The sequence below is a fragment of the Aeromonas sp. V90_14 genome (genome assembly GCF_029967615.1).
Classification (GTDB): Bacteria; Pseudomonadota; Gammaproteobacteria; order Enterobacterales; family Aeromonadaceae; genus Aeromonas; species Aeromonas hydrophila.
Map to the genome: position 1 here is coordinate 288,358 of NZ_JASCAS010000001.1, position 115,343 is coordinate 403,700.

Sequence of the window (115,343 nt, forward strand, 5' to 3'; positions counted from 1 at the left end):
TAACGAAACGGGCCTCCAGTGGAGGCCCGTTTGCTATGTGAGTGACGACTCACCCCTTGCGCGGTTTGGAGCCGGAGAGCGGCACCGCCCCCGGCCGGTAATCGCCATAGGGGAAGATATTGCGAAAGCGCTGGGCCACCGGCTCGGGAATGGAGCGGGAGAAGACCAGCTTGACCCCATCGCCATCGCGCTGACCCAGGATGCGCCCGCGCACCGTCTCATGACGCAGGATCTGCCTGGCCTGCTCGATGAACGCCGGCGACACCTTGCCCCGCTTGACCTGCACCTTGCCTGGCGCAAGCCGGATCTCGAACAGGGCGCCACGCCCCAGCTTCATCAACCACCAGATGAGGGCGATCGCCACCAGTAACGACAACCAGGCCATCCTGTTTCTCCTTCTTCACACGGTTGCGGACAGTATAAGCCGCAACTGGCCCCCGATTGTTTGGCGCGGATCACAGCCGCGCCTCAAGCCCGGCCGCAGGCCACCCAGCTCGCCAAGCTCCCTAGCGGCTGCGGCCCCAGGCCACCAGCGTCTCCCGATAGAGCGCCAGCAGCGCCTGAGCCCGCACCGCCACACCCACCTGCTGGGCGCGATAATCGGCCCAGCCGTCGTGGGGGTGGGACTTGCCGTCAAATTTCTGCAGGGTGTGACCGATGGCAGGCCCCTCGTTGATGACCCGCACCGGCCCCTCGCGCAGGGTGAACAGAGTCGGATCGATCACGTAGGCGATGGCGGACGGGTCGTGCACGTGGCAGCCGTCGAGCCCGATCCGTTCCGAATAGAAGCGCAGGTAGAAGCGGCTGACATCCCACAGGAAACGCCCCGGCTCGCCCGCGTCGTCGCGCAGTGCATCCAGATAGGCGCTGCTGAAGAAACTCTGCTGGGTCACGTCCAGCCCGATGATCACCACCGGCCAGTCGGCGGTGAATACCCGGTCGGCGGCATCCGGATCGTCGTGGATGTTGGCCTCGGCATAGGGAGTCACGTTGCCGCGATGGCCGTTGACGCCAAAAGCGCCCCCCATCACCACCACCTGCTTCACCAGGCCGGTGATCTCGGGGGCCTCTTGCAGCGCCAGCGCCAGATTGGTGAGCGGGCCTATGGTGACCAGGGTGATCTCGCCGGGCGCGGCCTTCACTGCCTCGACGATATACTGCCAGGCCGGCCGGGGATCCGGCGCCAGGGTCACCTCTCCCGCCGTCACGTCCCCAAACCCGCTCGGCCCGTGCACCACGGTGGTCGGGCCCACAGGTTCGCGCCGCAGCGGGGCGGCCGCCCCCTGTGCCACGTCCGCCTTCATGCCGTATTGCTGCTTGAGCCAGAGGGCGTTGCGGGTGCCGTTCTCGATGGTGGCATTGCCAAATACCGTGGTGATGGCGAGCAGCTCGATGGCGGGGTGGGCTTCGGCAAACAGAATTGCCATGGCGTCATCAATACCGGGATCGGTATCCAGAATGATCTTGTGAGTCATGGGGCCTCCTTGGGCAACAGAGCAGCCAGTGTAGCGAGCCGCCGCCGCTTTAACAGCGCCGGGATCACAGCCTGAGGCTTTGCCCTTGTCCGCCTTGCCCAAGTGGTGGCATTTCATACAGGGATGACGACGCGGCAGGAAACAAGGAGAGGCGAAGCGGGTGGCGCCGGCGAAATAGTGGGCAAGCGAATGGCCGGTGAGTGCCGCAGCCTTGTGGACCAGAGGGTTGGGTGGTATCACTGGGCCACACGATTCACCCCGCTCACCACCTGCCGAGGCGCCATTGATCACCCTGATAAAAGAGTCCGACCAGCTGAAGATGCCCTGGAAAAACAAGCAGGGCACCACAGCCCAGATCCTCATCTCCCCTGCCGGCGCCAGCCTCGACAGGCTCGATTTTGCCTACCGGCTGAGCTCGGCGCCCATCAAGGGGGCCGGCCCCTTCTCGAAATTTCCCGGCTATCAGCGCATCCTGCTGCCCATCAGCGGAGCCGGCTTCGTGCTCAACGGCCACCCCTACGCCACCTTCGAGGCGGCCCACTTCAGCGGGGATGACGACACCCACTGCGAACTGCTGAAAAAAGAGGTGACGGATCTGGGGCTCATCTATGATCCGGCCCGCCTCAGCGCCAACGTGCGGGTGCTCAACCTGCCCTTCCCGCTCACCCTCACCCTGGAAGCGGACAAGACCTATCTCTGTTACCTGTTGAGCGGCCAGCTCGCGGCGACGGGCCACCCCATGGCGGTCAACGAGACCCTGCTGATCAGCGGCGAGCAGAGCATCCACTTCGACTGCCAGAAGAAGAGCGCCATCGCCTTCTTTACCCTGCAGCCCAAATAGGCGGCAGGAGCAGGCCTGACACCGGTCAGCGTTTGGGCGCCCGTCCGCCGCTGTCGAGGCAGGCCTGCATGGAGTCATAGGGGGTGTAGTGCTTGGTGCGGCTGTAATAGGTGCCGCCCTGGGGATGGCAGATGCCGTTTCTGCTCTTCTTGACCGGCGGCTCCGCTGCCAGTGCGATGGCGCACACCAGCAGCAGGCAACCGCTGATCACCCATTTCATGGCTTTCATGACGACCTTGGTTCCTCTCGAGCGGGCCTAGCAGGCCCGAAAGGCGCCCATTTTACTCCTTCACTCCCCCGCTCACCCGGCGCCGGATCATAAAACGGAGCGCCATAGCGCCATCACAGACATCCAACTCACGCTGCAAGCGGCCACAAAAAAGCCGGGCAGTACCCGGCTTCTGGATCGGCATAACGTGCTTAGCCGACCTTGAAGGTACCCTTCATCATGGCGAAGTGGCCGGGGAAGGAGCAGAAGAAGGTGAGATCTTTGCCGGCCAGGCCGTCGGTCTTGAAGGTGACGCTGGTGCTCTCGCCGCCGCCCACCAGTTTGGTGTGGGCCAGCACGCGCGGGTCATCCTTGGGCAGGTAGTTGTTGTCGGCACCGGCGCTCATGCCAGCGGTGGCCACGGCCTGATAGTCGGCGGTGGTGGCCAGCGCCCAGTTGTGGCCCATGGCGGTCACCGGCATCTTGCCGGTATGGTTCAGGGTCACGGTGACCTCTTTGCAGGTGGCCGGTACGCTCATCTCCTTGAGGTTGTACTGCATGGCATCATTGCCTTCGATGACCAACGCGCACTCATCGGCCAGAGCCGGGGCCGCCAGGGTGCTCAGAAACAGCAGGGTAATCGCCTTTTTCATCATCCTCTCCTTTGATTGGCAATAGATGGCAACACAATTGCCTGCGGGCTCGCACCATGGCTGGCAAACATGCTGTCAAAATCGACCTTATTCTACTCAACTGTCGTCATTCGGCTATGTCTTTAGCGCAAAGCTGCGGGTCAGGTCACCAGATTGCCCCCATTTGTTGTCTGGACGAACCGGCCGCGCCACCCACTAACCACTCTTTGTTTAATTATCCCCCGCACTTTTGTCCAGCCGCGGCTCGCCCGCCGCCGCCCCCTTGGCTAAGCTGGCGACCCCGGCACGCTTGCCTCCCGTGCCATCCGTTTCAGCCAAAGAGATCCGTCATGTCGCTTCTTGCTCGCCCGGCCCATCGTGGCCTGTTGTTGACCCTGCTGCTGATGCTGACCGCCTGTCAGCCGGCCCCAACCCAGACCCGCATTCAGGGCAAGACCATGGGCACCTTTTACGCGGTGACCCTGAGCGACCCCTTCCCGGGCGGCGAGCCTGCGCTGCAACAGGAGGTCGATTCCCTGCTGGCGCGCATGAACCACGAGATCTCCACCTACGATCCGAATTCCCTTATCTCCCGCTTCAATCAGGGCAGCGGCCAGCCCCCCATGGCCATTCCCGCCACCATGGCCAAAATAGTGCAGCAGGGTATCGACGCCGGCCATCTCACCGCAGGCAAGCTCGACGTCACCGTGGGCCCGCTGGTCAACCTGTGGGGATTCGGCCCGGACAAGCGGCCCGTCAAACGGCCCAGCGCCGAGCAGATTGCCAGCGCTCGCCACAAGGTGGGCATCGACCGGCTGACATTGGTGCCCGAGGGGGATCACTTCCTGCTCGGCAAGCGCATCCCCGATCTCTACCTCGATCTCTCCACCCTGGGCGAAGGGGCGGCCTCTGACGAGATTGCCGGCCTTCTGGAGCAAAAAGGGGTGCACAACTACCTCATCGAGGTGGCCGGCGCCGTGCGCAGCAAGGGCAACAACGCCAAGGGCAAGCCATGGAGGGTGGCCATCGTCGAGCCGTCCGACCAGCCCGGCGCCTTCTCGGACGTGGTGATCCCCAACGGCATGGCCCTCAGCACCGCCGGCAGCTATCGCAACTACTACGAGCTCGACGGCAAGCGCTACTCCCACATCATCGACCCCGCCACCGGCCAGCCCATCAGCCACAAGCTGGTCTCCGCCAGCGTCATCACCCCGACCGCGCTCGAGGCCGACGCCCTCGACACCGCCCTCATGGTGATGGGGCCGGAGCAGGCGATGGCCTTTGCCAAGGCGCACGGTCTTGCGGTCTATCTCATCGTCAAGACCGAGCAGGGCTTCGCCGCCAGCCATACCCCCCAGTTCGCCCCCTATCTGGTGGCCAAACAGCCATAAATCCGCTGCCATCACCCAGCCGCCATAAAAAAGAGGCCCCGCACTGCGGGGCCTCCTTGTCTTCAGGTCAGCGTATTCAATGAGTATCCGACAAGGCCCGACTGTTTGGGTCATTCGGCCCGGCGCAGGTCCGCCCTCCCCGGCATCAGGCCAGTGACCACCGACCGGATGCTTTCAGGCTACTCCCCGCAGCCGGCCGAGTCGGCAGACGGGCGCGCCACCCGGTTGCCCGCCCCGTAGAGAAGAAACACCAGCACGCAAATCGCGGTCATCACGGCGAACAGGGCCGGGCCGCCCCACACCTGCAACAGCCATCCCCCCACCAGGGGCGAGAGTGCCCAGCCAAGCCCGGCCAGCGCGCTGGCACCGAAGTAGCTCCCCTTGAGGTGAGCCGGCGCCATCTCGTCGATCAGCACGTTGAAGAGCGGGAACAGCACCGCCTCCCCCACGCTCAGCAAGAATACCGCCACCAACCAGGGCCACAGCAGGGCCGGGCTCGACAGGGCGAACAGCACCTGGGCGGACGCCATCAGCAGGATGGAGAACTGCAGCCGCAGGCTCACCCGCCAGCGCCGGGTCAGGTGCAGCAGCGGAAACTGCAGGGTGATGATGGTCAGCGCATTGGTGGCCACCAGCAGGGCCACCAGGGTCTCCACCTCGGGGGCGCCGGCGCGGGTCAGGTACTGGATCAGCGGCGACTCCACCTGGGCGTAGACCAGCATCATCAGCAGGTTGGCGAGGATGAACAGCATGAAGGCCCGATCCCGCCCCACCACCCCGAGCATGGCCCCCAGGGTGAGGCCCGCATCCGGCCGGCCAGCACACTCGCGGCGAAAACCGAGCAGGAAGGCGATGCCGAGCAGGCCATAGCTGGCGGCCGTCACCACGAAGGTCTCCTGGCGCGCACCCAGCCCCACCATGACGCCGATGAGGGGCCCCACCCCCGCCCCCACGTTGAGCAGAAAGTAGCGCAGGTGCTGAGCCAGCTCCCGCTGCGCCTTCTCGGGCAGCAGATCTCCCATCAGCGCCTTGCCCGGCGTGTCGATGAAGGCGTAGGAGAGACCCGAGCCAAACACCCCGAGGGCGATGAGCCAGAGAGAGTGGCCAAACCCGAGCAGCAGGTAGGCGCCGCACGACAGAACGCAGCCGAGCAGCAGTATGGTGCGCCGGCCGAGCCGGTCGGAGAGCCAGCCGACGTAGAAGCCGATGAGGCAGGAGAGCACGGCCGCGCCGCCCAGCAGCATCCCGATGCCGGACGCCGAGAGATCATACTCCCGGTAGAGCAGGATCGAGAGAAAGGGCCAGACCATGAAGAAACTGGTGCGTACCATGAAGGTGCCCAGGATCACGATCCAGACCAGCGGAGGAAAGGGGGGCAGGCGCATGGGAACTCCTTGTCGCGCAATGGCAGCTGATCCGCAGGGGAAAGCATTCAGTGGTATCAAAAGACACCTGAGCGCACAATCCCCGCCCAGAAAAAAACCGCCCGAGGGGGCGAGCTCGGCGCAGGTTTGTGGATGGCGGCGCCGTCCAGGCCAGGCTGGTGTTCGCCGCCTGCCCTCCCCCAATCTACCCCCTATTTGGTCCGGCAGAAGCCATGAACGGCGGGGCTTGGCGGAAAAACCGCGGCAGCGCCCCATGTTCAATTGCCTGTCTGCGCGCTTTGGTGGCACACTTCTGTTATCCGCCCGTAGCGCCCTGACCAGACAGATGCAGACACCGGAATCCGAGCCAGAGAAAAAAGCCCCACCCAAACCGAAGCGCATCCTGCTGGTCAACGAACAGCGCTCCTTTCAGGTGATGATGAAGGCGATGCTGATCAACATCGGCATCAGCCGCATCACCTATGCCAACTCGGCTGAAGAGGCGAGACGGCGCTGCCAGAAAGAGACCTTTGACATCTACCTGCTCGATTACGAGCTGGGGGTCGGCGAGAACGGCCGCCAGCTGCTGGAGAGCCTGCGGGATCAGAAGCTCATTCCGCCCCAGAGCGTGGTGATCATGGTGAGCGGTGACAGCTCCCGCGCCATGGTGCTGAGCGCGCTGGAGGCCGAGCCCGACGAATACCTGATGAAGCCCTTCTCCCAGGAGCAGTTTTCGTTTCGCCTCAAACGCGCCCTCGCCCGCCGTCAGGCGCTGGAGAGCGTGTTCAGCGCCCTTGCCAAAGAGGATCTGCCCACCCTGCTCGCCGCATGCGCCGAGCGGGCCGACGCGGTGCCGCGCTTTGCCAACTTCTGCCGCTGTCTGCAGGCTGACACCCAGCTCAAGCTGGGCCAGGCCAAGGAGGCCCGCAGCCTGATGCGCCAGCTGCTGGCCGGCCAGGAGAACAGCTGGGCCCGGCTCACCCTCGGCAAGGCGTGCCACACCCTGGGGCTGAACGAAGAGGCGGTGAGCCACCTGCAGGCCACCCTCAAGAACACCCCGCTGATGGTGGAAGCCCACCTCTGGCTGGCAGAGTCCCAGCTCGCGCTCGGCAACGACGAGCAGGCCCAGCAGGAGCTCAAGCGGGCGGTCGACATCTCGCCCCAGTCGGTGCAGCTCTCCCGCCGGCTGGCGGAGGTGTGCCTGCTGCGCCACGACTACGCCCAGGCCAAGGACGTGCTGCTGTCGCTCATCGACCTGTCGCGCAACTCCATTCATCGCACCCCCCACTACCTGGGGGCCTATATCCAGTCGCTGACCCTCTACGCCCTCAACAGCAACGACATCTACCACATCGCCAACCTGCAAAAGCAGGTCAACTCGGCCCTGTCGCGCATCCGCGATTCGCTGATGATGTCGGAGTTCAACTACCCGGTGTTCGAGCAGATCTGCCAGGCCCGGGTGCAGATCGCCCTCGGCGAGCTGCTCAAGGGCAAGAAGATGCTCTACCGCGCCAACCAGAACTGGCTCGATCAGCCGGCCACCATGCCCCCCAGCCTGCTGGGCGAGACCATCCTCGCCCTCTATCAGCTCGGCGAATTCGAATATGCCGAGAGCCTGCAGGCGCTGCTGGCCGAAGACGAGGATCGGCTGCTCACCACCTGCATCCAGGCCACCCGCGACGACAAGACGGTGCTCGAGCGTCGCCAGCGCTACCAGCAGCTCAACGAACTGGGCATCAAGGCCTATCAGAGCGGCGAGCTGGAGCAGGCGCTCGGCCACTTTCGCGAAGCGCTGCGCCGGGCCCCGGCCAATACCGGCGCCGCCCTCAACAAGATCCAGGTGCTGCTGCAGCTGATGCAGAAAAACCGCAAGAGCCCGGAGTTTGGCGCCGAGTGCAAGGAGACCCTGGAGGTGCTGGACGGCATCCCCCTCAATCCGGCACAGCAGGATCGTTTTCGCAAGCTGCGTCAGGAGTTTACCCAGCTCAGCTGACCAGGGCCCGCTCGCCTATGCTGATACTGACTCGGCAAAGGGAGGAGAGTGGCGATGGCCATGTGTCGATATCTGGTGGCGGACGGTCGCCACTGCAGCGAAGAGGCGGGGGATCATGATCTGTGCCGCTGGCACGATCCCCACGCCAATCATCAGGATCCCCACACCGCCCGCGAGCTGGAGCACTACATCCAGCAGGGCGGGCTGTGCCACGGCCTGCAACTGGCCCGCGCCAATCTGGCGGGCCTCAATCTGGTGAAAAAAGGGGCCCCGCAAGGATTCCTGCTGGAACAGTGCAACCTCTACCGCGCCAATCTGCAGGGGGCCCACCTCTACGGCATTCGCATCAAGGGCGGCAGCCTGATGAAGGCGGATCTCAGCGAAGCCAACCTGCACTGCGCCACCCTCGACGACGTCAACCTGCTCGGCATTCGCTGGCACAACACCCGCCTCGACAACCTGGATACCGGCAAGCGGCTGATGCAGGAGCGACGCGGCCGCAAGGAGCGTGACCCGGTGCAGGCCCGCATCTGGCTCAAAGAGGCCGAAGAGACCTATCGCGATCTGCGCAAGGCCTCGGAAGCGCAGGGCATCTTCACCATGTCCGGCCGTTACATCCAGCAGGAGCTCACCATGCGCCGACTGCAGTTGCCGCTCTGGTCGACCCAGCGCTTCACCTCCTGGATCGTCGATCTGTTCTGCGGCTACGGCGAGGCCCCCATGCGGGTGGTGCTCTTCTCCCTGCTGCTCATCTTCATCTGCAGCATCTTCTACTTCTTCTTTGGCCTGAGCTTCAACGGCAACCACCTCATCTACCGGCCCGGCGCTCCTTTTGAGCAGAACGCCATCTTCCTGCTGGAGTGCCTCTACTACAGCGTGGTGACCTTCACCACCCTGGGTTATGGCGACTTCACCCCCATCGGCCTCTCGCGGCTCTTTGCCGCCTTCGAGGCCTTCACCGGCAGCTTCACGCTGGCGCTGTTTGTGGTGGTGTTTGTCAAGAAGATGACCCGCTGAGCCCGCTGTGGCGGGCGGCCCGCCCCGGATGTGGCCCCTCGCCTTCACTTGCATCCACGGCGGATTCCTAGTCCAATAGCCACTTATAAAAATGACATGAGCATCCCGGACATGAAGATCATCTCTTTCAATATCAATGGCCTGCGCGCCCGCCTGCACCAGCTGCAAGCCATCATCGACAAGCATCAGCCGGATGTGATCGGCCTGCAGGAGATCAAGGTACACGACGAGGCCTTCCCGCTGGCCGACGTGGAGGCCATGGGTTATCACGTAGCGTTTCACGGTCAGAAGGCCCACTACGGGGTGGCCATCATGAGCAAGCAGAAGCCGGTCAAGGTGGAGAAAGGCTTCCCCACCGACGATGAAGAGGCCCAGCGCCGGATGATCATGGCCACCTTCGAGCGCGAAGACGGCTCCCTCATCAAGGTGATGAACGGCTACTTCCCGCAGGGTGAAAGCCAGGATCACGAGACCAAGTTCCCGGCCAAGCAGAAGTTCTACGAGGATCTGCAGCACTATCTGGAGACCCACCACACCCCGGGCGATCAGCTGGTGCTGATCGGGGATATGAATATCTCCCCCACCGATCTCGACATCGGCATCGGCGAGGCCAACCGCAAGCGCTGGCTGCGGGATGGCAAGTGCTCCTTCCTGCCTATCGAGCGCGAATGGATGGAGCGCCTGAAAGGGTTCGGCCTGACCGACACCTTCCGCGCCGCCAACCCCACCGAGTGCGAGCGCTTCTCCTGGTTTGACTACCGCTCCAGGGGCTTTGACGAGAACCGGGGCCTGCGCATTGATCTCATCATGGCCTCCGACGCCCTCAAGGACACCGTGACCGAGACCGGCATCGACTACGAGCTGCGCGGCATCGACAAGCCTTCGGATCACGCCCCCATCTGGGCCTGCTTCGCCTGATAACGACAATGGAGGGGGCATTTGAAGCCCCCTCTGTGACCAAGCCCCCACTTCCCTCGCTTGTTCCTTCTTATAATTCCCTCCGGGTCTCCTGCTCCCCAGCAAGGTCACGCTGCAGGGTCTGCGTGCCTGACACAAATTGTCGCGGCCCCCTCCGCCACTGCGAGATCGACACCGACAACTTTCAGTGTCGAGCAGCCTGGGTTCAATATTCGTGCTCTATCATTAGAAAACTGTCAGTAATCCAATGAGTTAAATTTGTAACCATGCAGTTAACCATGTTCATGAAGAAAAAGGCTGGGCGCGGCAATCGCGCACCATCCCACAGGAGTGTGATGATGAAGGTGCAATACGTCAGGGAAGAGATGTTCAAGCGCGGCTGTATCGCCCTGGCACTGGCCAGCGCACTGACCGCCTGTGGTGATGAACCGGCCACCGGGGCCCAGGCACTGCCGCCGGTGCCCGTGGTGGTAGCCGAGGTCAAGCTGACCGACGTGCCGATGACCACCGAAATGGTGGGCGAGACCGCCGGCTTTCGCGAAATTGACGTGCGTTCCCGGGTGAGCGGCATCCTGCTCAAGCGCACCTACATCGAGGGGCAGCCGGTCACCGCCGGTCAGGCGCTGTTCCTGATCGACCCCGAGCCCTACAAGGTGGCGCTGGAGCAGGCCAAGGGCACCCTGGCCCAGGAGCAGGCCCGCCTCAACAAGGCGCGCGCCGACCGGGATCGCATCATCCCGCTGTTCAAGCGCCAGGTGGTGAGCCGCAAGGACTATGATGACACCATCGCCAACTACGAGGCGGCCATCGCCAGCCATCAGGCCGCCCAGGCCAAGGTGAAAGAGGCCGAACTGAACCTCAGCTACACCCAGGTCACCGCCCCCATCAACGGCATGGCGAGCAAGAGCTCCCAGTCCGAGGGCAGCCTCATCTCCACCAGCGGCGAAAACGGCCTGCTTACCACCATCACCCAGTTCGACCCGCTCTACGTCAACTTCTCCTACTCGGAGCAGGATCGCCTCAACTTCGAAAACTCGGTGAAAAAGGGATTGATTGAGGCCAAGGATGCCACCAACTGGCGCACCCACATCCGGCTGGCGGACGGCTCCGTCTACCCCGAGGCGGGCAAGCTCAACTTCTCCGACAGCCGGGTCGACCCGCAGACCGGCACCATCCGGGCCCGTGCCATCTTCGACAACAAGGACGGCGTGCTGCTGCCGGGCCAGTTCGTGCGCATGACCATCGATCTGGGCACCCGCAAAAATGCCATCCTGGTGCCGCCGCGCGCCATCGTTCAGTCCCAGGCCGACCGCATGGTGATGGTGGTGGACAAAGAGAACAAGGTGGTGCCCCGCCCGGTCAAGCTGGGTTCCGTGGTCGACAGCGGCGTGCTGATCGACAGCGGCCTCGAGCCCGGTGAGCGCTACATCGTCGAGGGGCTGATGAAGGCCCGCCCCGGCGCCGTGGTCAAGCCCGTTTCCGCCGAAGAGATGAAGGCGATCACCGCCAAGATGGTCGGCCAGAACGTGGCCAAGTAAGGAGTTCGTATGTTTTCCAAGTTCTTCATCGAACGCCCCATCTTCGCCAGCGTGATTTCGATCATCATAGTGCTGGGCGGGTTGGCGGCGATGCGATCGCTCCCCATCGAGCAGTACCCGCAGATCACCCCGCCGGTGGTGTCGGTCACCGCCTTCTATCCGGGCGCCACCCCCGAGGTGATCTCCCAGACGGTGGCTGCACCGCTCGAGCAGCAGATCAACGGCGTGGAGCGGATGCTCTACATGCAGTCGGGTTCGGCCTCCAACGGCCAGATGAACCTCAACGTCTACTTCGAGATCGGCACCGATCCGGATCAGGCCACCATCAACGTCAACAACCGGGTCTCGGCCGCCATGGCCCAGCTGCCGGAAGAGGTGAAAAAGCAGGGGGTAACGGTCAAGAAGAAATCGACCTCGATCCTGCAGGTGGTCACCCTGCAATCGCCTAATGGCACCTTCGACACCACCTACCTGTCGAACTACGCCCTGCTCAACATCATCGACGAGCTCAAGCGGATTCCCGGGGTCGGCGACACCACCCTGTTCGGCGGCACCGACTACGCCATGCGCATCTGGCTCAGGCCGGATCGACTGGCCCAGCTCGAGCTCACCCCGAGCGACGTGATCGGCGCCATCCGCGAGCAGAACACCCAGTTTGCGGCCGGCAAGATCGGCGCCCAGCCCACCACGGCCCCCATCGACTTCACCTACACGGTGCAGACCAAGGGACGGCTGGAGGATGTACGCGAGTTCCAGAACATCATCATCCGCTCCATGCCGGACGGCTCGAAGATCCGGGTCAAGGACGTGGCCAGGGTCGAGCTCGGCGGCAAGGACTACGACCTGCTGGCCAAGGCCAACGGCAAGCCTGCCATCGGTATCGCCACCTATCTGCAACCGGGCGCCAACGCCGTGGCGGTGGCCGATCAGGTGCACGCCACCATGCTGCGCCTCAAGGAGCGCTTCCCGCAGGACATCGAATACCAGATCCCCTACGACACCACCGAGTTCGTGAAGATCTCCATCGAGGAGGTGGTACACACCCTGTTCGAGGCGATCGTGCTGGTGTTCGTGGTGGTCTACCTGTTCCTGCAGAACTTCCGCGCCACCCTGATCCCCTGTATCGCGGTGCCGGTGTCGCTCATCGGCACCTTCGCCGGCATGCTGATGCTGGGCTTCTCCATCAACCTGCTGACCCTGTTCGGCATGGTGCTCGCCATCGGTATCGTGGTGGATGACGCCATCGTGGTGCTGGAGAACGTCGAGCGGATCATGCAGGAGAAGAAGTGCTCGCCCAAAGAGGCGGCCATCCTCGCCATGCAGGAGGTCTCCGGCCCGGTGGTCGCCATCGTGCTGGTGCTGTGCGCCGTGTTCCTGCCAGTCGCCTTCATGGGCGGCATGACCGGGGTGATGTACAAGCAGTTCGCCATCACGGTGGCGGTGTCGGTAGCCATCTCCGGTCTGGTGGCGCTGACCCTGTCGCCGGCCCTCTGTGCCGTGTTGCTCAAAGAGGGCCACCACAAGCCGGCCCGCTTCTTCGTCTGGTTCAACAACGCCTTCGACGGCCTCACCCGCCGTTACGTGCGCGGTGTGGCCTTCCTCAACCGCCGGGTCGGGGTGGCGTTCACCATCATCGCCTTCATCCTGGTCTCCATCTACGGCCTGCTGATGAAGGTGCCAGGCGAGCTGGTGCCAAACGAAGATCAGGGCTATCTGCTCTCTGCAGTCATGCTGCCGGATGCGGCCTCCCTCACCCGCACCCAGGCGGTGGCGAACGACTTCGACCAGATGGCGATGGCCAACCCCAACGTGAAGGACGTCATCACCTTCTCGGGCTTTGACATCCTCTCCAACGCCATCATCAGCAACAGCGGCATCAGCTTCATCACCCTCAAGGACTGGAGCGAGCGGCAAGGTGCCGGGCAGGACTCCTTCTCCCTGGCCAAGACCTTCCAGGGCATGAGCCTGATGGGACTGGCGGACGGCTTCGTCGCCTCCTTCAACCCGCCCCCCATCACCGGCATGTCCACCACCGGCGGGCTGGAGGCCTACCTGCAGAACCGCAGCACCGGCAATGCCCAGTCCTTCTCGGCCGAGGTGCAGCGCTTCCTCGAGGCGGCCAAGCAGCGTCCCGAGTTCGCCAGCGTGACCAGCACCTACCGCGCCAACGTGCCCCAGGTCTATCTCGATCTGGATCGCGAGAAGGCCAAGGCGCTGGGGCTGCCCATCAACGCCGTGTTCGACACCATGCAGGCCACCTTCGGCCAGGTCTATGTCAACGACTTCAACCAGTTCGGCCGTACCTACCGGGTGCAGTTGCAGTCCGAGGCGGACTACCGCGCCAAGAAGAGCGACATCCGCAACGTCTATGTGCGCTCCGACAAGGGGGATATGATCCCGCTCAGCAGCCTGGTGACGGTGCGTGATGCCACCGGCCCCGAACTGGTGGAGCGCTTCAACATCTTCCAGGCGGCCAAGATCATGGCGCAGCCGGCGCCGGGCTACAGCTCCGGCCAGGCCATCGCCGCGCTGGAAGCCGTGGCCGACGAGTCCCTCGGCAACGACGCCAAGCTGGAGTGGACCGGCTCCGCCTATCAGGAGAAGGCGGCCGCCGGCAGTGCGGGCACCGCGTTCGGCTTCGGCATCGTGATGATCTTCCTCATCCTGGCGGCCCAGTACGAACGCTGGAGCCTGCCGTTTGCGGTGATCACCGCCGTCCCGTTCGCCCTGTTTGGTGCCCTGCTGGCCACCTGGCTGGTGGGTCTGACCAACAACGTCTACTTCCAGATAGGGTTGGTGACCCTGGTGGGCCTGGCGGCCAAGAACGCCATCCTGATCGTGGAGTTCGCGGTGATGAAGCACGAGGAGGGGATGAGCCTCATCGAGTCGGCACTGGAGGCGGCGCGGCTGCGTTTTCGCCCCATCGTCATGACCTCCCTCGCCTTCATCCTCGGCTGTGTGCCGCTGGTCACCTCCAGCGGCGCCGGGGCGGCGAGCCGTCATGCCCTCGGCTGGCCGGTCATCGGCGGCATGCTGGCGGCGACCTTCATCGCCATCTTCTTCATCCCGCTGTTCTTCCGCCTCATCATGCGGCGCTCGGAACGCGCCGGCGGCAAGACGGCGCAACCCAAGTCGTAAGTCGTGTGTCACAGCCCCCGCCATGCGGGGGCTTTTTTTATCCGCCAGAGGGGACAACTCCTCGCATCCATGTCCGAGCCGCGAGCAAGATCACGCGGCCGCCATCCCGTTGCCCACATACCTTGACCTTGCTCTCAAGGTAAGGTTTACAGTGCCCCCAGTCATTGTCAGGATTTCCCCATGATCGTAGCGAGATTGCCCATCGAACGCATTGCCCGGCTGTTGCTGGGGCTGATGCTCGTCTGCAATCTCACCCTCTGCATCGGCTGGCACGGGATGGATGCCCTCAACGCTGCCATGACTCACGGCAATCAGGCCATGAGCGACAGCGCCATGCAGGGGCTCTCCTGCCACGGGGCAAGCCCGGATGCGGGAGCGCAAGATGCCGCCAGCCAGGAGTGCCAGATGCACGGCGGGCTCACCTCGACCGGCACTCCCGGCCTGCCGCTGCTGGCCGCCCTGCTGACCCTGCTCGCGCTGCCGCTGTTGCTGCTGCCCCTCGGGACGGCGAGCAGCGTGCTGGACAACTGGTTGCGGGATCCCTTCCTGCGATCCCGCGGCACCCACCCTCCCTCCTGGCCGCGCCGACACCTGATGTTGTCGGTGCTGCGCCACTAGAAAGATCTTCTCTCGCGGCAGCGGCAAGCCTCGGCTTGTCCGTTTTCTGCCGCCTTGCCTGACCCTGCGCCCCGGCCAAACCGGCCCGCGCGCAGGGAGCCGTGCGCGCTGACACAGCTGCGCCCCGTTTGCCGCCTCGTGGTGATGCCCAGCTCGCGCACACCACCACACCGGCGGCCTGACAGAAGAGAAGAGATATCATGTCATCCATCCCCGTTACCCGGTCTGCCTGCGCGCGGTCGCGCCAGCCGTCCCTTCGCCTCCCGCGCGCCGGAGGCTTGTCATGAACAAGACACTGTTGATGTCCGCCCTGCTGCTGGCCCTCGGCTTCGGTGGCGGCTACTGGGCCGCCAAACAGACCACCACTGGAACTGCAGCCAAGGAGAAGACGCCCCTTTACTGGGTCAACCCCATGGATCCGCGCGACAAGCGCGATGCCCCCGCCAAGGACAACATGGGGATGGACTTCATCCCTGTCTATGAGGAAAAACAGGGCGGCTCACCCGGCACAGTCACCATCAGCCCAGAGATCCAGCAAAATCTTGGGGTACGGCTCGCCAAGGTAGAGAAGCTCCCCATCCACCAGCAGATCGAGACGGTGGGCTACGTCGGCTATGACGAGGACAGGCTGGAGGCGGTCAACGCCCGCATGGCGGGCTGGATCCGCACCCTCGCCATCAAGAGCGAGGGGCAGCAGGTGAGCAAAGGCAGCCTGATTTACGAGCTCTACGCCCCGGATCTGGTCAACGCCCAGCACGAGTACCTGCTGGCGCTCAACACCGCCAACCCCCTGCTGCTGCGCGCTGCCGAGGGCAAGCTCAAGTCCCTGCAGGTGCCGGCGGATCAGATAGCGGCCCTCAAGCGCAGCCGTCAGGTACAGGAGACGGTGCGTATCTATGCCCCCAGCAGCGGTTATGTCTCCGAGCTGAAAGTGCGCGAAGGCCAGTATGTGGAGCCCGCCGCCGCGCTCTTTAACATCAGTACCCTCAAGCAGGTGTGGGTGAGCGCCGAGGTGTTCGAGCGCCAGGCGGCCCAGCTGAAGGTGGGCGATCCGGTCACCATGACCCTCGACTACGCCCCCGGCCGCCACTGGCAGGGCCGGGTCGATTACCTCTACCCGACCCTGGATGCCGCCACCCGCACCCTCAAGGTGCGGCTGCGCTTCGCCAACCAGGACGAGTTCCTGAAACCCAACATGTTCGCCAAGGTGAGCATTCGCACCGGTCAAGGAGAACCCCGGTTGGTGGTACCGAGCGAAGCGGTGATCCGCACCGGCAGCCAGGACAGGCTGGTACTGGCGCTGGGGGATGGCAGCTTCAAGTCGGTGGCCGTCACCCTGGGGCCCCAGTTTGGCGACAAGGTCGCCATCAAGGCAGGGGTCGAAGCGGGGGACAGCATCGTCAGCTCGGCCCAGTTTCTGCTCGACTCCGAATCGGCCATCGATTCGGACTTCCAGCGCATGACGGCGGTGCGCCCTGCCCAGGTGTGGACCCAGGGCGAGGTTGAAAGTATCGATCTGGCCAACCGCACCCTGATGGTCTCCCACCAGCCCATCCCCGAGTGGCAGTGGCCCGCCATGGAGATGGAGTTCACCGTGGCCGACGGGGTCGATATCAGCAAGCTGGCCGAGGGGCAGACCCTTCATCTGCAAGTGATGCAGGAGGGGGATGAGTACCGCATCACCAGCATCCATCAGGAGCAAGCGCCGGCAAACGGCGATGCCACCAAGCCCGCAACGGATGAGATGGGCAAGATGGAAGGCATGGACCATAGCCAGCATCAGATGGCGATGCCCGAGATGGAGAAGAAGTCATGATCCCCTCCATCATTCGCTGGTCAGTGGGCAATCGCTTTCTGGTGCTGCTGCTCACTGTCATGCTCGCCGCCTGGGGGCTCTGGTCGGTCAAGCAGACCCCGGTGGACGCCCTGCCGGATCTCTCCGACGTACAGGTGATCATCAAGACGGCCTATCCGGGCCAGGCGCCCCAGGTGGTGGAGGATCAGGTGACCTACCCGCTCACCACCGCCATGCTGGCGGTGCCGGGGGCTACCACGGTGCGCGGCTACTCCTTCTTCGGCGACTCCTTCGTCTATGTGCTGTTTGACGACAACACCGACCTCTACTGGGCCCGCGCCCGGGTGCTGGAGTATTTGAGCCAGGTCGCGCCCAACCTGCCCGCCTCCGCCCGCCCCCAGCTCGGCCCCGATGCCACCGGGGTGGGCTGGGTCTACCAGTACGCGCTGGTGGACAGAACCGGCAAGCATGACCTGAGCGAGCTCACCTCGCTGCAGAACTGGTTCCTCAAGTACGAGTTGCAGACGGTGGACGGGGTCTCCGAGGTTGCCACCGTGGGCGGCATGGTGCGCCAGTATCAGGTGCGGGTCGACCCGGACAAGCTGCGCGCCTACGGCATCCCGCTCTCCCTGATCGAGACCGCCATCAAGCAGGGCAATCAGGAGACCGGCGCCTCCGTCATCGAGATGGCGGAAGCGGAGTATATGGTGCGCTCCAACGGCTATCTCAAGAGCGTCGAGGATCTGAAGCAGATCCCGCTCGGTACCACTGTGCGCGGCGCCCCGCTGCTGCTGGGTGACGTGGCGGATGTGGTCACCGGGCCCCAGAGCCGGCGCGGCCTGGCCGAGCTCAACGGCGAGGGAGAAGTGGTGGGCGGCATCATCGTCATGCGCTATGGCGAGAATGCCCAGCACACCATCGACGGGGTCAAGGCGCGGCTCGCCCAGCTGAAAAGCAGCCTGCCGGAGGGGGTGGAGGTAGTCACCGTCTACGATCGATCCGATCTTATCCAGCGCGCCATCGACAACCTCTCCGGCAAGCTGCTGGAGGAGTTCGCGGTGGTGGTGCTGGTCTGCCTCGCCTTCCTGTTCCACCTGCGCTCGTCGCTGGTGGTGGTCATCTCCCTCCCTATTGCGATTTTGACCGCCTTTATCGTGATGCACCTGCAGGGGATCAACGCCAACATCATGTCGCTGGGGGGCATCGCCATCGCCATCGGCGCCATGGTGGACGGCGCCATCGTGATGATCGAGAACGTCCACAAGCACATGGAGCGGGAGGCGCTCACCGACAAGAACCGCTGGCGCATCATCACCGAGGCGAGCATAGAAGTGGGCCCCGCCATCTTCTTCTCCCTGCTGATCATCACCATCAGCTTCCTGCCGGTATTTGCGCTGGAGGCGCAGGAGGGGCGGATGTTCCACCCGCTCGCCTATACCAAGACCTACGCCATGGCCGCCGCTGCGGCGCTCGCCATCACGCTGGTGCCGGTGATCATGGGTTACTTCATCCGTGGCAAGGTGCTGGCGGAGCAGGCCAACCCCCTCAACCGCTGGTTGAGTCAGGGTTATGTGCCACTGCTCAAGGCCGTCCTGGCTCGTCCGAAAACCACCCTGGCCATCGCCGCCGTGGTGACGGTGGCGGGCTTCTGGCCGCTCAAGTACCTCGGCTCCGAGTTCATACCGCCGCTGGACGAGGGGGACATCATGTATATGCCCACCACCGCGGCCAATATCTCGGTGGGCAAGGCACGGGAGATTTTGCAGCAGACCGACAAGCTCATTCGTACCGTGCCCGAGGTGCAAAACGTGTTCGGCAAGGCGGGACGCGCCGAATCGGCCACCGACCCTGCAGACTTGGTGATGATGGAGACCAGCATCCAGCTCAAACCCCGCGATCAGTGGCGCCCCGGCATGACCCCGGAGAAGCTGAAAGAAGAGCTGGATTCTCTCATCCGCTTCCCCGGCCTCACCAACGCCTGGGTGCCCCCCATCAAGACCCGCATCGACATGCTGGCCACCGGCATCAAGACCCCGGTAGGCATCAAGATTGCGGGGCCGGATCTCAAGGTGATCCAGCAGCTCGGCCAACAGCTGGAACAGATCGTCGGCAAGGTGGAGGGCGCCTCATCGGTCTACGCCGAGCGGGTGGCCGGTGGCCGCTATGTGAAGGTGGACATCGACCGACTCAAGGCGGCCCGTTACGGCCTCAACATTGCCGACGTGCAGGCGGTGCTCGCCACCGCGGTGGGCGGCATGGAGGTGGGCCAGACCATCGAGGGGCGCGAGCGCTACCCCATCAACCTGCGCTACCCCCAGAGCTATCGCGACTCGGTGGCCAGCCTAGAGCTGCTGCCGCTGGTGACCCCGAGCGGCGCCCGCATCGCGCTGGCGGACGTGGCGCGGGTCTATATCAGCGACGAGGCGCCCATGCTGCGCAGTGAAAACGCGCGCCTCAACGGCTGGGTCTACGTCGATATTCGCGGCCGCGACATCGGCTCCTTCGTCGATGAAGCCAAAGCACAAGTGGACAAACAGCTGGTGCTGCCGGCGGGCTACGCCCTCACCTGGTCCGGTCAGTTCGAATACATGGAGCGGGCCAAGGCGCGCCTCGCCTACGTGGTGCCGCTCACGGTCGCCATCATAGTGCTGCTGCTCTATCTGGCGTTTCGCCGCTTCCAGGAGGTGCTGCTCATTCTCACCACCTTACCGCTGGCGGTGGTGGGCGGGATCTGGACCCTCTGGCTGCTCGACTTCAACCTCTCGGTGGCGGTGGGGGTCGGCTTTATCGCCCTGGCCGGGGTGGCGGTGGAGACCGGCGTCTTGATGCTGGTCTACCTCAACCACGCCTGGGATGACCTCATTGCCTGCGGCAAGCCGGACCAGGCGGGCCTGCACCGGGCGGTGATCCACGGCGCCGCCCTGCGCCTGCGCCCCAAGATGATGACGGTGGTGACCATCATCGCCGGCCTGTTGCCCATCATGTGGAGCCACGGCACCGGCTCCGAGGTGATGCAGCGCATCGCCGCCCCCATGATCGGCGGCATGGTGAGCGCGCTGGTGCTGACCCTCTTGGTGCTGCCCGCCGCCTACTACCTGTGGCGCAGCCGGCACCTGGGCGCGACCGAGCACCAACCCGCCGGCTAACCCGGTGGCAGCGCCCTTTTTGACAACCAAGAATCTGAATCAACGACGAGGAAACACCATGAACTACAAGACGCTGACCCTGACCCTGCTGCTTGGCCTTGCCACCCACACCGGCCTGCAGGCCGAGGAGATGATGAACCATGCCGGCCACGACATGGGCCAGATGAGCCAGATGGAAGGCATGAACGAGATGGGCGAGATGGCGATGACCCAGGGGGTCATCAGCCGCATCGACGCGGCCAACGGCAAGGTCGGCATCAAGCACGAGGCGATCGACAACCTCAAGATGTCCGCCATGACCATGGTCTTTCGGGTGGCCGATCCGGCCCTGCTCAAAGATCTGAAAGTGGGAGATGCGGTGCGCTTTCACGCCGAGAACCCGGCCGGCAAGCTCACCGTGACCGCCATCAAGAAACAGTAAGCAGAGTCATTTCAGTAAAAGACGGCGGGATCATCCCGCCGTTTTCTTTTATTGCGCTATCTACTGAACCATCCGCTACTGCTGCACCATCCGCCGAGCGGCCTTCTCAGCCGTTAGGATAAGCCTGAGCGATATTCGCCTGAGCTATCCCGAGCAACTGAACAGACATGTCCTGCAATACATAGAGGTCGCGGCGACGGGTCCAGGGTTGATCGGATTGCTCGTCATACCAGACGGGCAGTTCGATCCCCTCCGGGGCATGGCTCGCCACCTTGCGGCCACGGCAGGTGATGATGCAGCGTTTCACGTGGTCGCGGTGACCGATGACGGCCGCCGTGCCGAGGGCGGCGGCCTCTCCGCCGGCATAATCCCTGACGATGGCCTCCACCACGCCGTCCGTGCTGAGGTAGACCAGCTTGCCCTCATCATCCCAGTAAGGCTCGATGGAGATGACATCCCGGGCCGGGATATCGGGATAGCGGGCCGAGTCGAGGAAGCGGGCGATCTCCCACTGCACGTACATGGGCACCGGCTTTTGCCGGTAGAGGGCCGCGCAGCAGGCGGCCAGCGCCTCGTTCATGGGGCCGGGCTCGGCCAGTTCATCCGGGTTGCCCGAGGCATTGGGGCGGTTGCCAAAGGCAAAGGCGATGACGCAGTGGGCCTGGTCGATGGCGACCCGGGACGGGGTCATGTTGAAGCAGGCCTCCTCGATGAAGGGGGCCAGCTGGCGGGCCGTCTGCTCGTCGTGCAGCTCGGCGCTCAGCCGGTCGGTCAGGGTGGTGCGAAAATCCCCCGCACTCCCCTGGCTGTCATTGCTGCTGTTGCAGCCGGCCAGGGTGGCGACCAGGGGGGTACTCAACAGCCCCAGGGTGACTCTGCGTCTGTGCTTGTCCATAACGACTCCTTTGTTGATGTCCACGGCTGAAAATCAACCCGTTGGAGTCCATACCGTACGGAAAAAACAGGGGGATAAAAGTCAGAAAGGGAGGCAGAGGGGAGGAACGTGCAGCGCCTCACACTTCCCGGGCCATTCGCAAGCAAGCCCTTTTGATTCAATTGCTTGGCGCATCAAAAAACAGGGCGCAGGGGGAAACCCGCCTGCGCCCCGTCACTGCTGCACCATCAGCCGCGGATATGGTCGATAAAGGCGTCGATCTGTTCGCGGCCGCAGGCCGGGTTCATGAAGACCGCCTTCTCCCCGGCGATGTAGGAGTACTTGCCGCGGGCGTCATAGTCGGAGTGAGCGATGGCCTCCACCCAGTTGGTATAGAGCCCCACCTTGCCACGCCCGGTAAACAGGCTGCGGTGGTAGTCGGTGTTGCGCTGCAAGCGCGCCTTGTAGGCCGCATCCGGGCTGCGCGCCAGCTCGAAGGCAAACTCGGCGTCGGGGTCCTGTACCCACTCGGGGTTGTAGATCTTGAAGCCCACGCTCGGCCCCTGGTTCTCCTGCGCCACCAGCTTGACGTTGCCGAGCTGGCTTAGCCGGAAGCGGAAGTAGTTGGCGTTTTGCAGGCAGTGGGCCAGCACGGTGCGATAGCCCTCCACCCCCAGGTAGTTGAGCGCCGCATAGGCACCGAACAGACCGCTCGCCCCGCGAGAGCACTCGATGGTGGACTGCAGGTGAGTCTGGCCCTGAATGTCTCGCTCAAAGTAGGAGAAGTTCTCCGGGTCATTCTCCATCGCCTTGAGGTCGTCCTGCTCCTTGATCATCACCAGGCTGGAGGTGTAGGGCACATAGCCCCACTTCTGGAAGTCGACGGTGAAGGAGTCGGCGTATTTGAGCTCGGCGAAGCGGCTCACGTTGCGCTCGATCCCCGCCAGAGTGGCGCTGTTGATGGCCAGCGGGTTGGCGGCAAAGTCGTAGTCCAGGAAGAAGATCATCGACCAGCCGATGGCGGCGTCGACGTGGATGTGCGGCTTGACCGCCACCTCGAAGCGCTCGCAGAGCCGATCCCGCAGCTCGACCACGGGTTTCACCTGGTCCACCCCGAAGGTGTCGGTGGTGCCCATGGTGAGCATGATGGTGGGCACCACGTGCTTGAGAGCGAAGCAGGCGGTCAGGGTGCGCTCCAGGTGGTCGAGATCGATGTCGTTGTTCTCGCCGACCTGGATGCGGATGGTCTTGTTCTCGATGTCGACCCCGAGCAGGGAGAGGTTGGTGATGTTGGAGTAGTGGCCGCCCTGGGAGTTGATGATGCGGTAGTCCTGATAGTGGCCGAGCCCCTTGTGCTTGGCCTGTGGCAGGCTCTTGCGGATGCCAAGCAGGTAGCCGTAGAGGTTACAGAAGGTCCCCCCTTGGGTGAAGATGCCGGTGGCGCGGGCCGGATCGTAACCCGCCAGCAGTGCTATCTGGCGCACCACCTTCTTCTCCAGTTCCTCGGCCACCCCGGCATACTCGGAGTAGACCAGGTTGGGGTTGGCCAGAATGCCCATCTGGGCGCCGTAGATGGCGGGATCCGCCGACATGGTGATGACGTTCTCGACGCTGGAGGGGTTCTCCCAGTCTTTGGACAGGGCGCCGGCAAACAGTAGCTCGGCCATGGGCTCGCCCGGGATGCGCATGGTGGCCGGCACCGGCATGGTCTCGCACAAGTCGGCGAGGCGGGCGCGGCCATCGGGCCAGGCATTGAGCCGCGCCGCCGGGGCCAGGCCGCGGGCACGAAACTCGTTGAGGGTGGCAAAACCGGGTTCACGAAAGACCGGCCAGAGATCGGGGTTGCGCGAGAAGAAGTTGGCTTTGACTGTGGCAAAACGACGTTCGAATTCGGGGTGGATGGCGTTGACGCCTTCATCTTTCAAATAGACCAAGTCACTCATTTTTATACCATTAGTACAGCAAATGTGCAGTCCTTATACCCCCGGGTCGCCGTTTGAAACAGCGACAATATCTAATGGCCTCCCCTACTTTTTGTCATGCATGAGGGCGGACGGCGGCTGGCAAAAAGGCGCCTTTCGGGCGCCTCTTTTGATTTTGTGATCCACCCGCCCCATCGGCGAGAAAAGCGTCAGCGCAGCGCCGCCAGCAACCAGCGAGAGAGCTCCTCCAGCTCAGTCTGGCGGACCGCAAACTCGCGGCGCCACTGGCGCAGCAGGCCGTCGAGGGCATCGGCGCGGTAGGCCGTGCCGGGCAGCCGCGCGGCCAGCGCATCGAGCGGCGCCGGATCCAGGCTGTCGCTGAAGATCTGCGCCCGCCCGATCGCCCCCTTCTCCACGTCAAAATGCAGCTCCACCCCGCCCCAGCCGAAGCGCTCGTCCAGCTGATGGCTGAAGGCAGGCGCATGGCCAAAGTTCCACTCCCAGCTGCGCTGGCGGGCGAAGGTGTCCGCAAAGCCCGGCAGATCGGGCATCTGCTCGGGGGAGATATGCTCGGGCTGCACCCGCTCGCCATAGTGGCTGAAGAAGGCCTCCTGCAGCGCCTCGCTCACCTGTGGGTGATCGATGCCCGGCAGCAGCTCGCAGAGGTTGGCCACCCGGCTGCGCACCGAGCTGATGCCCTTGGCCGCCAGCTTCTTGGGGTCGGGATTGAGGTAGTTGGCGAGCCGGCCGAGGTCCGCGTCCAGCAGCAGGGTGCCGTGGTGAAAGCCGCGATCATGGGTCTCCCGATAGGCCGAGCCAGACACCTTGCGCTCCCCGTCCGGGGTCGCCACCAGCAGATCGTTGCGCCCGGAGGCGAAAGCATCGACCCCGAGCCGCGTGAGCGCATCCAGCACGATGGCGGTGGAGACGCTCTTGTCATACTCCGGCTTGCCCGCCATGAAGGTGAAGCAGCTGTTGCCAAGGTCGTGAAACACGGCGCCACCGCCGCTGCTGCGCCTGGCGAGCGTCACCCCATCCTCCTCCATGCGGCGGGTGTTGCACTCCTTCCAGGGGTTCTGGGCCCGGCCGATCACCACGGTATTGGCGTTGCGCCACAGGAACAGCACCCGCTGGTTCGGATCCATCTGATGGAAGATGCACTCCTCCACCGCCAGGTTGAACAGGGGGTCGTGAGAGTCGGACAGCAACAGACGCAATCGGGACATGAGAAGGCCTCATCGGGATGGAAGAGTCGCTATCATAACACCGGGGTCGACAGGATCCGGCCCCCTTCTGCCTGTTTCGGCTCGTTACTGACTGATAACGCAACAAATGAAAGATCGACACAATCTGACAGCAACATGAATGTATCCGTTGATACGGCGACACAGGCTGACGCATTGCGCTGAAAATTAAGTAATCACTCACTGATATTGAGGTAAACGACTGGCAAATACGATTAAAATGCGACCGTTTTTATTGGTCATATGGCTCCGTAATTATTCGCATAATTGCCAAAAATACCGAGCATGAAAGCCAAATGTGATGAGTGACACAGAAATCTTTTTTTCTGTTATGCATCCCCCATTCCAGCGCCCTTTCGCCCCCTTGCGGGCAACAAGGAATTGTTTGACTCTAGGACTGACCCCCGTCTCCCGAGAGGAATGAGTATGAGTGTCGTAAATTCCTCCCTTCATCGCCTGCTCCGGTATCTGCCCATGCTTGGTTCAGCGATGTTTTGCACCCTTTTCTCCCTGCCATCCAAGGCGGTGGACAAGATAGTGGTGCAACTGCCCTGGCAACATCAGTTCCAGTTTGCCGGTTATTACGCGGCCCAGGCCAGAGGCTTCTATCGAGATGCCGGGCTGGATGTCACCTTGCGGCCCGCCGTCACCGGCACCAATGTGGTCAACGAGGTGATGTCGGGCAATGCCCAGTACGGGGTCAGCGGCAGCGATCTGCTGCTGGCGCGCGCCAGTGGCCAGCCGGTCGTGGTGCTGGCCTCCATGCTGCAGCATTCCCCGCTGGTGCTGCTCACCCTGGAGCGGCCCGACATTCGCCAACCGGCGGATCTGGCGGGCAAACGGCTGATGCTGGAGCCCGGTTCCCAGGAGCTGCAGATCTACCTCAATCGCCATGCCCCGCCGGGCAGCTGGAGCAAGCTGCCTTATGAACAGGGGCTGAAGGCGCTGCTCGCCGGCCAGGTGGACGCCATCAGTGCCTACAGCACCACCGAGCCCTTCTATCTGGCCCGGATGGGGATCCCCTACCGGGTGTTCTCCCCCCGTAGCATCGACTTCGATTTCTACGGTGACAACCTGTTCACCTCGGAGCGCGAGCTGAACAACCGGCCGGAGCGGGTCTACGCCTTTCAGCAGGCAAGCCTCAAGGGGTGGCGCTATGCCATGGAAAACCCGGCCGAGATGATCAACTGGATCATGGAGCAGTACCCGAGCGGTTATGGCCGCGAGCAGCTGGAGTTCGAAGCCAGCGCCACCCGGGAGCTGATGCAGCCAGATCTGGTCGAGCCCGGTTACATGCAGCCGGAGCGCTGGCAGCAGATCGCCAGAAGCTACCTCGAGGCCGGCCTGCTCTCGGCCCTGCCTGATCTCGAACACTTTCTCTACAACCCGGATCGGGAGCGGATCCGCCAGCAGCGCCAACTGCTCGACAAGAGCGTGGCGGTGGCCATGCTGGTGACCTTCTCCCTGCTGACCCTGCTCGGCATCTTCTGCTACCTCTACCTGCGCCTGCGCCAGGAGGCGCGCAACCGCCAGCGGCTCACCCGCGAGCTGGCCCAGAGCGAGCAGCACTACCGCTTCGTGGCGGAGAACAGCGCTGACGTGATCTGGACCATGGACACCGCCACCCTGCGCTTTCGCTACGTCAGCCCGGCCATCCTGCCGCTCAGCGGTTACGAGGCGATCGACGTGCTGACCCTCCCCATCAGGCAGCTTATTCCGGAGACATCCAGAAAGCAGCTGCGCGCCGAGCTGAGCGGTTCCCTCGCCGCCTGGCAACGCGGCGACCACGAGCAGACCCGCTGCGTCATTCGTACCCAGCTGCGTCACAAAGAGGGACATCTGGTGGCCACCGAAACGGTCACCACCCTGCACGGCAACGAGCAGGGGGAGCCGGAGGCGATTCTGGGGGTGACCCGTGACATCACAGAGCGGGCCGCCCGCGAGGAGATGATGCGCCGGCTCGCCTTCTACGACCCGCTCACCAACCTGCCCAACCGCCGGTTGCTGCAGCAACGCTTGAAGGAGGCCATGGAGGGCGAAGCGCAGCTGGCCCTGCTGTTCATCGATCTCGACCACTTCAAGCCGATCAACGACACCTTCGGCCACGAGACCGGCGACGTGCTGCTCAACATGGTGGCGGAACGGATGCGCCACTGCGTGCGGGAGCGGGATCTGGTGGCACGGCTGGGAGGGGACGAATTCGTGATCCTGCTGCCCGACACCGGGGACGAGGCGCTGGCGGTGGCCGACCATCTGCACCAGAGCCTGCGCCATCCGTTTCGCATCGACGAGGAGCAGGAGCTGCGCATCTCCAGCAGCATAGGGGTGGCACTCTATCCGGAGCACGGCACCGACCCCAAGACCCTGATGCACCACGCCGATCAGGCCATGTACCAGGCCAAGGGCAGAGGACGGGGCCGGGTCTGTCTGTTCACCGCCGGGCTGGATCCGGAGCAGGGCTCGCTGGTGTGGCAGAGCAGCCACGAATGCGGCCATCCCCGCATCGATGCCGAGCATCGTCAGCTGTTCGTGCTGACCAACCGGCTGCTGGAACACATGAAGGATCACCAGGAACACCCGGCCCTGTTCCTGGAGTGCATGGAGAGTCTGTTCGACGTGGCCCGCCACCACTTCGCCTTTGAAGAGCAGATGCTGGCCGAACTCGGCTATCCGGAGCTGGCCAGCCACCAGCAAGACCACCAGCTGTTGCTGCAAAAAGCCAGCCAGCTGATGACCGCCGCCAGGGCGGGCACCCTGGGCAACGACGAGTTGCTCAACTTCATCATTCAGGAGCTGGTCGTCGGCCACATGAGCCAGGCCGACCGGCGCTACTTCCCGCTGATGAAAGGACGCTGACTCAGCGCCCCAGCCACCTGAACGTGTGAAACGAGAAGGGCCACCCAGGTGGCCCTTCTGTCATTGTGCGCCCAGCTCGTCTGCCGCGATCGCTCCCCCGCGGCGCGACATCAGGCTGTAGTAGAGCAGCGGGATCACCACCAGGGTGAGCAGGGTGGAGACCAGGATCCCGAAAATCAGGCTGATGGCCAGCCCGTTGAAGATGGGATCATCGAGGATGAACAGGGCCCCGATCATCGCCGCCAGCGCGGTCAGCAGGATGGGTTTGGCCCGCACCTGCGCCGCTTCGATCACCGCCTGCTCGAACGCCACTCCGGCGCTGCGCTGCTGCTCGATAAAGTCCACCAGCAGGATGCTGTTGCGCACTATGATCCCGGCCAGCGCGATCATCCCGATCATCGAGGTGGCGGTAAACTGGGCCCCCAGCAGGGCGTGGCCCGGCATCACCCCGATAAGGGTGAGCGGAATGGGGGCCATGATGATGAGCGGCACCAGATAGGAGCGGAACTGGGCCACCACCAGCAGGTAGATGAGGATCATCCCCACCCCGTAGGCTAGCCCCATGTCGCGGAAGGTCTCGTAGGTTATCTTCCACTCCCCGTCCCACAACAGCGCCACCTCTCCCAGCTTGTCGGGCTGCTGCACGTAATATTGGGGCAGGTCAATATCGGCACCGGCGGCAAACATGCCGTAGAGCGGACTGTCGGTATGGCCGCCCATGTCGGCCACCACCATCACCATGGGCTGCATGTTCTTGTGCATGATATAGCCCGGCGCCACCTCATCGCGGCGACTCACCAGCTCGGAGACCCGCACCAGCTGCCCGCTCTGGCTGCGCATCTTGAGCGCCAGCACGCCGGCCAGATCCCGTTTGTCACCGGGAGCGAGTTCGATGCGGATCGGTACCGGATACTTGGCGCCCTGACCATGAAACCAGCTGGCATCCTGATAGCCCACCCCGCCGTTAAGAGTCGCCACCAGATCCCTGAGATCGACCCCGAAGCGGGCCGCCTTGCTGCGATCCACCACCAGCCGCCACTTGGGCTGCGGGTTGGTCAGATAGATATCCACGTCCACCAGATCCTCGGTGGCCACAAAGCGGGCCTGTACGGCGCGAGCGGCTGCCTCACGGGCGGCCTGAGTCGGGCCATAGATTTCGGCGACAATGGGTGACCAGACCGGCGGGCCGGGGGGCACCTCAACGACTTTCAGGTTGCCACCCACCGCGCTGGCGATGGCCTGCAGCGGCACCCGCACCGACTGGGCAATCTGGTGGCTGCTGCGACGACGCTCATGCTTGTCTACCAAATTGACCTGAGTATCCCCCACGTTGGCACCGCTGCGAATGAAGTAGTGGCGCACCAGCCCGTTGAAGTTGATGGGGGCGGCGCTGCCGGCGTAAATCTGGTAATCCTTCACCTCGGGCACCTTGGCAAGCTCTCGCCCGACCGTCAGCAGGGTGCGCTCGGTCTGCTCCAGCGTGGTCCCCTCCGGCATGTCGAGCACCAGCTGGAATTCCGACTTGTTGTCAAAGGGGAGCATCTTGAGCACCACCCACTGCACCATGGGCATGGCGGCGGCGCCCGCTACCAGCAGCAGGATGGCCAACCAGAGCTTGTGTCTCGCGCTCCTGGCGCCAGCGCCCATCAGGAAAGGGGTCATCAGCCGCTGGAAGAGCCCGGCCTTGGCCTCACCGTGGGCGACATGTCCCTCGCTCTTGAGCAGGTGGCTCGCCAGCCAGGGGGAGAAGATAAAGGCCACCAGCAGGGAGATCAGCATCCCTATGCTGGCATTGATGGGGATGGGGCTCATGTAAGGGCCCATCAGACCGCTGACAAAGGCCATCGGCAGCAGGGCCGCGATGACGGTCAGGGTCGCCAGTATGGTCGGCCCCCCCACCTCGTCCACCGCCCCCGGAATGAGCTCCTTGAGGGAACCCTTGCCCAAACTGCGATGGCGGTGGATGTTCTCCACCACAACGATGGCGTCATCCACCAGAATGCCGATGGAGAAGATCAGCGCAAACAGCGACACCCGGTTGAGGGTAAAGCCCCAGGCCCAGCTGGCAAACAGGGTCAGCGCCAGGGTGATGACGATGGCAACCCCCACCACCAGCGCCTCGCGCCAGCCCATGCTCACCAGCACCAGCAGCACCACCGCCGTAGTGGCAAAAATCAGCTTGCCGATCAGGGTGTTGGATTTGGTCTCGGCGGTGACGCCGTAGTCACGGGTCACCGTCACCTCAACCCCCGCAGGGATCAGTCGATTCTTGAGGCTCTCGACCCGCGCCTCAACTCGTTTGGCCACCTCGACCGCGTTCTGGCCGGGCTGCTTGCCGATGGCCAGCGTCACCGCCGGATAGCTCTGCCCCCCCTGCCCCATCCAGCTGCGCTGCTCCGGGGTCTCCTCCCCGAGCGACACGCTCGCCACATCACCGAGATAGACCGGCTTGTCGCCCTGCAGCCCCACCACCAGCTCGCGGGCCTCCTGCTCGCTTTGCAGGAACTGCCCCACTTGCACCTTGATCTCCCGGTTGTCCTGCACCACGGCCTGCTCGCTGCCCACCTGATTGGCGGCGGCAAGCCGCTGGTTCAGCTCGCTCCAGCTGATGCCATGGGCGCTGAGTGCCGCCGGATCCGGCATCACCCGCAGCACGGCACGCTGGCCCCCCAGACTGTAGATATCGCGGGTACCGGGCAGTCGCTTGAGTTCGGTCTCCAGCTCGTGGGCAACCCGGGTCAGCTCGGCGGCGCCTAGCTGTTTTTGCCACTCCTTGCTCCAGAGCGTCAGACTGACGATGGGGACATCGTCGATCCCTCTCGGTTTTACCAGTGGCTGACCCACCCCCAGCCCTTGCGGCAGCCAGTCGCGGTTGGAGTCGAGCTGGTTGTTGAGATCGACGATGGCCTGCTCGCGGCTCACCCCTACCTTGAACACCACCACCAGCAGGGCGCCATCGGGGCGAGAGAAGGAGTAGAGGGTATCGACCCCCTTGATTTGGGAGACCACCTGCTCGGCAGGGGTAGTGACGAGAGATTCCACCTCTGCCGGGGTGGCTCCCGGGAAGGGAATATAGACATCGGCGAAGGTGACATCGATCTGCGGATCCTCCTCCTTGGGGGTCACCAGCACCGCAAACAGACCGAGCAGCAACCCCACCAGCGCCAGCAGCGGGGTGATGGCCGAGCCCTGAAACAGCGCCGCCAGCCGACCGGCAGGTCCTAGCCTCTCCTTGTTGCCGTTCAGCTCGCTACTCATGGGCCACCGCCTGCTGGCGCGCCCAGCCATCCGCCGCTATCTGATCGCCACTCTGGACGCCCGCCAGAATGTCGCACTGCGCCCCCTGACAGTGACCCACCCGCACCGGCGTCAGCGCCCAGCCATCCCCCTGTTTGAGGTAGAGACCGCTGAACTCACCCTGCCTCAGCAGGGCCTGCTCCGGCACCTGTAACACCTGACGTTCACCCTGTTTGAGCTGTACCTTGAGCCACATGCCGGGCAATACCCCGGCGGTTTGCGGCGGCAGGTCGAGGCGCAGCCTGAAGGCGTGGCTCTGGCTGTCGGCATAGTTGAAGCGGGTCAGTTTGAGGGGGGGAACGGTTTTGCCATCCGGCAGCAGTACCTGCACATCCGCTGGCTGACTGGCGAGGGCGAGCGCAGATTGGGGCAGATCTACCTCCACCCGCAGCGCATCAAGGGAGAAGCCGGAGAGCAGCGGCGTGCCGGGAGCTACCGTCTCCCCCAGCTCCACCAGCCGCTTGGTCACCACTCCGGCGTAGGGGGCCAGAATACGGGTATAACCGTAGGCCTCGCGGGCCTGAGTGAGGGCCGCATCGGCCGCATTGACCTCGGCACGAGCGGCGCGATCGGAAGCCTCGGCATTATCAAGCTGGGCGCGGGTGATCACCCCCTTGGCAATCAGCGCCTGAAAGCGGGCAAGCTGACGCTCGGCTTCCACCTGCTGGGCCTGTGCCCGCGCCAGCCGCGCCTGGGCACCCGTGACGGCGGCAAACTGCTCCTTGCCGCTGATCTCCAGCAGGGGCTGCCCGGCCACTACCTCATCGTTCACATCCACCAGCATGCGGGAGACCCGACCGCTGGTCTGGGCCGCCACCGTCCCCTGATGGATGGCAGTGACTGTGCCATCCAGGGTGAGCCAGTCGGTCACCTGGCGGGAAACCAGGGTCAGGGTTGCATCACCATTCACCTCGGCAGACGATGTTATCGGAGAGACAAGAGCGGAGACCACGGCCAGCATGGTGGCCCCCAGCACGCGGATCTGTTCCATGATATTCCTCCTTCCCCGACACCAGGGGCAATCCGTTCAGGCCGAGCGGGGGTGGCAGCGCTTCTCCCGCACCTTCACCCAAACCCGATCAACAAGCAAAATCCCGGCCACCATGGCGGCGACAAACAACAGTACCATGGGCTGGCCGCTGGAAATGAGACTCAAGCCTGGCCCCGGGCAGATCCCCGCCAACCCCCAGCCAATGCCGAACAGGGCAGAGCCCCCGATGAGGCGGCGGTCCAGTTTGGGGGCCGGCACGCTGGCCATGGGTTCCCCCAACAGGCTGCGCTTGAGCGGTTTGACCAGCAGGAAGTAACCCGGCATGAACGCCAGCAGTGCCCCGCCCATCACGAACGCCAGGCTGGGATCCCAGTGACCCGCCAGGTCGAGAAACCCGATGACCCGGGCCGGATCTATCATGCCGGAGATGGCAAGACCCAGACCAAACAGCAGACCTGCGAGCAAACTTGTCAACAATGCCATGATGATCAACCTGTTATAAAACGTGGTGGGTGAGAAAGACGGTGATGAAGCCGGCCGTCATAAAGGTGAGAGTGGCGACGATGGAGCGCAGGGAGAGCCGCCCCATGCCGCAGATGCCGTGGCCGCTGGTGCAGCCATTGCCAAGGCGGGTGCCGATGCCGACCAGCAGCCCGGCCAGCAGCACCAGTGGCCAACCGGGCAAGGTGCTGAATGCGGGCATGCTGGCCCACCCCAGGCTCAGCGCCAGCCAGGCCCCCGCCCCCAGTCCCAGCAAGAAGAGCAGCCGCCAGGGCGCCCTGTGTTGTAGCGCACCGGCCAGAATGCCGCTGATCCCGGCCACCCGGCCGTTGAACAGCATCAGGAGCAGGGCCGCGAGTCCCACCAGCATGCCGCCGCCCAGAGAGAGCAGCCATTGGCTTTCCATCATCGAGATTCCTTAATTTCTGAGTGACAAAAATGGGTTTGCAGCGCCGCCAGCACATCGACGGCGGCCTCGCTCACCAGCGAGTAGTAGATCTGCTGGGAGACCTTGCGCGAGCGGATAAGTCCCTGGCGCTTCAATACCGACAGTTGCTGGGAGAAGGCCGACTGGCCGAGCTGGCTGTGGGCCAGCAACTCCCCGACCCCCTTCTCCCCCTCCACCAGCTGGCAGAGCACCAGCAGCCGCTCGGGATGGGCCAGCGCCTTGAGCAGGGAGGCGGCGGCTGTCGCGTGTCTGTTCATCTCGTCGAATTGGCTCATGGGAGTAAATTAGCAATTTCTGATATTTGGTTCTATTGTATAAAGCGACACTAAATTAGCAATATCTAAATTAAATAAGGGGAAGGTCATGACGGTAGATAACGGAGTCAGAGTCGTCGCGGGCTGCATGTTGCTGCTCTCGCTGCTGCTCACCGCCTGGGTGCACCCGGGCTTTGTCTGGCTGAGCGTCTTTGTCGGGGTCAATCTGATCCAGAGCGCCTTCACCGGTTTCTGTCCGGCCGCGATGCTCCTCAAGCGACTGGGGCTGAAATAGCGTGACGAGTAACAAGGGGGAGAGCAGAAGGTGGAACGAGAGCGGTGAGGGTGCTTATCGCTCTTTCATCGTCCTGGCGGTAGCCAGCCGGCCCCGATTATTGACAAACTTGTATCTAAATGTTGCTGAAAGGGTGATGAGGCTTTACCTCACCGCTCTGGATGAGTACCATCAGGCCGTCAATCAACAGCGGAGACCATCAGTGGGCAACTCATCAAGTGACAGTTGTAGACCGACCCTCGTCGTCGGTACCCGGGTCGCGAGCTAGCCGCAGGTCTTCCTCTGCCGCATGCTCGCAGCCCTGCGAGAAGCGGAAATCCACTCCCCTCTTCTCTTTTTTACACTTGACGTCAGGTGACCTGGCTTTGCCATGACACCTTGCCTGCATAGTTTCTGCTTCCCACAAGGAGGCTGCTATGCGTTTTGTTTCAACTCTGTCCGTATCCAACCGGACTCACCCCCTGCTGAGCAGACTGGGCCGCGGCTTGCTGCCGCTCTGGCTGCGTGGCAAACGGCGCCAGCACCACTACCGGCTGCAGATCCGTTGCGAGGATCGGGCCGACATGGAACAGGTGCTGGATCTGGTGAACCACACCCTGCAACCGGCGGGCCTGCAACCCCTGCAGTCCCTGCGACCCGGTCGCAGCGGCGGGCGGGAGCTGGTGCTCAACCTGCACTGCACCCCGCCCCAGCGTCGCTATCTGGTGCAGTTCGTGCATCAGGTGGGGGTACATCACCCGGTTCGCTGGGAGCTGCATCCCCGCCGCGACCCCGAACTCGTGCTCAATTGATCGTGCACGACTGATATCCGGGGCCAGCCATGCTGGCCCCGTTCAATCCGTTTCACCGCCCTGCCCGCCATCCTGGATGGACGGGCCGGGCGCCTCGTGCGTGTTTCTCGTCAACTCATGGCCTGCACGCACGGGGCCGTTGGCGGGGGGTACCGTCCCCTCGCCCGCCTTCAGAAAGGCCATCTGCAACAGAAGGAGTACGCCATGAGAATGTGGCAGCAATTCGACATGATCTCTCTGCTCGACACCTTGGCCAGCCTGCTGCTGGCCTTCGTGCTGGGCAGCCTGGTGGGGCTGGAGCGCCAGTACCGCCAGCGCACCGCGGGCCTGCGCACCAACGTGCTGGTGGCGGTGGGCGCGGCCCTGTTCGTCAACCTGGCCCAGCGCATCTATGATCTGCACGGCGGCACCTATGGGGTGGTGCACGTGGTGGCCTACATCGTCTCCGGTATCGGCTTTCTCGGCGCCGGCGTCATCATGCGTGAATCCGGCAACATCCGCGGCATCAACACCGCGGCCACCCTGTGGGGCGTGGCGGCGGTTGGCGCCGCCAGCGGGGCCGGGCTGGCCATGGAGGCGATCCTCGGCGCCCTGTTCGTGCTGGCCGCCAACACCCTGCTGCGCCCGCTGGTCAACCAGATCAACCGCCGCCCGGTGGACAACACCGACACCGAGGTGACCTACCGGGTGACAGCCCTCACCCAGCGCGAGTACCAGAAGGAGGTACTGCACTGGCTGGAAGAGATGCTGGAGCAGGCCAACTACCCGTTGAGCGAGCTCGACATCGAGCCCTTCGGCGAGCGGGATCTGGAAATTTCGGCAGTGCTGCTGGCCACCTCCATCGATGGCGACGAGCTCGACGCCCTGATGGTGAAGCTAGGCATCCACCCCCACATCAAGCAGGTGTTCTGGCGCGCCAGTACCACCGACTGACACCAGACTCCGCCATTGAAAAAGCAAAAGCCCCGCCACTGCCGGCGGGGCTTTTGCTTTTCAGGATACGGGGAGCTCAGGCGACCCGGGCAGCCCGCTGACTGCGCCAGCGGATGCGCGGATTGATCACCTGGGCGGTCTGGGGCGGAGGGTTGCCCGCAATAAGCTTTTGCATCAGCTCGAAGGTCGCCCGGGCCAGGGCCGGGCAATCCTGAGCCACCGAGTCGATGTGCATGGGGATGCAGTCGAGCAGGTCGTGATCGTCGAAGGTACAGAGCCGCATGCCCGTCTCCATCAGCCCCGCCTCGTTGAGGTAGCGCAGCACCCCCTCCAGCAGGGTGAAGGAGGCAGTGAAGAGCCCCTTGGGCGGCGAGCCGAGCTCGGCCACCAGCTCGGCCATCAACTGATAGCCCGAGCTTGGCTGGTAGTCGCGGTGGCGCACCCGGGTCGGGTCCGCCTCCAGCCCGGCGCGGTGCAGCCCCAGCTCATAGCCCGCCAGCCGGTGGCGGCTGGGGGAGAGATCCAGCAGACCGCCGAAGTAGTAGATCTCCTCGCCGCACTGGCCGGCCATCTCCTGCACCAGCTCGGCGGTGGCCTTGCAGGCATCGGAGATCACCATGGGCAGACGCGACTCGCCGATGTGACGGTCGAGCTGCACCACCGGTAGCCGGTCGTGAATGCGGGCATAGATGTCATCGCTGTGGCCGCTGGAGGCGACGATGAGACCGTCCACCTGGCGGCTGATGAGGTTGTCCACCACCCGCTGCTCCAGGGTGGGATCATCCTCGGAGCAGGCGATGAGCAGCTGGATCCCGGCCTCCCGGCAGTGGGCCTCGAGGGCGCGGGCGATGCTGGCAAAACCGAAGTTGGTGAGATCGGGGATCACCAGCCCCCAGGTGTAACTGCGGGTCTCGCGCAGGGCGCGGGCATGAAAGCTCGGCTGGTAGTGGCACTCGTCCGCTACCGCCTGGATCCGCTTGCGGGTGTCGTCGGCGATGCGGTACTCCGCACTCTTGCCGTTGAGCACCAGACTGGCGGTCGCCTTGGACACCCCCGCCAACTCGGCTATCTGGGCAATCGTGATCCGTTTCTTCTTCTCCACCTGGCCTCCCGGCAAACTGACACCGGGCTATTGTACTAGGCAGGCCGCCAGCGGCCAGTGATCGAGGCAAATTTTGCCGCCCGCGATCGGTTTGCCCGGCGCAAGCTGCGGCCCCGGTCCCGGGAAGTAGCGCGCCGACAGGGTATGGCGGCCGCCATCGACGAAACACTCGAGACTGGAGCGATCGCACAAGACGGTGATGCCTCCGCCCTGCCAGGGGCAGCATCGCTCCTCCCACTCTCCGCTCTGCCAGTTCAGGCGGCGCAACACTAGGCGCCCCGGCTGCCAGCACAGCTCGGCCACGGCGCCAAACCAGAGGCTGCCCTCACCGCACAGACTCAGATCGAGCCAGGCCGAGTCGATGGCCAGCCCCGGAAATTCGCCGAGCTCCCCCTCGAAGCGGGTCTGCTCCCCCTTCAATGCCGCCAGCTCCGCCACCGGCCGCTGGCAGAGCCAGTGGCCTTGCCAGAACAGCTCCCGCGGGCAGCTCATCTGGTGCAGCCAGCCATAGGGGATGGTGGGCTGGCTCATCTCGTTCTCTTCGGGCAGTCCCAGCCAGCCGAACAGCAGGCGCCGCCCCTGGCTATCCTGGGTGGTCTGGGGGGCATAGAACTCGAAGCCTCGGTCCAGCTCGTGGAAAGCCCCGTGCGCGAAGTGCTCGCCGTCGAAGTCGCCCGAAAGCCAGCCGCACTGGTAGAGGTTGCGATAATCCTCTCCTTGGGGCGCTATGCCTTGGGGGCAGCTGATCAGCACATGGCGCTCACCAAGCGCAAACAGATCCGGGCACTCCCACATATAGCCAAACTCCCCGAGACCGCCGTGCCCGCTGCCGGCGATGGGGCCCACCAGCGTCCAGGCATCCAGCGCGTCGCCGCGATAGAGCAGCACTTCACCCTTGTCATCCTGGGTGCGAGCACCCAGCACCATCAGCCACTGCTGGCCGTCGTGCCACACCTTGGGGTCGCGCACATGGCCGCTGTAGCCTTCGGGCAGATCCAGCACGGGGCCCAGCTTCTCAAAACCGCCCTCAGCGTCGGCGCGGGCCAGACACTGATAGGCGGTGCGGCCGCCATCCGGGTATTTGACATTGCCGGTGTAGATGAGGGCCAGACGCCCCTGCTCGTCGCTCACCGCCGAGCCCGAATAGCAGCCGTGGCTCTCATAGGCTTCGGTGGGCAAGAGCGCCACCGGCTCGTGCTGCCAGTGCAGCAGATCGGTAGAGCTGACATGGCCCCAGCTTTTGTTGCGGTGCTCGCAACCGAGCGGATTCCACTGGTAGAAGAGGTGGTAGCGCCCGCCGTGCTCGATAAAACCGTTGGGGTCGTTGAGCAGCCCCACCGGGGCCGCCAGATGCCAGCGCGGCCGATGGGGATCGGCCGCCGCCTTGATCTGTCCGGCCAGCAGCGACCGGACAATCTGGTTGAGAAGATCGCTTTCCTTCATCACTCCACCTTGTACTTGAGCAGGTAGGAAGCGGCGAAGGCGGCGCCAAAGGCGATCACCAGCCCGATGATGTAGTGAATAAGGCTCATGGGCTGGACGATGGCCATGCCGGGAATACCGGTCAGCCCCACCGCCGTCATGCCCACCTTGGCCGCCACCACGTAGGCACCGCCCAGGGCACCACCGAGCAGACCGGCCAGGAAGGGCTTGATGTAACGCAGGTTGACCCCGAAGATCGCCGCCTCGGTGATGCCGAGCAGGCAGGACATGGCCGCCGGCACGGTAATCGCCTTGATTTTCGGATCCCGGGTCTTGAAGTAGACAGCCAGACAGGCCCCGCCCTGCGCCACGTTGGCCATGGCCCAGATGGGCAGCAGGAAGTTGACGCCGATCTGCGGATTGGCCAGCAGCCCCGCCTCGATGGCGTGGAAGCTGTGGTGGATGCCGGTGATGACGATCAGCGAATAGGTGCCTCCAAACACCAGCCCCGCCAACCAGCCCGCCTGCTCATAGAGGGCGCTCAGGCCGAACGAGATGCCATCCCCCAGCACCCGCCCGGCGGGGCCGATGAAGAGCAGCGCCACGAAGCCGGTGATGATGACGGTCAAAAACGGGGTGAGGATGAGATCCAGCGCGTCAGGGATGCGCCTTCTCAGCTGTTTCTCCAGGTGGGACATGAACCAGACCGCCAGCAGCACCGGGAAGACGGTGCCCTGATAGCCGATCATGGCCACGTCCAGCCCGAAGAAGTCCATGGTCTTGAAGCCCCCGGCCACGCCCCAGGCGTTGGTCAGCGCCGGGTGGGTGAGAATGCCGCCAAGGGTCGCCCCGAGGTACGGATTGCCACCAAACTCCCGCGCCGCCGTAAAACCGATGAGGATCGGCAGAATGATGAAGGCTGCCGAGCTGAACATGTCGAGCATGACGAACAGGGCGCTGTCGGCGTTGACCCAGCCGTAGGTGCGCACCATGCCGAGCAGCCCCATCAGCAGACCCGAGGCGACGATGGCCGGAATGATCGGCACGAAGATGTTGGAGAGGGTCCGTGCCAGCCGCTGGGCCACATTGAGCTTGGCCGTCGCCATGTCGGTCAGCTCCGCCTTGCTGGCGGTGCCGGTACCGGTCAGCGCCACGAACTCCGCATAGACCTTGTTGACCAGACCGGTGCCGAAGATCACCTGGATCTGGCCAGCGTTGCTGAAGCACCCCTTGACCCCCTCCAGCTTGTCGATGGCGGCCTTGTTCACCTTGCTGTCGTCTGCCAGCACCAGCCGCAGCCGGGTGGCACAGTGGGCGGCGCTGACGATGTTCTCCCTGCCCCCGAGCAGGGGCACCAGATCCTTGGCTATCGCACTGATATTCATATTCTTCCTCTTATGACCCGCCACACTGGCGGGCCCTAGTCACATGAGAGTAGGGGCTGTCGAGCCGGGCTTCTAGCCGCGGATCAACAGCCGCTTGCACCTGATCGCAAAAAGGTATCCAGTTCGGTGCGAGTCGGCAGCGCCGTCATCGCCCCCTTGGCGGTGGTGGCAAGCGCCCCGCAGCCGTGGGCCTGGGCCAGGATGGCGGGTAGCTCGGCCAGCGTCGGCAACGACGAACGCCCGGCCAGGGCCGCCAGCAGACCGGCGACGAAGGCGTCCCCCGCCCCCGTGGTGTCGAGCGGGGTCACCTTCGGCCCCACCCACTCCAGCAGCTCATCACCCAGACAGGCCACCACACCGGCCGCCCCCCGGGTCACCAGCACCAGCGCCGGCCCAGCGATGGTGGCGAGTCCCGCCGCCAGATCATCCAGACCGCTCAGCAGCTGCAGCTCCTCCACCGACAGCTTGACCACATCCGCCCGCGCGATGGCTTCGCGCACCAGCGGCAGCATCTCGGCCGGGTTGCCCCATACCTCGGGCCTTAGGTTGGGGTCGAAGCAGACCCGCCCGCCTGCCGCCTTGATGGCCGCCATGGCCTGCAGGCAGCTGCCGCGCACCGGTTCGTTGGCGAGCGCAATGGAGCAGGTAAGCAGCCACTGACCGGCGTCGAAGCGGGGCAACTCATTCGGGGTGAGGAACTGGTCGGCGCTGGGGCGCACCATGAAGGTGAAGCTGCGCTCCCCCTCTTCATCCAGTGCCACCAGCACGGTAGAAGTGCGATGGTCCGGATCGAGCCGCAGTGCAGCGATATCCACCCCCTCCCCGCTCAGGGTCTTGGCCATGAAGCGGCCGAACGGATCGCCACCGACCCGGCCGATAAAGGCCGCCTCACCGCCAAGCCGCGCCACGCCGACCGCCACATTGGCCGGCGCGCCACCCGGACACTGGAGGTAGTGCCGCTCCCCTTCCGGGATCAAGTCCACCACCGCATCCCCCATTACCCACACACGATTCGTCACCTTGCTACTCCACTGCTGCATCGGATCGACTGCCAAACCCGGACTCTGTTCTGTTGGCTGGCATTATCAGCTAAACCGTTTTAGCTAACCAACAGATCCCGGCACCAGCTGCCATTTTTGTGATCGGGATAACGAACTAGAACCAGGTTTCCATCTGCACGCCAAAGTTCCATTCACCGCCGGCGGTGAAGTTGCTCTGGCCCATGGCATCGTTGCTGGCGTAGTGGTCGAGCTCGGAAGACCAGTCCATCCAGGTGGCGAACACCCGCAGCTCGGGCCGCTCGAAGAAACCGGCGGTCTGTGCCTTGAAGGTGGGGGCAAAGGTGAGCTTGGTGAAGTCGCCGCTCACCGCCTGGCGACCCTTGTAACCCTTGGGATCCAGGTCCATGTACTGCCAGGTCGCCTCGTAGACCAGCTCGACGTTCTGGCTCAGCACCTGGGCCAGCCGGCCATTGAGGGTCACCCAGCGGTATTCGTCCCCCTTCACGTAGCGATCCTTGCTCTGCTCGGCCAGCAGGGCCGGGGCGATACGCCAGCGTGGGGCGAGATCGGTAGCGCCAAACACGGCGACCCGCACCGCATCGGCGTCCGGCAGCAGCTCGCTGTCGGAGCCCAGCCCCTTGAGCTCGGCACCCAGGCCATGACCATACAGCACCGCCGCCTTGGAGAAGCCGGGGTTGATGCCAAAGAAGCTGTCGGCGTGGTAGGCCAGCAGGGTGTGCGCCCCCTTGTTCGCCGCTTCGCTGCCCGCGCCGCCATCGTTGATGCGGGTCTCGTTGTCCTTGGCGGAGAGGCCGTTCACCATCCACTGCCAGTTGCCAACGCGGTTGTTCATGGTGAGGATGTAGCTCTCGATGTCGGAGAGACCGCTGGCGCTGATGTCGCCGTAGTCGCGCCCATAGAGAGAGAAGTTGGCCTTCCAGCTGTCGGCCAGCTGCACGTCGTAGACACCGCCGCCGGTGCCGGCTAGGAACACCACGTCCGAGTCAAGCCAGTGGATGTCGAAGTTGTCCCGGTCAAAGCGCTTGCCCGCCCACAGCACCGCATTCTTGAAGGGGCCGTCGAAGCTCGCCAGATTGCCGATCTCGGCAAACACCTGACGGGTGTTGAGGCTCGAATCGCTGGCGGTCCAGTCGTTGCTGGTCTCCACCCCGTCTGCCAGCATCAGCTTGTAGCGGGCCCAGCTGCCATCGGCGAAGGTCTGGGTCTTCAGCAGATTGGCCTCCATGTAGGTGTCATCCTCGTTGCCAAGGCGACCCACGGCGCCGCCCACCGAGCCGGCCGGGGTGATGTAGGGGCCGCCGCGGCCCCCGTTGCCATTGCCGTTGACCAAGAGGCCCGAGCGGGCATAGCCGTGGAACTCGAAGCCCTGGGCCCCGGCGGTCTGCTTGTCCACCTTTTCGCTCTGGGCCTTGGCCACCACGGCCGTTTCGCGGGCTTCGTTTGCCTTGCTCTGGGCCTCATCGGCCCGCGCTTCGGCGGCGGTGGCGCGCGCCTCGGCTGCCTGCACCCGCGCCTCCAGCGCTGCCAGACGGGCCTCGATACCGCCATCCGCCGCCCACAGCGGGCTGCTCATCCCCAATCCCAGCGCTACCGCCAGCGCCAACTTGTTCTTGCACATCGTCATCGTCCTCACCTGTCATCTGTTGCCCGGTCGGGCCTGTTGTTATCGACGACGAGAGCATAGCTAAACCAATTTAGCTAACTCAATATGCCAGCTAAACCGTTTCAGCCACAGTGTGAGCGGGATAACATTCGTACAGCAGGAATTGGCGGAAGTTGTGAGGAAGATCCCTCATCGGGATCCACTCAATAAGCGGGGATCTTGCTAAAACAGGGGCAAAAAAAGAGCCGGCACAGGGCCGGCTCTTTATATCTGGGTCGCGAAAATCAGCTGGTCAGATCGTCGAAGAAGCGTTTCACCCCTTCGAAGAAGCCTTCCGATTTCGGCTTGTGGGTCTTGGCGGCGGCGCCGCTGAAGGACTCGTCCAGCTGGCGCAGCAGCTCTTTCTGGGACTCGGTCAGCTTGACCGGGGTCTCCACCACCACCTTGCACATCAGATCCCCCACCTGGCCGGAGCGCACGGACTTCACGCCCTTGCCCCGCATGCGGAACATCTTGCCGGTCTGGGTCTCCGGGGTGACCTTGAGCTTGACCCGGCCATCCAGGGTCGGCACTTCAATTTCGCCACCCAGGGCTGCCGCGGTAAAGCTGATGGGCACTTCGCAGTAGAGGTTGTTGCCGTCACGCACGAAGATTTCGTGCTCCTTGACGTGCACCTGTACGTACAGATCGCCCGCCGGTGCGCCGGCTTCCCCCGCTTCCCCTTCACCGGAGAGACGGATGCGATCGCCGGTGTCAACGCCAGCCGGGATCTTGACCGACAGGGTCTTGGTCTTCTGGTAGCGACCCTCACCATGACACTTGCGGCACGGATCCTTGATGATCTTGCCGCGACCGTGGCAGTGCGGGCATGCCTGCTGCACCGCGAAGAAGCCCTGACGCATCTGCACCTGGCCGGAGCCGTGGCAGGTCGGGCAGGTCTGGGCCGAGCTGCCGGTGTGGGCACCGGAGCCGTTACAGACTTCGCAGTGGACCAGGGTCGGCACCTTGATCTCCTTGGAGACCCCGCGTACCGCCTCTTCCAGCGTCAGCTCCATGGTGTAGCGCAGGTCGGAGCCACGGGCCGGGCCACGACGGCCGCCGCCACGGCTGCCACCAAAAATATCGCCAAACACGTCGCCGAAGATGTCGCCGAAATCGGCGCCGCCGCCAAAGCCGCCGTGGCCACCGCCACCCTGGCTCTGATCCACGCCGGCGTGACCGTACTGGTCATAGCGGGCACGCAGATTGGCATCGGTCAGGATCTCGTAGGCTTCCTTGACCTCTTTGAACTTCTCTTCGGCCCCGGCATCGCCCTGGTTGCGGTCAGGGTGATACTTCATGGCCAGACGCTTGTACGCCTTCTTGATCTCGCGTTCGTCGGCATCCTTGGATACCCCGAGCACTTCGTAGAAATCGCGCTTCGACATACTTATCCTGTTGCTATATCAGCAGTTACGCAGACGGGCGTTGGTCACCCAACGCCCGTAAATTCATTGACTAAGCCGATGGGCGAAGCCTGCTTCGCCCATCTGGGTCGGGCTTACTTCTTGTCGTCTTTCACTTCTTCGAACTCGGCGTCGACCACGTCGTCGTCAGCCTTGGCGGAAGAAGAGGACTGACCGGCATCAGCACCCGCGGCACCTTGCGCCTGAGCCTGCTGCTGGGCAATTTCCATCAGCTTCTGGGACGCTTCCAGCAGAGCCTGCTGTTTGGCTTCGATGGCAGCCTTGTCGTCACCCTTGATGGCGCTTTCCAGCTCGCTCAGCGCGGCTTCGATCTTGGTCTTGTCGTCGGCAGGCAGGGCTTCACCGGCTTCGGTGATCTGCTTGCGGACGGAGTGGACCAGACCATCTGCCTGGTTGCGGGTCTGCACCAGCTCTTCGAACTTCTTGTCCTCGGCCGCGTTGGCTTCGGCTTCGCGTACCATGCGTTCGATCTCGTCATCAGACAGACCAGAGGAGGCCTGGATGGTGATCTTCTGCTCCTTGTTGGTCTCCTTGTCTTTGGCGGAGACGTGCAGGATGCCGTTGGCGTCGATGTCGAAGGTCACTTCGATCTGCGGCAGACCACGCGGTGCCGGACGGATGCCTTCCAGGTTGAACTGGCCCAGAGACTTGTTGTCGCTGGCGCGCTTGCGCTCACCCTGCAGCACGTGAATGGTCACGGCAGACTGGTTGTCTTCGGCAGTGGAGAACACCTGGGACTTCTTGGTCGGGATGGTGGTGTTCTTCTCGATCAACGCAGTCATCACGCTGCCCATGGTTTCGATACCCAGCGAGAGCGGGGTCACGTCCAGCAGCAGTACGTCGGTCTTGTCACCGGACAGTACGGCACCCTGGATGGCAGCACCCATGGCCACGGCTTCGTCCGGGTTGACGTCTTTGCGCGGCTCTTTGCCGAAGAAGTCGGCAACGGCCTTCTGCACCATCGGCATGCGGGTCTGACCGCCTACCAGGATGACGTCGTCGATCTCGCCAACGGCCAGACCGGAGTCTTTCAGAGCGACACGGACCGGCTCCAGGGAGTCTTTCACCATGTCTTCTACCAGGGATTCCAGCTTGGCGCGGGTCACCTTGATGTTCATGTGTTTCGGACCGGTGGCATCTGCAGTGATGTACGGCAGGTTGACGTCGGTCTGCTGGGCGGAAGAGAGCTCGATCTTGGCTTTCTCGGCCGCGTCTTTCAGACGTTGCAGAGCCAGCTGATCCTTGCGCAGGTCGATGCCCTGCTCGCGCTTGAACTCTTCAACCAGGTAGTTGATGACGCGGTTGTCGAAGTCTTCACCACCCAGGTGGGTGTTGCCGTTGGTCGCCAGTACTTCGAAGGTGGTCTCGCCTTCTACTTCGTCGATCTCGATGATGGAGATGTCGAAAGTACCGCCACCCAGGTCATACACGGCAACCTTGCGCTCGCCCTTGACCTTGTTCACGCCGTAGGCGAAAGCTGCGGCAGTCGGTTCGTTGATGATGCGTTTTACATCCAGACCGGCGATGCGACCGGCATCCTTGGTAGCCTGACGCTGGGCATCGTTGAAGTAGGCCGGCACTGTGATGACCGCTTCGGTCACCGGCTCGCCCAGATAATCTTCGGCGGTCTTCTTCATTTTCTTCAGCACTTCGGCAGAGATCTGCGGCGGTGCCATTTTCTTGCCTTTGACTTCTACCCAGGCGTCACCGTTGTCGGCCTTGGCGATGGCGTACGGCATGATCTCCAGATCGCGCTGTACTTCGTCATCTTCGAAACGACGGCCGATCAGACGCTTGATGGCGAACAGCGTGTTCTTCGGGTTGGTGATGGCTTGGCGCTTGGCCGGCTGACCAACCAGGATTTCGCCGTCATCGGCATAGGCAATGATGGACGGAGTAGTACGGTCGCCTTCCGCGTTCTCGATCACGCGAGCATGGTCGCCATCCAGAATAGCGACGCAGGAGTTGGTAGTACCCAAGTCAATACCGATGATTTTACCCATTTGACGAATCTCCAAATACTTTGAATAAACTGGCGAGGGGCTCGCCTTAATGCGTTAACGGCTAGGTGGGGGCTGCCAATCTGGCTTTCAAGCTCCCGGCATCAAATTTTTTGTGCCGCCGTGGCCTTGCATCCTATATGGGGTCGCAAGCCGCCGCTTCAAGCCCCGCCCTGAAAAAACCTGTCTTCATTCATTGCCATTGGCAGGATGAAGACCGGCTATCTGTGCCCCCGGCAACCACAGGGCCGGGGCACTTGCCAATAAAAAGCCCGCCGAGCGGCGGGCTCAGCACAGCGATGGGGCTCAGGCCGGAGCCTTGGAGACCATCACCATGGCCGGACGAATGACGCGGCCGTTGAGCTCGTAACCCTTCTGCATCACCGCAATGACGGTGTTGGGGGCAAGCTCGGCGTTCTCGATCATGCTCATCGCCTGATGGGCATTGGGGTCGAACGGCTGATTGAGCGGGTCCAGCGGGTTGAGGCCGAACTTGCCGACCGAGCTCTGCATGGATTTCAGGGTCAGCTCGACCCCTTCGATCATCGGCTTGAGCGCCTCGTTTTCCTTGTCGGCCAGCTCGATGGCACGCTCTAGGTTGTCCAGTACCGGCAAGAGCTCGGCGGCGAACTTCTCCAGCGCGAACTTGTGGGCCTTCTCCACGTCCTGGGCCGCACGGCGACGCAGGTTTTCCATCTCGGCGACGGCACGAATGGCACGCTCGCGCTCCTCGAGGGAGGCTTGCTGGGCAGCATCCAGTTGTGCCTCAAGCTCGGCAATGCGGGCCTGCTCGGCTGTCACTTCACTGTCTACATCGGTCGGCTCGACTGGCTGGGCTTCTACTTGCTCCATCGCTTCAACCTTTTGTTCTTCGTGGTTCATGACATCTCCAATTCCGGGGTTACTTATTGAGGGCCCGACCACCCGGTTGAGCGACCGGACGGCAATGGGCCGACTATGTTGGCGCTATTATGGGGATGGATCCCCGGCTTTCAAGGGGAAAAGGGCGCCATTCTCACCAAGAGCGTGCGGTGGCGGGCAATTTGGGGCTTTTTCCCGGCATCCGCTGCGGCCGGACCAGCCGGTGGCAGACAAATCCCCCCCAAAGCGCGGTATACTCCCCCAATACTCATCCCAGACCCGACAGACTATGGATTCTCCGTTCAAAACCATCGCCCTGATTGGCAAACCCCACCACGAAGGGGCCAACCAGACCCTGACCGGCCTGCATCAATACCTGACCACCCGCGGTTTTCGGGTACTGGTGGAGAGCCGGGTGGCCCATGCCCTCGGCATCATGGACGAGAACGTGATGGACCTGGTGCAGCTGGGCCAGCAGGCCGATCTCGCCATCGTGGTCGGCGGTGACGGCAACATGCTGGGGGCCGCGCGGGTGCTGTCGCGCTTCGACGTGGCGGTGATCGGGGTGAACCGGGGCAACCTCGGTTTTCTCACCGATCTCTCGCCGCAGGATTACCTGCTGCCGCTGGAGCAGGTGCTGTGCGGCCACTACAAGAGCGAGCACCGCTTCCTGCTGGAGGCGGCGGTCTATCGCCACGGCGAGCGCAAGTCCAACAACCTGGCGGTCAACGAGGCGGTGCTGCACCCGGGCAAGATTGCCCACATGATCGAGTTCGAGGTCTATATCGATGGCAGCTTCATGTACAGCCAGCGCTCGGACGGCATCATAGTGGCCACCCCCACCGGCTCCACCGCCTATTCATTGTCGGCGGGGGGCGCCATCCTCACCCCCAAGCTCAATGCCATCACGCTGGTGCCCATGTTCCCGCACACCCTGAGCAGCCGCCCCATCGTGCTGGACGCCGACAGCGAAGTGCGGCTGCTGGTCTCACCGGACAATCAGGACGACGCCATGCAGGTGAGCTGCGACGGTCAGGTGACCCTGGCAGTCCACCCGGGTGACGAGATCCTCATCAAGAAGAGCAGCCACAAGCTGCATCTGGTGCATCCGCTCGATTACAGCTACTTCCACGTGCTGCGCAACAAGCTCGGCTGGGGCAGCAAGCTGTTCTGACCCACGTTTGACGTTCCTGCGCATCCTGATGCGGGTCGACTCTTTACTGTATGGAAAACCAGTATATACTGGATGCATACACAGTAATGTTGGCCCATACAGGATGAGACCATGCTGACCCAGCTGACCGTCAACAACTTCGCCATCGTCAAGTTTCTCGAACTCGATCTGCAACCGGGCATGACCTGCATCACGGGTGAGACCGGGGCCGGTAAATCCATCGCCATCGACGCCCTGGGCCTGTGCCTGGGTGAACGGGCCGAGGCCGGCATGGTGCGACCGGACAGCGACAAGAGCGAGGTCAGCGCCCGCTTCCTGCTGGACGGCAACCCTGCCGCCCGCGCCTGGCTCGCCACCAACGAGCTGGAAAACGAAGGGGAGTGCATCGTGCGGCGGGTCATCTCCGCCGAGGGGCGCTCGCGCAGCTACATCAACGGCGTGCCCGTACCCCTCACCCAGCTCAAGAACCTGGGCCAGCTGCTGGTCAACGTCCATGGCCAGCATGCCCACCAGATGTTGCTCAAACCCGACTACCAGCTTGCCCTGCTCGATGGCTACGCCGGCCATCATCTGCTGCTCGATGAGGTGCGTCGCCACTACCAGCAGTGGCGCCAGCTGCAGAACGAACTCAACCGGCTCAAGGCCGAGCAGCAGCAGCGGGAGGCCCGTCGCCAGCTCATCGAATATCAGGTGCAGGAGCTGGACGAGTTCGCCCTGCAGCCGGGGGAGTTTGAAGAGATTGAAGAGGAGCACCAGCGGCTGGCCAACGGCACCGAGCTGATGCAGGAGTGCGGCGCCTGTCTCGACCTGCTCTATGACAACGAGGAGACCACCATCGCCGGCCTGCTGCAGACCGTCGTCGATCGGGCCGAGAGCCTGGTTGCCATGGATAGCCGGCTTGGCGACGTGCTCGGCATGCTCAACGAAGCGCTGATCGGGGTGCAGGAGAGCCACAGCGAGCTGCGCAATTATCTGGATCGGCTGGAGCTGGATCCCGAGCGTTTCAACGAGCTGGAAGCCCGCCTCTCCAAGGCCATCAATCTGGCCCGCAAGCACCACGTCAAACCGGCCGAGCTGGCTCTGCACCATCAGGAGCTGGCCGCCGATCTGGCGCGCCTCAACTCCGACGAGGAGCGGCTGGAGGGGATGGAAGACGAGCTGGCCGAAGCCCGCCTGGCCTTCGTACAAGCCGCCGAGGCCCTGAGCCAGAGTCGCCAGCGCTACGCCGAGGAGCTCGGCGCCAAGGTGAGTGCCAGCATGCACGAGCTGGCGATGCCGGATGGCCGCTTCGCCATCGAGGTACGCCCCGATGCCCAGAGCAGCCTCTCGCCCCTTGGCATCGATCGGGTGGAGTTCATGGTCACCACCAACCCGGGCCAGCCCATCCAGCCGCTCGGCAAGGTGGCCTCCGGCGGTGAGCTGTCGCGCATCAGCCTGGCCATCGTGGTCATCAGCGCCCGCAAGGTCTCCACCCCCACCCTGATCTTCGACGAAGTGGACGTGGGGATCAGCGGTCCGACTGCCGCCGTGGTGGGCCGCCTGCTGCGCCAGCTGGGTGAATCCACCCAGGTGATGGTGGTCACCCACCTGCCGCAGGTGGCAGGCAAAGGCCATCAGCACATGGTGGTCAGCAAGCACACCGACGGCAAGACCACGGAAACCCAGATGCAGGCGCTGGATCAAGGGGCCCGTCTCAACGAGCTGGCCCGCCTGCTGGGGGGAGACCAGATCACCGACAATACCCTGGCCAACGCCCGCGAATTGCTGGCCTGCTGAGATACAGGTCAGCCATCTGCACGCGGGGCCCACGGTGAGGAACAGGGACCCCGCGTCACCCCGCCAGCTGGTGACAGCGGTTTGTGGCTTAGCAGCTGGTGCATCATCACCATGCCGCCGTTGCCGCATCCTGGAGAGAGCACTCCATGGCGCTTTGCATGGTCACGGCTGCCTGACCGGGTTGGAGCATCCTTGTCGCTAACCAACCCGAGCCACAGTCTCATCTCTTTGCTTGCCCATCCCTCTATCCACCTCTTGCAACGTGAACCTTGCGGCGATTAGCGAGCCCGCCGGCGCTTGCCACACAGCCATCTCCTCCCGCTTGTCTCCCTGTCCGGGCTTGCCTCCCTGCCCTAATCTGCTGCCCTGGTCTGCCTCCCTGCCCTGCCCCAAGACGATTCAGCAGCAGAAGTGTGCGCCCCTTTGACCACAGGGTTTCGCCCGCCGTAGGGCGGCCTGCGCCGGTTGCCATCAGCAGGGACGGCGCATAGAGTGAAACCAGAGCGGGGGTCAGCCCCTGTTTTCCCATTTGCCCCGCATACCTGATCTTGCCTCAGGTACGTCATCAACCGCAGGAATGGCACCATGCTCCACGTGTTTGGTCACAAGAATCCCGACAGCGACAGTATCTGTACCGCTCTGGTTGCCGCCGACTGGCTCAATCGCCAGGGTCGGCCGGCTCAGGCCTACGCCCTCGGTGAGCCCATTGCGGAAACCCGATTCATTCTGGAAACCGCCGGCGTTGCCGCCCCTCCTCTGCTGCAGGGCAGCGTGGCCAACAAGGAGGTGTTCCTGGTGGATTTCAGCGAGCTGGAGCAGGGCCCAGAAGGGCTGGCCGAGGCGGACGTGCAGGGCCTCATCGATCACCATCGCATCGGTACCCTCATCACCCGGGGCCCGCTCGATGCCTGGATCCGGGCCGTCGGGTGCAGCGCCACCGTGCTGCTGGAGCTGATGGGCTATGACACCCTCTCCCGCGCCCAGGCTCGCCTGCTGCTGGGGGCCATCATCAGCGATACCTTCAGCCTCACCTCGCCCACCACCACGGCCCGCGACCGCGCCGCCGTCCATGCCCTGCTGCCGCTGGCCGATCTGGCGCTGGAGCCTTTTGCCCAGACCCTGCTGGAACGGCGCACCCAGCTCGGTGACGCCCCCATGACCGAGCTGCTTGCCGCCGATGAGAAGGCCTACCAGATCGCCGGCTACCAGCTCTATGTCAGCCAGATCTGCGTGATGGATCCCGCCCAGCTGCACAGCCGCCAGGCCGAGCTGGAACAAGCCATGCAAGCGCGGCTGATGCAGGACGAGCTGGATGCCTATGTGTTGATGCTGACCGACCTGGCCAAGGGGGGCAGCCAGCTCTACTTCGCCAGCAACGGCATTCTGCCCGAGCAGCCGACGCATCTGGTTGGTGCCGTCAGCCGCAAGAAGGAGGGGCTGCCCTGGCTGACCCGCTATCTCTCCGGCGAGCAGGTCTGACCCCAGGCGGCGGGCCGGCCTCTGCCGGCTCGCCGCCCACTCCTCTTTTCAGCCCCCCTCAATATCTGCCTCACCGGCCCATTCACGGCGCTTCCCGGCCAGACGACTCATGCTTTGCTCACACTTTTAACGCCTCGTATCCCATTTTCCCGCCAAAACCCGGTTTTCCTTCATTTTCCATTCAACTCAGTCTGTTATGATGATGTAAACGAACATGGCCTGGCGATGCATCACCGACACGAGGTGACGCCTGCCGTACAGAGAGCCAGGTTCGTGCTATGCGACACATAGCGGGCACACAGTGGTATGGGACAGGCCGTTTGTCCCGGGTGACCCGCGCCATGCCAAGGGAGAACTGCTTATGACCTCAACCAATATTGTGCTGTTGCTGGAAGGCAAGGATTACGAGCAGGAGACGCTGGCCAAAGCGAGTCAATTGGCACAAGCCATGGGGGGCGAGCTGACCCTGTTGCACCTGACCCACAGCAGCAAGATGCGCCGCAAGAGCCTGTCGCTGTCGGAAGAGGAGCGCAGCGCCCAGGGCACGCTGGATGCCAAGGCCATCATCAGCGAACTCATCACCACCCTGCAGCACCCGGTGGATTACCAGTGTCTGGTGGTCGATGACGTGGTGCCCGACCTGAAACGCTGGCTGGCCGCCCACCCGACCGATCTGCTGCTGGTCGGCAGCCGCCACCACTGGATGGAAGGCTCCCTCGCCCGCCTGCTCATCTACAAGCTGCCGATCGACATCCAGATCTGCCACGAGCCCTACAGCGAGCAGCTCAAAGCCGTCGGTTGATGACCAGGGTGCCCACCCGCGAGGTGGGCACCCTGTTGCCAGCTCCCTTTCGGGGTCCTTTTTACCCCGCTATCCCCTGCTTGCCTTCCTCATTGCCCCGGCCTAATGACAAGGCTATCTACATGTTTCCTTACATATTCATCGCTGTTTTTTAAGCCTCGTTTGCTGCAGGATATTGCCCTTGCACGCCTTCGTTCGCTTCTTTCAGGTGAAACATGAACATAACTCCCCAGCAGAGAAAAATTGCCCTGCTCGCCCTCATCCTCTTGCTCGCCATCGGCTGGCTGATCTGGCCGAGCAAGGCGCCCGAGCCGGTGCTGACCGCCCAGGTGACCCGTCAGGACGTGGAACAGACTGTGCTGGCCAGCGGGGTGCTGCAGGCCATCGAGCAGGTGGACGTCGGTGCCCAGGTCTCCGGCCAGGTCACCTATCTCGCGGTGGAAGCGGGCCAGAAGGTCAAGCAGGGGGATTTGCTGGCCGAGATCGACCCGCTCATCGCCCAGAACAACCTCAAGACCGCCGAGGCGGATCTCGCCAGCCGCCGCGCCCAGCTCAAGATCAAGCAGGCCCAGCTCAAGCAGAACGAGCTGAGCTGGCGCCGTCAGCAGCAGATGTTCAGGCAGGAGGCAAGCTCGCGCGCCGATCTGGAGAGCGCCGAAGCCCTCCTGGCCGTGACCAGGGCCGAGCTGCAAAGCGCCCAGGCCGAGGTCGAGAATGCCCAGATCAAGGTGGAGCGAACCAAGACCGAGCTCGGCTACAACCGCATTCAGGCCCCTATGGATGGCACCGTCGTCAGCATTGTGACCCGTCAGGGCCAGACCTTGGCCGCCAGCCAGACGGTGCCGACCCTGCTCAAGCTCGCCAACCTGGAGACCATGACGGTCAAGGCGCAGATCTCGGAAGCGGACGTCACCCGGGTCAAGGCCGGCATGCCGGTCTACTTCACCCTGATGGGGGATCCGGATACCCGCTACCACGGCACCCTGCGCACCGTCGAGCTGGCCCCCACCAACATCAACGAGCAGGCCACCAGCACCACGGCCACCAGCAACGCCGCCGTCTACTATTACGCCCTGTTCGATGTGCCAAACCCCGATCACACCCTGCGGGTCGCCATGACCACCCAGGTCACCATAGTGCTCGGCGAGCGCAAACAGGTGCTGACCATTCCGCAGACCGCCCTTGGCAAGAAGCTCGGTGAAAACGAGTACGAGGTCACCCTGCTCAAGGAGGACGATCAGAAGGAGACCCGCCGCATCAAGACCGGCATGAAGGACGACATCAAGATCGAAGTGGTCAGCGGTCTGAGCGAGCAGGAGAAAGTCACCCTGGGCCAGGGCAAGCCGGCCAGCAACAATGACGTGGAGATCATGCTGTGAGCGAGCCGCTGATCCAGCTCAAGGGGATCGAGCGCCGCTACCAGAGCGGGGAGCAGGAAGTGACCGTGCTCCATTCGCTCGACCTCACCATCGAGGCGGGGGAGATGATCGCCATCGTCGGCGCCTCCGGCTCCGGCAAGTCGACCCTGATGAACCTGCTGGGCTGCCTCGATCGGCCGAGCAGCGGCCAGTACCTGTTTCGCGGCCAGGATACCGCGACCCTGGATGCCCTCTCCCTCGCCCGGTTGCGTTGCCACCACTTCGGCTTCATCTTTCAGCGCTACCACCTGCTGCCGCACCTCAATGCCGCCGCCAACGTGGAGATCCCGGCCGTCTATGCCGGTACGCCGCGGGCCGAGCGCCAGGCCCGCTCCCAGGCGCTGCTCACGCGACTGGGGCTCAGCGATCGCAGCCATCACACCCCGAGCCAGCTCTCCGGCGGCCAGCAGCAGCGGGTCAGTATCGCCCGGGCGCTGGCCAACGGCGGCGAGGTGATCCTGGCGGACGAACCGACCGGGGCCCTCGACAGCCAGAGCGGCAAGGAGGTGATGGCCATTCTCAAGGAGCTGCACGCCCAGGGCCACACCATCATTCTGGTGACCCACGACATGGAGGTGGCCAGCCACGCCGACCGGATCATCACCCTGAAAGATGGCCGGGTGCAGGAGGACAGCGGCCGCAAGCCGGCGGCCGTCCCCGTGACTCCGACCGCCGCCCCTGCCGGCAAGGAAGGAGCTGGCCACGACTGGGATCGCTACCGGGAAGCGGCGCGCATGGCGCTGCACGCCATGCTGGCCCACCGCATGCGCACCTTCCTCACCATGCTTGGCATCATCATCGGCATCGCCGCCGTGGTGAGCGTGGTGGCGCTCGGTCAGGGGGCCCGCGCCAAGGTGATCGATCAGATCAACGCCATGGGCACCAACACCATCGACATCTTCCCCGGCAAGGATTGGGGGGACGAGAAGGCGACCAGCATCCAGACCCTCAACAAGCGGGATCTCGATGCCCTGCTCGGTCAGCCCTACCTGGAAGGGGCCAGTCCCCAGATAGCCGCCCCCGGCCAGCTGCGTTATCGCAACAAGACCAGCAGCGGCAGCATAGTGGGGGTCGGCAACGACTTCTTCCGGGTCAAGGGGATGAAGCTCACCAACGGCCGGTTGTTCGACGAGCGCGACATCCAGAACCGGGCGGCGGTGGCAGTGGTGGACGGCAAGACCATCGAGAGCCTGCTCGGCAAGCAGGATCCCGTCGGTCAGGTGGTACTGGTCGGCACCCTGCCGGTGCGCATCATCGGCGTGGTGGAAGAGGAGACCGGGTTTGGCCGCAGCAGCCAGTCGGTGAACGTCTGGCTGCCCTACAGCGCCGTGATGAGCCGCCTCATCTCCCAGAACCACTTCAGCCAGCTCACCATCCGGGTCAAGGACGGGGTGCAGCCGGCGCTGGCCGAACAGGCCGCCATCGAGCTGCTGACCCAGCGCCACGGGGTGAAGGACTTCTTCACCTTCAGCAGCGACAGCATCATCAAGTCGGTGGAGAAGACCACCGCCACCATGACGCTCTTGGTCTCCGCCATCGCGGTGATCTCCCTCATCGTCGGTGGCGTCGGAGTGATGAACATCATGCTGGTGTCGGTGGTGGAGCGTACCCGCGAGATCGGCATCCGCATCGCGGTCGGCGCCCGCCAGTCGGACATACTGCAGCAGTTTCTGATCGAGGCGGTGATGGTGAGCCTGCTGGGCGGCATGCTCGGGGTCGGCGTCTCCCTCTTCATCGGCCTGCTCTTCTCTTTGTTCGTGGAGAGCATCCAGATGCACTTCTCGCTCTTTTCCATCCTGATGGCGTTTGGCTGTTCCTCGCTCATCGGGATCCTGTTTGGCTACCTGCCCGCCCGCAATGCCGCCCGGCTCGACCCGGTCGAGGCGCTGGCGAGGGAATGACGATGCACCACTTATCCAAACTGGGGCTCTGCCTCACCCTGGCGCTCGGTCTCGGCGCCTGCAGCCAGCAGAGCAGCTATCAGCGGCAAGAGCTGGCGTTGGCCGACCACTGGCAACAGCCGGACGACGGTCTCACCCGGCAGCAGGCAGGCCCCTGGTGGCAAGGCTTCCACGACCCCGAGCTGGATCGGCTGATCGAGGCCGTGCTGGCCGCCAACCCGGACATGCAGGTAGCCGGCCTGCGCCTGCGCAGCGCCCTGCTAGGCGCCGATCTGGCCGACACCAACCTGACCCCCTCGGTCAATGCCGGCATCAGCGGCAATGGCACCAAGGATCTGAACAGCGGCAAGGCCAGCGGCAGCATGGGCCCCTCCCTGACCCTCGGCTACGAGGTGGATCTGTGGGGCCGGCTCGCCTCGATACGGGATCAGGCGAGCTGGGAGGCCGAGGCCTCCGCCCAGGATCTGGCCGCCACCCGCCTGATGCTGATCGGCAAGGCGCTGGAGCAGTACTGGCAACTGGCCTATCTCGGCTCGGCCATCACCCTCGGCCAGCAGCAGCTCGCCAACTATGAGCGCGCCGAGCAGCTGACCCAGGCCAAGTACCGAGCCGGCGCCGTGACCCGGCTCGACCTGGTGCAGGCCAGCCAGCAAAAAGCCGGCAAGCAGGCGGAGCTCAGCTCGCTCCTGATGCAGCAGGAGCAGGCCCGCAATGCCCTGCGGCTGTTGCTCGGTCGCAGCAGCGGCCCGCTGGCGTTCGAACCCAAGGCGCTGCCGACGGCCCCCATCCCCACGCTGGCGGTCGGCATTCCTGCCGATGTACTGGCGCGGCGGCCCGACGTGCGCGCCGCCGAGCTGCGCCTGCGCAAGACCCTGGCGAAGGGGGACGAGATCCGCACCGGTTTCTACCCCACCCTGAGCCTGACCGGCGGGGCCAGCAGCAGCTCGGACACCCTGACCCAGGTGCTGCAAAACCCGGTGGGTACCCTGGGCGCCACGCTGGCGCTGCCCTTCCTCGAGTACAACAAGACCCGGCTCGCCATCGCGGGCTCCAGGCTCGATTACCAGATAGCCGAAGCGGAGTTTCGCAAGCAGCTCTACAGCGCGCTGGTGGAGGTGGAAGATGGTCTGGCCGCCCGCCACCACGGCGAGCAGCGCCTGAACTACCTGGCTGAGCAGCTGGACTTTGCCAAGGAGGCGGAGCGGCTGGCCAGAGCCCGCTACCAGGCCGGCGCCACCGGGGTGCAACCCTGGCTGGATGAGCAGAACCGGTTGTGGGATGCCGAGCTCGCCCTGCTCGGCCAGCAGAAGGAGCAGCTCAACACCATGGCCAGGATCTATAAAGCGCTGGGGGGCAGCGATCGCAGCTGACCGGCCTTGCCTCATGCCCTCGCGCGGTGCGAGGGCATGAGGCATCTCCCTTATTTCTCCCCTTGTGTGCCTTTTCCCCTCGGCCAGGGTCTGACCGCTGGCACACAAAGCAATTGATAATAATTTTCATTTAATGAAAAATGGGCGCCATTATCAGTCAGGAGTATGCCCATGTCCCAGTCCGCCCCGGTCAATCGTCCCCGTCTGCTCACGGTCAAGCACATTCAGGATGTGAGCCCGCACCTGCGCCGGATCTGCCTGACCAGCCCGGAGCTCGCTGACTACCCCTTCACCTGTGGCGGCGCCCATATCAAGATCATGCTGCCCCAGCCGGGCCAGGCCCACGCCGTGCTGCCCACCCCCACCCCGCAGGGGCCGCGCTGGGAAGATCCGAGCCAGCGCCCCATCATGCGCACCTTCACCATTCGCGCGTTTCGCCGCGAGGCGCTGGAGCTGGATATCGACTTCGCCCTGCACGGCGATGGCGGCCCCGCCAGCCGCTTTGCCAACGAGGTCAAGCCAGGCGACCTGCTGGCCATCTCGGGCCCAGGTGGTCCGGACCCCATGTTGCAGCCTGCCAGCCACTACTACATGGTGGGGGATCTCACCGCCCTGCCCGCCATCAGCGCCATGGCCGAGGTGATGCCCGCCGATGCCCGTGGCCACATCGCCCTGCTGGTGCCCTATCAGGAAGATGTGCAGGATCTGTCGCTGCCCGCCGGGGTGACCCTGCGCTGGTTTGTCGGCTCCCCCGAAGAGACGGCGCCGCTGGTGGAGTACTTCACCGCCCTGCCGCTGGAGGAGCAACAGAGCTACTTCTGGTTCGGCGGGGAAGAGGGATTGGTGGTCCCCATGCGCCGCCACGTGCGGCGCACACTCGAGGTGGATCGCACCCGGGTCTACGCCGTGCCCTACTGGCGCCATGGCAAGGATGAAGAGGCCTATCACCATGCGCGTCACGACGTGATGGACAGCTGAATCAGCTGATTTGACCCTGAAATATCAAGCTCATGGTCTGCCGGCCATGGGCTTGATTGCCATTGGTGCAATGCCACCCGCCTGCTCTCCCCCCCATTCTGGTATGCCGCTCGGTTGTGCTTGCATTTGTGGCCGACAACAAGATAATGATAATCACTCTCAACAATAACAGGTGATGACGCCCCATTGTAGCTCCCTCGCCCGGGTCCCGGTGTGGAGTGCACGTCATTCACTCCATTTGCACAGCAAGGTAATCCAGATGGCAGTCTTGAACTCGGTAATGCGCGCCTTCGCGGTGGAGGCTCTTCCCACTCCTGCCGACCTGTTGGCACTTCACCCCTGTCCCGCCGACCTGGCAACCCGGATCGATCAGCACCGTCAGCAGGTTCGCCAGATCCTGAGCGGGGAAGACGATCGCCTGCTGGTGGTCATCGGTCCCTGCTCCATTCACGATCCCCTCGCCGCCCTCGATTACGCCCGGCGGCTGGCAGTGCTGGCCCACGACTATCGGGATCGGCTGCAGATAGTGATGCGCACCTATTTCGAGAAGCCCCGCACCACGGTGGGCTGGAAGGGGCTGGTGTTCGATCCTCATCTGGACGGCAGCAACGACATAGGCCATGGCCTGCAACTGGCACGCCAGCTGCTGCTCGACATCAACCAGCTGGGGCTGGCCACCGCCACCGAGTTTCTCGACACCACCAGCTTCCTCTACCTGGCCGATCTCATCAGCTGGGGAGCGATCGGCGCCCGTACCACGGAGTCACAGGTGCACCGGCAGCTGGCTTCGGCCCTGCCCTGCCCCATCGGCTTCAAGAACGGTACCGATGGCAACATACGGGTGGCCATCGATGCCATTCAAGCCAGCGAAGCCTCCCACCTGTTTACCGCCCCCGGCAGCCAGGGCGGCATGGTGGTGATCAAGAGTGAGGGCAACCCGGCCGGCCACATCATCTTGCGCGGCGGTACCCGCCCCAATTATCACCAGAGCGACGTGGAAGAGGCGGCCGAGCGACTGGCACGGCAGGGGCTCACGCCCCGACTGATGGTGGATTGCAGCCACGGCAACAGCCAGAAGCTGCACAAGAACCAGATCCGGGTGGCAGGAGAGCTCTGCCGCCAGCTGGGGGAAGGCAGCGACACCATCGCCGCCGTCATGGTCGAGAGCTTCCTGCAGGGGGGCAGCCAGAAACCGGCGCCGCTGACCGAGCTGGTATATGGCCAGTCGGTCACCGATGCCTGCCTGTGCTGGGACGATACCCAGACCCTGCTCGCCATGCTGGCAGAGGCCGTCGAGACACGGCGCCAGCACCCTGGTCGGGCACAACCGGACATCGCCCGCTGGCATGCCCAGCTGGCAAGTTGAACGACCATCAGCAATAAGGCTCCCACAACGGGAGCCTTATTATTTTGCCGATATTCCTGCCCTGTCGACCGCTCGGGTCTACCGATTAAATGATCAGCTCACTCTTTTTCCATGCAAAGTACGCTGACATTCGGATCCGGCAGGAATTAATAATATGTTGGCTCAGGTATTACCCACTGCAGGCCACAGACAAGCAGTCTCCTCCGGTCAGGGTGGATAATCACGCCGTAAAACCCGGCGGGTTGCGGAGCAAAAAAGAGACACGCCCTACGACTGACTTAATGCTTTTCCCATTGCCGCATCGTCAGCCAGCTAATTACCTGACGGGCTATATGAGTCCAGATATGGCTGACATTCCGATGATCACGATGACAGCAAAAGCGGGCACAGGGAGCCATCGGTACGACCATTTCCAATTAATCATTCCATCATGGGGCGACCAATTGACGTGCAGAGTGTTGGTCTGAATGCGACACAACAAGGTCGTATCAGGGGAGTTGGGGAATTGACAGAAGATATTTTTGGTGAGCACAAATAATAATGCCGCCTCATGGGCGGCATCATTTATGACTGATCCCGTGGATCAGATCAGGAAATCATTCAGATCCTTGCCCAGTGCCACTTGTTCGGCAATGGCTTTCGGCATGCGGCCCTGACCGGTCCAGGTTTTCTCCTGGCCATCTTCCTGGTACTTGTACTTGGCAGGACGCGGGGCGCGCTTGCTCTTGGTCGCACCAGCAGCGGCAGCGGCAGCCGGGGCGGCGGCGCTGTTCAGCAGCTCACGGGGATCGATACCGGCCTGCTGCAGCATTTCAGTGAACTCGCTCAGCTTGCGCTGACGCTCTTCCTGTTCGGCACGCTCTTGTTCAACAGACTCGGCACGCTCGTTATATACCAGCTCGAACTTTTCTTTTGCTTCTTGCAGCTGTTCAAACGGCAATTCACGGATGGCAGCACGCAGGCTGCGAATGTTCAGCAGAACTTTCAGAAACTCGTTCATTACTTCCTCACAGAATTATTTTTGTTTGTCACAGGGATAACACAGCTTGAGAATAGCACGGCTGTTTGATGACAACATAATGATTTTATAGCCGCTGTCACTTTCTTAACAAAAAAGTGCGGCTGAATATACCACTGACTTTATTCAGCCATTCCCCATTACGTCACACCAGCTCATCTTTTGCCATGCAATTCCCCATACCGGGTATGGCAAATAGCGCAGATGTGCCCCGTTATATTTTCCATCACAGTTGCGACCGCTATTTTTACAATTGGCCACGGTTGTTAAAACCTGACTCACCCACATGAGACTCAAGGTAGACGATTGACACTATATATTACCGGCAACATCCGCTCGTTGCTGCCGGCAATGCAGCTCTGCAACCATGATCTGATCAGTCGCAGGGCGCTGGCGCCCTATTCCAGGATCAACCGCCGCCAGGGGCCGGTGATCTCGCAGTGGCCGGTTTCTGCCGTATTCTGCCATCCCAGTCGATGATAAAAGGCCAGCGCCGCCGTGTTGTGGGTCGCCACCTTGAGCGAGGCGGGCTTTTGAAAAGAGGCCAACCCGTGACTCAGCAGGGCCCGCCCCATCCCCTGCCCATGCCAGTCGGCCGAGACATACAGGTGGTGAACGAAGCTTTCATCTCCCCAGATGGAGACAAACCCGCAAGGCGCTCCCCCCTGCTCGGCTACCCAGATCTGCTCGCCCCGGGTCTGCTCGTCAAAATCTTCCAGCCGAAAATGCGCGGGATCGACCCAGTGAAACGTCTGCCGCCGCCCTTTGAGAAACAGCTGCGCCAACTGGGGAATATCCGTCTCTTGCATGACTCTGATCATCAAAGCGTCCTTGTCATTGTGACTGCCTGACACCACTCTCAATGGAACACAGGCACCATGTCAAATCGCACGGGCATAATAGTCTCTCGGCGATGGCAGGGGTGTGACACACCTCTGTCCATTTCATGAGCCATGGGACTATACTGCCTGAGTCCCATGTATGGATGGTTTGAGGCTCGCTGATTTATGGATAACAAGCAGATAGAAGGCAACATCTTTGTTCCGGCCCATATCGACGATGTCTGGCGCGCCTGGACAACCGAGAGTGGCCTGCGCAGTTTTCTGGCGCCGGAGTGCCTGATGGTGCCCGAACCGAATGGTCCCTTCGAAATCTATTTCAGACCCGATGCCCCGCTGGGTGAACGTGGCAGCGAAGGCTGCCGGGTGATGGCCGTCATGCCCCACGACCTGCTCAGCTTCAGCTGGAATTTCCCACCCTCCCTGCCCCACATCCGCCTGCAGAAGACCCAGGTCAGCCTGCGGTTCGTGCCGGAAGGCCAGGGCACCCGGCTCTACTTCCTGCAAACCGGCTGGGCCAACGACCCGGACTGGGATCAGGGCTACGCCTATTTTCGCGAAGAGTGGCTGGAAACCAGCCTGCCGCGCCTGCAATACCGCTTTACCCACGGCCCCATCGACTGGAACAACCCGCCGGACAAGCAGCAACTGAAATCCCTGGCTCAATAAGAGCCCATATAAAGAAGAACACCGCCAGCTGGCGGTGTTTCTTTTTTCATGGAGATCAGACTCGGCACACCCTGACTCATACCCCCAGCCGGTCGCGCAGGGTGTACCAGGCGGCGCCGGCGGCGGTGAAGGGGATGCGGAACAGGCGGCCACCCGGGAAGGGATAGTGCGGCAGTTTGGCAAACGCATCGAAACGCTCAGCCTGACCGCTCAACACCTCGGAGAGCAGCTTGCCCGCCAGATGGGTACAGGTGACGCCATGGCCGCTGTAACCCTGCATGTAGTAGATGTTGGAGCCGATACGGCCAAACTGCGGCAGGCGCGACAGGGTGAGCAGGAAGTTGCCGGTCCAGGTGTACTCCACCTTTACGTCCGCCAGTTGCGGGAAGGTTTTCAGCATTTTGGGGATGATCAGCCGCTCGATGTCCGCCGGATCCCGCGCCCCATAGACCACGCCACCGCCATAGATCAGCCGGTGATCGCCGGAGGTACGGTAGTAGTCGAGCAGGTAGTTGCAATCTTCCAGGCAGTAGTTTTGCGGCAGCAGCGAGCGGGCCCGCTCCTCCCCCAGCACCTCGGTGGCGATCACCTGGGTGCCGCAGGGCATGCTCTTGCCGGCGAGCTCGGGCACCAGATTGCCGAGGTAGGCGTTGCCGGCCACCACCACGAAGCGCGCCTTCACCGCCCCCTTGGCGGTCTTGACCAGCGCAGGCGTGCCCGGGGTGATGCTGATGACGGCAGACTGTTCGAAGATCTTGCCCCCCTGCAAGCGGATGGCCTCCGCCTCCCCCAGCGCCAGGTTGAGGGGGTGGATGTGGCCGCCGCTCTTGTCGAGCAGGGCACCGACGTAGCGATCGCTCGCCACCACCTCGCGCACGCCGTCGGCATCGAGCAGCTCCAGCTTGTCGTTGCCCCACTTCTCCCAGCGCGCCTGCTGCGCCTTGAGCTCGTGCAGCTGCTTCTCCGTCTCGGCGGCGAACACCCCGCCCTCCTGCAGATCACACTGGATGTTGTAGCGCTTGATCCGCTCGCGGATGATCTGGCCCCCCTCAAACAGCATGGAACCGAGCAGCCTGGCCTGATCCGGCGGGCAGTTCGCTTCTATGGTGTCGATGTCGCGGCTGTAGGAGTTGACGATCTGGCCGCCGTTGCGACCGCTGGCGCCAAAGCCCACCCTAGCCGCCTCCAGCACCACCACCGAATAGCCCTTTTCCACCAGGTGCAGCGCGCTGGAGAGGCCGGTATACCCCGCCCCGATGACGCAGACGTCGCACTCCAGCTGTTCGGTCAGCGTCGGATAGGGCGCGTGTTTGTTGGCACTGGCTGCGTAGTAACTGTTTACATGTTCGGTCATGATCCCTGTTTCCTTACCGGTTCTTTTCCCAAACGAGACGATGTCTCGGCACTAGAAGTTGGCCGGGGTGTGGGCGCTGACGATGCGGCACACCTGCCCCGACGGATTGCTGAAACTGTGGAGCTCGCCCGTGTCGATCACGTAGCTGTCCCCGGCGCTGAGCGGATAGGCCTGGCCCGCCACCGTCAGGATCACAGATCCCTCCAGCACGGTGCCCACCTCCTCCCCCAGATGCGTGACCTGGCCGCCGGTGTCGGTACCGGGGGCGTAAGTCTCCAGCATGAAACCGAGCTGGCGGCGGTTGTTGCCGTTGTGCACCAGCTTCATGGAGACCCCCTGGCTGCCCAGCTCGATCAGCTGCTCGGCCTTGATCACCACGCTCGGCGTACCGCCCTCCTCCTCCGCGAAGAAGCGCGACAGCGGCAGTTCATAGACGCTGAGCAGCTTCTGCAAAGAGGCCACCGAGGGGCTCACCTTGTCCTGCTCTATCATGCAGATGGCGCCATGGGTCAGCCCGCTCAGCTCGGCGACCCGCCGCTGGGAGAGCCCGAGCCGACGGCGGGTGGCCGCCAGACGCTCACCCATGCTCTGCGCCACGCCCTTGTCCGTCATGGGGTTGTCGGTCATGGACTGCCAGCGCGTCTCGCCCTGTGGTTGCTGCATTCGGCCACCTCCCTGTGTGCCTGTCAGGTGCCAGCTGGGCACCCGGTTAAAATAGCGAGTCAATCCCACCGACCTGTTTGTTATCCTGCACAGTGCATGCCGTTCATTATTTTGCACACCCTGCACCGCAAAAACCGGTAAAATCGCTCCAACAGCTCCATTTCTAGCACGCGAGACACAGTTTACTCAAATATATTTAACACTTGAAAAACATTTCAGCTCAATTTATGGTCTTCCTGTGCTTATTATTCTATACGGTGGCGGCACAGGATGAGCCGGCCCCCTGACCCACAATCGAGGCTTGCTATCTATGTCAGCATCACAACCCGCACTCTCCCTGATCAAATCCCTTGCCTATATAGATGGCCGCTGGTGTGAAGCCGGCGGCGGACGCCGGTTCGAGGTGCACAACCCGGCCACCGGTCAGGTCATTACCCAGGTGCCCGACATGGACGAGGGCGATACCCGCCGCGCCATCGCCGCCGCCCACGCGGCCCAGCCCGGCTGGGCGGCGCTCACCGCCAAGGAGCGCAGCAACCGGCTCTACGTCTGGTTCGAGCTCATAATGGCCAACCAGGAGGAGCTGGCCCGCATCATGACCTGCGAGCAGGGCAAGCCGCTGGCCGAGGCCAAGGGGGAAGTGGCCTATGGCGCCAGCTTCATCCAGTGGTTCGCGGAAGAGGGCAAACGCGCCTACGGCCGCACCATTCCGGGCTTCTCCAGCGATCGCCGGCTGGCCACCATCAAGCAGCCGGTCGGAGTGGTCGCCGCCATCACCCCCTGGAACTTCCCCATCGCCATGATCACCCGCAAGGCAGGCCCGGCGCTGGCCGCCGGTTGCACCATCGTCATCAAGCCGGCCGCCGAGACCCCGCTGTGCGCGCTGGCGCTGGCGGCACTGGCGGAGCAGGCGGGCATCCCGGCCGGAGTCATCAACATCGTCACCAGCCATCAGGCCGCGGCGGTGGGCAACGAGCTGTGCAACAACAAGACGGTGCGCAAGCTCTCTTTCACCGGCTCCACCCGCATCGGCAAGCTGTTGATGCGCCAGTGCGCCGACACCATGAAGAAGCTGTCGCTGGAGCTTGGCGGCAACGCCCCCTTCATCGTGTTTGACGACGCCGATCTCGACGCCGCCATCGCCGGGGCGCTCGCCTCCAAATACCGCAACGCCGGCCAGACCTGCGTCTGCGCCAACCGCATCCTGGTGCAGGCCGGCATCTACGACGCCTTCGCCGAGAAGCTCACCGCCGCAGTCAAGGCCTTCAAGGTGGGCGACGGCATGAGCGAGGGCACCCAGATAGGCCCGCTCATCAATCCGGCCGCCGCCAGCAAGGTGGCCAAGCTGGTCAAACAGGCCACCGCCGCCGGCGCCGAGCTGCTGCTGGGGGGCGAAGCCCACCCCGCCGGCCCGCTCTTCTACCAGCCCACCATTCTGGGCAAGGTGGATAAAGCCAACCCCATCCTGCAGGAGGAGATCTTCGGCCCGGTGGCGCCCTTGGTGCGCTTCGAGACCGAAGCCGAGGCCATCGCCCTGGCCAACGACACCCCCTATGGTCTGGCCGCCTACTTCTATGGCCGCGACATCGCCCGCGTCTGGCGGGTGGCCGAGCAGCTCGAATACGGCATGGTCGGCATCAACGAGGGGATCATCTCGACCGAATTGGCCCCCTTTGGCGGCATCAAGGAGTCGGGCCTCGGCCGTGAAGGGGCAGCCGAGGGGCTGGAGGAGTACCTCGAGACCAAATACCTCTGCTTCGGCGGCATCCGCTAGGCAGTCACATCTTGCGCCGGCGGCCGGGCCTGCAACAGGGGCCCGCCACTCGCCGGCGCAGCCATATCAGTTCACAAGGACGAAGTGAGTGCTCCCAAGGGGGCCTCGCCACATTGAGACAGGGGCCCCCGGCCCCTCAGGGAGGAAAGATGAGTCAGTCAGCATCAAACAAGGCGTGGCAAGCGCGCCGCGAAGCGGCCGTGGTCAACGGCGTCGGTACCCTGCTGCCGGTGTTTATCGAGCGGGCGCAAAATGCCGAGCTGTGGGATGTGGAGGGCAACCGCTACATCGATTTTGCCTCCGGCATCGCCGTGCTCAACACCGGCCACAACCACCCGAAAGTGGTGGCCGCGGTGCGCACGCAGCTGGAAAAGTTCAGCCACACCTGTTTCCAGGTCACCCCCTACCCCGGCTATATCGAGCTGGCGGAAAAGTTGAATGCCCTGGTGCCCGGCCCCACCCCGAAGCGCACCCTGTTTCTCTCCACCGGCGCCGAGGCGGTGGAGAACGCCATCAAGATCGCCCGCGCCCACACCGGTCGCAGCGGCACCATCGCCTTCAAGGGGGGCTTTCACGGCCGCACCATGATGGGGATGGCGCTCACCGGCAAGGTGGTGCCCTACAAGACCGGCTTCGGCCCCTTCCCGGGAGAGGTCTATCACCTGCCCTTCCCGAGCGACTATCTGGGGGTGAGCGAGGCCGATGCGCTGGCCGCTCTGGATCTCTGCTTCAGTTCGGATATCGAGCCGACCCGGGTCGCCGCCATCATCATCGAGCCGGTGCAGGGTGAAGGGGGCTTCTACCCCGCCTCCGCCAGCTTCATGCAGCGCCTGCGCCAGCTGTGCGATCAGCACGGCATCCTGCTCATCTGCGACGAGATCCAGAGCGGTTTCTGTCGCACCGGCAAGACTTTCGCCACCGAATATGCCGGCATCGAGCCAGACATCATGACCCTGGCCAAGAGCCTGGCCGGCGGCTTCCCGCTCTCCGCCGTGGTGGGCAAGGCGGAGGTGATGAACGCCGCCAAGCCGGGTGGCCTGGGCGGCACCTATGCTGGCTCCCCCATCGCCTGCGCCGCCGCCCTGGCGGTGCTGGAGGTGATCGAGGAAGAGCAGCTCAACCAACGGGCCAACGCTCAGGGCGAGCAGATCAAGGCCCGCCTGCAGCAGCTGGCGGAGCGCTTTGACTGCATCGGCGACATTCGCGGCCCCGGCGCCATGGTGGCCATGGAGCTGGTCAAGCAGCGCGATGCGGCCAGACCGGATGCCGACCTCACCAAGCGGCTGGTGGCCGAGGCGGGCAAGCGTGGGCTGGTGCTGCTGGCCTGCGGTGTGCGTGCCAACGTCATCCGCTTCCTGGCGCCGCTGACGGCCTCGCCGGCCCTCGTCGACGAGGGGCTGGATCTGCTCGAGCAGGCCCTGCTGGCAGCCCAGGGCTGATCAGAACCGTAACATCCGCTCATCAGTGCAAAAAAATGCGTTTTTGCCCCCTTGATATGCTTGTCAAGGGGGCAACACGAATGCACAATGCGCCGCCGCAACAAAGGACCGACCACTTGCTGAGTCAGGTTCTTTTTTTGCGGCAAACAAATCCACAACGAGGCCGGAACCGACCGGAAATGATAGCGAGATGGGTTGCCATCTCACGACACCCGCTTCTCTAGTGAGGAACACCATGGGGTATTTCACTGCTTTCCTGCCGGCCCACGCCGGTCTGCGCCGCGTCTCTGGCGCCCCCTATGCCCAGGTTGATACCGTCAGCCTGATCCCTTCGGCCCGGATTGAGGGGAAAGCACAATGAATGCCCAACCCGTCGGCCTGAAAAAAAGCCTCAAACTGTGGCACGTGGTCATCATGGGGCTGGCTTACCTGACCCCCATGGCCGTGTTCGACACCTTCGGCATCGTCACCGAGATCACCGAAGGCCATGTGCCCACCGCCTACCTGTTCGCCCTCATCGGCATGCTGTTCACCGCCATGAGCTACGGCCACCTGGTACGCAAGTTTCCCTCGGCAGGCTCCGCCTATACCTATGCCCAGAAGGTGTTTCACCCTTACGTGGGTTTCATGGTGGGCTGGGTCTCCCTGCTCGACTACATGTTCATGCCGATGATCAACATGTTGCTGGCCAAGATCTACATGGAGGCCCTGTTCCCGAGCGTGGAACCCTGGACCTACATCCTCGGTCTGGCCACCGTCATGACCCTGCTCAACCTGCGCGGCATCAAGCTGGTGGCCAACTTCAACAGCCTGATCGTCATCATGCAGTTCAGCATCATCGCCGTCTTCATCGGCCTCATCGCCTGGGGTGTCTACCATGGCGAGGGGCTCGGCACGGTGGCGAGCAGCCGTCCCTTCTTCTCCGAACACATGAATGTGGCCCCTCTGCTGACCGGCGCCTCCATTCTCTGCCTGTCGTTCCTCGGCTTTGACGCCATCACCACATTGAGCGAAGAGACACCGGACGCCTCCCGGGTGATCCCCCGCGCCATCGTGCTGACGGCGCTGATCGGCGGCGTGCTGTTCATCTCCGTCTCCTACTTCCTGCAGCTGTTCTTCCCGGACATCTCCCGCTTCCAGCAACCGGATGCGGTGCTGCCGGAGATCGCCCTCTATGTGGGCGGCAAGCTGTTCCAGGCGGTGGTGCTGGTGTGCACCACGGTGGCGGTACTGGCCTCCGGGCTCGCCTCCCACGCCGGCGTGTCGCGCCTGCTCTACGTGATGGGGCGGGATCGCGCCCTGCCGAGCCGCTTCTTCGCCTACGTTCACCCGACCTGGCAGACCCCGGCCCTGAACGTGCTGCTGGTGGGGGTACTGGCCCTCTCGGCGGTGTCGTTCGACCTGGAGATGGCGCTGGCGCTGATCAACTTCGGTGCCCTGGTGGCCTTCACCTTCGTCAACCTGGCGGTGATCGCCCACTTCTACGTCAAGCTCGGTCACAACAAGACGCTGCGGGACCATCTGGTGTTCCTGCTGCTGCCCCTGTGCGGAGCCGCCTGCATCGGCGTGCTCTGGCTCAACCTGGAGCCGGCCTCCTTCGAACTGGGGCTGATCTGGGCCGCCCTCGGCGCCCTCTATCTGCTGCTGCGGCTCACCATGTTCCGGGTCCAGCTGCGCCGGCCCGAAACCGACGCCTCTTAAGCCTCCTTTGCATTCACAGCGCCCGCCCTCTGCGGGCGCTTTTTTTTACCCCTGTCAGCCCTGCGCAACAGCCTTTTTCGCGCGTGACCTGCGTCGCTGCAGCCCCCGTCAACACTGGCTGCCAGCCCGGTAGCGCAGCCCGACCTGACCCAGGTCAACAAAATCCCCCGACCGGGGCTTTTTTGCTTGTGTCCTCCCCCCCCTGAGGGCACAATACGCCGCCCCTGAGAGCCGATGTTTTTTGCAGCATCGGTTCTTCGTTTTTTAGGGGAAAAACACATTCACCAAGAGGCCGGACTTTGTACCGGAATTGATATCGAGATTGCCAGGCAATCTCCCGACGTTGTGAGGAAAAACATGGGGCATTTCACTGCTTTCCTGCCGGTGCCCGCCGGCGTACGCCACCCGTCTGTGCCGCAGACCGGCGTCCCCTGTGTCCAGCGACGCGCTGCGTCCCTGATCCCGTCCCCCTTCGCCAACCTGGCGATCGCAGAGGAGAAAGCGTGATGGCCGGTGCCAAGCTGCTCAAGACGCTCACCCTCTTCCAGGTAGTGGTGATGGGTCTGGCTTACCTCACACCCATGGCGGTATTCGATACCTTTGCCATCGTCGGTGACATTACCGAAGGCCGCGTCGCCACCGCCTATCTGCTGGCGCTCGGCGGCATCCTGCTGACCGCCTTCAGCTATGGCCATCTGGTGCGCCGCTTCCCCTCCGCGGGCTCGGCTTATACCTATGCCCAGAAGGTGTTCAACCCCTACATCGGTTTCATGGTCGGCTGGTCCTCCCTGCTCGACTACATGTTCATGCCGATGATCAACATCCTGCTGGCCAAGATCTACCTGACCGCCATGTTCCCCGGCGTCGAGCCCTGGATCTTCATCTTCGGTCTGGTGACCGTGATGACCTTCCTCAACCTGCGCGGCATCAACCTGGTGGCCAACTTCAACGGCGTCATCGTCTTCATCCAGCTCGCCATCATCACCGTCTTCCTCGGCCTGATGGGCTGGGGCATCTATCACGGTGAAGGGGCGGCGACCCTGCTGAGCAGCCGGCCGTTCCACTTCGAGTCGGCCGGCATGGTGCCGCTGTTTACCGGCGCGACCATCCTCTGCTTCTCGTTCCTGGGCTTTGACGGCTTGAGCTCGCTCTCCGAAGAGACCCCCAACGCCGGCAAGGTGATCCCGCGCGCCATCGTGCTGACCGCGCTGATCGGCGGCATCATCTTCGTGGCCGTCTCCTACTTCCTGCAGCTCTACTTCCCGGATCTGGCCCGCTTCAAGGAGCCGGACGCCGTGCTGCCGGAGATCGCCCTCTACGTCGGCGGCACCCTGTTCCAGAGCGTGGTACTGGTGTGCACCACGGTAGCCGTACTGGCCTCCGGCATGGCTGCCCACGCCGGCGTGTCGCGCATCCTCTACGTGATGGGGCGCGATCGCATGATCCCGGAGCGGGTATTCGGCTACATCCACCCGAAATTCCGCACCCCGGCCATCAACGTGCTGATGGTGGGCGCCCTGGCGCTCTCCGCGGTATCGTTCGATCTGGACATGGCGCTGGCGCTGGTGAACTTCGGTGCCCTGGTGGCTTTCACCTTCGTCAACCTGTCGGTCATCGGCCAGTTCTGGGTGCGCGAGAAGCGCAACAAGAGCCTCAAGGAGCACCTGCTGTTCCTGGTGCTGCCGCTGCTGGGTGCCGCCACCATAGGCGCGCTCTGGATCAACCTGGAGCAGAGCTCGCTGGAGCTGGGCCTGATCTGGGCCGGCCTTGGCGTCACCTACCTGTTCCTGCGCCTCGCGGTGTTCCGCATCCCCTTCCGTCAGTACGAAGAGGCGGCCGACACCCAGTAAGGGTGGCAATAACAAGCACAAATGCAGAAGGGGAGCCATGGCTCCCCTTCTTGCTGTGCACGCCGCGCTCGCGGCCCCGCCCACGACGGGCAGGCTGATCAGCCCTGATTGATCACCGCGGTGGCGGCCGCCTTGAGCGGATCCTTGGCCACCGCCTTCACATCCTGCTGGGTCTGCTTGAGCTGCTGACCGGCCTGATTGACCTTCTGCTGAGTCCCCTGCAGCTGGCTCTTGCCCTCTTTGAGGCCAGCAGTTTTCTGGTCCAGCACGTCCGTGGTGTGCTTCTTCACCTCGGCCTTGGCCTTCTCTTTCTGCTGGCGCACCAGCTTGTCGGTATCGCAGTTGCCCTTGACCCCCAGGGTCGCATTGAGCGCCTCGTTCTTCACCGCCTTGTCGAGGTTGCACTCGGATTTGAACACGCTCGCCTGCGCACCGGCAGACAGCAGACCCAGGGACAGACACAGCACCCATGCACGCATAACAGCATCACTCTCGTTGAGGGAAGGAAAGGGGGCAGCATAGCGCCCTGACTCCCGGCTGCAAGCCGCGCGGGGGATCTGTGGCCAAACCGGTCGGGATCCCGGCCTGCTCCGACACCTCCTGTCCAATGGGCCCCGCCTTTCATGTCATCAAAGCATCACAAAAGTGTCACTTTGTCATATTTCTGTCATGGAGCCTTGGTCTAATGCGCCCGTCCATTTTCACGCAGACTGTCCCAAGAGGCTTCATGCACAGCACCCCATCTTTCGCACAACAGCAGACCCGTCGTACCGGCCCACTGTTCAACTGGCTCGCTGTCATCACTCTGATCTACCTGATCCTGGTTGCCGTCGGCGCCGTCTCCCACGGCTTCAAGGGCTTCTCCGGCGGCGCCGAGGGCGCGGCCCAGATCTTCGCCTTCGCCAACAACCCCTTCGTCGCCCTGCTGCTCGGCATCCTGGCCACCGCGCTGGTGCAATCCTCCAGCACGGTGACCTCGGTCATCGTCGGCCTGGTGGCCGGCGGCCTGCCCATCGGCATGGCCATCCCCATGGTGATGGGCGCCAACCTTGGCACCACCATCACCAACACCATCGTCTCCCTCGGCCATATCCGGGATCGGGGCGAGTTTCGCCGCGCCTTTGCCGCCGCTACCGTGCACGACTTCTTCAACCTGCTGGCGGTGTTCATCTTCCTGCCCCTTGAGCTGATGTTCGGCCTGCTGCAAAAGAGCGCCGAGGCGCTGGCCGACCTGCTGGCGGGCTCCGCCGACATGTCGATGCAGGGGATGGACTTCATGAAGCCACTGCTCTCTCCGGCCCTCACGTTCATTGACGGCCTGGTGGCCTTCCTGCCGGGCAAAGGGCCCGCCATCGCCACCATCTGCATCGGCATCCTGCTGATCCTCGGCTGCGTCACCTGGCTCGGCAAGGTGCTGCAGCGGGTGCTGGTGGGCCGTGCCAGGGATCTGCTGCACCGGGCGCTGGGCCGCGGCCCGCTGACCGGCATCGCCTCCGGCACCCTGGTCACCGTGATGGTGCAGTCCTCCTCCACCACCACCAGCCTGATGATCCCGCTGGCCGGCGGCGGCGTGTTCAGCACCCGTCAGCTCTACCCCTTCACCCTGGGCGCCAACATCGGTACTACCATCACAGCCCTGCTGGCCGCCACCGCCATCAGCGGCGCCGGAGCCAAGCTGGCGCTGACCATCGCGCTGGTCCACGTGCTGTTCAACCTGTTCGCCGTGGTGCTCATCTACGGGGTGCCCTTCCTGCGCGAGCTGCCGGTCAAGGCGGCCGAGGGGCTGGCCCGGGTCGGCAGCGAGAACAAGCTGCTGGCGCTTGGTTACGTGGCGGGCCTCTTCTTCGCCCTGCCCGCCCTGATGATGGTGGCCGCCAAGTAACGACAGGGGCCGGGGGATGCACTGCGTCCCCCGGCCCCGGCTCTGGCTTTGCCCGTCCAGTCACATCTTGCCGCCCGCCGGCTCGCCCTCGCCCCCCGGCTGGGATAAGATGCCGCTCTCACTGCCCTCTCGGCATTTCACGACATAGGGATACCCGATGAAATTCGTTTTGATCGCGCTGCTGGTTGCCGGCGTCGCCTACTACTTCTACTCGAGCAGCAACAACAAGAAGCAGGCCATGGAAAACGTGCGCAAGGGCGCCGAGTTCCTCGCCGCCAACAAGGAAAAACCCCTGGTGACCACCACCGCCTCCGGCCTGCAGTATGAAGTGCTGACCCCGGGCACCGGCACCGTTCACCCCACAGCCACCAGCAAGGTGAAGGTGCACTACGAGGGCAAGCTGCTGGACGGCACCGTGTTCGACAGCTCGGTCGCCCGCGGCGAGCCCATCGAGTTTGGCCTCAACCAGGTGATCGCCGGCTGGACCGAAGGGGTGCAGCTGATGGTGGAAGGGGAGAAGACCCGCTTCTACATCCCCGCCAACCTGGCCTACGGCGATCGCGCCGCCGGCAAGATCCCGCCGGGATCCGTGCTGATCTTCGACGTGGAACTGCTGGGTATTCAGTAAGCCGGCCAGATCCCACCCAGCGCCCGTGCTGATCTTCGACGTGGAACTGCTGGGGATTCAGTAAACCGACAAGATCCCACCCAGCGTCCACGCTGACCTGCGAGGTGGCGCAGTTAGGGATAAAATCCGCATCAAGATGAACTGATGGCTGTGGGGCAAGACGCTCTCAGCCTTTCTCAGGGCCGGCCACTGCGCCGGCCTTGTTATTGGTGACCCCCCTCCTTCCCACCCATCACTATCAACCAATAGTGAACAGTGCTTATTCATCAAGCTGGATTGTTAACTTCATTGTCGGGGCAGATAATGACCATATCGTCAGCGGCATGTCGCCCTGGCCCAGAGTTTTCTGGTGCGCCGCGCACCGGCACAACGCATATGGAGTCTGTCATGTCTATCGCCCCCGTCTGGTTCATCTCCCATGGCGCCCCGGATCTGGTTCTGCGCGACCAGCCGGCGACCCATTTCCTCAAAAATCTGCGCCTTGGCGATCTCAAGGGGCTGGTGGTCATCTCGGCCCACTGGTTTACCCGCAGCGAGCTGCAGATCAACGTCGAGCCCAACCCGGCCTTGATGTACGACTTCTACGGCTTCCCCGAGCCGCTCTACCACATCCGCTGGCCGGCCAGCAGCCCGCTCTGGCTGCAGGAGGCGGTGAGCGATCAGCTGCTGCTGGCGGGCCTGCCCGCCGAGCCGGTGCGCCGCGAGCTGGATCACGGGGTCTGGTCGCCGCTCTCGCTGATGGATCCCGCCAGCAGTGTCCCGCTGGTGCAGCTCTCCATCCCGGCCAGCTTCACCCCGCGCCAGCTGTGGCAACTGGGGGAAGCGCTGCAGCAGCTGCGCACCCAGGGGATCGGCATCCTGGCCTCCGGCGCCATCACCCACAACCTGCGGGCACTGGGACCGGAGAACTCGCCGGTGCCGGGCTGGGCCCGCAGCTTCGTCAACTGGTTGGAGCTGACCATGAGCGAGGGCGACCGGGTGGCGCTGGAAGATTACCGCGCACGGGCACCGGGGGCGGTGGAGTCCCATCCCCACGATGATCACCTGCGCCCGCTGTTCGTGGCGCTCGGCGCAGCCGGTCAGGACAAGCCGGTCAAGCTGCACGACAGCTGGGATGGCGGCAGCCTCTACATGGGCTCCTACCGCTTCGGTTGAGCCCTGGCAGCGCCAGGCAACGCAAGATGGCGGGTCACTTCCCGCCATTTTTTATGGCGTCGGCACTGACAAACTGCTGAATAGAGGTTCATTGTCCGCCGCTCTTCGGTAGAATCGCCGCTTTCGATCACCATCTGACCAGCGGGAGGGGCACAAACCGGCAATGAACCTTATTCGACCCCTGCTGCTGCTCTGCCTGCTGTTTCCCCTCTGCGCCCAGGCGCTCACCCTGCACAGCCGTCACTACCTTCAGAGCAGCCCGACCCCCACGCAGGCGGCCGAACAGCAGTGGCTGGCCCAACACCAGCTGCTGCGCGTCGGTGTGCTGCGCCACGACTACCGCCCGTTCGCCATGACCGGGCCGGACGAGCACTTCGAGGGGATCTCTGCCGACTATCTCGACATCGTCGCCAAGACCCTGCAAAAGCCGGTCGAGCTGCGGGTGTTCGACGACAAGCGCAGCGCACTGGCGGCGCTACGGGCGGGGGAGCTTGACCTCGTCAATCTCGGCAACCTCAGCCTGAGCGGCCCAGACCAGGCGGGCATCGCCCTCAGCCAGCGCTATTTCAGCAGTGCCCCCGTCTTCTCGGCGCTCGCCACCGAACAGGGCCCGCTGCTGCTGCCGGGCCAGCGGGTCGCCACCGTGCAGGGTTATGTGGACGAGGCCGCCTTCAAGCGCTACTACCCGGATCTGGTGCTGGTCAGCTACCCCTCCAACGTGGCGGCCTTCGATGCGGTCTTCTTCGGCCGCGAGCCGCTGCTGCTAAGCGATCCCCACTCCCTGCACTACCTCAACAGCGAGCGCTTCGACAAGATCCGGCAGCGCGGCCAGGCGCAGCCCGCCATCGCGGCGGACGGCTTTCGCTTTGCGGTCTCGGCCGACAGCCCCCGGCTGCTGGCGCTGCTCAATCACGCCCTGACGGGGGTGAGCGACATCACCCACAGCCTCATCTTCAGCCAGTGGAACGGCCCCATCCGCGACATCGTCGAGCGCCCCAGCGAGCTCTACAGCACAGAGGAACGCGCCTGGCTGGCGACGGCCGGCCCGGTCAGGGTGTGGTTGATGGACGATCTCTACCCCTACGGGGTGCGCGACTACGACAACCAGCTCACCGGCATGTCGGTGGAGATGCTGGAGAAGATCAGCCGGCGCTCCGGCCTGCGCTTCGAGTTCGTCAGTTATGGCTCGGAGCTCGCGCGCAACGAGGCCCTGCTCAGGGGCGAGCTGGATCTCATCGGCGCCATCTCCCGCCCGGTGGCCGAGAGCTACCGACTGCGCCCCTCCCTGCCCTATGCCACCGACGACATCTATGTATTGGTGGCCCGCAAGGGGGATGCCTTGAGCGGCGATCTGGCACAGCTTGCCAGCAAGCGGGTGGGCAGCACCCACTACAACCCCATTGCCAGGCTCCTCGACAACAGCCGGGTGAGCTATCTGGAGAGCGCCGACGAGGCGATGGCGGCGGTCGACGACGGCCGGCTCGACGCCGCCATCGTGCCGCTCTACTTTGCCCAGCACGCGGTGGAGTGCGGCCGGCTCAGCCAGATCCGCATCGCCGGCCCCGCCGACAACCAGCCCATCCGGATGGGCTTTGCCAGCCTGCCCGGCAACCAGATGCTGATGGATGTCATCGACAAGACCATCCTCTCCATCGCCCCCAACGAGCTGGCCACCATGAGCTACCAGTGGCGCAACCGCAAACTGCCGGCGCCCACCTTCATGGAGCGCAACGCCCCCTACTTCTACCTGCTGCTGGCCGGCTTGTTCGCCATCGCTCTGCTGCTGCTCTATCGCAACCGCATGCTCAACCGGCTGGCCCGCTCGGAGCAGGCCTCCCGCCGCCAGCTGGAAGAGCACGTGCGCTTCATCGAGGCCCTCGGCGAGAGCCTGCCCCACCCCATCGTGGTGCGCGACAAGCGCGGCAAGGTGATCCTCTGCAACAGCAAGTACCTGGCCATCCTCAACGCCCCCATCGAGCGGGTGCTCGGCACCTCGTTTGCCGAGGGGCTCAAGGGGCTGCTGGGCGCCGAGGCCATCACCACCCTGGAGCAGGATTTTCAGCAGGTGCTGCAAAGCGGCAGCCCCATCTTGTCGGATCGCATCTTCAGCCAGCGCGGCCCGCGCCAGTTCGTCTACCACTGGATGGTGCCCTACTTTGACTACCGCGGCGCCATCAGCGGGGTGATCAACGGCTGGATCGACATCACCGAGCGCAAGACCATGGAGGAGGCGCTGCGCCGCGCCAAGGAGCAGGCCGACCGCGCCAGCCGCGCCAAGAGCGACTTTCTGGCCACCATGAGCCACGAGATCCGCACCCCCATGAACGCCATCCTCGGCATGCTGGAGCTGGCGAGCCAGGATCCCGCCCTCGCCCCCTATACCGGCGAGCAACTGCGCATCGCCTCCGAATCCGCCAACGGCCTGCTGGATCTCATCGGCGACGTGCTGGACATCTCCAGCATCGAGTCTGGCCAGCTGACCCTGGCCCCCGAGCCGTGCGAGCTGGCGCCGCTGCTGCAATCGGTGGCCCGCGCCTTTGCGGGCATAGCCGAGCAGAAGGGGCTCAGCTACCGGGTCGAGCTGGATCCCCTGCCACGGGTGCTGATCGACGGGCCGCGCCTGCGCCAGATCGTCTTCAACCTGCTCGGCAACGCCATCAAGTTCACCGAGCAGGGGGAAGTGAGCCTGCAGGCCAGCCTCGCGGGGAGCGCGGAGCAACCGCAGCTGCACCTGCTTATCCGCGACAGCGGGGTGGGCATCGCCCCCGACAAGCTGCCCGGGCTGTTCAACCCCTTCTACCGCGCCCACGACCCCTACCAGTTCGCCGGCACGGGTCTTGGCCTCAACATCGCCCGCATGCTGTGCCAGCTGATGGGGGGCAAGATAGCGGTCAGCAGCGAGCTTGGCGCCGGCACCGAGCTCAGGATCCGGCTGCCGCTCACCCCGCTGGCGCCAGAGCCAGCGTGCGAACCCTTGCCTGCGCCCCTCGATGCCCCTTCGGCCATGGTTGCCTCGCCCAAGCGCCCCTCACCCCTTGCCGCCTCCAGCCGGCTGCGGGTGCTGGTGGTGGACGACAACCACGCCAACCAGGTGCTGCTGCGCCAGCAGCTCAAACACCTGGGCCACGAGGTGAGCGTGCGCGGCAACGGCGCCGAGGCGCTGCGGGCCATCCAGAATCAGGACTTCGATCTCATCATCACCGACTGCCAGATGCCGCTGATGGATGGCTTCGAGCTGACCCGCCGCCTGCGCGCCCGCGGCCACACCCTGCCCATCTGGGGCTTTACCGCCCACGCCACAGCGCGCGAGCGGGAGCGCTGCCTGGCCGCCGGCATGGACGAGTGCCTCTACAAGCCCATCGGCCTGGCCCGGCTGCGCACGGCCCTCGCCAGCCTGGAGCAGAGCGGCGCCAGCGCCCTGATCCCGGTCTGATTATCTGGGCCGGATGGCGCGGGCTGTGCTCCCACCGTATCCGCGCCAGCCGTGTCCACCCCAGTCCTGCCAGCCCGATCTCTGTCACACCCTCGCATGCTCACGCCAGCCCGCCATCTCTTGGGACTGGAGTCTGCCAGCGGCAGGGTGTGTAATAGCCGTTTGTGTTTGGCGACGACCCGGAACCCCATGCAACTCAAACCCCTTCTCAAGGGGCGCTTTCAGCCCCACTGGCAAGCCGGCCACGATCTCATCGAACAGGTGGTCAGCTCCTGCATCACGGAGCGGCGTCTCATCCCCGAGGGGGAGCCCCTGATGCGCCAGGGCGAACCGCTACGGGATCTGGTGCTGGTCAAGAGCGGCCGCATCGCCATGGGCCACACCGCCATGAATGGCCGCCGCCTTCAGCTCGGCACCCTCGAGTGCGACCACCAGCTCTTCGGCGAGATGGAGTTCTTCACCGGCTACCGCTGCCAGCTCGACATCATCGCCGAGGAGCCGCTGGAAGTGGCCCGCATCGATGGCGAGCAGCTGGAGCAGGCGCTGGTCGCCCACCCCAAGGTGGCGCTCTTCTTCGCCACCGCCATTGCCATCGACTATCAGGACACGGTGGATATCTTCACCTGCCGCATGCTCTACCCCATCAGCTACAACATCGCCCTCGACCTCTATCACAGCCACTGCCACGACAACCCGGTGAGTGGCTTTCGCAAGGGGTATCAGGAGGCGGAACGCTTCGGCACCACGGACAGGGTCTACCGGCGGGCGGTGAAAGAGCTGATGGACAAGGGACTGGTGGAGCGCGGCGAAGAGGGGTTGCAGATCCGCGATCTGGCGGGGCTCAGGGCCTTTCTGGAGCAGCCATAAGTCGCGGGCATCAGTTGCCGCCTGAACAGCAACAAGTGGAACAGCAACAAAAAAGAGGGGGCGGTTTATACCGCCCCTCTTGCTGTTTGCTCTCCCGCTCAGGCGAGACAGGGCTGCGGCCGGGCCATGCGCAGCGACGCCACCAGCATGGCGAGGATCACGCCGTAGATGAGCGGGATGGCGTACATCACCGCCTGCAAGCCGATCACCTGCTCGAACAGGGCGCTGATGGCCGGGCTGAACATGGCCCCCGCGCTGCCGCTGATAAGGATATAGGAGACGTTCTTGCTCGATGCCTGCCGTACAAACGACACCCCGTAGGCGATAAAGGCGTTGTAGAGCGCGGCGCAGACAAAGCCGTAACCGTAGGTGAGGTAAGGCAGCTGGCTCAGGTTGTCGGTGGTAACGATGAGCGCCGTCATCCCCATCGCCAATGTGATGATCACCAGCAGGAAAGTGCGGATCGCAATGCGGGTCACGATGGCGGTCGACACCAGCGCGCCGAGCAGGGCCGCCGTCCAGTACTGGGTGATGATGTTGCCCGCCTCCTCGAAGGGGATGCCGAACTTGTTCTTCACGAACATGGGCGCCCAGGTGAGGAAGGTGTAGAGCGCCAGCATGCCCAGAAAAAGCCCCAACCCGCCGCTGATGATGCCGAGGTTCCACTCCGAGTGCTCGTTGCCGGCGCTCTCGCCGCCCGCCTCGCAGCTGCGGAAGTTGGTCTGCACCGCCACCAGCATGGTCGCCAGCGCCACCACGCCCACCGCCAGATAGCTCCAGCTCCACGCCATGGCGTGAGTCAGGGTGTAGGTAGTGATAAGCGGGAAGACCACCCCGGCCACGTTGAAGGTGGCATCCTGCACCACCAGCATGGTGCTCTGCATCCGCGCCTGCCAGACGCTCACCACCAGAGTCCCCGCAATGCAGAGCCCCACCCCGCCGCACAGGCCGATCACCGTCATGGCCGCCATCACCACATAGAGCGAACCGGTCAGATGGAGCGCGGCCGCCGCCAGCGCGATCAGGCCGTAGCAGAGCAGCGTCATCCGCTTGAGGCCCACCTTCTCGATGAGGAAGAAGGCGGCAATGGTGCCCGCCAGTGCCCCGCCGTTGAGCAGGGAGAAGATGGAGGCCACCTGATTGACGTCGGCGCCGAACTTGGCGGCGATGGGGTCGATCAGCATGCCGAACTGGGTCGCAAAACCGGCCATCACGAAGTTGGCCAGGAAGCTGATGGCAGTGAGGGAGAGCTTATTGTTCATTTTGGATCTCTCTTGGGGTCAGGGTGCGTGCAGGGTTGGGCGGGGCCGCAGCGCTACAGCGCTGTGTGCAGCGCCAGCTCGATCATCTGGTTGAAGGAGAGCTGCCGCTCCTCGGCAGTAGTCTCTTCACCGGTCAGGCAGTGGTCGGAGACCGTCAGGATGGCGAGCGCCTCGATCCCCTGCTGATGGGCCAGCCCGTAGAGACCGGCCACCTCCATGTCGATGCCGAGCACGCCAAACTTCTCCAGCGCCGGAATGAGGTTTTCGTCCGGATCGTAATAGAGATCGCCGGTGAAGATATTGCCCACCTTGACCGGAATGGCCTTCTCCTGCGCCTTGGTGAACGCCTTGTGCAGCAGGGCGAAATCGGCCGAGGTGGCCATCTGGTAACCGGCACTGCGCTTGGCATTGGTCGGGGAGTCGGTGCCCGCCGCCTGCGCCAGGATCACGTCGCGCATCTGCACGTGGCGCTGGGTCGCCCCCAGACTGCCGATGCGGATGATGCGCTTGACCCCGAAGTCGTTCACCAGCTCGTGGGCGTAGAGCACCATGGAGGGGATCCCCATGCCGTGGCCCATCACCGAGATACGCTGGCCGTTGTAGTAGCCGGTGTAGCCCAGCATGTTGCGCACATTGGTCACCTCGCGCGCATCGGTCAGAAAGGTCTCGGCGATATAGCGGGCCCGCAGCGGGTCCCCCGGCATGATGACGGTCTCGGCGAAATCGCCCGGGTTGGCATTGATATGAGCAGTCATTGTTGTTGTGCTCCAGTTTGACTCGTGTGGATGAGGGCATCCTAGCCCCCACCCCCTCGCCCCTTGCAGGACAAAAGTCCTGTTGCGCCGATCGAGATCCCAGTTCCGGCAACTTCTCCGGGGCCACCCCGCTTGACCCCCTTCGCCGCCGCTCAGCTGCCCCCGCACACCCCAACCCAGCCCTGCCCCTGCGGCAAGCGCCCCGTCATCCGTTCAGCGATAATGCCCCTGCGCCCAAAAAGCGCGGGGGGCCTGATGGCCCCCCGCAAACACACCGGATGAGAAAATGCCTTACTTGGCGGCGCTATCCTTCACGCACTTCTGGACAAAGCTGTTCTTGGCCGCGCCAGCCAGCTTCTTGTCGGCCGCCGCCTTCTCGCACTTGGCCGCCGGATCCATCGCCGCGCCCGTCTTCACGCACTTCTGGATAAAGCTGTTCTTCGCCGCACCGGCCAGCTTCTTGTCAGCCGCCGCCTTCTCGCACTCGCCCGTCTTGGCGCCGGCGGCATCTTTCACGCACTTGCCGACAAAGCTGGTCTTGGCAGCGCCCGCCAGTTTTTTGGCCGCGGCCTGCGCCTCGCACTGCAACTGGGCCGCGTCGTTGGCAAAGACCGGATTGGCCAGCAACACGCTGCCGCAGAGCAGGCCGAACAGGATGGCAATACGCTTCATATGACGTTCCTTATTGTGATGTGTTGGCATGGTGACCTGTTTGCACTGTGATGGTTTGCAAATAGCGGTTATTACAACAGCTGATTGTTGCCGCAGATCCCCCGCCTTGCCAGCCAAGGCCACAGAGCACAGGGCACCATAGCCGCACTATAGCGCCGATTGACTAAGCGGGATTCTCCCCGACCAGCTCCGCCTCAACAGCAAGCCAGACCCCTCTTCTCCACGACATTCGCCAACACCAATAAAATCAAGGGCCATGGGAATCCTGTTCCCTACCACAGCGATTTCTTGAGCCAGCGCATAAAACGCAGATATTCCTGATAGTTACGTCACCTTTTGACTGGTGAGAGCAGATTCGATTGGCTTAACATAGCCATCCGGTGCCTATTCATCTGTGATGGGCTGCTGCCTCGCTGGTCAATGGAGCATATTGGAAGCTGTAATCCACGGGCGGTAGCGTATGTTCATCAGCTGAAAATATATTCACAAATGAAGTTTTAATTTAACGAAAAGTTGTGAGTAAAAATTTGGCCTTAAACTTAGTGAGTTTTGCATCCAAATAATCCCCCATCAAATACGAGAAGTTTTTATATTGTCATCAAATAGGACACATGACATGTCAGCCTCAACCTCAGCGGAAATACTCAAAACATACCAGACCCTATCTCTATGTGATGCAAATGAGTCAGCAACTAGGCTCAAAGTTATAGATAGAGTTCTTCGCGAAATTCTTGGTTGGCTTGATGAGGATATTTCTCCCGAGGAGCATGTAACGGAGGATGGAAATACAAGCTACTCCGATTACATATTAAGGACAGCAAATACAGCTATTGTTGTAGAGGCCAAAAAAGTTGGTGCATCATTTACAGCCACTGCAGGGCAGAGGCGAGTGAAACTATCCAACCAATTTCTGCAAAGTGAACTTGGTCACGCGATTATCCAAGCAAGAGATTATGCTAGAAAGTTTGGAATAGATTATGCGGTCGCAACAAACGGCGCTATTTGGGCAATTTTCCCAGCGCAGCGACATGACCAAGTCAAATTTAACGACTCTACAGCTCAAGTATTTTGGTCATTACAAGATGCGCTACATGAAAGTTATCAAGAGTTCTATGACTTATTAAGCCGCAGCTCTGTTATATCAGGAAGTTTGGAGGCCATACTTCTTGGGAGAGTAGGAAATCAAATTGAAAATAGGAAGCTGGGGAATTTTTTCTCTACTAATGCCAGAGGTACTCGTCACAACCCAATGTTTCCATTAATTGAGAATGAAGTAAAAGCTGCTTTTTCAGACTCTATAACATCATTAGATAGTAACTCCTTTGAGAGGTGCTATGTAGCCACACCAGAAACACTTAAGTTTGATAGAAAAATAAGAATGAATGTTACTCGCAGAGAGCCTGTAGTTGGTGGTGCGGTTCTTCGTGCAATGAAGAAAACTGATACGCAAATAATCATTGATAAATTTAAAAAACATGGAAAAAAACAAAGCGCGCCAAACATAACAAAACCACTCGCGATTCTACTCTTAGGTACAGTTGGAGCAGGAAAGACAACCTTTCTCCACTACATGAGAAAAGTCAGAATAAATGAAATATTTGACAATCCGAATGATAAAAGCCCGCCTCATTGGTTACACTTAGATTTTTTAAGCAGTCCCAGTAATATTTCCGCTAGCGAATTTATATATAACTCTCTATTGGAATATATAAACTCCAACAGCATGCTTAAGAATAGAAATTTTGTTCGAGATGCATATGCAACAGAGATTGAAGCTTTGAGAGCTGGCCCCCTAGCATTTGCATCTGATGATAAAGCGAATGACCTCATATCAGAAGCCCTAATGAGTGATTACCAAAAAGTCACTCCATATGTAGATAAGATTCTAAAGTATGCAACTAAATTATCACCTTTTTTTCTAATCATAGATAACGTTGACCAAATAGAAAATGACGATGCTCAATCTAAACTTTTCACTGAATCACTTGCTATTGCGAGACATTTAGCATTGAACCTAGTTTTATGTCTACGTCAGTCAACATTTGCAAGACACAGAAACTCCCCTGCAATTGATGCTTTTGACTTCGAAACAGTGCAGATTGACCCACCGAGAATAAGCACTGTTCTTTCTAAAAGGTTTGCTTTAGTTAAGCACTTATCACAAGGAAAAAGAGGGGAATTCATTGCTGAAAATGGTGCAAAAGTAAAGTTAGATGACATATCACAAATTGTCGACTTACTACAAGGCTCTGTTCTTGGCACCGAAATCGGAAATAGAATAGAAGTGCTTGCAACAGAAGATGTGCGGCTGGCTTTGAGAATGACCCGAGAGTTTTTAGAGCGTGGTTATACAAATCCAGGAAGAGCTCTAGACCTTTACCAGAGAACTGGAAAATATTTACTTCCGAAGCATGAGGCCTTTAGAGCTATTATGCTTGGTACCCACATGGTATATAATGAAGATTCATCATCCATAGCAAACCCTTTTGACGCCCGCCTTTCAGTTAATCAAATGCAGTTATTAAGATTGTATCTATTATCTGCCATTGTTGCTTACGCTAGTGAAAGTAATTTCAGACAAATAGATGGCTCTATAATATCTGAATGTATGAAAAAAATTGGTATTGGGGATGGTTTTACCAAACAAGTGTTGTTTGATCTATGCAAGAAAAGATTTATATTTACTGCTAACCATGGAGAACCTACGATTGCTTCTAGCTTTGTTCCATCACGATTGGGTGGATATATAGTTAGAGAATTAATATGCAACTTTACATTTATTGAAAACGTCATGTTTGACACTTATATATCTGACACTAAAATATGGCAAAACTTACGGAACTTAAGTAATGACATAGATGCTGAACGAGATATTTTAAGAAAAATTAGACTCAGAGTTCAACGAGGTAGAGTTTTTTATGAGCATATGCATGAGTCGTTAAAACTTCTTGTAAATGAAGCGAGAAAACGTGGTCTGCCAGTGCAATGGTGTAATGACGTAATGCAAGAGAGAAAGAAAGACTTCAGGAAAGAACTAAATCGAGTCAGATCATCAGCCAAGCGAAATTACAATCCAGCAGCTTTATTAGAGGCAAATAGAAATAATGTCTCATTTGATGATGATGATTTTGATAGCGAGTGATAATCCACTTTAATATTTAAATCGCTCTATGTTATAAACCTCATAATAAAAATCCCCCGTTACCGGGGGGGGGGTGGGTTATTTCTATCGGTTATCTTAGCTCGGCGGCGTAACCCACCCAAAACGCCCTGAACCACGCAAACTCCGCTGGCAGGTAATAGGAGCAGCGGCAGCACGGCGTGCTTGGCGAGCGGGCCGGGCAGCGGCACGTCCAGCCCCAGGATCTCGCCCACCGACACCTTGAACTTGTGCAGAGGCTTATACGCTTTTCAGCGCCTGCTTCTCCCCCTCCAACCAATACTCCCTTTCAATTCCCACCCCGGCGACAAAGTCGGGATCGTGGGAGACCAGCAGCAGGGTGCCCGGATAATCGGCCAGCACCTGAGTGAGCAGCTGACGCGAGGGGTGATCCAGATGGTTGTCAGGCTCATCCAGCAGCAGCAAGTCGGGCTGTTGCGCCAGTACCATCAAGAGACCCAGCTTTAACCGCTCGCCACCGCTCAGCCCATGGCAGGGCGCCAGGGCGCGATCGCCGCGCAGGGCGATGCCCGCCAGCCGGGTTCTCGCGTCACTCTCGGAGAGTATCGGCACCACTGCCAGCAGGTTGGCCAACGGACTGAGGTCTCGCGCAATCAGGCTAAGTCCCTGATCAAGACAGGCCAGCCGGCCATTGATGCGAAAGCTGCCGGCCTCGGGTGCCAGCTCACCGCGCAGCATCTGCAGCAGGCTCGATTTGCCGCTGCCGTTGCGACCGGCCAAGAGACAGCGAGCCCCCCGTTGCAGCACCAGATCGACCTGCTGACCATGCCAGCGCCTGTGGCGCGCCGCCGTGATCACCAGCGGCTGGGCCGCCCCCTTGCGATCGCTTTTCGCCGGCCACTGCATGACAAGCGGCTGCACCGCCGCCAGCGCAGCCGCCGCTTCGGCGCGCGCCTCCACCTGGGCACTGTGGCCCCGCTCGTGGCGATCCAGCACCTTGCCAAGGGATTTGCCCGCCTGCTCCGCTTTGAAATCGAGCAGGATCTTGGCCTGGGAGCCGCGCTCGCGTCGCCCCTGGCTGGCCCGTCTGGCCGCCTGTTCGCGCACCTTTTGCACGCTGCGTGCCGCCGCCCTTTCACGGCGCTCCGCCTGCGCCAGCCGGGCGCTGCGGGCAGCCTGCAGCTCGGCCTGCTGCGCCAAAAATGCCTCAAACGAGAGGCTGCCACTCTGCAGCCCCTGTTCGCCCAGCTCCAGAATCTGGCTGGCCTGATTGAGCAGCCGCCGGTCGTGACTTACCAGCAGATAGCCACCACTGTGGCTGGCCAATCGCTGGCTCAGCCACGCGATGCCACTGGCATCCAGGTGGTTGTCCGGCTCATCGAGCAGCAGAAAGTGAGCAGATCTCGCAAACAGTGCCAGCAGGCGCAAACGGGTGAGCTGGCCGCCGCTCAGGGTGCTGACCGGGGCATGGGCATCGAGCCTGAGGCCCGCCTCTGCCAGCAGGTCGGCAAGATCGCTGCGCAGGTTCCAGCGATCAGCCAGCCGCTCGAAATCGTCCAGGGCGCAGCTCCCCTGCTCGATGCGCTCAAGGGCCCGCAGCGGCTCGCCCCAGCCGATAAGGTCGGCCACGCTGGCTGCGTCGTCATGAGTCTGCGCGGGTGCAAACTGGGACAACCAGCTGATGGGGGTCAACCACTCGATCTTGCCAGAAGCCGCGCGGCGCTGGCCCGCCAGCAATTCCAGCAGCAGGCTCTTGCCGATGCCGTTGCGGCCGATCAGGGTGCAGCCCGCAGCGGGCAAAGTGAAGGTAAGGGGCACTGTGCAGGCGCCGAAGGGCAGCTGCAAGGCGTTGATATGACATGCGATATGGGTCATCTGAACTCCTGTGGGCCAGTGCGGAAGCCGCAGGCCAAGAGCCAAGCCAAATGACAGGGACACGTGTCCACAAGTGGGAAAACAAACAAGGAATCAGCATCAACCTGTCACGGTAAGACGCACCCGATCTCCCTGGCGGGAGAGGAATCAAAAGCGGGGTGCGGACAGGTTAAATGCGCATCGGAGAACGTACTCATATATCAAAGGAGCCAAGAGGCTAACCCGACATATGCGAGCAGGTCAACACACATGATCTGGCTCAGATCCTGTTGTCAGCCATTTTCAGCCAAAATGAAGCCTCGTAAGAAAACCACTCCTTGAGGGATAGTTCAATACCCATATGGAGCACAACTGACGGATGACATGATCTAGAATGTGCGCTCTTTTTTTATTCGGGATTCGATTATATGAAACGCGCTTTCTTCGCCGCTCTGACCATGCTGGCTGCACCTGCCATGGCCGAACAGACTGTTGCCCACCACTTCGCCACACTGGAATACCAGCGGATCATCGATGGCTGCCAGATGTATCGCCTCAATACCCCGCAAGGCGCCACCCTGCTGTTCGGACACAACTTCAATGACACCGGCGTCAATGCGGAAGGAGGTGCCTCTGCCGGTACCATGGCTCTCTACTCCTACATGTATTCCGACCCGAAATATCGCAGCTACTCCCTGCGGGGCACCAATAATCTCTATCAGCCCTCCACCAGCGACTCTTATACCTTCATGACCCTTTCCGTCGGGGCCGGCAGATCACCCGACAACTTCATGTTGTCCCAGCGCAAGAACATCGAACGGGCGACCTCTTACTCCAGCGGTGATACCCAGCTCTCGATGCATTTCTACGATGGGCAGGATCAGCCGAAATATGACAAGGCGATGCCGAAATATCTCTCGCTGTGCGGCAGCAATATTGCCTCCTTCGACTCATTGACCAGCCTTAGACTGCGCATCGCCAGCTCCACCATCAAGGTGCAGTACCCAAGATTCAACCAGCCTGCCGGGATCAAGGCCAGCAATGATCTGGTCAGCGAAGTCCAGCTCGCCTGGAGCAATGCCGACAACAGCGCCATCACGACCCGTCAGCATAAATACACCCGCATCTCCCGCGCCGAGAAACTCGACAAGCCGCAAGATCAGAAATTTGTCGAACTGGCCAAACTCGGCATCAACGACGACCGCTATATCGACATCAATGGCGACCAGAATCCTCTGATCCCCGGCAAGGAGTATGTCTATCAGGTGCAGTACTGCGACGGTTACGACTTCTGCGAAGCGAGCCCTCAGGTGATTGGCAAAGCTAATTAAGCAGCCCGCTATCGAAGCAATAAAAATCCCCCGCACTCGGGGGATTTTTGTTTCCCGTTCACCCTGTTTGGCGAGTCACTATCTGCGCCGGTGATCGCTATCAGCGGTTCTTGAGCGCCTCCACCCTGGCGATCAGGATGGCCATAAAACCGGAGATGATGATCAGCCCGACGCTGACAGGCAGCACAGAGACGGCGTAAGGAACAAAAATAGCGCCGCCGACCAGGGAACCCGAGAAAATGATCAAGGGCAACGGCAGCAAGAGTAACAGTGCGATATAAACCAGCACCCTGGCGATGACCAGAGGGGTTTTGAGGGATTGCGTTACGACTTTTCGGTACGGCCACATGATGGTTTGCTCCCTGGTACGTTATTATCCGGCCATCGGCCGCTCCCCCGAAAAGGAGTTTCGGCCCTGTTCGTCCATGATGGCTTCATGCAGCACCCTGATTAACAACCACCGACCGGCTGGTCAAGGGACTCTCCATTACCGGTTTTTTCCCATGTTTTTTATTCTTCTGCGCGCCGCCATTATGACGGAGAAAACCCGCATCAAATCGGTGCCGCACCACAGCAATGTCTAATAACTGTTTCTATATCAGCAGCTTATTGATTTCCTGCCATTCGGGGGCTTGTACCAGTCCCCACTCTGGGATCGCACCAGGGAGCGTTCAGGCAGAAGGCTCGGGGTCCACCGCTGCCAGCAACGCAGTGCCATAGGAGTTGTCTATGGTGCAGCGCCACTGCCCATCGGCGTCTTTGCGAAACACATAGGTGGCGCGGCGGGTTTCATCAGTCAGGCCTCCCTGACCATCCGGGTAATTGAGCCGGGTCTCCATGATCACCAGCGCATTGTCGGCCCCCTCGATCACCTCCATGGCGCCCTGTTCCACCGTGAGTTGCCCCTGAAAGTAATCCGAGATGGCAGTGAAGGCACGGCGGATGGCGGGAATACCGTGCACCACCATGCCGGGCTTGACCACCAGGGCGGCGTCCTCGGCGTAGAAGGCCATCAGGGCGTCGAAATCACGCCGGGAGATGGCGGCGTCGCAGGTCTCGACAAGAGCACGAAGGGGATGCTGACTCATCTTCACTCCTTATGGGGCGGCTTGCCCGCCCTGTCATGGATAGAAAACAACGGATAGAAAAATCCCCCGAGCTCGGGGGATTGGCTTTCAACTTAACCGAGCAGGAAGGCTCTTAGCGGGGCAAACTCCGCCGGCAGGTTGTGGGACAAGAGCGGCAGCACGGCATGTTTGGCAAGCGGGCCGGGCAGCGGCACGTCCAGCCCCAGGATCTCGTCCACCGACTCCTTGAACTTGGCCGGATGGGCGGTGCAGAGGAACACCCCCACTTCGTCCTCAGCCAGCTGTTCGCCCAGCAGATCCCAGGCGATAGCGCCATGGGGCTCGCACAGGTAATCCAGCTCATGCAGGCGTTTCAGCGCACCACGGGTTTCGGCATCACTGCGCATGCCAGAGCCCAAGGTCTCCAGCGCCCAGCCGTTGCGACGGCACAGTTCTTCTACCCTAGGCCAGTTGTTGGGGCGGCTCACATCCATGGCATTCGACAGGGTTGCCACCGTCTGGTGCGGATCCCACTGACCGGTTTTCAGGTAGCGCGGCACGGTATCGTTGGCATTGGTGGCGGCGATAAAGCGCTTCACCGGCAGCCCCAGCGCCTTGGCGATAAGACCCGCGGTGAGGTTGCCAAAGTTGCCGGACGGCACGCTGATGACCGCCTTGGCGCGATCGGCTTTCGGCAACTGGGCCAGCGCCTCGAAGTAGTAGCAAACCTGGGCCAGCAAGCGGCTGATGTTGATGGAGTTGGCGGAGTTCAGGCCAATGGCCTTTTTCAGCTCCTCATCGTCGAAGGACTGCTTCACCAGCGCCTGGCAGGCATCGAAGTCGCCGTCGATGGCGATGGTGCGGATGTTGCCCCCTAAGGTGCAGAACAGCGCCTCCTGCAGCGGGCTTATCTTGCCCTTCGGGTAGAGGATCACCACCTCGATCCCCTCCAGCCCGTAGAAGGCGTGGGCCACGGCGGCGCCGGTGTCGCCGGAGGTGGCAGTGAGGATGGTGATCTTGTCGTTGGTTCTAAAGGCCGCGAGGCACTGAGCCATAAAGCGGCCGCCGAAGTCCTTGAACGCCAGGGTCGGGCCGTGGAACAGTTCGAGGGCATAAGTGCCATCTTTGAGTTTCACCAGCGGCGCCGGGAAGGTGAAGGCCGCCTTGACCAGTTCGTGTACCTGAGGCGCGGCCACTTCGTCCCCCAGCAGGTGGCTGAGGATGTGGGCGGAGCGCTCCACCAACGGCAACTCCAGCAGGGCATCCACATCGGCCAACGGCTCGAGCCGCTCGGGGAAGAACAGACCCTGTTCGCGGCCCAGACCCTGACGCACCGCCTGGGCGAAGCTCACCTGTTCACTCTTGTCCTTGATATTGTAAAGATTCATAGCTCGCTTCCTGTTACCCGTGCCCCGGCCATGTCGAGTTTGCAAACCCGGGCAAATCCATCTTCGTTCTGCACGAAATGTGCGTCCATCCAATCTTTCATCCGCTCGGCCTGGGGCAGATCCTTCATCACCACGAACACGCTGGGGCCAGAGCCCGAGATGCCGGTGGCCAGTGCCCCGTTCTGGGCGGCCTGGGCCCGCACTTCGGCAAAGCCTTCAATGAGCGCCGCGCGGTAGGGCTCGGCAATCACGTCTTTCAATACGCTCGCCGCCAACCCCTCCTGCCCGGTGTAGCTGGCGTGCACGAAGGCGGCCAGCCGGCGGCCATAGGTGAGGCAATCCTGCCGGCGATACTGGGCCGGCAGAATGGCGCGGGCCGCGGCGGTGGAGACCACTGTGCCCGGGTAGCAGACCACCCAGTACCACTGCTCAAACACCGGAATGCCCTGGCTGATGACGCCATGCTCTTCCAGCACCAGCTGCATGCCGCCCAGATAGCAGGGGGCGACGTTGTCGTAGTGGACGGAGCCGGAGATCTTGCCTTCCATCTCCCCCATCAGCAGCAGCAGGTCGTGTTCATTGAGGGGGGCGCCGTGAAAGGCGTTGAGGCCTTCCAGTGCCGCCACTACGCTGCAGGCGCTGGAACCCAGACCCGAGCCCACCGGCAGGTTCTTCTCCAGCACCATTTCGAGCGGCTTGAGACCAAGGCCGCGCTTCTCCAGCGCCTCGCCATAGGCGAGCCAGCAGTCATGGAGGATGTTCTTTTTCGGGTCAGCCGGCAACTTGTGGGCGTAACGGCCCACGGAGGAGAGGGCAAACGGTACATCGGCTGCCTTGACCTGGACGCGATCCCCGAGCAGGGAGCCATCCACGGGGGCGAGCGCCGCCCCCAGTACATCGAATCCCACGCTCAGGTTGGCGCTGGAGGCGGGGGCATAGGCCACCACGCTGCCGCTCTGGTACATGTCTGAACTCATGCTTACAACTCCTGCTTCCAGTTCTGGGTGCGCAGCACGTCGGCAAAGACGCCCGCGGCGGTCACTTCGGTACCGGCGCCATAGCCGCGCAGCACCAGCGGGATCGGCTGGTAGTAGGTAGAGAAGAAGGCGAGCGCGTTCTCCCCGTCTTTGACCTTGAACAGCGGTTCGTCGGCGCCGACCGCCTTGATGGCGACCTTGCACTTGCCACCCTCGATGGAGCCCACGTAGCGCAACACCTTGCCGTCACGCTGGGCGGCCGCAAACTGGTCGCGGAACCAGCCATCAGCCTCCGGCAGGCGGGCCATGAAGGCTTCCACGTCGCCGCTCACATCAAAGCCGGGCGGCAGGGCCTGCTCCACTTCCACGTCGGAGAGCTCCAGCGCCATGCCGGCCTCGCGGGCCAGAATGAGCAGCTTGCGGGCCACGTCCATGCCGTTGAGATCGTCGCGCGGATCCGGCTCGGTAAAGCCGTTACCACGGGCAATCTTGGTGGCATCGGAGAAGGCCATCCCCTCGTCCAGCTTGCCAAAGATAAAGGAGAGCGAACCGGACAGCACGCCGTCGAAGGCACGCAGCTTGTCGCCAGCCTTGATCAGGTTCTGCAGGTTCTCGATGACCGGCAGGCCGGCGCCCACGTTGGTCTCGTACAGGAACTTGCGACGGGTCTGGCGGGCAGTGCGACGCAGCGCCTTGTAGTAATCGAGCGACCCGGTATTGGCCTTCTTGTTTGGGGTGACCACGTGGAAACCGGCGGCGAGGAAGTCGGCGTACTGGACGGCGATGGCCTCGCTGGAGGTGCAGTCGACGATCACCGGGTTGATGAGGTGGCTCTCTTCCACCAGCTTTTGCACCGCTTCCAGGCTGAAGCTGTCACGGGCCTCCACCAGCTGTTCACGCCAGTTGGCGAGGTTCAGCCCATCCTTGTTGACCGCCATCTGACGGCTGTTGGCGATGCCTACCACCCGCAGGCCGGTGCCCTGCTCGGCCAGCACGGGTTGCTGGCGGGCGATCTGATCCACCAGGGCCGCGCCGACACCGCCGACGCCGACCACGAACAGGTCGATGAACTGCTGGCTGCCGAAGAAGTTCTGGTGGCAGGCCTTGATGGCTTCCGCCACCTTGCGATCCCGCACTACCGCCGAGATGGAGCGCTCGCTAGAACCCTGGGCGATGGCGACGATGTTGATGGAGGCTTGTGCCAGCGAGGTGAAGAAACGGGCCGCCATCCCCTTGGAGGTGCGCATGCCGTCACCGATGAGGGAGATGATCGCCAGATCCTGCATGATCTCCAGCGGATCCAGCAGCTGGTTCTTGAATTCGAGCTCGAACTCGCGCTCCAGCACCTTGCGGGTCTTGTCGCAGTCATAGCTGTGGATACAGAAGCTGACGCTGTACTCGGAGGATGACTGGGTGATGAGGACTATGCTGACCCCGGCGCGGGAGACGGCGGAGAAGATGCGGCCGGCCATGCCCACCATGCCCTTCATGCCGGGACCGGAGACGTTGAACATGCACATGCCGGAGAGATCCGAGATGGCCTTCACTTTGAGGTCGTCATCCCCCTGCTCGACGCCGATAAGGGTGCCCGGCCCCTGCGGGTTGAAGCTGTTCTTGATGAGGCAGGGAATGTGGAACTGGGCCACGGGGGCTATGGTTTTCGGGTGCAGTACCTTGGCACCGAAGTAGGAGAGCTCCATCGCCTCCTTGTAGGAGAGGGTTTTCAGCAGGTAGGCGTCCGGCACCAGACGGGGGTCACAGTTGTAACAGCCCTCGACGTCGGTCCAGATCTCGCAGCACTCGGCATCGACGCAGGCGGCCAGCACGGCGGCGGAGTAATCCGACCCGTTACGGCCGAGCAGCACGGTTTCGCCCTTGTCGCTGCCACCGGTGAAGCCTGGCATCAGGTAGAGGCAATCGGAGCGCAGGCCCTTGGCGGCGAAGCGCAGGCGGGAGGCTTCAATGTCGACGTGAGCCTCCAGATAGCCGCCGTCGGTCACCAGCAGCTGCTCCGGCACTATGATGTCCAGCTCGAGGCCGCGTACCCGCAGCAACTCGTGCATGAAGGCGATGGAGAGGTTCTCGCCCCGGCTCAGGATGCGGGCCTGCACGTTGTCCGGGCAGAGCCCCAGCAGGCGGATGCCCTGCATCAGCCGCTCCACCTGATCCAGTTCGCTGGTCAGACGAGCCTGCAGCGCCTTGTCATCCAGCGCCGGATAGGCTGCCTTCAAGCCGGCCAAGAGGCGGGAGAAGATGCCGTTGATCTCGAACAATGTGCTGCTGGCATCCATGCCACGGCTGGTCTGTTCCACCAGTGCCACCAGGTGGTTGGTCACCTTGGCCGGTGCCGACAGCACCAGGGCAACCTGGGATTGGCCGTGGGTATTCACCGCGATATCGGCGACCCGTAAAAAACGCTCTGCATCGGCCAGTGACGACCCGCCAAACTTCAACACTCTCATCGCTTTCTCTCCCTGTGATCCTTGCAAATTTGCCCGAAAATGGTTCTGAAAATCATCCAACAAAAAGGCCCGTACTGGGTGGGTACGGGCCTTTTCTGATTTCTGTGCTTGTTCGTCAGCGCATCAACCGGCCCCAGTGCCACCTGTGGTGGTACCGGTAATAATGGTGGTAGTGATGACGTTGGTGAATAACTGCATGACGAACACTCTTGAACGAAGCTGGCTTTTAGCAATACCGCGCCGGGCGCCGGGCTGTCAACCTAAACCTCTTTGCCAAGTTTGCGGGCAAGGTCTTTGCAGAGCAGGTGGAGCATATTCAAATCCCGCTGCGGCAGCATGGGCACTCGGTCCATCACCCATTGATGCAGTTTTTCATCCTGTGAAACTCCGAGTTCACCGAGAATTTCTGCTGTTTTGCTTTTAAGCACCCGAACCTGTCCGGCGTTATCAACATTTTCTGCTGCCACCTCGGGCTCATCGAGCAACTGGCTCAGCTCGTAGGCATACAGCATGATCGCCTGCCCCAGGTTCAGGGACGGGTAGCTCACCTTGAGCGGCAGATAGCTGATGAGGTCGACCTGGGCCAGCTGCTCGTTGGAGAGCCCCGACTCTTCGCAGCCAAACACGATGGCGACCTTGTCCAGCGACGGCTTGGCCTTGATCTGGTCTCGGATCTCGGCCGGCGTGAGGTAGTGCTGATAACGACCGCGCTGGCGGGCCGTGGTAGCCACAACCAGATCCATGTCGGCCAGCGCCTCTTCCAGGGTATCGAACGCCTCGGCCTGGGTCAGGACCTCCTGCGCACCGTGGGCCACCCAGCTCGCCTCCTCCTCTTCGTGCACCCGGCTTGCCACCAGTCGCATGGCATCAAAGCCCATGGTTTTCATGGCGCGGGCGGCAGCGCCCACGTTGGCCGGGCGGGCGGGGGCCACCAGCACAAAATAGAGTTTCATCGGGTTTTCTCCTGGGCAGGGCCGAATGCGCAAACAACAGCGGATCATCGGCAAAACAGGGGCGCAATCTACCGTTTTCACCCGAAAATTGCCACTTGAACAGACGTTTGAATGTTGCCATAGTGGCCGGAAATGTGAACAAATTGCAGCCAATCCCAGGCACCATCGGCCCGACAGATCACAAGGAAGAGAGAGATGCAGCAGCCATTGGAACAGGCCGTCGCCGAGACGATTCTGCAACGCTTCGAGTCGTTTTACAGCCGGTTTCTCGAAATCACCCAGGGCAGCAAGAGTCGCTTCGAGAACAGCGACTGGCTGGGGGTGCAGCTCGCCGGGCGCGAGCGCATTCGCCTCTATGATCATCACGTCGGCGCCACCACGGCGCTGATCAAGCAGATGATGGGGGCTACCCTGCCGAGCCAGGCCCTGCTCAAGCAGGTGAAGGGGGCGTTCAGCGATCTGCTGCCCAAGTGCGAGAACTTCGAGGTGGCGGAGTCCTTCTTCAACTCCGTCTATCGCCGCATCTTCCGCCATCGCAACATTCGCGACGAGAACCTCTATATCCACCCGTTTCGCAGCCGGGGGGAGCACCCCGACCTGAGCGCCCTGCTGCGCATCTATCGCACCGATCTCGCCCACCTGCCGCAGACCCTGAGCCAGCTGCTGGGGGATTACAGCTTTACCCTGCCCTATGAGGACAAACAGCGGGATATTGTCGACATCCAGCGCCATCTTGCCGAGAACGGGCCGGCCATTCTGCACGATGAGCCGTTCGCCATCGAGCTGCTCAAGGAGGTGTTCTACCGCAACAAGGGGGCCTATCTGGTGGGGCTGATCCGGGCCAAAGGGCAGGTTTTTCCCTTCATCCTGCCGCTACTCAGCACCGGTCAGAGCATCTATGTGGACACCGTCATCTTCGAGCCTGAGCTGGCCTCCATCGTATTTGGCTTCGCCCGCGCCTACTTCATGGTCTATGCCCCCGTGCCGGCGCTGTTCGTGCTGTTTCTGCGCCAGATCATGCCCCACAAGCCGGATTACGAGATCTACAACGCCATCGGCTGCCAGAAGCACGGCAAGACCGAACTCTATCGCCACTATCAGCAGCACCTGGCCCAGAGCCGGGAGCAGTTCGTCATCGCCCCCGGCATCAAGGGGATGGTGATGAGCGTGTTTACCCTCCCCTCCTATGACGTGGTGTTCAAGGTGATCAAAGACGAGTTCACGCCCCCCAAGGATGTGAGCCACGAGCAGGTGAAGGCAAAGTACCGGCTGGTAAAACAGCACGACCGGGTGGGCCGCATGGCCGATACCCAGGAGTTCACCAACTTCGAGTTTCCCCTCGATCGCATCTCGCCCGAGCTGTTGGCCGAGCTCAAGACGGTGGCCCCGTCTGCGCTGACCCTCACCGACGACAAGCTGGTGATCAAGCACCTCTACACCGAACGCAAGATGATCCCGCTCAACCTCTATCTGGACAAGGCAGATGAGCAGCAGACCCGGCTCGCGCTGGAGGAGTACGGCAACGCCATCAAGCAGCTGGCGGCGGCCAACATCTTTCCGGGCGACATGCTGTTCAAGAACTTCGGGGTCACCCGTCACGGCCGGGTGGTGTTCTACGACTACGACGAGATCTGCTACATGACGGAGTGCAACTTCCGCCAGATCCCGCCGCCGCGCTATCCCGAAGATGAGTGGAGCGCCGAGCCCTGGTATTCGGTGGCCCCCAACGACATCTTCCCCGAAGAGTTCGCCACCTTCTTGCTGCAAAAGCCGCAGGTGCGCGACATCATGATGCAGCTGCACAAGGAGCTGTTCGATGCCAACTACTGGAAGATGCTGCAGAGCAACATCAAGGAGGGGGTGTTCGAGGATGTCTATCCCTATCGGCGCAAGAAGCGCTTCAAGTTTCAGCGGGGGGGCTAGCCTGTCCGGGAGCCCAGTTGCACAAGGGAGTGCAAATAGCAAAAGGGACGCCGAGGCGTCCCTTTTGCGTTGGGCCGTCAGCTCGCGCTACGACAGTCCCTGACAAAACCGTCAGTTACTTGGCGGCAGGCATGGCGTCGAAGGTGAGCAGCACCGCCTTGTTGGCGTCGCTCAATACCAGCTGCTGACCACTGATCTGGAAGCTCGCCACTTTCTCCAGCTTCTGCAGATAGAGCATCTCCTTGCCCGCCAGATCGCCCATGCACATCATGCGGGTCGAACCCATGGGGCCAAGCGCCAGCACGCCGTCACCCTGCTGGGTGATGGCGCCGAAATAACGGTTGCAGCCGCCCTTGCCCGCTACCTTGTCACCGGCGACTTGCAGGGTAAAGGTGTCGCCGTTCGCCCCTTGCAGTTGCCAGGTGGAAGCTTGCAGTTGAGTCAGTTTGGAACCAGTTTCCATGGCGCAGCCTCCCAGGGCCAGTACGGCCAGCAGAGTCAGTTTTTTGTTCATGGGTTCACCTCTTGATATCAGCAAAATAGGGGAAGAAACATGGTGATGGGGGCCTGTGTATCATGAGAGCGGAGCAAATCAAAACTGTTTTATTGTGATCGGGGTTCCCTTTACTACCAGCTGGCATGTGCCATGCTTGTATTCCTGTTCCGGACCCAGGGAGGGGAAAAGAATGGTCAAATCATCCGTCATCGCACTCGTCTCATGCCTCAGCCTTACCGCCCAGGCCGCCGACTGGGATTTCCTCAAGAACGACGCCAACAGCCAGCTCTACGTCAAGAGTTACTCCGGCGTGCTGCTCGGCAATCAGACTCATCACAACGACAGTTTCGATCTCTGGCTCATCAATACCGGCTATCAATATCCGCTGCACGATGGCGTCAGCCTCTACATGGAAGCAGGCCCGGCCATCGGCCCCAGCAGCGAGCAATCCGGCTACAACCTGAGCTCGGGGGTGCGCTATCAGCTCTCCCCCATGCTCAACATCGGCAGCCAGCTCAAACAGCTGGAAGTGAACAAACCCAGCACCCTGCTAGAGCTCAACACCAGCCTGCTGCTGACCCCGCAACTGGCCATCACCGCCAACTACGGCGTCAGCGCCTTTAGCACCGAACAATCCCTCAGCGTCGGGGTCGGCTTCAACTTCTAGCTGGGTCAGATCAGCCGGGTGGCGCTCACCAGCACGCCGTTGAGATCGGCGTAGACGTAGTCACCCGGATGTATGGTCACCCCGGCAAACGACACCACCGCATCCAGCTCACCCAGCCCTCGCTTCTCGGTTTTGACCGGACAGGGCGCCAATGCCTTGACCCCCAGCGCCAGTGTTGCCAGCGTGCCCACGTCGCGCACGGCGCCGTAGATCACGATGCCTTCCCAGCCCTGCTCCGCCGCCTTGATCGCCAGTTGATCGCCGAGCAGGGCACGGCGCAGGGAGCCACCGCCATCGATCACCATCACCCGCCCCTGCCCCGGCCGGTTGACCAGCTCCCGCACCAGGCTGTTGTCCTCATAACAGGAGAGAGTGACTGCCTGGCCGTGAAACAGCACCTTGCCACCAAAATCTTGAAACAGCGGTTCCGCCACCTGCAGGGCATCGCCGTACTCGTCACAGAGATCGGGCAGTAGATCCAGCATCATAAGTCTCCTTCCATGGACATGAATTCGCTCATTCTTTCATCAAGCAGAGTCCCTGACAATCCAGTGGGATTCAATTCTGCCCAGATGGTGTGGCTCCCCCGCCAGCAACACTGGCAGCAGCCAGAGCTCCCCCTGTTCCACCCAGTAGATGGCATTCTGGCCAAAGCGGGCCGCCAGCCGGATGGCCTCGCTGCGCGTGGAGGCCAGCAGCAGCGACGACTCCTGCCAGCTTTCATCCAGCGAACTGCCCCGGCAGGGACCCATCGCCTGCCAGCGAGGCACCGCCGCAATGGCCCGCCACAGGGCCCGCTGACGGCGGGTATTGCGACGCATTCCCAGCTCGAGACTGGCAGGATTCCAGGCCGTCACAATGGCGTAGGCAGGCCATTTCGGCGCCGAAAAGGGTGCAATAAAGCAGATTTTTCTGTAGTTTTCCCACAAATTCATGTCAACCACATGTTACATTCCATTACATTTTATAGGGGCGAAAATGGGGGCAACCCCAAGTATCATGCTGTGAACTCAGGGTTTGACCTATATCAAACCAGAGTTAAAAAGTTGCTATCTGACGGCAAAGAGTGTTGTTATGCGCCTGTTAACTGATAAAATGCAGCCACTTTTGTAATGGACTACCTTTCCAGGCTTCTCTCGATCAGACTTATTGAGAGCCTATGTGTGGCACAGGGATGTTTGCCAACGCTGATGCCAAATTCGCGATAATCCGACCTGACATTCATACCCAGGATGACGTAATAAATTTTCAGGACCGGTCGGGTAACGCCAAAGAGTGTTAAAATTTAGATAACTAACTGATAAGAATCTGGGAATACTCATGCAAACACCACACATTCTGATCGTCGAAGACGAACTGGTCACTCGCAATACCCTGAAAAGCATCTTCGAGGCAGAGGGCTATATCGTGCTCGAAGCCAACAATGGCGACGAGATGCATCAGGCTCTGACTTCCCACACCATCAATCTGGTGATCATGGACATCAACCTGCCGGGCAAGAATGGCCTGCTGCTGGCACGCGAGCTGCGTGAGGACGACAACATCGCCCTGATGTTCCTGACCGGTCGTGACAACGAAGTGGACAAGATCCTGGGTCTGGAGATCGGTGCCGACGATTACATCACCAAGCCGTTCAACCCCCGTGAGCTGACCATCCGTGCCCGCAACCTGCTGAGCCGCACCATGAACGTGGCCGCCGGTGGCGAAGAGAAGAAGCTGGTGGAGCGTTACCTGTTCAACGGCTGGGCTCTGGACATCAACAGCCGCGCCCTGGTCAGTCCGGCTGGCGACATGTTCAAGCTGCCGCGCTCCGAATTCCGCGCCATGCTGCACTTCTGCGAAAACCCGGGCCAGATCCAGACCCGCGCCGAGCTGCTCAAGAAGATGACCGGCCGTGAGCTCAAGCCCCACGACCGTACCGTGGATGTCACCATCCGCCGCATCCGCAAGCACTTCGAGAGCGTCAACGACACCCCCGAGATCATCGCCACCATCCACGGCGAAGGCTATCGCTTCTGCGGCGAGCTGGAGCAGGAGTAATCCTCCCTCTCCCCGAGTTGAAAAGGCGCCGATGGCGCCTTTTCCATTTCTGCACCATCCAGCTTGGTCAAGCTGGCACTCTCGCCGGCATCAAAAAACAGACAACAAAAAGCCCACTCGCAGGAGTGGGCTTTTTGCATGAAGGCTGGAGCGGGCAGCGGGAATCGAACCCGCATCATCAGCTTGGAAGGCTGAGGTAATAGCCATTATACGATGCCCGCCTGGCATCAGAACTTGCTTGGTGTGATGGGGAAACCCCACGACAGACAGCCGTTTCGGCTGAGGTGACAACGGCCTTGACCGTTATCTGGAATTTGGAGCGGGTGATGGGAATCGAACCCACGTATGCAGCTTGGGAAGCTACCGTTCTACCATTGAACTACACCCGCGTCAGGGCCTCTACTATATGCATTTTGCCGCCGAGCGCAATCACCTCGATACGGTTTTTTACCGTAAATCAATCTGTTCGACCAACTAATGAGCAGCGCGCCGCTTTTTCAATCAACCGTTTTCACAAGCCGGAATTTACAAGGTTGCCAAGCCTGGGGGGCGAGGATAGTCTTGCGCCACTCGACGCGAGGATGGTGGTAATGGATAAAAAAACGCAAAAACGACTCTATGGCTGGTTGCGCAATCAATCGAGCCACGGCCGGCGCTGGATCGGCCTCTCCATCGGCTTTGGCCTGGGTCAGGGCATCCTGATGGTGGCGCAGGCCTGGCTGCTGGCCACCCTGCTGCACGGTTTCATCATCGAAGGCACTACGCCGGCGCAATCCATTCCCCTCTTCATCGCCCTGCTGCTGGTCACTCTCGGCAAGGCGGTGCTGGCCTATGGCCGTGAAGTAGCCAGCTTCAAGGCTGGCAGCGCGGTGCGCCAGGCCATCCGCGAGCTGGTGCTCACCCGCCTCGGCCGGTTGGGACCGGCCTACATCCAGCGTCGACCGGCCGGCAGCTGGGCCAGCCTGCTGCTGGAGCAGATTGAAAACATGCAGGATTTCTTCTCCCGCTACCTGCCGCAGATGGCGATTGCCGTGTTCATTCCGGTGGTGATCCTGGTGGCCGTGTTCCCGGTCAACTGGGCCGCCGGCCTTATCCTGCTGGGCACGGCGCCCCTCATTCCCCTCTTCATGATCTTGGTGGGGGTCGGCGCCGCCGATGCCAACCGCCGCAACTTCCAGGCGCTGGCCCGTCTCTCCGGCCACTTCCTCGATCGCCTGAAGGGGCTGCGCACCCTGCAGCTGTTCATGCGCACCCAGGCGGAAGGGGATGCCATTCGCGATGCGTCGGAAGATTTTCGCGAACGCACCATGGAGGTGCTGCGCCTTGCCTTCCTCAGCACCGCCGTGCTGGAGTTCTTCGCCGCTCTCTCGGTGGCGCTGGTGGCCGTCTACTTCGGTTTCTCCTATATCGATCACCTGAACTTCGGCCATTATGGCAGCAAAGTCACCCTGTTTACCGGCCTGTTCGTGCTGTTTCTGGCCCCCGAGTTCTACGCCCCGCTGCGGGAACTCGGCGCCCACTACCACGCCAAGGCGCAGGCCATCGGCGCCGCCGAACAGCTGCTGGAGTTCCTTGAAGCCGAGGTGACGGAACCCGCCTCAGGCCATGCGCCCTTCCATGCCGACGCCCCCATCAAGGTAGAAGCCAAAGGCCTTGAAGTGCTGAGCGCCGAGGGCAAGGTGCTGGTCGGTCCCATCGACTTCACCCTGGCGTCCGGCTCGCGCACCGCCCTCATCGGCATCAGCGGCGCCGGCAAGAGCTCGCTGGTCAACGCCCTGCTCGGCTTTGCCCCCTATCGCGGCGAGCTCAAGGTCAACGGCCAGGAGCTGGCCAGCCTCGACATGAGCCAGTGGCGCCGCCAGCTGGGCTGGCTCTCCCAGAACCCGCAGCTGTTTCACGCCTCGCTGCGCGACAACCTGCTGCTGGCCAACCCCTCCGCCAGTGACAGCGAACTGGAGGAGGCCCTGAAACGGGCTCAGGCGTGGGAGTTTGCCATGGAGAAGGGGCTCGACTATGCGGTAGGGGATCAGGCCGGCGGCCTCTCGGTCGGCCAGGCCCAGCGCCTCGCCCTGGCCCGAACCCTGCTCAAGTCCACCCAGCTGATGGTGCTGGACGAGCCGACCGCCAGCCTGGATCGCCACTCCGAGCGGGCCATCATGACCACGCTCGAACAGGCCGCCGCAGGCCAGACCCTGCTGATGATCACCCACCGCATCGACCAGCTCACCAAGATGGACCAGATCCTGGTGCTGGAGCGTGGCAAGCTGGTGGAGCAGGGCGACTTCCAGCAACTGAGTACCGCGCAGGGGCCGTTCGCCCGCCTGCTCTCCCAACGTAACGAGGGTTCTCTCGATGACTGATCTCTTGCCGTTTCTGCGCCTCTATCGCCAGCACTGGCTGAGCCTCTCCCTCGGCCTGCTGCTGGCCCTGGTGACCCTGGTCGCCGGGATGGGACTGCTGTCGCTCTCCGGCTGGTTCCTCTCCGCTGCCGCCGTGGCGGGGATCGCGGTCGCCAGTCGCGACACCTTCAACTACATGACGCCGGCTGGTGGGGTACGCTTCTTCTCCATCATCCGCACCGCTGGCCGCTGGGGTGAGCGGGTGGTGAGCCACGACGCCACCTTCCGGGTGCTGACCCGGTTGCGGGTCTGGTTCTGGCAAAAGCTCTCGCCGCTCTCCACTGGCGCCCTGGCGGGCTTTCGCCAGGCGGATCTGCTCAACCGGCTGGTGGCCGACATCGACGCCATGGACCACGTCTACCTGCGGCTGGTCACCCCCATCGGTGCGGCCCTGCTCAGCACCGCCGGCCTGGTGTTCTTCCTCTCGCTGTTTGATGCCGACCTGGCCCTGATACTGGGCGCCATCCTGCTGTTCGGCATGCTGGCCCTGCCGCTGGTGTTCTACTTCCTCGGCCGCCAGCCTGGCCGCCAGCTGATCGCCGAGAAGTCCAACCTGCGTACCCGTCTGGTGGACTATCTGGACGGTCAGGCCGAGCTGCAGATGTTTGCCGCCGCCCCCCGGGCGCGCGACGAGCTGCAGCAGGCCGAGCAGGCGCTGATCCAGGCCCAGGCCCGCATGGCCCGGGTGAGCGGGCTGGCCAACTGTTCGGTGCAACTGCTGAGCGGCTGGACCCTCACCCTGATGCTGTGGCTGGCCGGTCACGGGGTAGCAGGCACCGCGCCGGATCCCATCACGGCGCTGATGGTATTCGCCACCCTGGCCAGCTTCGAGGCGCTGATGCCGCTGGCCGGCGCCTTCCAGCACCTCTCCACCAGCCTCACCTCGGCCCGCCGCCTCAACGAGATCCTGCAGGAGGCCAAGGCCCCCGAGTGGGGCCACGAAGAGCGCCACGCGCCACAGGGAGCTCTGCAGATAAGCGACCTCTATTTCAGCTACCCAGGCAACCCGCAGCCGGTGCTGCGCGGCTGCACCCTGCAATTGCAGGCCGGTGAAAAGCTGGCGCTGCTGGGCCAGACCGGCTGCGGCAAATCGACCCTGATGGGACTGCTGACCCGCGAATGGAACCCGCAGGCCGGCAAGATCCTGCTCGATGGCAAGCCGCTCACCGACTACAGCGAAGGGGCGCTGCGCGCCTCCCTCTCGGTGGTGAGCCAGCGGGTGCACCTGTTTGCCGATACCCTGCGCGGCAACCTCAAGCTGGCCGCCCCCCATGCCAGTGACGAGCAGCTGGTGCAGGTGCTGACCCAGGTCGGCCTTGCCAACCTGCTGGAAGATGACAACGGCCACAGCGACAGCGGGCTCGATGCCTGGCTGGGGGATGGCGGCCGACCGCTCTCCGGTGGCGAACGCCGCCGCATCGGCATCGCCCGCGCCCTGCTGCACGACGCGCCGCTCTGGCTGCTGGATGAGCCGACCGAAGGGCTCGACAGCCAGACCGAGCGGGAGATCATGGAACTGTTGTTCAAGCTGGGGTCGGATCGCACCCTGCTGCTCATCTCCCACCGTTTGCTGGGGCTGGAGCAGATGGACCGGATCGCCCTGATGGAAGAGGGGCAGATCCGCCTCTGCGCCCCCCATCAGACGCTGCTGGCGGACGACTACTACCGCAGCCTGCATCAGCGGCTGGCGCCGGCCTGATGAGCAACGAGAGAGGGGCGCCCGCTGCGCCCCTCTCTCATGACACTAGGCCAGTCATCTTTGCCGGCAGCGTGAAGCTGCACGGGCAACACACGCCCGGATTCTGGTCACACCCCGCCCATACGGCTAAAAATGGGGCTGGTCGACACCGTCGACTGACCCCTATAATGGCCCCTTCGTTATTCCACCAGATGCCGACATGGAGCGCCTGCGCCTTGCTACTGTCCTCATCACCGACACAAGATACGAGACGATGAAACGCCTGATCCTGATGATGCCCCTGATTGCCTCCGGCTGCGCCGACTTTGCCTTCAACAGCAATCTGGACAAAGAGAACTTCGACGAGTACTTCAAGCCGGGCAGCGTTCAGATCTATGAACAGGGCCAGCTGGCCGATCTCAACTACCTCTATCTCGGCACCGTCGAAGGGGAGTCCTGCCAGAGCGATGCCAAGCAGCCGATCCCCAACGCCGGTGAGGCCCGTACCCTGGCCCGCCGCCGCGTGGCCGACATGGGCGGCAACGGCGTCACCTTCGACAAGTGCGCCGAATTCAGCGACACCCCGGGCTGCCTGAAGCAGGTGATCTGCTACGGCCAGGCGCTGAAAGTCGCCACCGAGAAATAAGCGTCAACTGCAAGGAGACTGCATGGCACTGGCCATCGTTCGCCTCGGCACGCCCCGCCTGCCTGACGAGGGACTGCGGATCGGCACCGTGCGCCGCCCACCCCGCGGCGTGCCGAAAACCGAGTTTGCCAGCCAGGATTGGTATGACGTCTGGTTCCCCAATCTCGCCCCCAGCAACGACACCATGAAGCTGGGCCAGGCTGCCGAGACGCCCGCCCAGTGGAACGCCTTCTGCAAACAGTACAAGGCCGAGCTGGCCACCCCCGCCGCCAGGCACGATCTGGCGCTGCTGGCCGCCCTCTCCCACACCACCAACCTGTCGGTGGGCTGCTACTGCGAGCAGGAGTCCCGCTGTCATCGCGCCATCTTGCGCGAGCAACTGACCGCCGCCGGCGCCGCCATGCGCACCGAGTAGCGGCGCTCACACCAGACAGAAAAGGGCATCTCTCGATGCCCTTTTGCTTTGCTGCGGCACTTGCCGGCCTCTAGCGGACCAGCTGACGCAGCCGCGTCTCCTGCTCGGCCGTGATGCCGGCGGCCACCACGGCGTCCGGCGCGCCGGCCAGCCACTCGGCCACATCCGCCACCGTCTCCTCCAGCGGCCGAAAGTTGAGGCCCTGCACGATGGCCGCCTCGGCGCTGATGCGACCATAACCGGCATACTCGGGCTGCTCATTGGGCAACAGGGTCGGATAGCTCTGCCAGGGCTCCACCCCGGCGGCCAGCAGCGCGGGCCAGGGCGCCCACTCCGGCACGATCGCAGTGGCGGGGGCCAGCCTGGCGGCCAGTCGATCTACCCAGTCGTTCAGCGCGATACCGGGCTTGACCAGATTGAAGATGCCGCTCAATTGCTGCTCGGCGGCCCGCAGCACGAACTCGGCGCAGTCGCGCACGTCCAGATATTGCAGCCGGTCTTCCCCCTGCCCCGGCAGCAGCCAGGGGCCGCCCTGCTGCACCCGCTTCACCCACCAGGCCAGCCGGCCGGTGGGATCATGGGGGCCGCACAAGACGCCTGGGCGCAAAACGCAGAGTCGCTCGCCCCAACGGGCACGATACATGGCTTCGCACAGCACCTTGAGGGGGCCGTAATCTTCCGGCATCTCCCCCTCGGCAATCTCGTGCAGCGGCGCCGACTCGTCCTGCCAGGGCTGGGCGAAGTCGCGATAGACGCTGATGGTGGAGATGAAGATCAACCGCTCGCAGCGCCCGAGCAGGGCGGCCGAGAGGCTCGCCGCCTGTTCGGGGCGATAGCAGCAGGTGTCGATGGCCAGATCCCAGCTTCCCTGGTAGCGATGCAGCGGGGTCAGGTCCTGATCCCGGTCCCCCTGCAGCTGGCTGAGCTCGCGCCAGTCCGGGTGCTGGCGTCGACCACGATTGAACAAGGTCACCTCGTGGCCCCAGTCCAGCGCCAGCGCAGTGAGATGGCGCCCCAGAAATCCGGTGCCGCCGATGATCAGCAGTTTCATCCCTGTCTCTCCTGTGCGGCGCGGCCCCTCTCCTGCGGTCACGCCGGTTGTAGCGAGCCGCCCTGCTGGCGAACGCGCCTTTCACTCATCCTGCGCCCACCCTACGCAACTTGGCGGCGCGATACAGCCCCGAAGCGGCCGGGATGGGAGCGGGATCACGGCAAGCAGGCAGCCACCGGCCGGCGGGCAAGCCTGCGTTTTGAAGGCCGCTGTGCTACATTGCCGGGGTTTTCAGTCAGGATCCGCCATGAAGTTCGAAATCGACACCCTGGGTATAATCCGCTCTCCCTACAAGGAGAAGTTCGCCATCCCGCGCCAGCCCGGTCTGGTCAAATCGGCCCGCGCCCGCCTCGAGTTGCAGCCCCCCTACGATCAGCCGGACGTGCTGCGCGGCATCGAGCAGTTCTCCCACCTCTGGCTCAGCTTCGTGTTTCACCAGACCATGGCGCAGGGCTGGCACCCGACGGTGCGCCCGCCGCGCCTGGGCGGCAACGAGCGGGTCGGTGTATTTGCCACCCGATCTACCTTTCGTCCCAACCCGCTCGGCCTCTCGGTGGTCGAGCTGCACGGGGTCGGCCGTGAGCGCGGCAAACTCTGGCTCGAACTGGGGGCGGTGGACCTGCTTGATGGCACCCCCATCGTCGACATCAAGCCCTATATCCCCTATGCCGACAGCCTGCCGGATGCCCGCGGCGGTTTCGCCCCCGATGCCCCCACCCCGCCTCTGGCGGTGAGTTTCAGCCCCGAAGCGGAGCAGCAGCTGCAACCCTGGCTCAAGGCCCACCCCGAGCTGCGCCTGCTGGTGAGCGAAGTGCTGGCCCAGGATCCCCGCCCCGCCTACAAGAAGGGCAAGCCGGACGACAAGGAGTACGGCGTCAGGCTGTTTGACTGCAACGTTCGTTTTCGCATCAGCGAGCCCAGTTGCCTGGTGCTCGCCATCGAGCCGGCCCTGTGAGCCAGCCATAAAAAAACCACCCGTTCGGGTGGTTTTTTGTTGCTTGCCGCTGCTCGGCCCCCTTACAAACGGGTGAGCAGCAGGCTGCCAATGGAGTAGCCGGCGCCAAACGAGCAGAGCACGCCGCGGGCCCCCGCGGAAAGGTCGCGATTGTACAGATGGAACGCAATAATGGAACCCGCCGAGCTGGTGTTGCCGTAGCTGTCGAGAATGACCGGCGCCTCCTGCTGGCTGGCATCGTGGCCAAGCAGCTTGCGGGCGATGAACTGGTTCATGGTCAGATTCGCTTGGTGGAGCCAGAGCCGGCTCAGGGAATCCGCCGGCCAGCCCTGCTCGTCGAGTTGGTTGGCGATCTGGTCGCACACCAGCGGCAGCACCTCCTTGAACACCTTGCGCCCCTGCTGGCGGAACAGCTTGTCGTCGCCATAGCGGGTGCGCGGGCTGAGCCGATTGAGGAAGCCGAAGTTGTTGCGGATGTTGTTGGAGTACTGGGTCACCAGCTTGCTGGCCACCAGTTGCCAGGGGTTGGCCGCCTGGCAATCAGCCTCCCGCTCCAGCAGCACGGCGGTACAGGCGTCGCCGAAGATGAAGTGACTGTCCCGATCGCGGAAGTTGAGGTGCCCCGAGCAGATCTCCGGATTGACCACCAACGCCAGTTTGGCACTGCCGGCCGCCAGCATGTCCGCCGCCGTCTTGATGCCGAAGGTGGCGGAAGAGCAGGCCACGTTCATGTCAAACGCCATGCCGCTCGCCCCCAGATAGTGCTGCAGCTCGATGGCCAGCGCTGGATAGGGGCGCGGCATGTTGGAGGCGGCGACGATGACCAGATCGATCTCGCCGGGCTCGCGACCGGCGGCGATCAGTGCCTGCTCGGCGGCGGCCACCGCCATCTCCACCATGATGGAGGGCTTGTCATCGGGCCGCTCGGGCAGCAGCGGCTGCATGATGTCGGGATCCAGCACCCCCTCCTTGCTCACCAGATAGCGGCTCTTGATGCCGGAGGCCTTCTCGATGAAGTCGCTGCTGGAATGCTGCTTGGCGGACAGCTGGCCGGCGTCGATGGCGGAGGCGTTCTCCTCGTTGTAGAGATCTACATACTGGTTGAAGGCGGCCACCAGTTCTTCATTGCTGACGGCAAAGGGAGGGGTATAGAGGCCTGAGCCACTGATCACGATAGAGGTCATCTTTGCTCCTCGCCGGGTTCACTCCCGGCTTGTTGGTCTGTTCGGGTAGAGAGGGTCACAGCTGGTCGATGGCCGCAGCCAGACCTGCCAGGGTCAGCGGGTGCATGCGCCCGCCGATCAATTCGTTCATCAGCTTGATGGAGGGGTGCCAGAGCCACTCCCGGCGCGGGGTGGGGTTGATCCACACCAGCTTGGGAAAGTGCTGCTGCAGGCGGGCCAGCCACACCTGACCGGCCTCCTCGTTCCAATACTCGACGCTGCCGCCAGGCCAGGTGATCTCGTAGGGGCCCATGGTGGCATCCCCCACCAGGATCACCTTGTAGTCGCTGCCGTAGGTGCGCAGCAGGCGCAGGGTATCGAAGCGCGCCTCGTGCCGGCGGGCGTTGTCCTGCCAGACGAAGTCGTAGAGACAGTTGTGAAAATAGAAGTACTCCAGATGTTTGAACTCGTGGCGCAGGGCCGAGAAGAGCCGCTGCACCTCGGCCACATGGGCATCCATGGAGCCTCCCACGTCGAAGAAGACCAGCAGCTTGACCCCGTTGTGGCGCTCGGGCCTGAGCTTCACATCGAGCCAGCCCTGTCTGGCCGTGCTCTGGATGGTGTCGTCGAGATCCAGCTCGTCGGGGCTGCCCTTGCGCACCCAGCGCCTGAGCTTGCGCAGCGCCAGCTGGATGGCCCGTTGCCCCAGTGGGGAATCGTCGCTGAAGTTGCGATAGTGGCGCGCTTCCCACACCTTGACCGCCTTGCCATGCTGGCCCTCTCCCCCCATGCGGATCCCTTCCGGGTGAAAACCGCCGTGGCCGAACGGGCTGCTGCCGCCAGTACCGACCCACTTGTTGCCGCCGGCGTGACGCTCCTTCTGCTCGCTTAACCGCTGGTTTAGGGTCTCCAGCAGTTGGTCGAGTCCGCCGAGGGATGTGAGCAACGCCTTCTCCTCTGGGCTCAACAGCCGTTCGAACTCCTTGCGCAGCCACTCATCGGGCAGGCCCTCCGGTAACAGGGGGATGGCGGCCAACCCTTCGTAATACTCGGCGAAGGCGCGATCGAAGCGATCATAGTGAGCCTCGTCTTTCACCAGCAGGCAGCGGGAGAGCTGGTAGAACTCGTCCATGTCGAGGCTGGCCAGCCAGGCAGCCAGCGCCGCGTGCAAGTCCAGCAATTCGCGCAGGCTGCAGGGGAGCTTGTGACGGCGCAGATGGGTAAAAAAGTCGATCAGCATGGGTCAGCTGCCGCGTCTGGCCAGAAAAGCGAGCTTCTCAAACAGATGCAGGTCCTGCTCGGTCTTGAGCAGGGCGCCATAGAGGGCAGGCACCAGTTTGCCCGGCTCGCGGGTGCGCATCGCCTCGGGGGCGATATCGTCGGCCAACAGCAGCCGGATCCAGTCCAGCAGCTCCGAGGTGGACGGCTTCTTGCGCAGCCCCTCTACCTCGCGCAGCTCGAAGAAGAGATCCATCGCCTCACCGAGCAGGCTCTCCTTGAGGTTTGGGTAGTGGAGCTTGACGATGGCCTGCATCTCGGCCTTGTCGGGGAAGCGGATGTAGTGGAAGAAGCAGCGGCGCAGGAAGGCATCCGGCAACTCCTTCTCATTGTTGGAGGTGATGATGACCACGGGGCGCTGCAGGGCCTTGATGCGCTCGCCGGTCTCGTAGACGTCGAACTCCATCCGATCCAGCTCCTGCAGCAGATCGTTGGGGAACTCGATGTCCGCCTTGTCGATTTCATCGATGAGCAGCACCGGGCGCTGGTCGGCGGTGAAAGCCTGCCACAGCTTGCCCCGACGGATGTAGTGGCTGATCTCCCCTACCCTGGGGTCGCCAAGCTGGGAGTCACGCAGCCTGGCCACCGCATCGTACTCATAGAGTCCCTGCTTGGCCTTGGTAGTGGATTTGATGTGCCAGGCAATCAGCTCGGTGCCCAGATGGCGAGCCACAGCTTCGGCCAGCTCGGTCTTGCCAGTGCCGGGTTCCCCTTTGATAAGTAAGGGTTTTTCCAGCACGATAGCGGCATTGACCGCCATCTTGAGCGATTCAGAGGCGAGATAGCGATCGCTTCCTGCAAATCCCATAACGTCCATTCCTTTGACGATGAGAGACCTTTTTGAGATCGAGGCCTCAATAAGAAAGAATAAGCTCTATATCTTGTAATAACATATTGTTATAACAAATCGTCACTTCTCATTCAGAAACCACAGGGTAATCTTGTTTCATCGCCGTAACAAACAGGGATAGCACCATGAGCAAAATTTTTGAGGACAACAGCCAGACCATAGGTCACACCCCGCTGGTTCGTCTCAACCGTGTTACCAAGGGCCGCGTGCTGGCCAAGATTGAGAGCCGTAACCCGAGCTTCAGCGTCAAGTGCCGCATCGGCGCCAACCTGATCTGGGATGCCGAGAAACGCGGCGTCCTGACCAAGGGCAAGGAGATCATCGAACCCACCAGCGGTAACACGGGTATTGCTCTGGCCTTCGTGGCCGCCGCTCGTGGCTATCCCATCACCCTGACCATGCCGGCCACCATGAGCCTGGAGCGCCGCAAGCTGCTCAAGGCACTCGGCGCCAATCTGGTGCTGACCGAAGGGCCGCTCGGCATGAAGGGGGCCATTGCCAAGGCCAACGAGATCCTCGAATCCGAGCCGGGCAAATACGTGCTGCTGCAACAGTTTGAAAACCCCGCCAACCCGGAAATCCACGAGAAGACCACGGGCCCCGAGATCTGGGATGCCACCGATGGTCAGGTGGATGTGTTTGTGGCAGGCGTCGGCACCGGCGGCACCATCACGGGTGTCTCCCGCTACCTGAAACAGACCAAGGGCAAGGCGGTGGTCTCCGTCGCCGTCGAGCCGAGCGAATCGCCGGTGATCAGCCAGCGTCTGGCCGGTCTTGAAATCAAACCCGGTCCCCACAAGATCCAGGGAATCGGTGCCGGCTTTATTCCCGGCAACCTCGACCTGACCCTGCTGGACCGCGTTGAACAGGTGAGCAGCGATGATGCCATCGAGATGGCTCGCCGCCTGATGGAAGAGGAAGGGATCCTGGCCGGGATCAGCTCAGGCGCCGCCGTGGTGGCCGCAGCCCGCCTCGCCGAACTGCCGGAGTTTGCCGACAAGACAATCGTCGTCATTCTGCCGAGCGCCGCCGAACGTTACCTCTCCAGCGCTCTGTTTGCCGGGGTGTTCAGCGAGCAGGAACTGCAGCAATAAGTGATCGGATTATTTCAAAACAACGGCGCTCCCAGGAGCGCCGTTTCTTTATGGGCTAGACTGAGCACTTGGCAGCGCCAGTCGACCCCTTATTTTTCGGGGTAAAATAACAAGCAACCCAGCGACAAAAAAAGCAGACATTCTGTGATAAATCTCATATCCTGTGCCGCGTCACGAGGTGTTTGCCGACTAGGTATCACAAAGTAACAAAGTGTTATTTTTCGTTATAAAATAATTTCAAGCCAGCATTGACGCGGCTTGTAGAGCGATAACGGAAAAGAGTTGAGGCAGACACCGAATACTGCACAGAAAATTGACCTGGATTAAACCATTGCAGGTCTGATTTCGTTACTTTACAACATATCCATACTGACACGGTGCGAGAAGGAAGCGTCAAAAGCATCCCTCACACCAAAAAATATCAATAATATGGGGTGAAACCATGTACGAGAAGTCTGTTGTTATTACTGCTGAAAACGGCCTGCACACCCGTCCGGCAGCTCAGTTCGTGAAAGAAGCCAAAGAATTCCAAAGCGAGATCACTGTGGTCTCCGGTGGCAAATCCGCCAGCGCCAAGAGCCTGTTCAAGCTGCAGACCCTGGGCCTGACCAAAGGCACCAACGTGACCATCCAGGCCGACGGCCCGGACGCTCAGAAAGCCGTTGAGAAGCTGGTTGCCCTGATGGACGAGCTGGAGTAATCCAGCTTTATTCCTCCCCCACAGTCGTTTTAATAGGAAGGATTATGATATCTGGCATTCTTGCGTCCCCCGGTATCGCATTCGGCAAGGCGCTTCTTCTGAAAGAAGATGAAATCGTTATCAATCAGGGCAAAATCGCTGCCGAACAGATTGATGCCGAAATCAACCGCTTCCTCGAAGCCCGCACCAAGTCAGCCGCACAGCTGGAAGCCATCAAAGAGATGGCCGGTCGCACCTTCGGTGAAGAAAAAGAGGCCATCTTCGAAGGCCACATCATGCTGCTCGAAGATGAAGAGCTGGAAGGGGATATCAGATCCTTCATCAAAGACAACAAGGCCACCGCTGACAAGGCCATCTACGAGGTCATCGAGCAGTACGCGAAGATGATGGCCGAGCTGGATGACCCCTATCTGCGTGAGCGCGCCACCGACTTCCGTGACATCGGCACCCGTCTGGTCAAGAACGTACTGGGCATCGCCGTTGTCAACCTGAGCACCATCGATGAAGAGGTGATTCTGGTCGCCAAAGACCTGACCCCGTCCGAAACCGCTCAGATCAACCTGAAATACGTGCTGGGTTTCGTCACCGACATCGGTGGCCGTACTTCCCACACCTCCATCATGGCCCGTTCTCTGGAGCTGCCGGCCATCGTGGGCACCAACGACATCACCGAGCGTGTCAAGAATGGTGACGTGCTGGTGCTGGACGCGATCAACAACCAGATCATCATCAATCCGACTGCCGAACAGCTGAACGAAGCCAAGCAATTCCAGGCCCAGTTCCAGGCCGAGAAAGATGAACTGGCCAAGCTCAAAGATCTGCCTGCCATCACCCTCGATGGCCATCAGGTCGAAGTGTGCGCCAACATCGGTACCGTCAAGGATACCGAAGGTGCCATCCGCAACGGCGCCGAAGGCGTGGGTCTGTACCGTACCGAGTTCCTGTTCATGGACCGTGACGCGCTGCCGACCGAAGACGAGCAGTTCAAAGCCTACAAAGAAGTGGCCGAAGCGATGCCGGATCAGCCGATCATCGTGCGCACCATGGACATCGGCGGCGACAAAGAACTGCCCTACATGAATTTCCCGAAAGAGATGAACCCCTTCCTGGGCTGGCGTGCCGTGCGGATCTTCTTCGATCGCGCCGACATCATGCATGCCCAGCTGCGGGCCATCCTGCGTGCGTCTGCCTTCGGCAAACTGCGCATCATGTTCCCGATGATCATCTCTGTCGAAGAGTTCCGCAGCCTGAAGGCTACCGTAGAGACGCTGAAAGCCGAACTGCGCGCCGAAGGCAAAGCCTTTGATGAATCCATCGAAGTGGGTATCATGATCGAGACCCCGGCTGCTGCCGTGATGGCTCATCATCTGGCCAAGGAAGTGGATTTCTTCAGTATCGGTACCAACGACCTGACCCAGTACACCCTGGCTGTCGACCGTGGTAACGAGATGATTTCCGCCATGTACAACCCGCTGTCACCCTCCGTCCTGACGCTGATCAAGATGGTTATCGATGCATCCCACGCCAAAGGCAAGTGGACCGGTATGTGTGGTGAACTGGCTGGTGACGAGCGTGCCACCCTGCTGCTGCTGGGTATGGGTCTGGATGAGTTCTCCATGAGCGCCATCTCTGTACCGCGTATCAAGAAGCTTATCCGCAACACCAACTTCGAAGATGTGAAGGCCATGGCTGATCAAGCGCTGAGCTTTGCCACCGCCGCCGAAATCGAAGCCTGTGTAGATAACTTTATTAAGCAGAAGGCAGTCTGCTAAGATCGGCTGCAAACAGCGACAATCATCTCTAGGAGCTTTTACTATGGGTCTGTTTGATAAACTGAAGAAACTGGTTTCCGATGACAGTTCTGATACCGGCGGCATCGAAATTTTTGCTCCGCTATCAGGCGAAATCGTACCGATCGAAGATGTGCCCGACGTAGTCTTCGCCGAGAAGATCGTCGGCGACGGCATCGCCATCAAGCCGGCTGGCAACAAGATGGTTGCGCCGTGCGACGGCACCATCGGCAAGATCTTCGAGACCAACCACGCGTTCTCGCTGGAATCTGACTCTGGTATCGAGCTGTTCGTTCACTTCGGTATCGACACCGTTGAACTGAAAGGCGAAGGCTTCAAGCGCATCGCCCAGGAAGGTCAACAGGTCAAGCGCGGTGACACCATCATCGAGTTCGATCTGGCCGTTCTGGAAGCCAAAGCCAAATCTACCCTGACTCCTGTGGTCATCTCCAACATGGACGAGATCAAAGAGCTGGTGAAGATGACGGGTGCCGTGACTGTGGGCGAGACCCCGGTGATCCGTATCAAGAAATAAGGCCGCATGGGCCGAGCGCCCGTCGCCGCAACAAAAAACCGAAGCCCTGGCTTCGGTTTTTTTATGGGCGTTTTCCGGCTAGGCCCTACCAAATACCACCCGGTTGCGACCGTTGCTCTTGGCCTGATAGAGCGCCTTGTCCGCCACTTGCAGCAGGCTGTCGCTACTATGGCCATCGCCTCGGGTGGCACAACCCAGACTCATCGTCAGGGAGAAGTGCTCTCCTTGCCAGCCCATGGCATGGCCGACAAACTGCCTGCGCAACTGCTCGGCTCGCTCGACCACCTGTTCGGCATCCACCCCCGGCAGGATCAACAGGAACTCCTCCCCGCCCCAGCGGGCCAGATGCTCTGCGGGCTGCAACTGCCGCGCCATGATGCGGGCCACCTCGCACAACGCCGCATCTCCGGCGGGATGACCGTAGCGGTCATTGATCTGCTTGAAGTGGTCGATATCGCACAGGATCACCGAGAAGGGCTCCCCCTGCAGCCAGAGCGCCTGCAACTGCTGGCCGGCGGCACGCCGGTTGCCGAGCTCGGTCAGCGGATCGGTGCAGGAGAGCCGGCTCACCTCCTCTATCATGCAGTGCAGGTCGTGGATGTCGCGCAGCGTCACTATGTGCCAGCCCGGCATGGCATCCGCCGTCAGCTGGGCCGTGATGGTAAACCAGCGCTGCTGGCCGCTCTTGCAGTAGAGACAGGCGTTCATCTCTGCCACCGCCGCGCCGTTGGCCAGGCTGGTCATCACCGCCTGGTTCCAGCGCTCAATCGCCTGAGCCCTGCTCTCTTCATCGCGATAGACGGTGGCAAACCAGCTGGCCATGTCGGGCAGATCCGTCAGGTCGTAACCCAGCTGGGTCACGAAGGCCTGGTTCACGAACCTGTGATGGCGGGCCGGGATCTCCGACAGTCGGGTGGGTATGCTGCCCAGCGTCTCGCTGCAGGCGGATTCCGATATCAGGATCGGAAACGGGATCACGTCGAAGGAGCGAAACAGGATCTGCTGCAACTCGGTCAGGATCACAGGATCGGTGATGTTCAAGGTAACTCCTTTACCAAGGTATCATTCAAAGGTAAGTGAGCGCTGATCGCCGGTAAAGCGCTCATTGCGCGGCTCTGACCGCCTTGGTCGCAGCATTTTCTCCCGGCTGCCACTCCTGATAGGGGCCGTGAATGGCGGAGTAGATCTTGTCGAGCTGACCGGAGGCCCTCAGCCGCTCGATGGACTGGGTCAGGAAGCGGTCGACTGCATCCCCTTTCGGCCCTTTGGGGATGATGAACACATCGTCAAACTCGCCAAAATAGACCCGGTGGATATTGGTCAACCCCATCTTGCGCAGGGTGAAATCCGCCTCCTCCTGCGCCCACAGAAAGGCATCGATGCGGCCCCGGCTCAACTTGCCGAGGGATTGCTCGAGCGAGAGGGAGCGCTTGACCGAGAAGGGCCAGAAGTCGGTCACCCCCTCGATGAGCAGATCCCGCTTGGTGTACTCGTAACCCAGCACCATGGCGGGAGTAATGGGCGCCGCACTGTTGCTGTAGAGCACGTGAGTCACCTTGCCAAAGGTCGCCGAGCTGAAGCGATAGGGCAGCATGGACTCGTCGATGTAGGGATTGCGCAGCGCCGGCAGGTTGAAGTCCGCCTCCCCCACCACCACACTGCGGGTGGCACGGGACATGGGGTAGACCATCACGCTCACCTCCACCCCGTCATCCAGCCCGGCGATGGCCTTGACCAGGTCGACGAAGGGACCTGTGCCGTTGGAATCGATGAGCCCCGGCAACAAACCAAGATAGGCTGAAAAATGAGTTGGTCGGCCAGGTTCTGCCGCAGCCAGCTGCTCCTCGTCGACCCCCGCCATCCCCAGCAGCATGGCGAGCAGCATCAAGCCTGCCAGCACGCTCACTCTCAGATGCTTCATGATGCAACCCCTCACCACCCTGGCCGGCATGGCCCTGTTGATCAGAAGCATAGACTCGGCACAGAGTGTGTCGGGCGAGTTGCAAATAAGATGTTAAAAAACACACCGAGATCAAGGTTTTGACACATCTGCGCGGTAACATGAAAAGGAATGGTGCGGGGGCAGGATGCCCGATGCGACCACCCTTGATGCAATGCGAGCCCCGAGAAGGATATGAGCATGTTGAAAAATACCGAACAACGTTATGGCAGCCTGAGCATAGGGCTGCACTGGTTGACCCTGCTGCTGATGATCGCCGTCTATGCGCTGATGGAGTTCAGGGACATCTTCCCCAAAGGGTCGGCCGGCCGCGACCTGATGAAGGAGTTTCACTTCATGGTGGGCCTGCTGATCCTGGCGCTGGTGGTCGTGCGCCTGCTGGTGCGCGTGGGTAGCCCCTCACCGCGTATCGTGCCCGAGCTCTCTCCGCTGATGCTCACGCTGGCCAAGCTCGCCCACCTGGCACTCTATGGCTTCCTGATCCTCACCCCGCTGCTGGGCTGGCTGCTGCTGAGCGCAGGTGGCAAACCCATCCCCTTCTTCGGCCTGGAGCTCCCCGCCCT

96 protein-coding genes and 2 tRNA genes (1 of these 98 running past the window's edge) are annotated in these 115,343 nt (G+C 62.4%); 51 read left to right on the forward strand and 47 right to left on the reverse strand.

From position 1 onward, the window contains the following. Window positions 1-49: 49 nt before the first annotated feature. Window positions 50-385 carry a DUF3634 family protein gene (locus tag QLG02_RS01255; RefSeq protein ID WP_273761732.1) on the reverse strand — a complete coding sequence of 112 codons (336 nt, stop codon included), beginning with the start codon at window positions 383-385 and terminating at the stop codon, window positions 50-52. Between the two features lie 121 nt (window positions 386-506). Continuing rightward, window positions 507-1,475 carry a nucleoside hydrolase gene (locus tag QLG02_RS01260; protein ID WP_273761733.1) on the reverse strand — a complete coding sequence of 323 codons (969 nt, stop codon included), beginning with the start codon at window positions 1,473-1,475 and terminating at the stop codon, window positions 507-509. 283 nt (window positions 1,476-1,758) lie between these two features. On the opposite strand from QLG02_RS01260, the gene QLG02_RS01265 reads away from it, so the two are divergent. Further along, window positions 1,759-2,316 carry a HutD family protein gene (locus QLG02_RS01265; RefSeq protein ID WP_282464303.1) on the forward strand — a complete coding sequence of 186 codons (558 nt, stop codon included), beginning with the start codon at window positions 1,759-1,761 and terminating at the stop codon, window positions 2,314-2,316. A 25-nt stretch (window positions 2,317-2,341) separates the two neighbouring features. Here QLG02_RS01265 and QLG02_RS01270 read toward each other — a convergent pair whose 3' ends face one another. Further along, on the reverse strand, window positions 2,342-2,545 hold the full coding sequence (locus QLG02_RS01270; RefSeq protein ID WP_011706750.1) for a hypothetical protein: 204 nt from the start codon (window positions 2,543-2,545) through the stop codon (window positions 2,342-2,344). A gap of 191 nt (window positions 2,546-2,736) precedes the next feature. Beyond that, window positions 2,737-3,177 carry an azurin gene (gene azu, locus QLG02_RS01275; RefSeq protein WP_011706751.1) on the reverse strand — a complete coding sequence of 147 codons (441 nt, stop codon included), beginning with the start codon at window positions 3,175-3,177 and terminating at the stop codon, window positions 2,737-2,739. A 329-nt stretch (window positions 3,178-3,506) separates the two neighbouring features. On the opposite strand from azu, the gene QLG02_RS01280 reads away from it, so the two are divergent. Beyond that, window positions 3,507-4,547 (forward strand): FAD:protein FMN transferase, encoded by a 1,041-nt coding sequence (locus tag QLG02_RS01280; protein ID WP_282464304.1) that lies wholly within the window; start codon window positions 3,507-3,509, stop codon window positions 4,545-4,547. 179 nt (window positions 4,548-4,726) lie between these two features. Here the strand turns inward: QLG02_RS01280 and QLG02_RS01285 are convergent, their stop codons facing one another. Further along, window positions 4,727-5,932: an MFS transporter gene (locus tag QLG02_RS01285; RefSeq protein WP_282464305.1), complete on the reverse strand. Its 1,206-nt coding sequence runs from the start codon at window positions 5,930-5,932 to the stop codon at window positions 4,727-4,729. A 325-nt stretch (window positions 5,933-6,257) separates the two neighbouring features. Here QLG02_RS01285 and QLG02_RS01290 point away from each other — a divergent pair, with 325 nt between their 5' ends. The 9 genes from QLG02_RS01290 to QLG02_RS01330 all read left to right on the forward strand — a co-directional run bounded on the left by QLG02_RS01290 (window position 6,258) and on the right by QLG02_RS01330 (window position 20,495). Beyond that, the gene (locus tag QLG02_RS01290) at window positions 6,258-7,904 is read left to right on the forward strand and encodes a tetratricopeptide repeat-containing response regulator (protein ID WP_024945060.1); all 1,647 of its coding nucleotides are present in this window, start codon (window positions 6,258-6,260) and stop codon (window positions 7,902-7,904) included. Window positions 7,905-7,958: 54 nt separating this feature from the next. After that, complete coding sequence (locus QLG02_RS01295) at window positions 7,959-8,921, forward strand: ion channel (RefSeq protein WP_282464306.1); 963 nt, start codon at window positions 7,959-7,961, stop codon at window positions 8,919-8,921. Window positions 8,922-9,032: 111 nt separating this feature from the next. Then, complete coding sequence (gene xthA, locus QLG02_RS01300; RefSeq protein WP_041217889.1) at window positions 9,033-9,839, forward strand: exodeoxyribonuclease III; 807 nt, start codon at window positions 9,033-9,035, stop codon at window positions 9,837-9,839. Between the two features lie 338 nt (window positions 9,840-10,177). After that, a complete protein-coding gene (locus tag QLG02_RS01305) occupies window positions 10,178-11,377 on the forward strand; it encodes an efflux RND transporter periplasmic adaptor subunit (RefSeq protein ID WP_282464407.1) in 1,200 nt (399 codons plus the stop codon). Window positions 11,378-11,386: 9 nt separating this feature from the next. Then, window positions 11,387-14,515: a multidrug efflux RND transporter permease subunit gene (locus QLG02_RS01310; protein ID WP_282464307.1), complete on the forward strand. Its 3,129-nt coding sequence runs from the start codon at window positions 11,387-11,389 to the stop codon at window positions 14,513-14,515. A gap of 180 nt (window positions 14,516-14,695) precedes the next feature. Further along, complete coding sequence (locus tag QLG02_RS01315) at window positions 14,696-15,133, forward strand: hypothetical protein (protein WP_103828876.1); 438 nt, start codon at window positions 14,696-14,698, stop codon at window positions 15,131-15,133. A gap of 283 nt (window positions 15,134-15,416) precedes the next feature. Then, the gene (locus tag QLG02_RS01320; RefSeq protein WP_201903325.1) at window positions 15,417-16,949 is read left to right on the forward strand and encodes an efflux RND transporter periplasmic adaptor subunit; all 1,533 of its coding nucleotides are present in this window, start codon (window positions 15,417-15,419) and stop codon (window positions 16,947-16,949) included. Further along, window positions 16,946-20,074 (forward strand): efflux RND transporter permease subunit, encoded by a 3,129-nt coding sequence (locus QLG02_RS01325; protein WP_282464308.1) that lies wholly within the window; start codon window positions 16,946-16,948, stop codon window positions 20,072-20,074. Before QLG02_RS01320 ends, QLG02_RS01325 begins: the two co-directional genes overlap by 4 nt. A gap of 58 nt (window positions 20,075-20,132) precedes the next feature. Further along, complete coding sequence (locus QLG02_RS01330; protein ID WP_282464309.1) at window positions 20,133-20,495, forward strand: copper-binding protein; 363 nt, start codon at window positions 20,133-20,135, stop codon at window positions 20,493-20,495. 106 nt (window positions 20,496-20,601) lie between these two features. Here the strand turns inward: QLG02_RS01330 and QLG02_RS01335 are convergent, their stop codons facing one another. The 3 genes from QLG02_RS01335 to QLG02_RS01345 all read right to left on the reverse strand — a co-directional run bounded on the left by QLG02_RS01335 (window position 20,602) and on the right by QLG02_RS01345 (window position 24,517). Then, complete coding sequence (locus tag QLG02_RS01335; protein ID WP_282464310.1) at window positions 20,602-21,390, reverse strand: hypothetical protein; 789 nt, start codon at window positions 21,388-21,390, stop codon at window positions 20,602-20,604. 227 nt (window positions 21,391-21,617) lie between these two features. After that, window positions 21,618-23,312 (reverse strand): pyridoxal-dependent decarboxylase, encoded by a 1,695-nt coding sequence (locus QLG02_RS01340; RefSeq protein WP_282464311.1) that lies wholly within the window; start codon window positions 23,310-23,312, stop codon window positions 21,618-21,620. A gap of 188 nt (window positions 23,313-23,500) precedes the next feature. Next, window positions 23,501-24,517: a lipoate--protein ligase A gene (locus QLG02_RS01345; protein WP_282464312.1), complete on the reverse strand. Its 1,017-nt coding sequence runs from the start codon at window positions 24,515-24,517 to the stop codon at window positions 23,501-23,503. A gap of 444 nt (window positions 24,518-24,961) precedes the next feature. Between QLG02_RS01345 and QLG02_RS01350 the strand changes: the two genes are divergently transcribed. Next, complete coding sequence (locus tag QLG02_RS01350; RefSeq protein ID WP_282464313.1) at window positions 24,962-27,391, forward strand: diguanylate cyclase; 2,430 nt, start codon at window positions 24,962-24,964, stop codon at window positions 27,389-27,391. Window positions 27,392-27,451: 60 nt separating this feature from the next. On the opposite strand, the gene QLG02_RS01355 is transcribed toward QLG02_RS01350, so the two are convergent. Genes QLG02_RS01355 through QLG02_RS01375 form a run of 5 tightly spaced genes read right to left on the reverse strand, consistent with a single transcriptional unit; the run spans window position 27,452 to window position 32,903 of the window. Further along, window positions 27,452-30,649, reverse strand: coding sequence for an efflux RND transporter permease subunit (locus QLG02_RS01355; RefSeq protein ID WP_282464314.1), 3,198 nt, complete (start codon window positions 30,647-30,649; stop codon window positions 27,452-27,454). Then, window positions 30,642-31,679, reverse strand: coding sequence for an efflux RND transporter periplasmic adaptor subunit (locus tag QLG02_RS01360; protein ID WP_269382942.1), 1,038 nt, complete (start codon window positions 31,677-31,679; stop codon window positions 30,642-30,644). The genes QLG02_RS01355 and QLG02_RS01360 overlap by 8 nt, the downstream gene beginning before the upstream one ends. Before the next feature lie 36 nt (window positions 31,680-31,715). Continuing rightward, window positions 31,716-32,162: a YeeE/YedE family protein gene (locus tag QLG02_RS01365; protein WP_045789350.1), complete on the reverse strand. Its 447-nt coding sequence runs from the start codon at window positions 32,160-32,162 to the stop codon at window positions 31,716-31,718. Window positions 32,163-32,175: 13 nt separating this feature from the next. After that, complete coding sequence (locus QLG02_RS01370; protein WP_282464315.1) at window positions 32,176-32,589, reverse strand: YeeE/YedE thiosulfate transporter family protein; 414 nt, start codon at window positions 32,587-32,589, stop codon at window positions 32,176-32,178. Continuing rightward, window positions 32,586-32,903 (reverse strand): metalloregulator ArsR/SmtB family transcription factor, encoded by a 318-nt coding sequence (locus tag QLG02_RS01375; RefSeq protein ID WP_024945075.1) that lies wholly within the window; start codon window positions 32,901-32,903, stop codon window positions 32,586-32,588. Before QLG02_RS01375 ends, QLG02_RS01370 begins: the two co-directional genes overlap by 4 nt. 88 nt (window positions 32,904-32,991) lie before the next feature. Here QLG02_RS01375 and QLG02_RS01380 point away from each other — a divergent pair, with 88 nt between their 5' ends. From QLG02_RS01380 to QLG02_RS01390, 3 genes are all read left to right on the forward strand, one after another. Next, window positions 32,992-33,177 carry a DUF2892 domain-containing protein gene (locus QLG02_RS01380; protein ID WP_039213421.1) on the forward strand — a complete coding sequence of 62 codons (186 nt, stop codon included), beginning with the start codon at window positions 32,992-32,994 and terminating at the stop codon, window positions 33,175-33,177. Window positions 33,178-33,593: 416 nt separating this feature from the next. Beyond that, window positions 33,594-33,968: a hypothetical protein gene (locus tag QLG02_RS01385; protein WP_017410711.1), complete on the forward strand. Its 375-nt coding sequence runs from the start codon at window positions 33,594-33,596 to the stop codon at window positions 33,966-33,968. A 204-nt stretch (window positions 33,969-34,172) separates the two neighbouring features. Continuing rightward, window positions 34,173-34,901 carry an MgtC/SapB family protein gene (locus tag QLG02_RS01390; protein WP_024945078.1) on the forward strand — a complete coding sequence of 243 codons (729 nt, stop codon included), beginning with the start codon at window positions 34,173-34,175 and terminating at the stop codon, window positions 34,899-34,901. A gap of 76 nt (window positions 34,902-34,977) precedes the next feature. On the opposite strand, the gene QLG02_RS01395 is transcribed toward QLG02_RS01390, so the two are convergent. From QLG02_RS01395 to grpE, 8 genes are all read right to left on the reverse strand, one after another. Continuing rightward, the gene (locus tag QLG02_RS01395; RefSeq protein ID WP_282464316.1) at window positions 34,978-36,003 is read right to left on the reverse strand and encodes a LacI family DNA-binding transcriptional regulator; all 1,026 of its coding nucleotides are present in this window, start codon (window positions 36,001-36,003) and stop codon (window positions 34,978-34,980) included. Window positions 36,004-36,030: 27 nt separating this feature from the next. Beyond that, complete coding sequence (locus QLG02_RS01400) at window positions 36,031-37,446, reverse strand: sucrose-6-phosphate hydrolase (RefSeq protein WP_282464317.1); 1,416 nt, start codon at window positions 37,444-37,446, stop codon at window positions 36,031-36,033. Further along, entirely contained in the window at window positions 37,446-38,810 is a 1,365-nt protein-coding gene (locus QLG02_RS01405; RefSeq protein ID WP_282464318.1) for a sucrose-specific PTS transporter subunit IIBC, read from the reverse strand. Before QLG02_RS01405 ends, QLG02_RS01400 begins: the two co-directional genes overlap by 1 nt. Before the next feature lie 83 nt (window positions 38,811-38,893). Further along, on the reverse strand, window positions 38,894-39,850 hold the full coding sequence (locus QLG02_RS01410; protein ID WP_282464408.1) for an aminoimidazole riboside kinase: 957 nt from the start codon (window positions 39,848-39,850) through the stop codon (window positions 38,894-38,896). A gap of 115 nt (window positions 39,851-39,965) precedes the next feature. Further along, complete coding sequence (locus QLG02_RS01415; RefSeq protein ID WP_139388930.1) at window positions 39,966-41,456, reverse strand: carbohydrate porin; 1,491 nt, start codon at window positions 41,454-41,456, stop codon at window positions 39,966-39,968. A gap of 263 nt (window positions 41,457-41,719) precedes the next feature. Beyond that, on the reverse strand, window positions 41,720-42,862 hold the full coding sequence (gene dnaJ, locus QLG02_RS01420) for a molecular chaperone DnaJ (protein WP_011706780.1): 1,143 nt from the start codon (window positions 42,860-42,862) through the stop codon (window positions 41,720-41,722). A gap of 113 nt (window positions 42,863-42,975) precedes the next feature. Beyond that, window positions 42,976-44,904, reverse strand: a complete 1,929-nt coding sequence (gene dnaK / locus QLG02_RS01425) for a molecular chaperone DnaK (protein WP_011706781.1) — start codon at window positions 44,902-44,904, stop codon at window positions 42,976-42,978. 303 nt (window positions 44,905-45,207) lie between these two features. Then, the gene (gene grpE, locus QLG02_RS01430; protein ID WP_011706782.1) at window positions 45,208-45,783 is read right to left on the reverse strand and encodes a nucleotide exchange factor GrpE; all 576 of its coding nucleotides are present in this window, start codon (window positions 45,781-45,783) and stop codon (window positions 45,208-45,210) included. Window positions 45,784-46,051: 268 nt separating this feature from the next. On the opposite strand from grpE, the gene nadK reads away from it, so the two are divergent. From nadK to QLG02_RS01475, 9 genes are all read left to right on the forward strand, one after another. Further along, window positions 46,052-46,936 carry an NAD(+) kinase gene (gene nadK, locus QLG02_RS01435; protein WP_005303013.1) on the forward strand — a complete coding sequence of 295 codons (885 nt, stop codon included), beginning with the start codon at window positions 46,052-46,054 and terminating at the stop codon, window positions 46,934-46,936. A 111-nt stretch (window positions 46,937-47,047) separates the two neighbouring features. Then, on the forward strand, window positions 47,048-48,712 hold the full coding sequence (recN, locus tag QLG02_RS01440) for a DNA repair protein RecN (RefSeq protein ID WP_011706784.1): 1,665 nt from the start codon (window positions 47,048-47,050) through the stop codon (window positions 48,710-48,712). A gap of 585 nt (window positions 48,713-49,297) precedes the next feature. Beyond that, a complete protein-coding gene (locus QLG02_RS01445) occupies window positions 49,298-50,191 on the forward strand; it encodes a DHHA2 domain-containing protein (protein WP_266140915.1) in 894 nt (297 codons plus the stop codon). 361 nt (window positions 50,192-50,552) lie between these two features. Then, on the forward strand, window positions 50,553-50,993 hold the full coding sequence (locus QLG02_RS01450; RefSeq protein ID WP_016351469.1) for a universal stress protein: 441 nt from the start codon (window positions 50,553-50,555) through the stop codon (window positions 50,991-50,993). 215 nt (window positions 50,994-51,208) lie between these two features. Then, a complete protein-coding gene (macA, locus tag QLG02_RS01455) occupies window positions 51,209-52,372 on the forward strand; it encodes a macrolide transporter subunit MacA (protein WP_282464319.1) in 1,164 nt (387 codons plus the stop codon). Further along, window positions 52,369-54,312 carry a MacB family efflux pump subunit gene (locus QLG02_RS01460; protein ID WP_282464320.1) on the forward strand — a complete coding sequence of 648 codons (1,944 nt, stop codon included), beginning with the start codon at window positions 52,369-52,371 and terminating at the stop codon, window positions 54,310-54,312. The genes macA and QLG02_RS01460 overlap by 4 nt, the downstream gene beginning before the upstream one ends. Further along, window positions 54,309-55,682 carry an efflux transporter outer membrane subunit gene (locus QLG02_RS01465; protein ID WP_282464321.1) on the forward strand — a complete coding sequence of 458 codons (1,374 nt, stop codon included), beginning with the start codon at window positions 54,309-54,311 and terminating at the stop codon, window positions 55,680-55,682. Before QLG02_RS01460 ends, QLG02_RS01465 begins: the two co-directional genes overlap by 4 nt. A gap of 171 nt (window positions 55,683-55,853) precedes the next feature. Continuing rightward, window positions 55,854-56,660, forward strand: a complete 807-nt coding sequence (locus tag QLG02_RS01470; RefSeq protein ID WP_042065747.1) for a siderophore-interacting protein — start codon at window positions 55,854-55,856, stop codon at window positions 56,658-56,660. A 259-nt stretch (window positions 56,661-56,919) separates the two neighbouring features. Further along, window positions 56,920-58,026: a 3-deoxy-7-phosphoheptulonate synthase gene (locus QLG02_RS01475; RefSeq protein WP_282464322.1), complete on the forward strand. Its 1,107-nt coding sequence runs from the start codon at window positions 56,920-56,922 to the stop codon at window positions 58,024-58,026. 583 nt (window positions 58,027-58,609) lie between these two features. Here QLG02_RS01475 and QLG02_RS01480 read toward each other — a convergent pair. Beyond that, a complete protein-coding gene (locus QLG02_RS01480) occupies window positions 58,610-59,026 on the reverse strand; it encodes an H-NS family nucleoid-associated regulatory protein (protein WP_282464323.1) in 417 nt (138 codons plus the stop codon). A 416-nt stretch (window positions 59,027-59,442) separates the two neighbouring features. Next, window positions 59,443-59,865: a GNAT family N-acetyltransferase gene (locus QLG02_RS01485; protein WP_016351475.1), complete on the reverse strand. Its 423-nt coding sequence runs from the start codon at window positions 59,863-59,865 to the stop codon at window positions 59,443-59,445. 186 nt (window positions 59,866-60,051) lie between these two features. Here QLG02_RS01485 and QLG02_RS01490 point away from each other — a divergent pair, with 186 nt between their 5' ends. After that, window positions 60,052-60,552: an SRPBCC domain-containing protein gene (locus QLG02_RS01490; protein ID WP_011706794.1), complete on the forward strand. Its 501-nt coding sequence runs from the start codon at window positions 60,052-60,054 to the stop codon at window positions 60,550-60,552. A 76-nt stretch (window positions 60,553-60,628) separates the two neighbouring features. Here the strand turns inward: QLG02_RS01490 and QLG02_RS01495 are convergent, their stop codons facing one another. Both QLG02_RS01495 and puuR read right to left on the reverse strand, forming a co-directional pair. Then, window positions 60,629-61,906 carry an FAD-binding oxidoreductase gene (locus tag QLG02_RS01495; RefSeq protein WP_024945092.1) on the reverse strand — a complete coding sequence of 426 codons (1,278 nt, stop codon included), beginning with the start codon at window positions 61,904-61,906 and terminating at the stop codon, window positions 60,629-60,631. 51 nt (window positions 61,907-61,957) lie between these two features. Then, entirely contained in the window at window positions 61,958-62,569 is a 612-nt protein-coding gene (gene puuR, locus QLG02_RS01500) for an HTH-type transcriptional regulator PuuR (protein WP_282464324.1), read from the reverse strand. Window positions 62,570-62,879: 310 nt separating this feature from the next. Between puuR and QLG02_RS01505 the strand changes: the two genes are divergently transcribed. From QLG02_RS01505 to QLG02_RS01530, 6 genes are all read left to right on the forward strand, one after another. Continuing rightward, window positions 62,880-64,343, forward strand: coding sequence for an NAD-dependent succinate-semialdehyde dehydrogenase (locus tag QLG02_RS01505; RefSeq protein ID WP_282464325.1), 1,464 nt, complete (start codon window positions 62,880-62,882; stop codon window positions 64,341-64,343). A gap of 149 nt (window positions 64,344-64,492) precedes the next feature. After that, window positions 64,493-65,782 carry a 4-aminobutyrate--2-oxoglutarate transaminase gene (gene gabT / locus QLG02_RS01510; RefSeq protein ID WP_282464326.1) on the forward strand — a complete coding sequence of 430 codons (1,290 nt, stop codon included), beginning with the start codon at window positions 64,493-64,495 and terminating at the stop codon, window positions 65,780-65,782. 235 nt (window positions 65,783-66,017) lie between these two features. Further along, the gene (locus QLG02_RS01515) at window positions 66,018-66,143 is read left to right on the forward strand and encodes a hypothetical protein (RefSeq protein ID WP_254902341.1); all 126 of its coding nucleotides are present in this window, start codon (window positions 66,018-66,020) and stop codon (window positions 66,141-66,143) included. Next, a complete protein-coding gene (locus tag QLG02_RS01520) occupies window positions 66,140-67,483 on the forward strand; it encodes an APC family permease (protein WP_282464327.1) in 1,344 nt (447 codons plus the stop codon). The genes QLG02_RS01515 and QLG02_RS01520 overlap by 4 nt, the downstream gene beginning before the upstream one ends. 357 nt (window positions 67,484-67,840) lie before the next feature. Continuing rightward, the gene (locus QLG02_RS01525; protein WP_162847489.1) at window positions 67,841-67,990 is read left to right on the forward strand and encodes a hypothetical protein; all 150 of its coding nucleotides are present in this window, start codon (window positions 67,841-67,843) and stop codon (window positions 67,988-67,990) included. Further along, on the forward strand, window positions 67,990-69,333 hold the full coding sequence (locus tag QLG02_RS01530) for an APC family permease (protein ID WP_011706802.1): 1,344 nt from the start codon (window positions 67,990-67,992) through the stop codon (window positions 69,331-69,333). Before QLG02_RS01525 ends, QLG02_RS01530 begins: the two co-directional genes overlap by 1 nt. A gap of 98 nt (window positions 69,334-69,431) precedes the next feature. Here the strand turns inward: QLG02_RS01530 and QLG02_RS01535 are convergent, their stop codons facing one another. Beyond that, a complete protein-coding gene (locus QLG02_RS01535; protein WP_043121510.1) occupies window positions 69,432-69,812 on the reverse strand; it encodes a hypothetical protein in 381 nt (126 codons plus the stop codon). A 248-nt stretch (window positions 69,813-70,060) separates the two neighbouring features. Here QLG02_RS01535 and QLG02_RS01540 point away from each other — a divergent pair, with 248 nt between their 5' ends. The 5 genes from QLG02_RS01540 to QLG02_RS01560 all read left to right on the forward strand — a co-directional run bounded on the left by QLG02_RS01540 (window position 70,061) and on the right by QLG02_RS01560 (window position 77,298). Continuing rightward, window positions 70,061-71,215, forward strand: a complete 1,155-nt coding sequence (locus QLG02_RS01540) for a sodium:phosphate symporter (protein WP_041218483.1) — start codon at window positions 70,061-70,063, stop codon at window positions 71,213-71,215. Window positions 71,216-71,372: 157 nt separating this feature from the next. After that, the gene (locus QLG02_RS01545) at window positions 71,373-71,843 is read left to right on the forward strand and encodes an FKBP-type peptidyl-prolyl cis-trans isomerase (RefSeq protein ID WP_282464328.1); all 471 of its coding nucleotides are present in this window, start codon (window positions 71,373-71,375) and stop codon (window positions 71,841-71,843) included. 387 nt (window positions 71,844-72,230) lie between these two features. Next, entirely contained in the window at window positions 72,231-72,998 is a 768-nt protein-coding gene (locus tag QLG02_RS01550) for a class III extradiol ring-cleavage dioxygenase (protein WP_282464329.1), read from the forward strand. Window positions 72,999-73,161: 163 nt separating this feature from the next. Continuing rightward, window positions 73,162-76,431 (forward strand): transporter substrate-binding domain-containing protein, encoded by a 3,270-nt coding sequence (locus QLG02_RS01555; protein WP_282464330.1) that lies wholly within the window; start codon window positions 73,162-73,164, stop codon window positions 76,429-76,431. A gap of 189 nt (window positions 76,432-76,620) precedes the next feature. Continuing rightward, window positions 76,621-77,298 (forward strand): Crp/Fnr family transcriptional regulator, encoded by a 678-nt coding sequence (locus tag QLG02_RS01560; protein WP_282464331.1) that lies wholly within the window; start codon window positions 76,621-76,623, stop codon window positions 77,296-77,298. A 98-nt stretch (window positions 77,299-77,396) separates the two neighbouring features. On the opposite strand, the gene tsgA is transcribed toward QLG02_RS01560, so the two are convergent. The 3 genes from tsgA to QLG02_RS01575 form a co-directional block, all read right to left on the reverse strand. Then, entirely contained in the window at window positions 77,397-78,560 is a 1,164-nt protein-coding gene (tsgA, locus tag QLG02_RS01565) for an MFS transporter TsgA (protein WP_282464332.1), read from the reverse strand. Between the two features lie 53 nt (window positions 78,561-78,613). Next, window positions 78,614-79,315 (reverse strand): purine-nucleoside phosphorylase, encoded by a 702-nt coding sequence (gene deoD, locus QLG02_RS01570; RefSeq protein WP_005303072.1) that lies wholly within the window; start codon window positions 79,313-79,315, stop codon window positions 78,614-78,616. A 291-nt stretch (window positions 79,316-79,606) separates the two neighbouring features. Continuing rightward, window positions 79,607-79,987, reverse strand: coding sequence for a hypothetical protein (locus tag QLG02_RS01575; RefSeq protein ID WP_042065734.1), 381 nt, complete (start codon window positions 79,985-79,987; stop codon window positions 79,607-79,609). 616 nt (window positions 79,988-80,603) lie between these two features. On the opposite strand from QLG02_RS01575, the gene QLG02_RS01580 reads away from it, so the two are divergent. Continuing rightward, window positions 80,604-83,129, forward strand: a complete 2,526-nt coding sequence (locus QLG02_RS01580) for a hypothetical protein (protein WP_201885653.1) — start codon at window positions 80,604-80,606, stop codon at window positions 83,127-83,129. 258 nt (window positions 83,130-83,387) lie between these two features. Here QLG02_RS01580 and QLG02_RS01585 read toward each other — a convergent pair whose 3' ends face one another. Continuing rightward, window positions 83,388-84,983 (reverse strand): ATP-binding cassette domain-containing protein, encoded by a 1,596-nt coding sequence (locus tag QLG02_RS01585; RefSeq protein WP_282464333.1) that lies wholly within the window; start codon window positions 84,981-84,983, stop codon window positions 83,388-83,390. A gap of 407 nt (window positions 84,984-85,390) precedes the next feature. Here QLG02_RS01585 and QLG02_RS01590 point away from each other — a divergent pair, with 407 nt between their 5' ends. Further along, window positions 85,391-86,293: a hypothetical protein gene (locus tag QLG02_RS01590; RefSeq protein WP_282464334.1), complete on the forward strand. Its 903-nt coding sequence runs from the start codon at window positions 85,391-85,393 to the stop codon at window positions 86,291-86,293. A 100-nt stretch (window positions 86,294-86,393) separates the two neighbouring features. On the opposite strand, the gene QLG02_RS01595 is transcribed toward QLG02_RS01590, so the two are convergent. The 6 genes from QLG02_RS01595 to QLG02_RS01620 form a co-directional block, all read right to left on the reverse strand. Beyond that, complete coding sequence (locus tag QLG02_RS01595) at window positions 86,394-86,642, reverse strand: hypothetical protein (RefSeq protein ID WP_049047326.1); 249 nt, start codon at window positions 86,640-86,642, stop codon at window positions 86,394-86,396. A 322-nt stretch (window positions 86,643-86,964) separates the two neighbouring features. Further along, entirely contained in the window at window positions 86,965-87,381 is a 417-nt protein-coding gene (locus tag QLG02_RS01600; RefSeq protein ID WP_282464335.1) for an SgcJ/EcaC family oxidoreductase, read from the reverse strand. A 92-nt stretch (window positions 87,382-87,473) separates the two neighbouring features. Next, window positions 87,474-88,748: a threonine synthase gene (gene thrC / locus QLG02_RS01605; protein ID WP_282464336.1), complete on the reverse strand. Its 1,275-nt coding sequence runs from the start codon at window positions 88,746-88,748 to the stop codon at window positions 87,474-87,476. Beyond that, window positions 88,745-89,725 (reverse strand): homoserine kinase, encoded by a 981-nt coding sequence (thrB, locus tag QLG02_RS01610; protein WP_282464337.1) that lies wholly within the window; start codon window positions 89,723-89,725, stop codon window positions 88,745-88,747. The genes thrC and thrB overlap by 4 nt, the downstream gene beginning before the upstream one ends. Before the next feature lie 2 nt (window positions 89,726-89,727). Continuing rightward, the gene (gene thrA, locus QLG02_RS01615) at window positions 89,728-92,187 is read right to left on the reverse strand and encodes a bifunctional aspartate kinase/homoserine dehydrogenase I (RefSeq protein WP_029299563.1); all 2,460 of its coding nucleotides are present in this window, start codon (window positions 92,185-92,187) and stop codon (window positions 89,728-89,730) included. A 260-nt stretch (window positions 92,188-92,447) separates the two neighbouring features. Further along, a complete protein-coding gene (locus QLG02_RS01620) occupies window positions 92,448-93,140 on the reverse strand; it encodes a tRNA/rRNA methyltransferase (RefSeq protein ID WP_241872004.1) in 693 nt (230 codons plus the stop codon). Between the two features lie 195 nt (window positions 93,141-93,335). Here QLG02_RS01620 and aceK point away from each other — a divergent pair, with 195 nt between their 5' ends. Next, entirely contained in the window at window positions 93,336-95,063 is a 1,728-nt protein-coding gene (gene aceK / locus QLG02_RS01625) for a bifunctional isocitrate dehydrogenase kinase/phosphatase (RefSeq protein WP_282464338.1), read from the forward strand. Window positions 95,064-95,178: 115 nt separating this feature from the next. Here the strand turns inward: aceK and QLG02_RS01630 are convergent, their stop codons facing one another. Beyond that, complete coding sequence (locus tag QLG02_RS01630) at window positions 95,179-95,577, reverse strand: META domain-containing protein (protein ID WP_282464339.1); 399 nt, start codon at window positions 95,575-95,577, stop codon at window positions 95,179-95,181. A 172-nt stretch (window positions 95,578-95,749) separates the two neighbouring features. Between QLG02_RS01630 and QLG02_RS01635 the strand changes: the two genes are divergently transcribed. Continuing rightward, window positions 95,750-96,226 carry a hypothetical protein gene (locus QLG02_RS01635; protein WP_024943683.1) on the forward strand — a complete coding sequence of 159 codons (477 nt, stop codon included), beginning with the start codon at window positions 95,750-95,752 and terminating at the stop codon, window positions 96,224-96,226. 5 nt (window positions 96,227-96,231) lie between these two features. Here QLG02_RS01635 and QLG02_RS01640 read toward each other — a convergent pair whose 3' ends face one another. Together QLG02_RS01640 and QLG02_RS01645 are read right to left on the reverse strand one after the other, a co-directional pair. Beyond that, the gene (locus tag QLG02_RS01640) at window positions 96,232-96,711 is read right to left on the reverse strand and encodes a putative 4-hydroxy-4-methyl-2-oxoglutarate aldolase (protein ID WP_282464409.1); all 480 of its coding nucleotides are present in this window, start codon (window positions 96,709-96,711) and stop codon (window positions 96,232-96,234) included. A 42-nt stretch (window positions 96,712-96,753) separates the two neighbouring features. Then, complete coding sequence (locus QLG02_RS01645) at window positions 96,754-97,170, reverse strand: DUF3293 domain-containing protein (protein ID WP_282464340.1); 417 nt, start codon at window positions 97,168-97,170, stop codon at window positions 96,754-96,756. Window positions 97,171-97,546: 376 nt separating this feature from the next. Between QLG02_RS01645 and arcA the strand changes: the two genes are divergently transcribed. Beyond that, on the forward strand, window positions 97,547-98,266 hold the full coding sequence (gene arcA / locus QLG02_RS01650) for a two-component system response regulator ArcA (protein ID WP_011706824.1): 720 nt from the start codon (window positions 97,547-97,549) through the stop codon (window positions 98,264-98,266). Window positions 98,267-98,412: 146 nt separating this feature from the next. On the opposite strand, the gene QLG02_RS01655 is transcribed toward arcA, so the two are convergent. Beyond that, window positions 98,413-98,487, reverse strand: a tRNA-Gly gene (locus QLG02_RS01655). 94 nt (window positions 98,488-98,581) lie between these two features. Further along, window positions 98,582-98,655: transfer RNA gene (locus tag QLG02_RS01660), tRNA-Gly, on the reverse strand. 201 nt (window positions 98,656-98,856) lie between these two features. On the opposite strand from QLG02_RS01660, the gene cydD reads away from it, so the two are divergent. The 4 genes from cydD to QLG02_RS01680 all read left to right on the forward strand — a co-directional run bounded on the left by cydD (window position 98,857) and on the right by QLG02_RS01680 (window position 103,404). Then, window positions 98,857-100,626 carry a cysteine/glutathione ABC transporter permease/ATP-binding protein CydD gene (gene cydD, locus QLG02_RS01665; protein WP_282464341.1) on the forward strand — a complete coding sequence of 590 codons (1,770 nt, stop codon included), beginning with the start codon at window positions 98,857-98,859 and terminating at the stop codon, window positions 100,624-100,626. Further along, window positions 100,619-102,364, forward strand: a complete 1,746-nt coding sequence (gene cydC, locus QLG02_RS01670) for a cysteine/glutathione ABC transporter ATP-binding protein/permease CydC (protein ID WP_282464342.1) — start codon at window positions 100,619-100,621, stop codon at window positions 102,362-102,364. Before cydD ends, cydC begins: the two co-directional genes overlap by 8 nt. Window positions 102,365-102,617: 253 nt before the next feature. After that, window positions 102,618-102,989 (forward strand): Rcs stress response system protein RcsF, encoded by a 372-nt coding sequence (gene rcsF, locus QLG02_RS01675; protein WP_010633326.1) that lies wholly within the window; start codon window positions 102,618-102,620, stop codon window positions 102,987-102,989. Window positions 102,990-103,011: 22 nt separating this feature from the next. Continuing rightward, window positions 103,012-103,404 carry a DUF488 family protein gene (locus QLG02_RS01680; protein WP_194759007.1) on the forward strand — a complete coding sequence of 131 codons (393 nt, stop codon included), beginning with the start codon at window positions 103,012-103,014 and terminating at the stop codon, window positions 103,402-103,404. Between the two features lie 70 nt (window positions 103,405-103,474). On the opposite strand, the gene QLG02_RS01685 is transcribed toward QLG02_RS01680, so the two are convergent. Continuing rightward, window positions 103,475-104,455, reverse strand: coding sequence for an NAD-dependent epimerase/dehydratase family protein (locus tag QLG02_RS01685; protein ID WP_282464343.1), 981 nt, complete (start codon window positions 104,453-104,455; stop codon window positions 103,475-103,477). A 247-nt stretch (window positions 104,456-104,702) separates the two neighbouring features. On the opposite strand from QLG02_RS01685, the gene tsaA reads away from it, so the two are divergent. Further along, the gene (gene tsaA, locus QLG02_RS01690) at window positions 104,703-105,410 is read left to right on the forward strand and encodes a tRNA (N6-threonylcarbamoyladenosine(37)-N6)-methyltransferase TrmO (RefSeq protein WP_168754954.1); all 708 of its coding nucleotides are present in this window, start codon (window positions 104,703-104,705) and stop codon (window positions 105,408-105,410) included. A gap of 62 nt (window positions 105,411-105,472) precedes the next feature. Here tsaA and QLG02_RS01695 read toward each other — a convergent pair whose 3' ends face one another. From QLG02_RS01695 to QLG02_RS01705, 3 genes are read right to left on the reverse strand one after another with little or no spacing between them, the layout of a single operon-like run. Further along, window positions 105,473-106,594, reverse strand: a complete 1,122-nt coding sequence (locus QLG02_RS01695) for a beta-ketoacyl-ACP synthase III (protein ID WP_282464344.1) — start codon at window positions 106,592-106,594, stop codon at window positions 105,473-105,475. A gap of 55 nt (window positions 106,595-106,649) precedes the next feature. Then, window positions 106,650-107,813 (reverse strand): VWA domain-containing protein, encoded by a 1,164-nt coding sequence (locus tag QLG02_RS01700; protein ID WP_282464345.1) that lies wholly within the window; start codon window positions 107,811-107,813, stop codon window positions 106,650-106,652. A 3-nt stretch (window positions 107,814-107,816) separates the two neighbouring features. After that, entirely contained in the window at window positions 107,817-108,659 is an 843-nt protein-coding gene (locus tag QLG02_RS01705) for a MoxR family ATPase (protein ID WP_282464346.1), read from the reverse strand. Window positions 108,660-108,826: 167 nt separating this feature from the next. On the opposite strand from QLG02_RS01705, the gene cysK reads away from it, so the two are divergent. From cysK to crr, 4 genes are all read left to right on the forward strand, one after another. Next, window positions 108,827-109,795 (forward strand): cysteine synthase A, encoded by a 969-nt coding sequence (gene cysK / locus QLG02_RS01710; protein WP_042871008.1) that lies wholly within the window; start codon window positions 108,827-108,829, stop codon window positions 109,793-109,795. 442 nt (window positions 109,796-110,237) lie between these two features. After that, window positions 110,238-110,495 carry an HPr family phosphocarrier protein gene (locus QLG02_RS01715; protein WP_005303128.1) on the forward strand — a complete coding sequence of 86 codons (258 nt, stop codon included), beginning with the start codon at window positions 110,238-110,240 and terminating at the stop codon, window positions 110,493-110,495. A 44-nt stretch (window positions 110,496-110,539) separates the two neighbouring features. Further along, complete coding sequence (gene ptsI, locus QLG02_RS01720; RefSeq protein WP_282464347.1) at window positions 110,540-112,267, forward strand: phosphoenolpyruvate-protein phosphotransferase PtsI; 1,728 nt, start codon at window positions 110,540-110,542, stop codon at window positions 112,265-112,267. Between the two features lie 43 nt (window positions 112,268-112,310). Further along, window positions 112,311-112,820: a PTS glucose transporter subunit IIA gene (gene crr, locus QLG02_RS01725; protein ID WP_005303134.1), complete on the forward strand. Its 510-nt coding sequence runs from the start codon at window positions 112,311-112,313 to the stop codon at window positions 112,818-112,820. A 78-nt stretch (window positions 112,821-112,898) separates the two neighbouring features. On the opposite strand, the gene QLG02_RS01730 is transcribed toward crr, so the two are convergent. Then, window positions 112,899-113,861 (reverse strand): GGDEF domain-containing protein, encoded by a 963-nt coding sequence (locus tag QLG02_RS01730; RefSeq protein ID WP_282464348.1) that lies wholly within the window; start codon window positions 113,859-113,861, stop codon window positions 112,899-112,901. A 61-nt stretch (window positions 113,862-113,922) separates the two neighbouring features. After that, entirely contained in the window at window positions 113,923-114,741 is an 819-nt protein-coding gene (locus tag QLG02_RS01735) for an ABC transporter substrate-binding protein (RefSeq protein WP_282464349.1), read from the reverse strand. A gap of 219 nt (window positions 114,742-114,960) precedes the next feature. Here QLG02_RS01735 and QLG02_RS01740 point away from each other — a divergent pair, with 219 nt between their 5' ends. Beyond that, a protein-coding gene (locus QLG02_RS01740; protein ID WP_029299539.1) for a cytochrome b crosses the window boundary here: on the forward strand, window positions 114,961-115,343 show its 5' portion. 166 nt of this gene lie beyond the right edge of the window; the window shows 383 of its 549 coding nt (coding positions 1-383); the start codon lies at window positions 114,961-114,963; the stop codon falls past the right edge of the window.

Coding starts and splice junctions, on each gene's coding strand:
- QLG02_RS01255 (WP_273761732.1), bottom strand. CDS start 385: ATGGCCTGGTTGTCGTTACTGGTGGCGATCGCCCTCATCTGGTGGTTG.
- QLG02_RS01260 (WP_273761733.1), bottom strand. CDS start 1,475: ATGACTCACAAGATCATTCTGGATACCGATCCCGGTATTGATGACGCC.
- QLG02_RS01270 (WP_011706750.1), bottom strand. CDS start 2,545: ATGAAAGCCATGAAATGGGTGATCAGCGGTTGCCTGCTGCTGGTGTGC.
- azu (WP_011706751.1), bottom strand. CDS start 3,177: ATGAAAAAGGCGATTACCCTGCTGTTTCTGAGCACCCTGGCGGCCCCG.
- QLG02_RS01280 (WP_282464304.1), top strand. CDS start 3,507: ATGTCGCTTCTTGCTCGCCCGGCCCATCGTGGCCTGTTGTTGACCCTG.
- QLG02_RS01285 (WP_282464305.1), bottom strand. CDS start 5,932: ATGCGCCTGCCCCCCTTTCCTCCGCTGGTCTGGATCGTGATCCTGGGC.
- QLG02_RS01290 (WP_024945060.1), top strand. CDS start 6,258: ATGCAGACACCGGAATCCGAGCCAGAGAAAAAAGCCCCACCCAAACCG.
- QLG02_RS01295 (WP_282464306.1), top strand. CDS start 7,959: ATGGCCATGTGTCGATATCTGGTGGCGGACGGTCGCCACTGCAGCGAA.
- xthA (WP_041217889.1), top strand. CDS start 9,033: ATGAAGATCATCTCTTTCAATATCAATGGCCTGCGCGCCCGCCTGCAC.
- QLG02_RS01305 (WP_282464407.1), top strand. CDS start 10,178: ATGAAGGTGCAATACGTCAGGGAAGAGATGTTCAAGCGCGGCTGTATC.
- QLG02_RS01310 (WP_282464307.1), top strand. CDS start 11,387: ATGTTTTCCAAGTTCTTCATCGAACGCCCCATCTTCGCCAGCGTGATT.
- QLG02_RS01315 (WP_103828876.1), top strand. CDS start 14,696: ATGATCGTAGCGAGATTGCCCATCGAACGCATTGCCCGGCTGTTGCTG.
- QLG02_RS01320 (WP_201903325.1), top strand. CDS start 15,417: ATGAACAAGACACTGTTGATGTCCGCCCTGCTGCTGGCCCTCGGCTTC.
- QLG02_RS01325 (WP_282464308.1), top strand. CDS start 16,946: ATGATCCCCTCCATCATTCGCTGGTCAGTGGGCAATCGCTTTCTGGTG.
- QLG02_RS01330 (WP_282464309.1), top strand. CDS start 20,133: ATGAACTACAAGACGCTGACCCTGACCCTGCTGCTTGGCCTTGCCACC.
- QLG02_RS01335 (WP_282464310.1), bottom strand. CDS start 21,390: ATGGACAAGCACAGACGCAGAGTCACCCTGGGGCTGTTGAGTACCCCC.
- QLG02_RS01340 (WP_282464311.1), bottom strand. CDS start 23,312: ATGAGTGACTTGGTCTATTTGAAAGATGAAGGCGTCAACGCCATCCAC.
- QLG02_RS01345 (WP_282464312.1), bottom strand. CDS start 24,517: ATGTCCCGATTGCGTCTGTTGCTGTCCGACTCTCACGACCCCCTGTTC.
- QLG02_RS01350 (WP_282464313.1), top strand. CDS start 24,962: ATGAGTGTCGTAAATTCCTCCCTTCATCGCCTGCTCCGGTATCTGCCC.
- QLG02_RS01355 (WP_282464314.1), bottom strand. CDS start 30,649: ATGAGTAGCGAGCTGAACGGCAACAAGGAGAGGCTAGGACCTGCCGGT.
- QLG02_RS01360 (WP_269382942.1), bottom strand. CDS start 31,679: ATGGAACAGATCCGCGTGCTGGGGGCCACCATGCTGGCCGTGGTCTCC.
- QLG02_RS01365 (WP_045789350.1), bottom strand. CDS start 32,162: ATGGCATTGTTGACAAGTTTGCTCGCAGGTCTGCTGTTTGGTCTGGGT.
- QLG02_RS01370 (WP_282464315.1), bottom strand. CDS start 32,589: ATGATGGAAAGCCAATGGCTGCTCTCTCTGGGCGGCGGCATGCTGGTG.
- QLG02_RS01375 (WP_024945075.1), bottom strand. CDS start 32,903: ATGAGCCAATTCGACGAGATGAACAGACACGCGACAGCCGCCGCCTCC.
- QLG02_RS01380 (WP_039213421.1), top strand. CDS start 32,992: ATGACGGTAGATAACGGAGTCAGAGTCGTCGCGGGCTGCATGTTGCTG.
- QLG02_RS01385 (WP_017410711.1), top strand. CDS start 33,594: ATGCGTTTTGTTTCAACTCTGTCCGTATCCAACCGGACTCACCCCCTG.
- QLG02_RS01390 (WP_024945078.1), top strand. CDS start 34,173: ATGAGAATGTGGCAGCAATTCGACATGATCTCTCTGCTCGACACCTTG.
- QLG02_RS01400 (WP_282464317.1), bottom strand. CDS start 37,446: ATGAAGGAAAGCGATCTTCTCAACCAGATTGTCCGGTCGCTGCTGGCC.
- QLG02_RS01405 (WP_282464318.1), bottom strand. CDS start 38,810: ATGAATATCAGTGCGATAGCCAAGGATCTGGTGCCCCTGCTCGGGGGC.
- QLG02_RS01410 (WP_282464408.1), bottom strand. CDS start 39,850: ATGCAGCAGTGGAGTAGCAAGGTGACGAATCGTGTGTGGGTAATGGGG.
- QLG02_RS01415 (WP_139388930.1), bottom strand. CDS start 41,456: ATGACGATGTGCAAGAACAAGTTGGCGCTGGCGGTAGCGCTGGGATTG.
- dnaJ (WP_011706780.1), bottom strand. CDS start 42,862: ATGTCGAAGCGCGATTTCTACGAAGTGCTCGGGGTATCCAAGGATGCC.
- dnaK (WP_011706781.1), bottom strand. CDS start 44,904: ATGGGTAAAATCATCGGTATTGACTTGGGTACTACCAACTCCTGCGTC.
- grpE (WP_011706782.1), bottom strand. CDS start 45,783: ATGAACCACGAAGAACAAAAGGTTGAAGCGATGGAGCAAGTAGAAGCC.
- nadK (WP_005303013.1), top strand. CDS start 46,052: ATGGATTCTCCGTTCAAAACCATCGCCCTGATTGGCAAACCCCACCAC.
- recN (WP_011706784.1), top strand. CDS start 47,048: ATGCTGACCCAGCTGACCGTCAACAACTTCGCCATCGTCAAGTTTCTC.
- QLG02_RS01445 (WP_266140915.1), top strand. CDS start 49,298: ATGCTCCACGTGTTTGGTCACAAGAATCCCGACAGCGACAGTATCTGT.
- QLG02_RS01450 (WP_016351469.1), top strand. CDS start 50,553: ATGACCTCAACCAATATTGTGCTGTTGCTGGAAGGCAAGGATTACGAG.
- macA (WP_282464319.1), top strand. CDS start 51,209: ATGAACATAACTCCCCAGCAGAGAAAAATTGCCCTGCTCGCCCTCATC.
- QLG02_RS01465 (WP_282464321.1), top strand. CDS start 54,309: ATGACGATGCACCACTTATCCAAACTGGGGCTCTGCCTCACCCTGGCG.
- QLG02_RS01470 (WP_042065747.1), top strand. CDS start 55,854: ATGTCCCAGTCCGCCCCGGTCAATCGTCCCCGTCTGCTCACGGTCAAG.
- QLG02_RS01475 (WP_282464322.1), top strand. CDS start 56,920: ATGGCAGTCTTGAACTCGGTAATGCGCGCCTTCGCGGTGGAGGCTCTT.
- QLG02_RS01480 (WP_282464323.1), bottom strand. CDS start 59,026: ATGAACGAGTTTCTGAAAGTTCTGCTGAACATTCGCAGCCTGCGTGCT.
- QLG02_RS01485 (WP_016351475.1), bottom strand. CDS start 59,865: ATGATCAGAGTCATGCAAGAGACGGATATTCCCCAGTTGGCGCAGCTG.
- QLG02_RS01490 (WP_011706794.1), top strand. CDS start 60,052: ATGGATAACAAGCAGATAGAAGGCAACATCTTTGTTCCGGCCCATATC.
- QLG02_RS01495 (WP_024945092.1), bottom strand. CDS start 61,906: ATGACCGAACATGTAAACAGTTACTACGCAGCCAGTGCCAACAAACAC.
- puuR (WP_282464324.1), bottom strand. CDS start 62,569: ATGCAGCAACCACAGGGCGAGACGCGCTGGCAGTCCATGACCGACAAC.
- QLG02_RS01505 (WP_282464325.1), top strand. CDS start 62,880: ATGTCAGCATCACAACCCGCACTCTCCCTGATCAAATCCCTTGCCTAT.
- gabT (WP_282464326.1), top strand. CDS start 64,493: ATGAGTCAGTCAGCATCAAACAAGGCGTGGCAAGCGCGCCGCGAAGCG.
- QLG02_RS01515 (WP_254902341.1), top strand. CDS start 66,018: ATGGGGTATTTCACTGCTTTCCTGCCGGCCCACGCCGGTCTGCGCCGC.
- QLG02_RS01520 (WP_282464327.1), top strand. CDS start 66,140: ATGAATGCCCAACCCGTCGGCCTGAAAAAAAGCCTCAAACTGTGGCAC.
- QLG02_RS01525 (WP_162847489.1), top strand. CDS start 67,841: ATGGGGCATTTCACTGCTTTCCTGCCGGTGCCCGCCGGCGTACGCCAC.
- QLG02_RS01530 (WP_011706802.1), top strand. CDS start 67,990: ATGGCCGGTGCCAAGCTGCTCAAGACGCTCACCCTCTTCCAGGTAGTG.
- QLG02_RS01535 (WP_043121510.1), bottom strand. CDS start 69,812: ATGCGTGCATGGGTGCTGTGTCTGTCCCTGGGTCTGCTGTCTGCCGGT.
- QLG02_RS01540 (WP_041218483.1), top strand. CDS start 70,061: ATGCACAGCACCCCATCTTTCGCACAACAGCAGACCCGTCGTACCGGC.
- QLG02_RS01545 (WP_282464328.1), top strand. CDS start 71,373: ATGAAATTCGTTTTGATCGCGCTGCTGGTTGCCGGCGTCGCCTACTAC.
- QLG02_RS01550 (WP_282464329.1), top strand. CDS start 72,231: ATGTCTATCGCCCCCGTCTGGTTCATCTCCCATGGCGCCCCGGATCTG.
- QLG02_RS01555 (WP_282464330.1), top strand. CDS start 73,162: ATGAACCTTATTCGACCCCTGCTGCTGCTCTGCCTGCTGTTTCCCCTC.
- QLG02_RS01560 (WP_282464331.1), top strand. CDS start 76,621: ATGCAACTCAAACCCCTTCTCAAGGGGCGCTTTCAGCCCCACTGGCAA.
- tsgA (WP_282464332.1), bottom strand. CDS start 78,560: ATGAACAATAAGCTCTCCCTCACTGCCATCAGCTTCCTGGCCAACTTC.
- deoD (WP_005303072.1), bottom strand. CDS start 79,315: ATGACTGCTCATATCAATGCCAACCCGGGCGATTTCGCCGAGACCGTC.
- QLG02_RS01575 (WP_042065734.1), bottom strand. CDS start 79,987: ATGAAGCGTATTGCCATCCTGTTCGGCCTGCTCTGCGGCAGCGTGTTG.
- QLG02_RS01580 (WP_201885653.1), top strand. CDS start 80,604: ATGTCAGCCTCAACCTCAGCGGAAATACTCAAAACATACCAGACCCTA.
- QLG02_RS01585 (WP_282464333.1), bottom strand. CDS start 84,983: ATGACCCATATCGCATGTCATATCAACGCCTTGCAGCTGCCCTTCGGC.
- QLG02_RS01590 (WP_282464334.1), top strand. CDS start 85,391: ATGAAACGCGCTTTCTTCGCCGCTCTGACCATGCTGGCTGCACCTGCC.
- QLG02_RS01595 (WP_049047326.1), bottom strand. CDS start 86,642: ATGTGGCCGTACCGAAAAGTCGTAACGCAATCCCTCAAAACCCCTCTG.
- QLG02_RS01600 (WP_282464335.1), bottom strand. CDS start 87,381: ATGAGTCAGCATCCCCTTCGTGCTCTTGTCGAGACCTGCGACGCCGCC.
- thrC (WP_282464336.1), bottom strand. CDS start 88,748: ATGAATCTTTACAATATCAAGGACAAGAGTGAACAGGTGAGCTTCGCC.
- thrB (WP_282464337.1), bottom strand. CDS start 89,725: ATGAGTTCAGACATGTACCAGAGCGGCAGCGTGGTGGCCTATGCCCCC.
- thrA (WP_029299563.1), bottom strand. CDS start 92,187: ATGAGAGTGTTGAAGTTTGGCGGGTCGTCACTGGCCGATGCAGAGCGT.
- QLG02_RS01620 (WP_241872004.1), bottom strand. CDS start 93,140: ATGAAACTCTATTTTGTGCTGGTGGCCCCCGCCCGCCCGGCCAACGTG.
- aceK (WP_282464338.1), top strand. CDS start 93,336: ATGCAGCAGCCATTGGAACAGGCCGTCGCCGAGACGATTCTGCAACGC.
- QLG02_RS01630 (WP_282464339.1), bottom strand. CDS start 95,577: ATGAACAAAAAACTGACTCTGCTGGCCGTACTGGCCCTGGGAGGCTGC.
- QLG02_RS01635 (WP_024943683.1), top strand. CDS start 95,750: ATGGTCAAATCATCCGTCATCGCACTCGTCTCATGCCTCAGCCTTACC.
- QLG02_RS01640 (WP_282464409.1), bottom strand. CDS start 96,711: ATGCTGGATCTACTGCCCGATCTCTGTGACGAGTACGGCGATGCCCTG.
- arcA (WP_011706824.1), top strand. CDS start 97,547: ATGCAAACACCACACATTCTGATCGTCGAAGACGAACTGGTCACTCGC.
- cydD (WP_282464341.1), top strand. CDS start 98,857: ATGGATAAAAAAACGCAAAAACGACTCTATGGCTGGTTGCGCAATCAA.
- cydC (WP_282464342.1), top strand. CDS start 100,619: ATGACTGATCTCTTGCCGTTTCTGCGCCTCTATCGCCAGCACTGGCTG.
- rcsF (WP_010633326.1), top strand. CDS start 102,618: ATGAAACGCCTGATCCTGATGATGCCCCTGATTGCCTCCGGCTGCGCC.
- QLG02_RS01680 (WP_194759007.1), top strand. CDS start 103,012: ATGGCACTGGCCATCGTTCGCCTCGGCACGCCCCGCCTGCCTGACGAG.
- QLG02_RS01685 (WP_282464343.1), bottom strand. CDS start 104,455: ATGAAACTGCTGATCATCGGCGGCACCGGATTTCTGGGGCGCCATCTC.
- tsaA (WP_168754954.1), top strand. CDS start 104,703: ATGAAGTTCGAAATCGACACCCTGGGTATAATCCGCTCTCCCTACAAG.
- QLG02_RS01695 (WP_282464344.1), bottom strand. CDS start 106,594: ATGACCTCTATCGTGATCAGTGGCTCAGGCCTCTATACCCCTCCCTTT.
- QLG02_RS01700 (WP_282464345.1), bottom strand. CDS start 107,813: ATGCTGATCGACTTTTTTACCCATCTGCGCCGTCACAAGCTCCCCTGC.
- QLG02_RS01705 (WP_282464346.1), bottom strand. CDS start 108,659: ATGGGATTTGCAGGAAGCGATCGCTATCTCGCCTCTGAATCGCTCAAG.
- cysK (WP_042871008.1), top strand. CDS start 108,827: ATGAGCAAAATTTTTGAGGACAACAGCCAGACCATAGGTCACACCCCG.
- QLG02_RS01715 (WP_005303128.1), top strand. CDS start 110,238: ATGTACGAGAAGTCTGTTGTTATTACTGCTGAAAACGGCCTGCACACC.
- ptsI (WP_282464347.1), top strand. CDS start 110,540: ATGATATCTGGCATTCTTGCGTCCCCCGGTATCGCATTCGGCAAGGCG.
- crr (WP_005303134.1), top strand. CDS start 112,311: ATGGGTCTGTTTGATAAACTGAAGAAACTGGTTTCCGATGACAGTTCT.
- QLG02_RS01735 (WP_282464349.1), bottom strand. CDS start 114,741: ATGAAGCATCTGAGAGTGAGCGTGCTGGCAGGCTTGATGCTGCTCGCC.